The 115,343-nt window shown below is 36.5% G+C and carries 106 protein-coding genes and 1 tRNA gene (1 of these 107 cut by a window edge); 48 read left to right on the forward strand and 59 right to left on the reverse strand.

Annotated elements, in window-relative coordinates; all coding sequences use genetic code 11:
- Window positions 1-236 precede the first annotated feature (236 nt).
- Both ACWPWS_RS06165 and ACWPWS_RS06170 read right to left on the reverse strand, forming a co-directional pair.
- Complete coding sequence (locus ACWPWS_RS06165; protein ID WP_209784621.1) at window positions 237-716, reverse strand: MarR family winged helix-turn-helix transcriptional regulator; 480 nt, start codon at window positions 714-716, stop codon at window positions 237-239.
- A 2-nt stretch (window positions 717-718) separates the two neighbouring features.
- Window positions 719-1,207, reverse strand: a complete 489-nt coding sequence (locus tag ACWPWS_RS06170) for a GNAT family N-acetyltransferase (protein ID WP_454045904.1) — start codon at window positions 1,205-1,207, stop codon at window positions 719-721.
- Window positions 1,208-1,726: 519 nt separating this feature from the next.
- Here ACWPWS_RS06170 and ACWPWS_RS06175 point away from each other — a divergent pair.
- Window positions 1,727-2,614 (forward strand): C1 family peptidase, encoded by an 888-nt coding sequence (locus tag ACWPWS_RS06175; RefSeq protein WP_454045905.1) that lies wholly within the window; start codon window positions 1,727-1,729, stop codon window positions 2,612-2,614.
- A 185-nt stretch (window positions 2,615-2,799) separates the two neighbouring features.
- On the opposite strand, the gene ACWPWS_RS06180 is transcribed toward ACWPWS_RS06175, so the two are convergent.
- The 13 genes from ACWPWS_RS06180 to ACWPWS_RS06240 all read right to left on the reverse strand — a co-directional run bounded on the left by ACWPWS_RS06180 (window position 2,800) and on the right by ACWPWS_RS06240 (window position 20,339).
- Window positions 2,800-4,215 (reverse strand): efflux transporter outer membrane subunit, encoded by a 1,416-nt coding sequence (locus ACWPWS_RS06180; protein WP_209784624.1) that lies wholly within the window; start codon window positions 4,213-4,215, stop codon window positions 2,800-2,802.
- 91 nt (window positions 4,216-4,306) lie between these two features.
- Entirely contained in the window at window positions 4,307-7,453 is a 3,147-nt protein-coding gene (locus tag ACWPWS_RS06185; protein WP_209784625.1) for an efflux RND transporter permease subunit, read from the reverse strand.
- Entirely contained in the window at window positions 7,453-8,640 is a 1,188-nt protein-coding gene (locus tag ACWPWS_RS06190) for an efflux RND transporter periplasmic adaptor subunit (protein WP_454045906.1), read from the reverse strand. Before ACWPWS_RS06190 ends, ACWPWS_RS06185 begins: the two co-directional genes overlap by 1 nt.
- A 1-nt stretch (window position 8,641) precedes the next feature.
- Window positions 8,642-9,097 carry a transcriptional regulator gene (locus ACWPWS_RS06195; RefSeq protein ID WP_065394571.1) on the reverse strand — a complete coding sequence of 152 codons (456 nt, stop codon included), beginning with the start codon at window positions 9,095-9,097 and terminating at the stop codon, window positions 8,642-8,644.
- A gap of 117 nt (window positions 9,098-9,214) precedes the next feature.
- Complete coding sequence (locus ACWPWS_RS06200; protein ID WP_454045907.1) at window positions 9,215-9,727, reverse strand: N-acetyltransferase family protein; 513 nt, start codon at window positions 9,725-9,727, stop codon at window positions 9,215-9,217.
- Window positions 9,728-9,894: 167 nt separating this feature from the next.
- Entirely contained in the window at window positions 9,895-10,125 is a 231-nt protein-coding gene (locus tag ACWPWS_RS06205) for a DUF2007 domain-containing protein (RefSeq protein ID WP_209784627.1), read from the reverse strand.
- A gap of 61 nt (window positions 10,126-10,186) precedes the next feature.
- The gene (gene lat, locus ACWPWS_RS06210; RefSeq protein WP_454045908.1) at window positions 10,187-11,512 is read right to left on the reverse strand and encodes an L-lysine 6-transaminase; all 1,326 of its coding nucleotides are present in this window, start codon (window positions 11,510-11,512) and stop codon (window positions 10,187-10,189) included.
- Between the two features lie 114 nt (window positions 11,513-11,626).
- Window positions 11,627-13,177 (reverse strand): L-piperidine-6-carboxylate dehydrogenase, encoded by a 1,551-nt coding sequence (gene amaB, locus ACWPWS_RS06215; protein WP_209784629.1) that lies wholly within the window; start codon window positions 13,175-13,177, stop codon window positions 11,627-11,629.
- Window positions 13,178-13,652: 475 nt separating this feature from the next.
- The gene (locus ACWPWS_RS06220) at window positions 13,653-13,841 is read right to left on the reverse strand and encodes an Arc family DNA binding domain-containing protein (protein WP_209784630.1); all 189 of its coding nucleotides are present in this window, start codon (window positions 13,839-13,841) and stop codon (window positions 13,653-13,655) included.
- Window positions 13,842-13,921: 80 nt separating this feature from the next.
- On the reverse strand, window positions 13,922-14,788 hold the full coding sequence (locus ACWPWS_RS06225) for an SPFH domain-containing protein (RefSeq protein ID WP_454045909.1): 867 nt from the start codon (window positions 14,786-14,788) through the stop codon (window positions 13,922-13,924).
- Between the two features lie 497 nt (window positions 14,789-15,285).
- Window positions 15,286-18,555: a cytochrome c biogenesis protein CcsA gene (gene ccsA / locus ACWPWS_RS06230; protein ID WP_454045910.1), complete on the reverse strand. Its 3,270-nt coding sequence runs from the start codon at window positions 18,553-18,555 to the stop codon at window positions 15,286-15,288.
- A 293-nt stretch (window positions 18,556-18,848) separates the two neighbouring features.
- Window positions 18,849-19,424 carry a Crp/Fnr family transcriptional regulator gene (locus ACWPWS_RS06235; protein WP_454045911.1) on the reverse strand — a complete coding sequence of 192 codons (576 nt, stop codon included), beginning with the start codon at window positions 19,422-19,424 and terminating at the stop codon, window positions 18,849-18,851.
- Window positions 19,425-19,784: 360 nt separating this feature from the next.
- On the reverse strand, window positions 19,785-20,339 hold the full coding sequence (locus tag ACWPWS_RS06240; RefSeq protein WP_454045912.1) for a cysteine hydrolase family protein: 555 nt from the start codon (window positions 20,337-20,339) through the stop codon (window positions 19,785-19,787).
- Between the two features lie 456 nt (window positions 20,340-20,795).
- On the opposite strand from ACWPWS_RS06240, the gene ACWPWS_RS06245 reads away from it, so the two are divergent.
- The 4 genes from ACWPWS_RS06245 to ACWPWS_RS06260 all read left to right on the forward strand — a co-directional run bounded on the left by ACWPWS_RS06245 (window position 20,796) and on the right by ACWPWS_RS06260 (window position 26,424).
- Complete coding sequence (locus ACWPWS_RS06245) at window positions 20,796-23,375, forward strand: DNA translocase FtsK 4TM domain-containing protein (RefSeq protein WP_454045913.1); 2,580 nt, start codon at window positions 20,796-20,798, stop codon at window positions 23,373-23,375.
- A gap of 64 nt (window positions 23,376-23,439) precedes the next feature.
- Entirely contained in the window at window positions 23,440-24,087 is a 648-nt protein-coding gene (locus ACWPWS_RS06250) for a LolA family protein (RefSeq protein WP_209784635.1), read from the forward strand.
- Between the two features lie 110 nt (window positions 24,088-24,197).
- On the forward strand, window positions 24,198-25,655 hold the full coding sequence (locus ACWPWS_RS06255; RefSeq protein ID WP_105682515.1) for an LptF/LptG family permease: 1,458 nt from the start codon (window positions 24,198-24,200) through the stop codon (window positions 25,653-25,655).
- Between the two features lie 124 nt (window positions 25,656-25,779).
- Entirely contained in the window at window positions 25,780-26,424 is a 645-nt protein-coding gene (locus ACWPWS_RS06260; protein ID WP_454045914.1) for a hypothetical protein, read from the forward strand.
- Between the two features lie 43 nt (window positions 26,425-26,467).
- Here ACWPWS_RS06260 and ACWPWS_RS06265 read toward each other — a convergent pair whose 3' ends face one another.
- The 4 genes from ACWPWS_RS06265 to ACWPWS_RS06280 all read right to left on the reverse strand — a co-directional run bounded on the left by ACWPWS_RS06265 (window position 26,468) and on the right by ACWPWS_RS06280 (window position 29,765).
- On the reverse strand, window positions 26,468-27,529 hold the full coding sequence (locus ACWPWS_RS06265) for a 3-oxoacyl-ACP synthase III family protein (RefSeq protein WP_454045915.1): 1,062 nt from the start codon (window positions 27,527-27,529) through the stop codon (window positions 26,468-26,470).
- 193 nt (window positions 27,530-27,722) lie between these two features.
- Complete coding sequence (gene frr, locus ACWPWS_RS06270; RefSeq protein WP_209784638.1) at window positions 27,723-28,277, reverse strand: ribosome recycling factor; 555 nt, start codon at window positions 28,275-28,277, stop codon at window positions 27,723-27,725.
- Window positions 28,278-28,651: 374 nt separating this feature from the next.
- Window positions 28,652-29,443, reverse strand: a complete 792-nt coding sequence (locus tag ACWPWS_RS06275) for a trypsin-like peptidase domain-containing protein (protein ID WP_454045916.1) — start codon at window positions 29,441-29,443, stop codon at window positions 28,652-28,654.
- Between the two features lie 91 nt (window positions 29,444-29,534).
- Entirely contained in the window at window positions 29,535-29,765 is a 231-nt protein-coding gene (locus ACWPWS_RS06280; RefSeq protein ID WP_454045917.1) for a hypothetical protein, read from the reverse strand.
- 477 nt (window positions 29,766-30,242) lie between these two features.
- Here ACWPWS_RS06280 and ACWPWS_RS06285 point away from each other — a divergent pair, with 477 nt between their 5' ends.
- Window positions 30,243-31,598, forward strand: a complete 1,356-nt coding sequence (locus ACWPWS_RS06285; RefSeq protein ID WP_454045918.1) for a lipase family protein — start codon at window positions 30,243-30,245, stop codon at window positions 31,596-31,598.
- Window positions 31,599-31,677: 79 nt separating this feature from the next.
- Here the strand turns inward: ACWPWS_RS06285 and pyrH are convergent, their stop codons facing one another.
- Window positions 31,678-32,385 carry a UMP kinase gene (gene pyrH, locus ACWPWS_RS06290; RefSeq protein ID WP_105682522.1) on the reverse strand — a complete coding sequence of 236 codons (708 nt, stop codon included), beginning with the start codon at window positions 32,383-32,385 and terminating at the stop codon, window positions 31,678-31,680.
- A 167-nt stretch (window positions 32,386-32,552) separates the two neighbouring features.
- Between pyrH and porQ the strand changes: the two genes are divergently transcribed.
- The 5 genes from porQ (at window position 32,553) to ACWPWS_RS06315 (ending at window position 35,645) form a co-directional block, all read left to right on the forward strand.
- On the forward strand, window positions 32,553-33,545 hold the full coding sequence (gene porQ / locus ACWPWS_RS06295) for a type IX secretion system protein PorQ (RefSeq protein WP_209784640.1): 993 nt from the start codon (window positions 32,553-32,555) through the stop codon (window positions 33,543-33,545).
- An 82-nt stretch (window positions 33,546-33,627) separates the two neighbouring features.
- Window positions 33,628-34,302, forward strand: coding sequence for a (d)CMP kinase (gene cmk, locus ACWPWS_RS06300; protein ID WP_105682524.1), 675 nt, complete (start codon window positions 33,628-33,630; stop codon window positions 34,300-34,302).
- 95 nt (window positions 34,303-34,397) lie between these two features.
- Window positions 34,398-34,748 (forward strand): YtxH domain-containing protein, encoded by a 351-nt coding sequence (locus ACWPWS_RS06305; protein ID WP_105682525.1) that lies wholly within the window; start codon window positions 34,398-34,400, stop codon window positions 34,746-34,748.
- 84 nt (window positions 34,749-34,832) lie between these two features.
- Complete coding sequence (locus ACWPWS_RS06310; RefSeq protein WP_209784642.1) at window positions 34,833-35,141, forward strand: phage holin family protein; 309 nt, start codon at window positions 34,833-34,835, stop codon at window positions 35,139-35,141.
- A gap of 3 nt (window positions 35,142-35,144) precedes the next feature.
- On the forward strand, window positions 35,145-35,645 hold the full coding sequence (locus tag ACWPWS_RS06315; protein ID WP_209784643.1) for a phosphoribosyl-ATP pyrophosphatase: 501 nt from the start codon (window positions 35,145-35,147) through the stop codon (window positions 35,643-35,645).
- Window positions 35,646-35,722: 77 nt separating this feature from the next.
- Here ACWPWS_RS06315 and ACWPWS_RS06320 read toward each other — a convergent pair whose 3' ends face one another.
- The gene (locus tag ACWPWS_RS06320; protein WP_209784644.1) at window positions 35,723-36,448 is read right to left on the reverse strand and encodes a TrmH family RNA methyltransferase; all 726 of its coding nucleotides are present in this window, start codon (window positions 36,446-36,448) and stop codon (window positions 35,723-35,725) included.
- Here ACWPWS_RS06320 and tamL point away from each other — a divergent pair.
- A complete protein-coding gene (tamL, locus tag ACWPWS_RS06325) occupies window positions 36,434-39,043 on the forward strand; it encodes a translocation and assembly module lipoprotein TamL (RefSeq protein ID WP_454045919.1) in 2,610 nt (869 codons plus the stop codon). The genes ACWPWS_RS06320 and tamL overlap by 15 nt on opposite strands.
- On the opposite strand, the gene ACWPWS_RS06330 is transcribed toward tamL, so the two are convergent.
- Together ACWPWS_RS06330 and ACWPWS_RS06335 are read right to left on the reverse strand one after the other, a co-directional pair.
- The gene (locus tag ACWPWS_RS06330; RefSeq protein WP_408915355.1) at window positions 39,040-39,597 is read right to left on the reverse strand and encodes a SanA/YdcF family protein; all 558 of its coding nucleotides are present in this window, start codon (window positions 39,595-39,597) and stop codon (window positions 39,040-39,042) included. The genes tamL and ACWPWS_RS06330 overlap by 4 nt on opposite strands.
- A 56-nt stretch (window positions 39,598-39,653) precedes the next feature.
- Window positions 39,654-40,778, reverse strand: coding sequence for a 2Fe-2S iron-sulfur cluster-binding protein (locus ACWPWS_RS06335; RefSeq protein ID WP_454045920.1), 1,125 nt, complete (start codon window positions 40,776-40,778; stop codon window positions 39,654-39,656).
- Window positions 40,779-40,811: 33 nt separating this feature from the next.
- Between ACWPWS_RS06335 and ACWPWS_RS06340 the strand changes: the two genes are divergently transcribed.
- The 13 genes from ACWPWS_RS06340 to ACWPWS_RS06400 all read left to right on the forward strand — a co-directional run bounded on the left by ACWPWS_RS06340 (window position 40,812) and on the right by ACWPWS_RS06400 (window position 52,514).
- Entirely contained in the window at window positions 40,812-41,372 is a 561-nt protein-coding gene (locus ACWPWS_RS06340; RefSeq protein WP_209784647.1) for a TlpA family protein disulfide reductase, read from the forward strand.
- A 24-nt stretch (window positions 41,373-41,396) separates the two neighbouring features.
- Window positions 41,397-42,368 carry an iron chelate uptake ABC transporter family permease subunit gene (locus tag ACWPWS_RS06345; protein ID WP_454045921.1) on the forward strand — a complete coding sequence of 324 codons (972 nt, stop codon included), beginning with the start codon at window positions 41,397-41,399 and terminating at the stop codon, window positions 42,366-42,368.
- A 279-nt stretch (window positions 42,369-42,647) separates the two neighbouring features.
- The gene (locus ACWPWS_RS06350; protein WP_454045922.1) at window positions 42,648-43,025 is read left to right on the forward strand and encodes a GxxExxY protein; all 378 of its coding nucleotides are present in this window, start codon (window positions 42,648-42,650) and stop codon (window positions 43,023-43,025) included.
- 100 nt (window positions 43,026-43,125) lie between these two features.
- On the forward strand, window positions 43,126-44,049 hold the full coding sequence (locus ACWPWS_RS06355; protein WP_454045923.1) for an ABC transporter ATP-binding protein: 924 nt from the start codon (window positions 43,126-43,128) through the stop codon (window positions 44,047-44,049).
- Window positions 44,050-44,214: 165 nt separating this feature from the next.
- Entirely contained in the window at window positions 44,215-44,667 is a 453-nt protein-coding gene (locus ACWPWS_RS06360) for a MarR family winged helix-turn-helix transcriptional regulator (protein WP_105682793.1), read from the forward strand.
- Window positions 44,668-44,720: 53 nt separating this feature from the next.
- On the forward strand, window positions 44,721-47,114 hold the full coding sequence (locus ACWPWS_RS06365; RefSeq protein WP_209784650.1) for a 3-hydroxyacyl-CoA dehydrogenase/enoyl-CoA hydratase family protein: 2,394 nt from the start codon (window positions 44,721-44,723) through the stop codon (window positions 47,112-47,114).
- 82 nt (window positions 47,115-47,196) lie between these two features.
- A complete protein-coding gene (gene tnpA, locus ACWPWS_RS06370) occupies window positions 47,197-47,661 on the forward strand; it encodes an IS200/IS605 family transposase (RefSeq protein ID WP_454045924.1) in 465 nt (154 codons plus the stop codon).
- A 103-nt stretch (window positions 47,662-47,764) separates the two neighbouring features.
- On the forward strand, window positions 47,765-48,943 hold the full coding sequence (locus ACWPWS_RS06375; RefSeq protein ID WP_209784652.1) for an acetyl-CoA C-acyltransferase: 1,179 nt from the start codon (window positions 47,765-47,767) through the stop codon (window positions 48,941-48,943).
- Between the two features lie 32 nt (window positions 48,944-48,975).
- A complete protein-coding gene (locus ACWPWS_RS06380; RefSeq protein WP_209784653.1) occupies window positions 48,976-49,332 on the forward strand; it encodes a four helix bundle protein in 357 nt (118 codons plus the stop codon).
- 50 nt (window positions 49,333-49,382) lie between these two features.
- Window positions 49,383-51,161 (forward strand): acyl-CoA dehydrogenase family protein, encoded by a 1,779-nt coding sequence (locus tag ACWPWS_RS06385; RefSeq protein WP_209784654.1) that lies wholly within the window; start codon window positions 49,383-49,385, stop codon window positions 51,159-51,161.
- 147 nt (window positions 51,162-51,308) lie between these two features.
- Complete coding sequence (locus ACWPWS_RS06390; protein ID WP_454045925.1) at window positions 51,309-51,623, forward strand: hypothetical protein; 315 nt, start codon at window positions 51,309-51,311, stop codon at window positions 51,621-51,623.
- A gap of 28 nt (window positions 51,624-51,651) precedes the next feature.
- Window positions 51,652-51,987: a YegP family protein gene (locus ACWPWS_RS06395; protein ID WP_309512237.1), complete on the forward strand. Its 336-nt coding sequence runs from the start codon at window positions 51,652-51,654 to the stop codon at window positions 51,985-51,987.
- Between the two features lie 80 nt (window positions 51,988-52,067).
- A complete protein-coding gene (locus tag ACWPWS_RS06400) occupies window positions 52,068-52,514 on the forward strand; it encodes a phosphohydrolase (protein ID WP_034694511.1) in 447 nt (148 codons plus the stop codon).
- On the opposite strand, the gene ACWPWS_RS06405 is transcribed toward ACWPWS_RS06400, so the two are convergent.
- Both ACWPWS_RS06405 and ACWPWS_RS06410 read right to left on the reverse strand, forming a co-directional pair.
- Entirely contained in the window at window positions 52,511-53,227 is a 717-nt protein-coding gene (locus tag ACWPWS_RS06405; protein ID WP_034694295.1) for a DUF2490 domain-containing protein, read from the reverse strand. The two genes, ACWPWS_RS06400 and ACWPWS_RS06405, sit on opposite strands and share 4 nt — an antisense overlap.
- A gap of 71 nt (window positions 53,228-53,298) precedes the next feature.
- Window positions 53,299-55,110: a TonB-dependent receptor plug domain-containing protein gene (locus tag ACWPWS_RS06410; RefSeq protein WP_454045926.1), complete on the reverse strand. Its 1,812-nt coding sequence runs from the start codon at window positions 55,108-55,110 to the stop codon at window positions 53,299-53,301.
- A gap of 640 nt (window positions 55,111-55,750) precedes the next feature.
- Here ACWPWS_RS06410 and uvrA point away from each other — a divergent pair.
- Both uvrA and ACWPWS_RS06420 read left to right on the forward strand, forming a co-directional pair.
- The gene (gene uvrA / locus ACWPWS_RS06415) at window positions 55,751-58,543 is read left to right on the forward strand and encodes an excinuclease ABC subunit UvrA (protein ID WP_454045927.1); all 2,793 of its coding nucleotides are present in this window, start codon (window positions 55,751-55,753) and stop codon (window positions 58,541-58,543) included.
- Window positions 58,544-58,631: 88 nt separating this feature from the next.
- The gene (locus ACWPWS_RS06420) at window positions 58,632-59,399 is read left to right on the forward strand and encodes a methyltransferase domain-containing protein (protein WP_454045928.1); all 768 of its coding nucleotides are present in this window, start codon (window positions 58,632-58,634) and stop codon (window positions 59,397-59,399) included.
- A gap of 157 nt (window positions 59,400-59,556) precedes the next feature.
- Here ACWPWS_RS06420 and ACWPWS_RS06425 read toward each other — a convergent pair whose 3' ends face one another.
- Window positions 59,557-60,198, reverse strand: a complete 642-nt coding sequence (locus ACWPWS_RS06425; protein ID WP_454045929.1) for an NAD(P)-dependent oxidoreductase — start codon at window positions 60,196-60,198, stop codon at window positions 59,557-59,559.
- A gap of 346 nt (window positions 60,199-60,544) precedes the next feature.
- Between ACWPWS_RS06425 and ACWPWS_RS06430 the strand changes: the two genes are divergently transcribed.
- The 3 genes from ACWPWS_RS06430 to ACWPWS_RS06440 all read left to right on the forward strand — a co-directional run bounded on the left by ACWPWS_RS06430 (window position 60,545) and on the right by ACWPWS_RS06440 (window position 62,957).
- Complete coding sequence (locus tag ACWPWS_RS06430; RefSeq protein ID WP_454045930.1) at window positions 60,545-61,654, forward strand: epoxide hydrolase family protein; 1,110 nt, start codon at window positions 60,545-60,547, stop codon at window positions 61,652-61,654.
- Between the two features lie 9 nt (window positions 61,655-61,663).
- On the forward strand, window positions 61,664-62,434 hold the full coding sequence (locus ACWPWS_RS06435; protein ID WP_454045931.1) for an alpha/beta hydrolase: 771 nt from the start codon (window positions 61,664-61,666) through the stop codon (window positions 62,432-62,434).
- Between the two features lie 451 nt (window positions 62,435-62,885).
- Window positions 62,886-62,957 (forward strand) — tRNA-Arg (locus ACWPWS_RS06440).
- Between the two features lie 226 nt (window positions 62,958-63,183).
- Here ACWPWS_RS06440 and ACWPWS_RS06445 read toward each other — a convergent pair.
- Window positions 63,184-64,311, reverse strand: coding sequence for a T9SS type A sorting domain-containing protein (locus tag ACWPWS_RS06445; RefSeq protein ID WP_454045932.1), 1,128 nt, complete (start codon window positions 64,309-64,311; stop codon window positions 63,184-63,186).
- A gap of 945 nt (window positions 64,312-65,256) precedes the next feature.
- Between ACWPWS_RS06445 and ACWPWS_RS06450 the strand changes: the two genes are divergently transcribed.
- The 5 genes from ACWPWS_RS06450 to ACWPWS_RS06470 all read left to right on the forward strand — a co-directional run bounded on the left by ACWPWS_RS06450 (window position 65,257) and on the right by ACWPWS_RS06470 (window position 71,426).
- The gene (locus ACWPWS_RS06450) at window positions 65,257-65,499 is read left to right on the forward strand and encodes a hypothetical protein (RefSeq protein ID WP_454045933.1); all 243 of its coding nucleotides are present in this window, start codon (window positions 65,257-65,259) and stop codon (window positions 65,497-65,499) included.
- A gap of 132 nt (window positions 65,500-65,631) precedes the next feature.
- Window positions 65,632-67,941: a TonB-dependent siderophore receptor gene (locus ACWPWS_RS06455; protein ID WP_454045934.1), complete on the forward strand. Its 2,310-nt coding sequence runs from the start codon at window positions 65,632-65,634 to the stop codon at window positions 67,939-67,941.
- Between the two features lie 3 nt (window positions 67,942-67,944).
- Window positions 67,945-69,390, forward strand: coding sequence for an ABC transporter permease (locus ACWPWS_RS06460; RefSeq protein WP_454045935.1), 1,446 nt, complete (start codon window positions 67,945-67,947; stop codon window positions 69,388-69,390).
- Window positions 69,391-70,737 carry a DUF3526 domain-containing protein gene (locus tag ACWPWS_RS06465; RefSeq protein WP_454045936.1) on the forward strand — a complete coding sequence of 449 codons (1,347 nt, stop codon included), beginning with the start codon at window positions 69,391-69,393 and terminating at the stop codon, window positions 70,735-70,737.
- Complete coding sequence (locus tag ACWPWS_RS06470) at window positions 70,731-71,426, forward strand: ABC transporter ATP-binding protein (protein WP_454045937.1); 696 nt, start codon at window positions 70,731-70,733, stop codon at window positions 71,424-71,426. The genes ACWPWS_RS06465 and ACWPWS_RS06470 overlap by 7 nt, the downstream gene beginning before the upstream one ends.
- 73 nt (window positions 71,427-71,499) lie before the next feature.
- Here ACWPWS_RS06470 and ACWPWS_RS06475 read toward each other — a convergent pair whose 3' ends face one another.
- Complete coding sequence (locus ACWPWS_RS06475) at window positions 71,500-72,795, reverse strand: cryptochrome/photolyase family protein (protein ID WP_454045938.1); 1,296 nt, start codon at window positions 72,793-72,795, stop codon at window positions 71,500-71,502.
- A gap of 196 nt (window positions 72,796-72,991) precedes the next feature.
- Here ACWPWS_RS06475 and ACWPWS_RS06480 point away from each other — a divergent pair, with 196 nt between their 5' ends.
- Window positions 72,992-73,234, forward strand: a complete 243-nt coding sequence (locus tag ACWPWS_RS06480; protein ID WP_454045939.1) for a hypothetical protein — start codon at window positions 72,992-72,994, stop codon at window positions 73,232-73,234.
- Between the two features lie 65 nt (window positions 73,235-73,299).
- Here ACWPWS_RS06480 and ACWPWS_RS06485 read toward each other — a convergent pair whose 3' ends face one another.
- Genes ACWPWS_RS06485 through ACWPWS_RS06495 form a run of 3 tightly spaced genes read right to left on the reverse strand, consistent with a single transcriptional unit; the run spans window position 73,300 to window position 75,496 of the window.
- Window positions 73,300-74,064: a hypothetical protein gene (locus tag ACWPWS_RS06485; protein WP_454045940.1), complete on the reverse strand. Its 765-nt coding sequence runs from the start codon at window positions 74,062-74,064 to the stop codon at window positions 73,300-73,302.
- Window positions 74,061-74,597 carry a MarR family winged helix-turn-helix transcriptional regulator gene (locus ACWPWS_RS06490; RefSeq protein ID WP_454045941.1) on the reverse strand — a complete coding sequence of 179 codons (537 nt, stop codon included), beginning with the start codon at window positions 74,595-74,597 and terminating at the stop codon, window positions 74,061-74,063. The genes ACWPWS_RS06485 and ACWPWS_RS06490 overlap by 4 nt, the downstream gene beginning before the upstream one ends.
- Before the next feature lie 50 nt (window positions 74,598-74,647).
- Window positions 74,648-75,496 carry a helix-turn-helix domain-containing protein gene (locus tag ACWPWS_RS06495; RefSeq protein WP_454045942.1) on the reverse strand — a complete coding sequence of 283 codons (849 nt, stop codon included), beginning with the start codon at window positions 75,494-75,496 and terminating at the stop codon, window positions 74,648-74,650.
- Window positions 75,497-75,567: 71 nt separating this feature from the next.
- Between ACWPWS_RS06495 and ACWPWS_RS06500 the strand changes: the two genes are divergently transcribed.
- Window positions 75,568-76,944 (forward strand): MFS transporter, encoded by a 1,377-nt coding sequence (locus tag ACWPWS_RS06500; RefSeq protein WP_454045943.1) that lies wholly within the window; start codon window positions 75,568-75,570, stop codon window positions 76,942-76,944.
- A gap of 40 nt (window positions 76,945-76,984) precedes the next feature.
- Window positions 76,985-77,374, forward strand: coding sequence for a hypothetical protein (locus ACWPWS_RS06505; protein WP_454045944.1), 390 nt, complete (start codon window positions 76,985-76,987; stop codon window positions 77,372-77,374).
- 64 nt (window positions 77,375-77,438) lie between these two features.
- Here ACWPWS_RS06505 and ACWPWS_RS06510 read toward each other — a convergent pair whose 3' ends face one another.
- The 3 genes from ACWPWS_RS06510 to ACWPWS_RS06520 all read right to left on the reverse strand — a co-directional run bounded on the left by ACWPWS_RS06510 (window position 77,439) and on the right by ACWPWS_RS06520 (window position 80,317).
- Window positions 77,439-78,089 carry an HD domain-containing protein gene (locus tag ACWPWS_RS06510; protein WP_454045945.1) on the reverse strand — a complete coding sequence of 217 codons (651 nt, stop codon included), beginning with the start codon at window positions 78,087-78,089 and terminating at the stop codon, window positions 77,439-77,441.
- 91 nt (window positions 78,090-78,180) lie between these two features.
- Window positions 78,181-79,038 (reverse strand): helix-turn-helix domain-containing protein, encoded by an 858-nt coding sequence (locus ACWPWS_RS06515; RefSeq protein WP_454045946.1) that lies wholly within the window; start codon window positions 79,036-79,038, stop codon window positions 78,181-78,183.
- A gap of 124 nt (window positions 79,039-79,162) precedes the next feature.
- A complete protein-coding gene (locus ACWPWS_RS06520; RefSeq protein ID WP_454045947.1) occupies window positions 79,163-80,317 on the reverse strand; it encodes an MFS transporter in 1,155 nt (384 codons plus the stop codon).
- A 192-nt stretch (window positions 80,318-80,509) separates the two neighbouring features.
- Between ACWPWS_RS06520 and ACWPWS_RS06525 the strand changes: the two genes are divergently transcribed.
- Entirely contained in the window at window positions 80,510-81,121 is a 612-nt protein-coding gene (locus ACWPWS_RS06525) for a GNAT family N-acetyltransferase (RefSeq protein ID WP_454045948.1), read from the forward strand.
- Window positions 81,122-81,296: 175 nt separating this feature from the next.
- On the opposite strand, the gene ACWPWS_RS06530 is transcribed toward ACWPWS_RS06525, so the two are convergent.
- On the reverse strand, window positions 81,297-82,211 hold the full coding sequence (locus tag ACWPWS_RS06530) for a helix-turn-helix domain-containing protein (protein ID WP_454045949.1): 915 nt from the start codon (window positions 82,209-82,211) through the stop codon (window positions 81,297-81,299).
- A 77-nt stretch (window positions 82,212-82,288) separates the two neighbouring features.
- A complete protein-coding gene (locus tag ACWPWS_RS06535; RefSeq protein WP_454045950.1) occupies window positions 82,289-83,086 on the reverse strand; it encodes an SDR family oxidoreductase in 798 nt (265 codons plus the stop codon).
- Window positions 83,087-83,220: 134 nt separating this feature from the next.
- On the opposite strand from ACWPWS_RS06535, the gene ACWPWS_RS06540 reads away from it, so the two are divergent.
- Window positions 83,221-86,562, forward strand: coding sequence for a DEAD/DEAH box helicase (locus ACWPWS_RS06540; protein ID WP_454045951.1), 3,342 nt, complete (start codon window positions 83,221-83,223; stop codon window positions 86,560-86,562).
- Window positions 86,563-86,684: 122 nt separating this feature from the next.
- On the opposite strand, the gene ACWPWS_RS06545 is transcribed toward ACWPWS_RS06540, so the two are convergent.
- The 6 genes from ACWPWS_RS06545 to ACWPWS_RS06570 form a co-directional block, all read right to left on the reverse strand.
- The gene (locus tag ACWPWS_RS06545; protein ID WP_454045952.1) at window positions 86,685-87,995 is read right to left on the reverse strand and encodes a T9SS type A sorting domain-containing protein; all 1,311 of its coding nucleotides are present in this window, start codon (window positions 87,993-87,995) and stop codon (window positions 86,685-86,687) included.
- A gap of 241 nt (window positions 87,996-88,236) precedes the next feature.
- The gene (locus tag ACWPWS_RS06550; protein ID WP_454045953.1) at window positions 88,237-89,412 is read right to left on the reverse strand and encodes an acetyl-CoA C-acyltransferase; all 1,176 of its coding nucleotides are present in this window, start codon (window positions 89,410-89,412) and stop codon (window positions 88,237-88,239) included.
- A gap of 144 nt (window positions 89,413-89,556) precedes the next feature.
- Window positions 89,557-90,057 carry an endonuclease V gene (locus ACWPWS_RS06555; RefSeq protein ID WP_454045954.1) on the reverse strand — a complete coding sequence of 167 codons (501 nt, stop codon included), beginning with the start codon at window positions 90,055-90,057 and terminating at the stop codon, window positions 89,557-89,559.
- Between the two features lie 11 nt (window positions 90,058-90,068).
- Window positions 90,069-90,431, reverse strand: coding sequence for a glyoxalase (locus ACWPWS_RS06560; protein ID WP_454045955.1), 363 nt, complete (start codon window positions 90,429-90,431; stop codon window positions 90,069-90,071).
- Window positions 90,428-90,877, reverse strand: a complete 450-nt coding sequence (locus ACWPWS_RS06565) for a GNAT family N-acetyltransferase (RefSeq protein ID WP_454045956.1) — start codon at window positions 90,875-90,877, stop codon at window positions 90,428-90,430. The genes ACWPWS_RS06560 and ACWPWS_RS06565 overlap by 4 nt, the downstream gene beginning before the upstream one ends.
- A 43-nt stretch (window positions 90,878-90,920) precedes the next feature.
- On the reverse strand, window positions 90,921-91,961 hold the full coding sequence (locus tag ACWPWS_RS06570; protein ID WP_105682576.1) for a M28 family metallopeptidase: 1,041 nt from the start codon (window positions 91,959-91,961) through the stop codon (window positions 90,921-90,923).
- 160 nt (window positions 91,962-92,121) lie between these two features.
- Here ACWPWS_RS06570 and ACWPWS_RS06575 point away from each other — a divergent pair, with 160 nt between their 5' ends.
- Window positions 92,122-93,261, forward strand: a complete 1,140-nt coding sequence (locus ACWPWS_RS06575; RefSeq protein WP_454045957.1) for an aminotransferase class I/II-fold pyridoxal phosphate-dependent enzyme — start codon at window positions 92,122-92,124, stop codon at window positions 93,259-93,261.
- A 143-nt stretch (window positions 93,262-93,404) separates the two neighbouring features.
- Here the strand turns inward: ACWPWS_RS06575 and ACWPWS_RS06580 are convergent, their stop codons facing one another.
- Window positions 93,405-96,137, reverse strand: a complete 2,733-nt coding sequence (locus ACWPWS_RS06580; RefSeq protein WP_454045958.1) for a sodium-translocating pyrophosphatase — start codon at window positions 96,135-96,137, stop codon at window positions 93,405-93,407.
- Window positions 96,138-96,272: 135 nt separating this feature from the next.
- Here ACWPWS_RS06580 and ACWPWS_RS06585 point away from each other — a divergent pair, with 135 nt between their 5' ends.
- On the forward strand, window positions 96,273-97,994 hold the full coding sequence (locus tag ACWPWS_RS06585) for an amidohydrolase (protein WP_454045959.1): 1,722 nt from the start codon (window positions 96,273-96,275) through the stop codon (window positions 97,992-97,994).
- Between the two features lie 99 nt (window positions 97,995-98,093).
- On the opposite strand, the gene ACWPWS_RS06590 is transcribed toward ACWPWS_RS06585, so the two are convergent.
- The 11 genes from ACWPWS_RS06590 to ACWPWS_RS06640 all read right to left on the reverse strand — a co-directional run bounded on the left by ACWPWS_RS06590 (window position 98,094) and on the right by ACWPWS_RS06640 (window position 107,990).
- A complete protein-coding gene (locus tag ACWPWS_RS06590) occupies window positions 98,094-98,705 on the reverse strand; it encodes an inorganic pyrophosphatase (protein ID WP_047495607.1) in 612 nt (203 codons plus the stop codon).
- A 17-nt stretch (window positions 98,706-98,722) separates the two neighbouring features.
- A complete protein-coding gene (locus ACWPWS_RS06595) occupies window positions 98,723-99,235 on the reverse strand; it encodes a DUF7935 family protein (protein WP_105682580.1) in 513 nt (170 codons plus the stop codon).
- 24 nt (window positions 99,236-99,259) lie between these two features.
- Window positions 99,260-100,435 (reverse strand): hypothetical protein, encoded by a 1,176-nt coding sequence (locus ACWPWS_RS06600; RefSeq protein WP_454045960.1) that lies wholly within the window; start codon window positions 100,433-100,435, stop codon window positions 99,260-99,262.
- Window positions 100,436-100,525: 90 nt separating this feature from the next.
- Entirely contained in the window at window positions 100,526-101,422 is an 897-nt protein-coding gene (locus ACWPWS_RS06605; RefSeq protein WP_454045961.1) for a phytanoyl-CoA dioxygenase family protein, read from the reverse strand.
- Window positions 101,423-101,531: 109 nt separating this feature from the next.
- Window positions 101,532-102,446 carry a hypothetical protein gene (locus tag ACWPWS_RS06610; RefSeq protein WP_454045962.1) on the reverse strand — a complete coding sequence of 305 codons (915 nt, stop codon included), beginning with the start codon at window positions 102,444-102,446 and terminating at the stop codon, window positions 101,532-101,534.
- Window positions 102,443-103,120 carry a RadC family protein gene (gene radC, locus ACWPWS_RS06615; RefSeq protein WP_454045963.1) on the reverse strand — a complete coding sequence of 226 codons (678 nt, stop codon included), beginning with the start codon at window positions 103,118-103,120 and terminating at the stop codon, window positions 102,443-102,445. Before radC ends, ACWPWS_RS06610 begins: the two co-directional genes overlap by 4 nt.
- 22 nt (window positions 103,121-103,142) lie before the next feature.
- Window positions 103,143-103,721: a murein L,D-transpeptidase catalytic domain-containing protein gene (locus ACWPWS_RS06620; RefSeq protein WP_454045964.1), complete on the reverse strand. Its 579-nt coding sequence runs from the start codon at window positions 103,719-103,721 to the stop codon at window positions 103,143-103,145.
- A gap of 16 nt (window positions 103,722-103,737) precedes the next feature.
- Window positions 103,738-104,406 (reverse strand): ABC transporter ATP-binding protein, encoded by a 669-nt coding sequence (locus ACWPWS_RS06625; protein WP_105682586.1) that lies wholly within the window; start codon window positions 104,404-104,406, stop codon window positions 103,738-103,740.
- Between the two features lie 126 nt (window positions 104,407-104,532).
- On the reverse strand, window positions 104,533-106,131 hold the full coding sequence (locus tag ACWPWS_RS06630) for a dihydrolipoamide acetyltransferase family protein (protein WP_105682587.1): 1,599 nt from the start codon (window positions 106,129-106,131) through the stop codon (window positions 104,533-104,535).
- A 108-nt stretch (window positions 106,132-106,239) separates the two neighbouring features.
- The gene (gene pdhA / locus ACWPWS_RS06635; RefSeq protein WP_105682588.1) at window positions 106,240-107,241 is read right to left on the reverse strand and encodes a pyruvate dehydrogenase (acetyl-transferring) E1 component subunit alpha; all 1,002 of its coding nucleotides are present in this window, start codon (window positions 107,239-107,241) and stop codon (window positions 106,240-106,242) included.
- 317 nt (window positions 107,242-107,558) lie between these two features.
- On the reverse strand, window positions 107,559-107,990 hold the full coding sequence (locus tag ACWPWS_RS06640) for an NIPSNAP family protein (RefSeq protein WP_454045965.1): 432 nt from the start codon (window positions 107,988-107,990) through the stop codon (window positions 107,559-107,561).
- A gap of 189 nt (window positions 107,991-108,179) precedes the next feature.
- On the opposite strand from ACWPWS_RS06640, the gene ACWPWS_RS06645 reads away from it, so the two are divergent.
- From ACWPWS_RS06645 to ACWPWS_RS06655, 3 genes are read left to right on the forward strand one after another with little or no spacing between them, the layout of a single operon-like run.
- The gene (locus ACWPWS_RS06645) at window positions 108,180-108,782 is read left to right on the forward strand and encodes a phosphatase PAP2 family protein (protein ID WP_454045966.1); all 603 of its coding nucleotides are present in this window, start codon (window positions 108,180-108,182) and stop codon (window positions 108,780-108,782) included.
- 8 nt (window positions 108,783-108,790) lie between these two features.
- Window positions 108,791-109,276, forward strand: coding sequence for a BlaI/MecI/CopY family transcriptional regulator (locus tag ACWPWS_RS06650; protein WP_454045967.1), 486 nt, complete (start codon window positions 108,791-108,793; stop codon window positions 109,274-109,276).
- 26 nt (window positions 109,277-109,302) lie between these two features.
- Entirely contained in the window at window positions 109,303-111,087 is a 1,785-nt protein-coding gene (locus ACWPWS_RS06655) for a DUF4153 domain-containing protein (protein ID WP_454045968.1), read from the forward strand.
- 60 nt (window positions 111,088-111,147) lie between these two features.
- Here ACWPWS_RS06655 and ACWPWS_RS06660 read toward each other — a convergent pair whose 3' ends face one another.
- The 5 genes from ACWPWS_RS06660 to ACWPWS_RS06680 form a co-directional block, all read right to left on the reverse strand.
- Complete coding sequence (locus ACWPWS_RS06660) at window positions 111,148-111,441, reverse strand: integrase core domain-containing protein (protein WP_454045969.1); 294 nt, start codon at window positions 111,439-111,441, stop codon at window positions 111,148-111,150.
- Window positions 111,438-111,920, reverse strand: a complete 483-nt coding sequence (locus tag ACWPWS_RS06665; protein WP_454045970.1) for a transposase — start codon at window positions 111,918-111,920, stop codon at window positions 111,438-111,440. The genes ACWPWS_RS06660 and ACWPWS_RS06665 overlap by 4 nt, the downstream gene beginning before the upstream one ends.
- An 89-nt stretch (window positions 111,921-112,009) precedes the next feature.
- Window positions 112,010-112,327, reverse strand: coding sequence for a hypothetical protein (locus ACWPWS_RS06670; protein ID WP_454045971.1), 318 nt, complete (start codon window positions 112,325-112,327; stop codon window positions 112,010-112,012).
- A 214-nt stretch (window positions 112,328-112,541) separates the two neighbouring features.
- Window positions 112,542-113,300 (reverse strand): outer membrane protein assembly factor BamB family protein, encoded by a 759-nt coding sequence (locus ACWPWS_RS06675; RefSeq protein WP_454045972.1) that lies wholly within the window; start codon window positions 113,298-113,300, stop codon window positions 112,542-112,544.
- A gap of 138 nt (window positions 113,301-113,438) precedes the next feature.
- Entirely contained in the window at window positions 113,439-113,798 is a 360-nt protein-coding gene (locus ACWPWS_RS06680) for an RNA recognition motif domain-containing protein (RefSeq protein WP_105682593.1), read from the reverse strand.
- 344 nt (window positions 113,799-114,142) lie between these two features.
- Here ACWPWS_RS06680 and ACWPWS_RS06685 point away from each other — a divergent pair, with 344 nt between their 5' ends.
- The 3 genes from ACWPWS_RS06685 to ACWPWS_RS06695 form a co-directional block, all read left to right on the forward strand.
- Entirely contained in the window at window positions 114,143-114,556 is a 414-nt protein-coding gene (locus ACWPWS_RS06685) for a DUF6157 family protein (RefSeq protein ID WP_454045973.1), read from the forward strand.
- 104 nt (window positions 114,557-114,660) lie between these two features.
- The gene (locus ACWPWS_RS06690; RefSeq protein ID WP_454045974.1) at window positions 114,661-115,056 is read left to right on the forward strand and encodes an acyl-CoA thioesterase; all 396 of its coding nucleotides are present in this window, start codon (window positions 114,661-114,663) and stop codon (window positions 115,054-115,056) included.
- On the forward strand, window positions 115,053-115,343 hold the 5' portion of the coding sequence (locus tag ACWPWS_RS06695) for a helix-turn-helix domain-containing protein (RefSeq protein ID WP_454045975.1). The gene runs 270 nt beyond the window's last position; only the first 291 of its 561 coding nucleotides appear in the window; the start codon lies at window positions 115,053-115,055; the stop codon falls past the right edge of the window. Before ACWPWS_RS06690 ends, ACWPWS_RS06695 begins: the two co-directional genes overlap by 4 nt.

The raw sequence follows: 115,343 nt of genomic DNA on the forward strand, positions 1-115,343 counted from the left end.
AGTTTTTTTAGTGATTTTGGTATTGCAATATATAACCTTAAATATTCACTCCAAAATGAATTACCGATTATTTGGAAAATTGTCGTAGTTCTACGACAATGAGTTTTCAATAAAGCTTTTTCACATTATTGAACAAAAAGACCTATTATCATTAGATGACCAGTAAGAAGGAATTAATTTTTTTATTTTTTATACATTACTATTTACTAAAGTATGTAGAGGAAATGCTCCGATATTTACTTGGAATTTTTACGTTGCAGTGCCCTCTGATAAAAAGACTGGCTGGCAATTTTCTCTTCTGCTTCATCAATCGCAGTCAGCAGATTGTTTTTATTATCTGCAATATCTCCTAAAATCTGAGACATCAGCTCCCAAACAGGCTTCATTTTTTCAATAAGTTCTTGCCCTTTGGAAGTCAGCATAAACAGCCTTTTTCTTTCATCCTGTTTATCTTTCTGCCATTGGATCAGTTCCTGTTTTTCGAGTTCTTTAAGCAGCGTTATGGTAGATGGATGGGTATACCCTATTTCATTGGCTATCTCTACCACACTCGCTATTTCTTTTTTATAAATTGTAAAAATAACCGGAAACCATTTCAGTTCAAAATCAATTCCGAATGCTTTATAGATAAGCGCTCCATCTTTCCTCAATTGTTCACTGAGGCGGTGAAGTCTGGTTGATATGGCAAGAATGCCTGCTTCGTTGATCACATTCATATTCAGTCAATATTTAAATGGTAAAAAATATCGTCAGCGCTCATTAAAGGGAATTTCACAGGAAGATCGCTTTTTCCAGTCTTCAAAAAATCATTCCTCTCATAGAAACGCTGTGCTGCTTTCAGTACCGTTATGGTTCCCAAATATAGATCGTTAATTCCGTTTTTGCGACAGAAAGAAATTAAAACATCCAACAATTCCTGTGCAATGTTCAGTTCTTTGCCTCTGAACTCTTTTTTAACAAACATTTTTCTGATCGCTCCTGCCTTTTCATCAAACTTCACCAATGCAATGGAACCTACCAGTTCGCCATCCACAAAAGCACCCCAAAAATTTCCCCCGGCTTCCTTATAAAAACTTTCAATCTGCAATAAATCAGGTTGATCCTCTATCGTAATAGGAATATTGAATTCTTTCTGCTGAATTGTCAAAATCAAGTCAATAGCCTGTTCTGAATAAGAATTTCCTATGGATTGTATCTCTAATTTCATAATGCTTGTATTTTAAAGTACAAAACTACGTAGTTAAATACATATATACAAGTTGATTTTTATTTTTAAAGAAATTTAACACGGGTTATCCGAGACCGTAAGTTCTACATGTAATGATATGTATCCATTTTTTTACATACACATTAATATCTACTCACAAAAATAGAAAGCCTGAAGCGACAACACTATGAGACAACAATCACAGTAAAACTATTACAGCAAGTGGGAATTGAACTTTCCGAACCTATACTTCCATCTCTTTGAATAGAAAAACAATGAACTTTCCATTCATCGAAAACCAGGTAAAAACTCTCCTGTAACGGATCACGGGATCCTCTTTTATAATTTTACATTAAAACGCATGAAATAATGAATAATATCAATAATGACAAACAAAACTAATAAATAAAACAAATAAACACATAAAAAAGGTTAAAACATTGATTAATTTTTAAAATATATTTTAAAAATTTAAAAATAATATATACTTTCGCATGATAAATTTTAAATAATACATTTATGAAAAATCTAAAATTATTAGCTATCGTATTGGGAATGCTATCTCTGTCTTCATGTAACAGAAATGAAGAAGAGCAAAATACTCAGCAACCTAATAAAGAAAATCAAGCAATGCGTTCATTAGGAGCTGTATTAGTAGATGAGAAAACCTACGATTCATTTGCTAAAGCTGATATAGAAGCATTAACAATGAAATTTAAAGGCAAATCTGCAATTGCAGCAGCAGCTACGATTCCATCAAGTTACAGCATACCAAACACCCCTCCAATACTAAATCAGGGACAGGAAGGCTCATGCGTTGCTTTTGCTACAGCGTATGCTGCTGCAAGTACTCTGGAACATAATTTTAAAGGGATAACTAATCCAAGAAGTCCAGAATACGTATATAATCAAATAAAATTAAGCGGCTGCCCTAATGGAACTTATATATCCCGTGGATTAAATTTAATAAAAGATCAAGGAGTGTGCAGCTGGAATGAAATGCCCTATACAGATGTTGAGTGTTCTACACAGCCTAATGCTACTCAAAAAACTGCAGCGAGCACGCATAAATTTACAACATGGGCTACTGTAGATAAAACAAATATCAATAATGTAAAGACCCTTCTAAGTATGAATTTACCAATTATCATTGCCGTTACGGTAGATGGAAGCTTTGATAATTTAAGTTCAGCAAACAATTGGATATGGAAAAGCCATTCTGGTGCTGTAAGAGGTGGGCATGCCATTTGCGTAGTGGGTTATGACGATGCTAAACAAGCCTTTAAAGTACAAAATTCCTGGGGTACAACATGGGGAGACCATGGATTTTTCTGGATAAATTATGCATTCTTTGCTAAGACTACCAATGGAGCTATTAATGAGTCTTATGTAGCATATGTACAATAGAAAAAGAGTATAAAATTAATCGTGGCCGGGGGATTTTATTCCGGCCATTTTTTATGGTCTTTTACACCTGAAAATTTAATTTTATAAGTAAATTCTGATTCACTCTAACTTTTGGATGTTTGTAAATAAAAAAACGTATGCCATTACTGACATACGTTTTTATGATATTATATTACAAAACACGGTTACTTCCAGCCTCCGCCTAAAGCCTGATAAAGCTCTACGGCAGCTTTCATTTTACTGTATCTTGCATTGGAAATGTTCAATTCCGCATTCAAAGAATTTACACTGGCGTTCAACACTTCAAGATAGTTGGCCATACCATAGTTTACCAATTCCTGAGAATAGTCAACCGATTTTTTGTAGGCATCCAGTTCGTGCTGTTTTAATTCAATAAATGAATCCTGTACAGAGAAAACTCTGATAGCATCTGAAACTTCTTTTCCGGCAGTAAGCACTGTTTTTCTGAAGTTCAGATAAGCCGTTTCCTGATTGGCAAGACTTACGTCATAGTTGGTCTGGATCTGTCTCTTGTTCAGAATTGGTTGAGCAAGTCCTGCCACTACATTCGCAAACAATGAATTTACACTGAATAAGTGGTCAATATCTACAGACTGAAGCCCTCCACTCCCTGTTAATTTTAAAGTAGGATAAAACTGTGCTTTGGCTGCATTCGTCATTTGGAAAGCATTCATTAAGTTAAATTCTGCTCTCATTACATCGGGACGATTAGCCAGAAGCTGGGTCGGATATCCCAGTTTTAAGTCAATCGGAAGTTTTTGTCCTTCCAGGGTAGATCTTTCAATAGAATGAGAAGGCTCACCCATTAAAAGACTCATCGTGTTTTCAAGCAGCTGGATCTGTGTATCAATATCAATCAATAATGATTTGGCATTGAAAACAAGCGCCTCGCTTTGTTGTACGGCTACTTCTGTTACTGTTCCGGAAATCTTCAGCGCTTTTGTAGTCTCTAAGTTTTTCTCACGTACAGCGATGGTTTCCGTGATAATTTTCTTCTGGGCATCAAAAGTAAGCAATTGATAATAGGCAGAAGCAATGGATGAAACAAGGCTGCTTTTTACTGCTTTATGGGCAGCAACAGTTCCTAAATAAGTCGCTAACTGCGCTTTCTCCTGCGCTTTTAATTTTCCCCAGATATCAGCTTCCCATCCGATACTGGCTGTAATGTCAAACTGGTTCACATAACGTCTTGATCCGATAATCTGTCCAAACTGCGTATTGATAGACTGGGTCTGAAACGTATAGTTGGGCCCTACAGAAAGTGTCGGCTGATAGGCCGCTTTGCTTTGCTTCAGATAAGCTTCTGCAGAATTAATACTTTCCAGGGCAATTCTGATATCAAGATTGTTTTCCAGCGCCTTAGAAATATGCCCCTGCAATATCGGATCAGTAAATATTTCTTTCCATGAAATATCTGCGATACTGGCACTGTCTGAAGGAAGCATATCTGTACGGAACAGCTTTTCGTCTACAACGTTCTTCGGTCTTTCATATTCTTTTCTTGCCATACAAGATGAGATGGCTCCGAGTATGAACACTGAAAAAGTGATTCCTTTTATGATGTTTAATAAACTCTTCATTATTTTTAATTAGAAGTTAGAGTTTAGAAGTTAGAAGTTAGTTTTTAGACTCATCTCTAATGTCTAACTTCTAATTTCTTAAATCTTAATTTTATTCTGCTAAATTGATATCTTCTTTTTTGATAGGCTTAATTTTTTCCTGTAATGTTTCAAAGATGACATACAATACCGGAATAACAAATAATCCTAAAACCGTTCCTATCAATAGTCCAATTGCTGCACCTGTCGCAATAGATCTGTTACCTACTGCACCAATTCCACTGGCCAATACTAACGGTAATAAACCGAAGATAAAGGCAAATGATGTCATTAGAATTGGTCTCACTCTGGCTTTCGCTGCATTGATAGCTGACATGACAATCGTTTCGCCATGATGCCTTCTCTGAACAGCAAATTCAACAATAAGGATTGCATTTTTCGCCAGTAGCCCAACGAGCATGATCAGGGCAATCTGGAAATAAATATTATTTTCCAAGCCCATTATCTTCTGCCCGAAATAAGCTCCCATTACCCCAAGAGGAAGGGAAATTACAACAATCAGCGGAAGAATATAACTTTCATACTGTGCAGAAAGAATAAAGTAAACAAAGACCAAACTCAACCCGAAGATCAGAAGGGTCTGAGATCCTGAATTTAATTCTTCTCTGGTCAACCCGGTAAATTCTACCGCATAGTTTTGATTCAGCGTTTCTTCAGCAACCTGCTGTACAGCGGCAATAGCATCTCCGGAACTGTATCCGTCAGAGTTGGCTCCGGTCACTTTCACTGAAGTAAACAGATTATAACGGCTTACAGATTGTGGTCCGTAGGCTTTTTTCAATGTTACAAACTGTGAAATCGGAGACATGATCCCTGAACCTGTTCTTATATAAAGTTCGTTCAGATTTTCAATATTCTTTCTGTTTTCAGGAAGAGCCTGCACCATTACCCTGAACTGTTTCCCATACTTGGTAAAGTCAGCGGTATAAACACCTCCGATATACCCTTGCATGGTTGCCAGAATATCATTTACAGAAACTCCAAGCTGCTTGCTCAGAGGAACATTAATTTCCATCTGATACTGAGGATATTTTGTATTGAAAGAGGTCTGTGCAAACTGAATTTCCGGTCTCTGCATCAGCTTACCGATGAATTCATTGGTTTTATTATCCAGATCAGCATATTCTCCACCTGATTTATCCAGCAATACCATTTCAAAACCGGCACTGTTACCAAATCCTGGTACACTTGGAGGTTGGAAGAATACCACTTTTGCATCAGGTACAGATCCTACAATTCCAAATAATTTTTTGGTGATATCTTCAGAAGTCTGACCATCTTTTTTTCTTTCTTCGAATGGTTTTAGCTTTACAAAGGCAAGACCGTTGTTACTTCCGTTTCCGGACAAGAATCCTCTTCCTGTAGAAATCGTTACGTTCTGAACTCCCGGAACTTTCAATGCTTTAGCCTGAAGTGTTTTCAAGGCATTATAAGTTCTTTCCATAGAGGCTCCCGGAGGAAGCTGAACATCGGTAAAGATAATTCCTCTGTCTTCTGTAGGTACAAACCCTTTCTTCATACTGCTGCTTGCCCAGAATAAAATACCTCCGGTAATAGCGAAAATAATAAGGGTTACCCATTTATGTCTTAACAGAAATACAAACCCTCTTCCGTAACGCTCAGTTGTCGTTTTAAAAGCTATATTGAACTTATAGAAAAATTTCTGTAGAATGTTTAAGTTCTTGTACTCTGCATGATGCGCTTCGTGAGGTTTCAGGAATAATGAACATAAAACCGGGCTCAACGTTAACGCATTAATTGCTGAGATAATGATTGCAATGATCAGCGTAATACCAAACTGTTGGTAGAATACCCCAGTAGGACCAGTAATAAACGTCACAGGGATAAATACCGCTGCCATTACCAGGGTAATAGAGATAATTGCTCCTGTGATTTCATCCATTGCTTCCACCGTGGCTTTTTTCGCATCGGAAATACCGTGCTCCATCTTCGCATGGACAGCCTCGACGACCACAATGGCGTCATCCACCACAATACCAATGGCAAGTACCAATGCAAAAAGGGTCAATAGGTTTAATGAGTATCCGAAAAGATTCAGGAAGAAGAACGCCCCTACAATAGATACCGGAACTGCAATAGCCGGGATCAGGGTAGATCTGAAGTCCTGAAGGAAAATATATACAACAATAAATACTAAGATGAATGCTTCAATCAGGGTATGAACTACCTTTTCAATAGAAGCTTCCAGGAATTCATTGGTATCAAAGTTAAAGGTATATTTAATTCCTTTAGGGAAAGTTCCTTCTGCCGATTTCAGATAAGTTTTGATATTTTTAATAATCTCCTGTGCATTGGATCCCGGAGTCTGGAAAATCCCCATACTGATGGAAGGATTGTTTCCGTTTTCCCCGATTCCTGTGTAAGACTGACCTGCCAGTTCTACTTTAGCAACGTCTTTCAGCATCAGGTTTTGTCCGTTTGCAAGAGATTTAATGATGATATTATCATACTGTTCTTTATCGTTGAATTTACCTACATATTTGATGATATATTCAAAAGAACTTCCACTGTTCTGGCCGATTGAACCTGCAGCCGCTTCTCTACTCTGCTCGTTGATAGCATTGGTAACATCCGTAGGAGTCACACTGTAGGCTGCCATTTTTGCCGGGTCCAGCCAGATTCTCATCGAGTAGTTTTTACCTCCGAAAACGTTGGCATCCCCTACACCATTTACCCTTTTCAGGTTTGGAATAATATTAATATTCAAAAAGTTCTGAAGATATACGTCATCCAGATCTTTATTTTCAGAATAGAAAGACATATACATCAGGGCACTTGTCTGCTGCTTCTGGGTAACAACTCCCGATCTCGTTACTTCGGATGGAAGAAGTGGTGTTGCTCTTGCGACACGGTTCTGTACGTTTACCGCTGCAATATCCGGATCAATTCCTTGTTTAAAGAAAACCTGGATTTGGGCAGAACCGTCATTTCCGGCACTGGAAGTAATATAATCCATTCCTTCCACCCCGTTGATCTGCTCTTCCAAAGGCACCACTACACTTTTCATCACCGTCTCAGCGTTGGCTCCCGTATAGTTTGCGGAAACACTCACCGTAGGAGGTGCAATGTCCGGATACTGTGTAACCGGTAACGAGATCAGTCCCAGCACACCGAGAATCACAATCAAAATTGAGATTACGGTAGATAAAACCGGCCTGTTAATAAAGTTTTTTATCATTAGAATTTCGGTTTTATTGATTGAACAAGACTATCCATTTTGATGGGCTTCGGCTTCACTGCTGTTCCCGGTTTCAGACCTCCGATACCAGCTGCAATAACAGTTTCGCCTTTATTAACTCCTGATTTGATCAGAGCCATATTGTCGATTCTGTCAATAACGTTAATTACAACGTTTCTTGCAGTATCTCCTTTTTCTACTTTGTATACATAAACAATACCTTGTTGTTCGTAAGTAGCACTTTCAGGAACTACCAAAACATTGTCATAACGTTGAGGGAATCTGATGGTTCCGCTGTTACCGTTGCTCAATAATTTCTGAGCATTGGAGAACGCCACTCTGAACTGAATGGTTCCTGTAGTAGGATCAATCTGACCGGTAATGGCTTCAATTTTTCCTTTTTCAGGATATAGGCTGCCGTTTGCTAACTGCAGTTCAACCATTGGTAAGTTTTTGATTTTCTCAGACATAGAAGCCCCAGGAGCTTTTTCAAGGAAATCAAAATAAGCTTTTTCATTCATTGCGAAATAAGCAAAGATCTCAGAAGTATCAGAAATCGTTGTCAGAGGAGTCTGATCAGATGGTCCTACCAAACTTCCGACTTTTAAAGGAAGTCTTCCGATCACACCTGAAATAGGTGCACGAATGATGGAATATTCGATATTGGCTTCTACTCCTTTATAATTGGCTTCAGCCTGTCTTTTGGCAGCATTGGCCTGCTGTAACTGAGCCTGAGCCTGAGCCAACTGAGCCTGAGCAGTCTGTAATTGTACGTTACTGATGATATTTTTCTGAACCAGAGGTTTTAGTTTGTTTACTTCAACCTGTGCAGCATTTACAGAAGCCTGAGCAGCAGCAACACTGGATGCAGCAGCACCGATTCCGGCTTTGGAAGCTGCGGCGTTTTCATTCAGAATATTGGTTTCCAGACGGAACAAAGGCTGCCCTTTGGTAACATATTGTCCTTCATCTACCAATACCTGGGTAATATACCCCTGTATTTTTGCACGTACATCATTGTTTACCCTACCCTGAATGGTAGCCGGAAACGTCTGATAACCCACTATATTTTTTGACTCCACGGAAACAACCGGATAGGGCTTGGCACCATCCTGCTTCGGAGCTTCTTTTTTGCAGGCAGTTAGTGAAAACGCTGCAAGGGAAAGTATAACTAGCTTATTATTCATTTTATAGTTTATTAAGAGATTCCTGTATATTTTCTATGTTTTTATTTAAGAGTGCTTTGTAAACTTCTATTCTTTCATTGTATCCATCGTCTTTACTTTTTTTAAAATTGTTTAAATCATCTAATAATTTTAGTTCGTCCTGCATTTTTTGGACAATTTTCTCGAATCGTATTTTTTTGTATTCATCATTGATGAAAAAATATCGTTTGCGCTCATCCATCTTATTATGATCAACAATAAGCTGGGCGTTCAACAGCAAAGAAATACTGGTGGAAACAGAGCTTTTGCTGGCGGATAACACTTCAACAAACTCGTCAAAAGTAATTCCTACTTTCTCATAGTCAAAAAGAAGGTAGGAATAAATTTTCGATGCTAAAGGGGGTAAGCTGAACACGGTGCCATAGAATTTTACGGCATCCTGAAAAATTTTCTCATCAATTTCTATACTTTGGTGCATAATATAAAAATTTTGAACAAAAGTAGAAATTAGTTCAGAACCAAACGAACAAACCTGATAGAGTTTATAAATACAGGGCGTTTTAAAAATTCAATGAAATAGGATTTAACTTTTGGCTTAAAATATAATCTTCTCAAAAGCTTTTCTCATTCCGTCTCTTAAAAGAACTTCTCCACAATAAGAATAACCTCTGCCTTCAAGAATTTTCAACATAGCAATATTGTCATGGTTCGTATCTACTTTAATACTCTGAATTCCATGGGATTTTGTAAATTCTTCGATATGGTCAAAAAACTTTTTCACCATACCCTGTCCTGCAAATTTTTCATCTACAGCAACTCTGTGAACCACTACAAATTCACCATCGCTCAGCCATGCGCCTTCAATAGTACTGTAAGCGGGTTCATCATTTAAAATCAAAGCTGCATACACAGCAATCTCTCCATCTACCGTCAGAACATGCCCGAATCCTTTGGCAATATCACTTTCTACGGTTCCAAGATTAGGGTATCCGTTCTGCCATTGGGTGCTTCCATCCTGTCTTCTTCTTTCGATAGATTGCTGGATGATTTCCCAAATAATGTTCCTTTCTTCAATTTCCGCTTTTCTTAGTTTAATGTCTGGGTTCATGTGGTAAAATTTGATTTAAAAATTAAAAAATTGAATGATTAAAAAATTAGAATAAGTAATAATTGCAAGAATAATTTTTTTTAATGGTTTGTAATTAATTAAAAAACCGAAAACTAATAAGATTAATTTTCGGTTTGAAGTAGTAAAATTTAAAATTATGAAATTGTTTATTGATTTTCACTTTGTTGAAGGTAAGCATCAATAATTTCAAATGCTTTTTTTTCATCTTCCAAATCTACCATTACCTTCAGCGAAGTAGCTGTTGGGGTTGTAGTAAATGTAAGATAGTTATTTTCAACGGTATTTGTAATTTGAGCGTCATCCAATTTAGACTTAACCAACTGAATTTCTGAAGGATTATCACTTACATAAACTGATACTCTCGTACTTCTTTCCATATTCTAACTGTTTAAGTATCTAAATATACGATATATTTTTTTAAATTACAAATCCCGGGTTTTAAATTTTATTAATCTTGTTTTCAATTTTATCTAAAGCAAGCTGGATTTCTTCTTTAGTAACATTCAAATGAGGTCTGAAACGAAGAGACTGATCTCCACAAGGAAGAATAATCAATCCATCGTTAAAAAGCTCATTCATCAGGTGATTTCTCTGCTCTACAGTTGGAAGATCAATAGCACACATTAAACCTCTTCCTCTTGCATTTGAAATTTTTTCAGGATACTTTTCAGCCATGGCTTTTAAGCTTTCTAATAAAAAATCTCCAACTACTCTTGCATTCTCCACAAGGTTTTCTTTTTCGATAACTTCCATTACCAGTTGGAAACGAAGCATATCGATAAAGTTCCCTCCAAATGTAGAATTGATTCTTGAACTTTCTCTGAAAACATTGTTTGGAACTTCATCAAACTTCTCTTTGTTGGCCAAAACACCACAAACCTGAGCTTTTTTCCCGAAAGAAATGATATCCGGTTTTGCTGTAAAATGCTGGAAAGCCCACATTTTCCCTGTAATGGCAATACCTGTCTGAACTTCATCAAAAATAAGTAAGATTTCGTTGTCATCACAGATTCTTCTTAATCCTAATAAGAATTCGTCTCTGAAATGATTGTCACCTCCTTCTGCCTGAATAGGTTCAATGATGATACAAGCCACTTTATCAGGGTTCATCAGAATAGCCTCTTCAATCTGAAGCAGCGCAAGGTTTTCATTTTTGATGGTTTCTTCAAGGTTCTCTTCTGTAATCGGGAATTTTAATTTTGGATTTAAAATTCTCGGCCAGTTGAACATTGGGAAATATTGGTACTTTCTTGGGTCAGAAGTATTGGTTAAACTTAAAGTATAACCGCTTCTTCCATGGAAAGCCTGTTTGAAATGGATACAGATTCCTGCTTCCGTTTCCAGTCCTTTTGCAAAGTTTTTGCGGGTTTTCCAGTCGAAGCATGCCTTCATAGCATTTTCAACGCCCATAGTTCCGCCTTCGATAAAGAACGCATATTGTAATTCTTCCGGGATAACCACTCTTTCGAATACTTCAAGGAAATGAGCGTATTCTTCTGAGTAAACATCAGCCAAAGTAGGTTTGTTTACAGCCATTCTTCCTAACCACTCTGATCTTTCTACAAGATAAGGGTGATTGTATCCGATGGATGCTGATGCAAACATAGAGAACATATCCAGGTATTCTCTGTCTGTCAATTTATCATAAAGCCATGATCCGTGTGATTTTTCAATGTCCATCACAAAATCGAAACCGTCTGCAAGAACATGTCTTCCTACTGTTTCTTTTACTTTATTTGCTTTTATATCTAATGTGTGTTCCATAATAAATTTGTAGTGTGATTTAATAAGTGAATGTTCAAATGGCTCAAAGAATGAAACATGTAACCATTCAGGTTATTAATTTTTTTTGTTTTTTAAGTGCTTTAAGTAAAGCTTTTATAAATCGAATTTAATACCTTGTGCTAAAGGAAGTTGCGCGGTATAATTTATAGTATTGGTTTGTCTTCTCATATAATACTTCCAGGCATCAGATCCTGATTCTCTTCCTCCTCCGGTTTCTTTTTCACCCCCGAAAGCTCCACCAATTTCAGCACCGGAAGTCCCGATATTTACGTTGGCAATACCACAGTCTGAACCAGCATGGGAAAGGAATAACTCTGCTTCTCTCAAGTTCTGAGTCATGATAGCAGAAGATAATCCCTGAGGAACATCATTCTGAATAGCGATAGCTTCTTCTAATGTTTTGTATTTGATAAGATATAAGATAGGTGCGAAAGTTTCGTGCTGAACAATCTCATAAGAGTTTTTCACTTCTGCCACGCAAGGCTTCACATAGCATCCGGATTCGTAATCTTTTCCTGTTAAAACGCCTCCTTCAACAACGAATTTCCCGCCTTCTTTTTTACATTTTTTGATCGCTTCTTCGTACTGGTTTACAGCATCCGTATCAATAAGTGGTCCCACATGGTTGTTTTCATCCAATGGATTTCCGATTTTCAGCTGCCCGTAAGCTTTTGTTAATCTTGTTTTCACTTCATTGTAAACACTTTCGTGGATGATCAGTCTTCTTGTTGAAGTACATCTCTGGCCTGCAGTTCCTACCGCTCCGAAAACAGCTCCGATGATTGACATGTCGATATCAGCTTCTTTTGTAATGATAATCGCATTGTTTCCTCCTAATTCAAGGATAGACTTCCCGAATCTTTCAGCTACTTTCGAAGAAACCATTCTTCCTACTCTTGTAGATCCTGTGAAAGATACCAGCGCTACTCTTTTATCATCTACTAATTTCTGTCCGATTTCGTGGTCTGATACCAATACACTTGAAATACCTTCAGGAAGGTTATTTTCCTTCAGAACTTCCATCATGATATTCTGGCATGCAATAGCACAAAGTGGTGTTTTTTCTGATGGCTTCCAGATGGTAACATTACCACAGATCCATGCCAGTGCCGTATTCCAAGACCATACAGCCACCGGGAAATTGAATGCAGTAATGATTCCTACTACTCCAAGCGGGTGGTATTGCTCATACATTCTGTGTCCTGGTCTTTCAGAGTGCATGGTGTACCCCTGAAGCTGTCTTGAAAGTCCTACCGCAAAGTCACAGATGTCAATCATCTCCTGAACTTCACCAAGTCCTTCCTGCAATGATTTACCCATTTCATAAGAAACAAGTTTACCAAGGTCATCTTTATATTCTCTTAATTTTAAGCCCAGCTGTCTTACGATCTCTCCTCTTTTGGGAGCCGGGATCAGCCTGAATTCCTGAAATGCCTTTTGAGCAGTTTCAATTACTTTGTCATAATCACTTTCTCCGGAAGTTTTTACTTTAGCGATCAACTTTCCGTCCACAGGAGAAATGCTTTCTATCACCTTTCCTGAAGCGAAATATTTCCCGCCTGTTGAGGTACCTTTGTTCTCTTCTTTAATACCTAAATTTTTCAGCGTTTTTTCGATTCCGAAATCCTTTACTTTTTTTGACATAAAATCTTACTTTTCGTTCTCTCTAAAGATAAAAATATTATGTGAACCTCAAAACTTTAATTTTTAATACGCTTTTTATTTGGACTAATTATAAACATGCTTATCTTTGTAGCGTAATCTTTTTGATAATCACCAATGGAAAATTCACAAGAAAACAACTCAAAGCTTAAAAAGTGGTTCAAGCGTGTGGGATGGGCAGGATTAGCTTTCTTTACCATTAAAGGCTTGATTTGGCTCGTTATATTCTACGTTGGAGCAGATAGTCTCCAGAGTTGTATACAATAAAAAAGCAGAGAAATTTTCTCTGCTTTCTTTTTTAGGCGAAGGTTAACTGAATTGTTATTTCTTTATTGAAAAGCTAAAAAAGGAGGCCTTTTTTATACTTTCTGTAATTTTAAAAAGGGGAAAAATATTCGATTTCTGTGCGAGTATTTCCCAAAAAGCTTATTTTTCCTGTTTGATCCACCCTTTTAAACTACTCTTTCTTCTTCCTCCCTGCGTTAACAAGGCTCTGATGCAACAGGAATTCTATCTGTCCGTTCACACTTCTGAATTCATCATTGGCCCACTTTTCAAGGAGTTTATAAGTAGACTCATCTATCCTTATCACAAAGGATTTTTTACCTTTGCTTTCCGAAGAGTTCTGAGCTTTTTCTGATTTCATTTTCTAAATTCTCTAACATTATTTCTAACTATTTTAGCGCAGAAATATCTTCACTAAAATCTAACTGTTAATTTTCACTTTTAATTGTAAAGTGTTCCTGCATTTAATATTGGAGTTGCTGCTTTTTCACCGCAAAGAACTACCATTAAATTGCTTACCATTGCAGCCTTTCTTTCATCATCCAATTCAACGATATTGTCTTCTGAAAGTTTTTTCAATGCAAGGTCTACCATTCCCACAGCTCCTTCTACAATTTTGGTTCTTGCAGCAACAATTGCTGTAGCCTGTTGTCTCTGAAGCATTGCTCCCGCAATTTCCGAAGCATAAGCCAAATGCGAAATTCTTGCTTCCTGAATTACAATTCCTGCTTTAGAAAGACGATCTGTAAGCTCCTGTTCCAAAATAGAATTGATTTTATCACCTCCTTCTCTCAATGTAATCGGAGCATGATCATCTTCTAAATTATCATAAGGAAAGCTCATCGCTAAATGTCTCACAGCTGCCTCACTCTGCATTTTTACAAAGTCAGAATAACGCTCTACATCAAAAGCAGCTTTGTAAGTATCTCCCACTTTCCATACGATTACAACGGCAATTTCAATAGGGTTACCCATTTTATCATTGACTTTCAAAGTCTGACCCTGTAAATTTTCAGAACGTAAAGATATTTTCTGTGATGAATACAAAGGATTGATAAAGAATAACCCATTCTCTTTTACACTCCCTACATACTTTCCAAAAAAGTTTAACACTCTTGAATGGTTAGGCTGAATAATCATTAACCCTTTTAAGAAAAAGCACGAAAGAAGAAAACAAAGCATAGCGATAGCCACATAGACGATACTTTGATCTACTCCACTAACAAAGAAATAAACTGCTACAACAAACAGGGCAAGGCAGATGACCAGTGTAAGATAACCCGACATGGGTTTTAATGTTTTTTCCATGATTGAATTTTTAATTTGATATTATTTTGATATCATAAAGATACTAATGAATTTTGAATTATAAATGATAAATTTTGAGTTTTTTGAATGAGGTGCGGGTTTCGGGATTTGAGATGCGGGTATTTTAACTGACGCAAAGTTCACGAGGTTAATTTATTAGGATGCATTATATTTTTGTTCGCAAAGCCACTTCGTTTAGCTGCGACCAGTAGTTTCTTTGCTTAGTGAAACGCCTTTGCGAACGACAACTCATCAACAAAATCATTGCGAACCATAGCGTTTATAAGAACACAAGTTCTTTACATTTTACAACACTTTCAGCTTAAATAAAACACTTCTTCTCTTGCTGAGTGAAACGCCTTTGCGAACGATAACTCATCATAATATACATCATTGCGAACATAGCGTTAAAACAACTCATCCCAAAGTCAGAAACAACAGAAATAAAAAAATCCCGGAAAGTAAATTCCGGGATTTTAATTGATATGTTCAATCTTTTATTTCTTCGTTAAAGCTTTAAACTTGATATAAGAAACCGCTGATAAAAGAATCATTGTACCTACTCCGATGTATACCCAAGCCGGTACTGGTACCGGATCTCCTGCTGCATACGAGTGAAGTCCGCTTAAGTAATAGTTTACCCCAAAGTAAGTCATTACCATTGAGCAGAACGCAAACATCGTTGCTACGTGGAATGCCCATCTGCTTCTCAATCCAGGTACTAATCTCATGTGCAATACAAATGCGTACACCATGATAGAGATGAAAGCCCATGTTTCTTTCGGGTCCCAGCTCCAGTATCTTCCCCATGATTCGTTTGCCCAGATTCCTCCTAAGAAGTTTCCTACAGTTAAAGCAAACAATCCGATGGTTAATGACATTTCAGAAACGATTACCAATTCCTTCAATGTAGTATCATGATGAATTTTATAAGTTTCTTTATTGGATATAATGTAGAATACTAATGAGATTACCGCAATGATCATCGACAAGGCGAAGAATCCATAACTGGAGGTAATAATTGCTACGTGAACAATTAACCAATATGATTTCAATACCGGAACAAGCGGTGTAATCTGCGGATCAAGAGCTGAACCTCCGTGAGCAAATCCCATCATAATCACTGCTACCATAAATCCGGCTGCAGGAATTAATGCATTTGAGTTTCTATATAGTAATAAACCAGCAGTAATACCTACCCAAGAGATAAAGATAATCGCTTCGTATCCGTTACTCCATGGTGCGTGCCCTGAGATATACCATCTTGCGACAAGTCCTAAGAAATGACACAGATATCCTACTAAACCAACCGCGATGATTACTTTAATTACTTTATTTAATACTTTATTAGATTTAAACAGCTCAACAAATCCTAAGATTAAAAGAAGTCCTCCAATAATAGTATAGAAAATCAACAGTTTAAAGTTAATATCTGCTTTATTCATGAAAACCTCAAGATCAACTTTAGATTTAGCAGGAACAACAGCTTTACCCCATTTCTGCTGGTATTCTGAAAGCTTCGCCAATTCTGTATCCGCTTTGCTCCAGTCCCCTGTTTTCTGTGCTGTAAGAGCTTCTGCAAAATAAGGTCCCATTACCTGCTGAGATTCCATATCCGGTTCGAATTTCTGGTCTAACCATGAATGCCACGTGTGATTAGCATCATTCTTCACAGGAACAATTCTCATAAACTGACCGCTGAAGAATTCGTTGAAGATCTGCACTCTTTCGTTTACAGCAATTACTTCTTTATCATAATTCGTTTGTTCAGCTGGTTTTTTACGGAATGCAGTATTGTAATCGTGCTCCAGAATATAAGTAAGATTACCGTTTGCATCTGCCGGGAAAAGATTCATTAATGAAGTATACCCGTCTTCGTTTGCTTTGGTTTTATTTTTCAGTTCATCACCACCTTTAGGTCCCACTTTGATCATAGGAACCATTGTCCAGCTTGGTGTGTCTGTATTGATAGAAAGGAACCACTGGTTAGCTGTAAGAGACTTTCCGTCTGTTCCTTTGAATTCGTCTTTTTTGTATAATTTTCTTAAAACATCTAATGCTTCTGTGTTGATAGGAACAATTCTTCCTTCAAAACTTTGTACCAGAAGGTATCCGAATTTATCCGCATGCTCTTTGCTGATTTTGTTTCTTGCAATGATCTCATCCGGAGAAATAGATCTCATTTTACCCATTGGCGTTGCCAGAGAGTTCTGCTTTGGAGCAGCACCGTCAAGCGGCTGGGCAGATGGAGCCGGAGCATGAGAATGGTTGTCTCCTTCCACATGAATATGTTCTCTGCTTCCGTCAGTTGTTCCGTGAGTTTCAATTTTCTGTGCATTTAAACCTAAGCTTAAAAACACTAAAAGTACTGCTGCTGCTTTCTTTTTGTTAACATCAGTCAGCATTTTATTCAGTTTCCAGAAGTGAGTTCCTTTCCAGAAGAAGATCACAAACATTCCTAAGAATAAAAGTCCGTATCCGATATAAGAAATCAAAGTTCCCCAGTAATCGTGGTTTACAGAAAGAACAGTTCCCATTCTGTCCGGATCAAAACTAGACTGGAAGAAACGATATCCTTTATGGTTAAGAACGTGGTTCATATAAATTTTATAAGGAGTTTCTTTACCTTCATCAATGATTTTCACATGGCTTTCATAAGCACTTGGAGATGAACTTCCAGGATAAGTTTCCATTACGAAATCATCTAATTTCAGGGCGAAAGGTGTGTTGTATACTTTTGGTCCGAAACCTACCATGATGTTTAATCCATCCATAGTCACCTGCTTGTAAGCATTTGGGTTTCCTTTTTCAACAGAAAGGTCTACAATTTGTTTTGTTTTTGGTCCCTGAAGCTCAATCTGAAGCATATCCGGAACATTAGCATCTTTCTTTCTGTCCCCTTCAATAGCCATCAGTCTTCCTTTTTTAAGACCTTCAGGAACTACCAGTTTCAGTTCGTTAATTGTATATAAACTTCTTAATGCCAAAGGCTGGAATTGATCTTTCGCTGTACTTCCTGTAGCCTGAGTCGCCATGGTCATATAGCTTGCATCAACAGGAGTTTTAATGAATAATTTTCCTCCTTCGTTTTTGAATTCAACTGCGCCTTCAATCGCTCTGTTGAATGTCACCAAAGTTCCGTTGATGGATTTTGTTTCCCCCGGTTTGATGTAAATATTTTGTCTTCCTGTATTTCCGGTAGAAACCAAATGAAGATACTCAGCACCGTTTGGCTCAGCGACAAGGCTGTCTTTTTTTCTTTGAATGTATTCCTTTGCAGACACTTTCACTTCTTTTCCGTGGAAGTCATAGGTTGCATTGAAATCTTTGTGTAACGGAGACATCAGATAAGGAACATCCTGATAGTTCAGTACATCACCTTTTTCTTCGATCTGAATTTTAAAGAAATTTTTATCGGTTACGATTTCGTTGGATGTTTCACCTTCTCTGATGTGCATTTGTCCTTCGAAACTGATATATCTGGTGATGGCACCACCGATAAAAATAAAAATAAAGGCAAGGTGGAAAACAAGAACCGGCCACTTATCTTTCTTCCACAGTCTGTATCTTCCGATATTTCCTATGAAATTGAGAATCAGTAAGACCATGATCAGTTCGAACCATTTAGCCTCATAAATTAATGCTTTTGCTGTAGGAGTTCCGTAGTCGTTTTCTAAGAACGTTGCATAAGCCATCGCGAATGCGTACACCAGCAACAATACAGCCATTGTCCTGGTTGAGATAAGAATATCTTGGAGCTTCTTCATGATTTATTGTACTTGACATGCAAAAATAAGCATGATAAACTACAAAGAGCTTAAAAAAAGCTGTTTTTTATCACTTTGGCTTCGGTTTTGCTTATTTTGAAACATTCTTAATAAGCCTGAAAACATTGGGAAAAATTCAATTCCGGAAATCATCTGAATACAGATTTATAATACCTATCTCAATGATTGAAGACTTCTATTCAAAAATAGAACACTAACGACTAATTATTTGATTATCAAATAACAAATGCCAATTGTGTTTTTCAGAAAAAGAAAAGACAATAAAATAATTTCTACAATGGTACTTTTTTTCTTATTTTGCTTAAAAATTCATGAGTAATTCCCAAATAAGAAGCAACCTGCTGCTGGGTAAGCCTCTGTTCGAGTCCCGGATATTTTTCAAGGAATTCAAGATACCGTTTATCTGCTGTTTTGCCAGTTAATGAAAGAATTCTTCTTTGCAGGGCTACCGAAGATTTTTGATTCATGATCCTGAAAAGCTTTTCTATCTGTGGCATTGTTTCGTACAGATATTCTTTATCTTTTTTAGCAATCATCAAAACTTCGCTGTCTTCCAGGGCTTCAATATTCAAAATGCTCGGAACATTATTGATAAGGCTGTCTATATCGGTAATCCACCAGCCTTCCACAGCAAAATATAAAGTCTGCTCAAATCCTTTTTCATTCAGGTAATAGATTTTGAAACAACCATTCAGAACAAATCCTTCGAAGAGACAGCAATCTCCTTCTTTGAGAACAACTTCTTTCTTTTTAAACTTTTTGTATTCAAATGGCTTTACAAACTGTTTAAAATCCTGTTCTGAAAGATGTATATATTGACTGATATTTTTAAGAAGTAAATCGGACATTGTTTTGTTTAAGTCAAATAAAGGTGTCAAAATTATTGACACCTTTATGAAATTAAGTTATGTTAAGTTATTGTTGTACTAAGCAATAAAGCTCCGATTTTTATTGGGTAAACGCAAAGGCGCAAAAAGGCTTATCACACATGCAATTATCTTTTAGGCGCAAGAAAATCAAAGATTTTCAGCAAGTTGAACTGTTTTAAATTTTATCTCCGATAAAATCTTTGTGCCTTAAAAACCGCTTATATTTCAAAAAAACTCTTAGCGCCTTTACGTTTTTAATATTTTTATTTTCTCACAGATTGAGCTAATTTTTCAGATAATTATCAAAAAATCTTTGTGCCTTTCCATGTCCCCGATAGCTTATTTTAAAAGTTCATGAGTATTTATGACCCGTGCATAAAGATTTCCAAGAGCAGATACTCCGGCCAAAGTAGCCCTTTGTACTTCTGCCGCCTTCACCACTTCCCCATTCAACTCCCGGTTTCTGGTTGCTGTTGCATCTCCGATAATTGTATTCGTAAACCCAAAATCAAAAGCAGCTCTGGTAGTTGCCTCTACACAAACATCCGTCATCATCCCTGTGATCACCAGATTTTTGATTTCCTTTGACCGAAGATAATCCATCAGATCCGTTTCTCTGAAGCTGTTGGGGAAATGTTTGATAATTATTTTTTCATCTTCGCGAGGTAAAACCCTATGATTGATTTTAGTACCCTCCGTATCCGGAAGAAAAAAGGTGGCTCCATCATTGGTAGAAATATGCTGAATATGAATAACAGGAAGATTATTTTTCCTGAAATACTCTAAAACTTTCCGGGTGTTTTCTCCAGCCTGTTCGGCATTTTCCAACATCATTTTTCCTCCCGGGAAATAATCGTTTTGTACATCGATAATTAATAGTGCTGTGTTTTCCATTTTTTGTTTTTGTGCGTTCATTGTAATCAGTGAAATTATTATCAGACCTAGGGTCAGAATAGTTTTGAATGTATTTTTCATGTCTCAAATTTTATAGGTCAAAATTACACAGGCTTCTCCTCCTGACCTTTGAACTAGTTCAAAAAACGCCACTGATATATTATAATATCCATCAAATTTTGAATATTGCTACTTTTTTTCATTTACATCAATTTAAATAAGAAATTTTATTATCTTTTTTTAAAGAATATAAATATTAATCCGTTAATATAATTTAACGGTATCAGATTTGGATAAGCAAAAAAAATAGCCTTATTTTATTGTACTGTAAAAGAAAATATTTTTAAGTGGAAAAATTTAAATAACCTTTATAAAAGCGGGATTACCAAAATGTTTTTTGGATAAAAAAGATTCATTTAGTGTTGAATAAAACATTAAATTTGCGACATTGATATTATGGATAAAAAGACACAAAAAAAACCGACTGAATCGCCTGAAAAAGGCAGAATCTTATCTAAGCCACGTATTTTTTTCGGGCTTACTTTTATACTTTTATCGGCTGTTCTTGCATTCTCATTCGTCTCTTATCTGATGAACTGGAAGGCAGATCAAAGCCAGGCTGGAACGATGCTTGACAAGAGTATAAAATCTTCAAATATCTTTGGCAAGGTAGGTGACTGGCTTGGGAATATTTTTATTTTTGAAAGTATTGGGATTGCTTCATTTATCATCGCTTTTTTACTTCTTGTTGTGGGTACACTGATCCTGAAAAAGAAGATCTTTAAGCCCTGGAAAACTATTGGTCATTCTTTATTTTTTATCTGCTGGCTTCCTATCTTTATGGGAGCACTTACTAAAGGACAAGGTGTTTTAGGAGGTGTGTACGGATATCAGATCATGGATTACCTTAACTCTATTATCGGAACGGTAGGTTTGTGGACCGTTCTCGTGGCCAGTATCCTTTTATATTTTATTCTTGAATTTAATCTTCGTCCAAGCTCTATCAAAGCAAAACTGGATAAGATCAATGAAAATACTATTGGAAAAGTAAAATCTATGATGCCGGACTCTAATGATGATTTCGAGGCCGATGAGGAATTGAAAGAAGAAGCAGAGGAAACAGAAGAGGAAACGGCATCCAGAGTTACAGTAACTGATGTTACAAACCATTCTGCCAATAATCCAATTAATACAATGAAAGAGCCAGAACCGGTAAGTACTCCGAAAGGATTTCCTGAAGTTCCGGTTTCAAGCGAGATAGAAACGATTACTACTCCCAACCATACTTCTTTTGAAGCAGAACCGAGGGATGTTTCCCAACCGGTAAGTTTAAACCTTTCTGCAAAACCCATTGTTCCGGTTTCCAGTCCGGAGGAAGCATTTGACATCAGACCATCTGCTCCGTCTCCAGTGGCAACTCCCACACCTGCACAGGAAAACATTAAATTCAATGTAGAAGTAGCTCAGGTAATTGATGTTTTGGACGATTCTGATAAAAAGTCTCAGGAACTTGTAGAAAAGCACGGACTGTATGACCATAAGCTTGATCTGCCCAATTTCCAGATGCCGCCTGTAGAATTACTGAAAGATTATGGAAATGAAGAAATTTCTATCAATAAGGAAGAATTAGAAGAAAATAAAAATAAGATTGTTGGACTTCTTAAGAATTTCAACGTTGGAATTGCAGAGATTAAAGCAACAATTGGTCCTACTGTTACGCTGTACGAAATTGTTCCTGAAGCAGGAATCAGAGTAGCAGCCATTAAAAAGCTACAGGATGATATCGCACTGAATCTTTCTGCATTAGGGATCAGAATTATTGCCCCAATGCCTGGAAAAGGAACTATCGGTATTGAAGTGCCAAGAAAAAATCCTACCATGGTTTCCATGCGTTCTGTGATTGCTTCTCAGAAATTCCAGAATACGGATATGGATCTTCCGGTAGTTTTCGGAAAGACTATTTCCAACGAAATCTTCATGGCCGATCTTTCAAAAATGCCTCACTTATTGATGGCGGGAGCTACAGGTCAGGGTAAATCTGTTGGTATTAATGCAATTCTTACCTCTCTACTTTACAAAAAACACCCAAGCGAACTGAAGTTCGTCATGGTAGATCCTAAGAAAGTGGAACTTTCGTTATACTCAAAAATTGAAAGACACTATCTGGCAAAATTACCGGATGCTGAAGAAGCAATCATTACGGATACCAATAAAGTAATCAATACACTGAACTCTCTTTGTATTGAAATGGATACACGTTATGATCTTCTTAAAAATGCTTTCTGTAAAAACTTAAAAGAATACAATAAGAAATTTACCGAGAGAAAATTAAATCCTGAAAACGGTCACCGTTACTTACCTTATATTGTATTGGTAGTAGATGAGTTTGCAGATTTGATCATGACCGCAGGAAAAGAGGTTGAATTACCCATTGCCAGACTTGCTCAGCTTGCAAGAGCCGTAGGGATTCACCTTATTGTTGCCACACAAAGACCATCCGTGAACGTAATTACGGGTATGATCAAGGCCAACTTCCCGGCGAGAGCTGCCTTCAGGGTAATTTCCAGTGTAGACTCCAGAACTATTCTTGATTCTCCGGGTGCAGATCAGCTGATTGGTAAAGGGGATATGCTTTATTTCAACGGAAACGAGATCTTAAGACTTCAGTGTGCTTTCGTAGATACTCCGGAAGTGGAAAGACTGGCAGAATTTATCGGAGAGCAGAAAGGCTATGCTTCAGCGTTATTGCTTCCTGAATATGTTTCCGAAGACTCTACAAGTACAGTAGGTACTTTTGACCCGAACGAAAAGGATGCTTTATTTGAAGAAGCAGCAAGGATCATCGTTTCTACACAGCAGGGATCTACATCAATGCTTCAGAGACAATTGAAACTGGGATATAACAGAGCCGGAAGAATTATGGATCAGCTTGAAGCAAGTGGTATTGTAGGAGGTTTCAACGGAGCTAAGGCAAGAGAGGTTCTGATCGGTGACCTTCATTCTTTGGAACAGTTTTTGGAAGATCTGCGTAGTTAAAGGAAAAAATTGAATGATTTAACCTTTCAAAATTAAATATGTCTAAAGATTATTAAATAAAAAAATGAAAAATATTATTTCAAAAGTTATATTAGGAAGTTTTGTTGTAAGTGCAGTAGGTATGGCGAACGCTCAGAAGATTGATGCTAAAGCTAAAAAGATATTGGATGATATTACAGCCAACTACAATTCTAAAAAGAATTCTTACTTCAAATTTTCTTTTGGAAGCGGTCTTAACGGGCAGGTGGCAAAAACAGAACCTGGTATTTATTATGTTGCCGGAGAAAAATACAAACTGAAGATCATGGATACAGAACAGATCTTCGACGGAAACAAAATTTATAATATCAATGCGGATGATATGGAAGTAACCATTGCAAAACCTAACGGAAACAGCACCATGTTCTCCCCTATCAACTACCTGACGACCTATAGAAACGATTATAATGTAACCTACAACGGTAAGAAAATGGTCAATGGGGTTAATTCGGATTTTATTAAACTGACTCCGGTAAAAGCAAACGGAATAAAGTATGTATACCTTTTTGTAGACTCTGCGAAAAAACAAATGGTAAAACTTGAGCAGCATGGCAACAACAAAGATGTTGCGGTAATCGCTATTAAAGAATACAAAGAAAACCAGGAGTTGGATCCTAATATGTTTGTTTTCGACAAAAATAAGTTCAAAAACTACATCATTACAGAACTTTAAAAAGCTGAAAGTGAATTCGCAACCACGCAAATTTCCTTTTTAAGTTAAAAAAATAACAAAATTGAAAAAGTCACAAGTAAACTTTGTGGCTTTTTGATTAATTTTGGCGCATGTTAAAAATACTAGACCGATATATCATAAAAACCTTCTTTGGACCGTTTTTCTTTATATTCAGCGTATTGTTTTTCATTTTTATTGTAAACATTATCTGGGTTCAGTTAGGACAATTTATGGGAAAGGGATTAAGCTACTGGCAAATCCTTAAACTACTCTTTTATCTGGGGGTAAACGTAATCAGTATGGTTCTTCCCCTTACGATCCTTCTGGCGAGCATTATGTCATTCGGTGAATTTGGAGAACGTTATGAGCTTGCTGCAATGAAAGCCGCAGGAATTCCTCTGACCCGAGTAATGATTCCCCTTCTTGGAATTTCAACGGCACTTGCCATCATGTTGTTTTTCTTCTCCAATAATATTATCCCGGATTTTCAGAAAAAGGCAAAAAACATGCTTTTCAATATTGCCCAGACAAAACCGGCCATCAACTTTACTCCCGGACAGTTTATTGATCAGATTCCCGGGTATATGGTAAAGTTTGACAAAATATACGGAGAAAACGGAGAGAATATTGAAGGGGTTTTTGTGCATAAGAAAGCAAACGCTTACGAAAATCAACAATCTGTGGTAGCAGAAAAAGGAAAATTTGTTCCGGCTGCTAACAAGAACTTTCTAAAGCTTGTCCTTTATAACGGATATGTTTTTGAAGATGCTTTTGCCGGAAAAGGTGATAATGTAAGACTAAAACAGCCTGATCAGGCCATTAAATTTGATACATTGGTTTCTCACTTTGACATCAGTGAAATTATCAATAAAGCCATCGAAAAAGAACAGATTACGGATGACTACCGTTTCCAGACCTATAACCAGCTTGACGGAACGATTGCCAAAAACAAGAAAGATAACAAACAGTTCTTTGATAATATCGGGGCGGAAGTTCTTAACCAGACCAATTCTGTCATTACCTATATGGATAAGGGCAACAAGCATAAAGTAGCTCCTAAAACCCAGATTAAACTGGATACCGTGAAAGGAGAAAAAAAGCTGGAAATTATTTACAATTCCTACAGCAGGCTTGACAATCTGAAATCAACACTGGAGTCTAAAAAGAATGAATACAGTTCCAATGTAAAGTACTTCAGTAAAGTGGTGATTTACCAGCAAAGAATTGTGGCCTATTCCGTAACCTGTATTATCTTTTTCCTGATTGGGGCAAGTTTAGGTTCCATCATCAGAAAAGGAGGAATGGGACTTCCAGTCATCATCGCTATTGTTATTTTCATTGTCTTTTATGTCATGAATGTTGGGGTGGAAAATATGTCCTGGAGCGGGAAAATGAACCCTTATCTTGCAGCGTGGCTTCCCAACCTGATCCTTCTACCTTTTGGAGTCTGGATGACGTACAAAGCCCTTACAGATTCGCAGTTATTTGATGCAGAGAAATACAAAGCATTATTCAAACCGATTACGAAAAGGTTTACAAAAAGTAAAGAACATCAGAGATACCAATAAATCTGATATAGAAATAAGAAGAAAGCTCCGGAGAAATTCCGGAGCTTTTTTTATACGATTTTATATTAATAATTCATGCTTTTAATTTTTTTGTATTTTTATCAGCCACCAAAGTATCTATCATATGAAAACCTTATTTCTGGCAGCAGGTCTGCTTCTTATTGTTTCCTGTAAAAATGAAAAAGAGAAAACTTCTTATAAAGAATTCGTTTCCAGGGATAGTCTTGTGATAAAAAAGGATTCAATGCAGAGCAGCATTGAAGAAGACCCTATTGCTGAGATCAAAAAAGAATATGCTGCCCTTCAGGCTCAGTTGGAAACTAAAAAGCTGAGTTCTTCAAAATTCAATTATGATTGTAATGACGAACCTTCAGGGGAAGTTACTTTCTATTCTGACAAGGATGGAATTAAAGTGATAGAACATTTTTATGCAGAACACAGTCATTTTTCCGGATCTGAAAAGTATTTTATTAAAGATGGAAAGCCATTTTTTATTTTCAGACAAGAGACCGTGTGGAGTTTTGATGGCGGCACTCCCGAAAAACCAGTGACCAAAGATGACATTACAGAAACCCGTATCTACCTTCAGAATAATCAGCCGCTGAAATGTCTTGAAAAGAAATACAGCATAAAATCTGATCAGAAAGAAAAAACAGCTCCTGATACTATTCCGGGAAAAGAAATTCAGTGTAGTGTGGATGAAATCTTTAAGAGCTACAAATCTCTATTAAAACATAAAGACCAGAAAAGCTCCATACAATGTTTATAAAAACAAAAGAGATTGACCTTTTGAGCCAATCTCTTTTTATATTTTAAAACTGATAAACAAAAGCATTAATATTCATTCCTGCTCCTACGGAAGCAAATAAAACCACATCATTTTTGCTGATTTGATGATGTTCCAGCTCATCCCTCAGAATCATTGTCAGCAAAGAGGGAATAGTAGCCACGCTGCTGTTTCCCAGTTTATGAATAACCATAGGCATAATGTTGTCCGGAACCGGTTTTCCATACAATTGATAGAACCTGCTCACGATGGCTTCATCCATTTTTTCGTTCGCCTGATGAATAATAATCTTATTTAACTGATCAATAGAATAGCCACTGTTGTCAAGACATTTTTTCATGGCATCGGGGACATTCACCAGAGCAAATTCATATATTTTTCGGCCATCCATTTTAATGTATCGGGTATCCGGACATCTCTCATTGTTATAAGACTTTCCAAAATACAGATAATCTTTTTCTTCCAATGTATAAGAAGCTGATAAATGGGCTTTAATCCCGGAATCATCATTCTGATTCACTTCCAGAACCGCTGCTCCTGCGCCGTCAGCATAGATCATACTATCTCTGTCATGAATATCCGCCACACGGGAAAGGGTTTCTGCCCCAATCACCAAACATCGTTTCGCTATACCGGACTTAATAAATGCATGAGCCTGTATGACCCCTTCAATCCATCCCGGACATCCAAAAACAACATCATAGGCTACACAGAAATTATTTCTGATTCCTAATAAATGTTTTACCCTGGCGGCAAGGCTGGGCACCATATCCGATTGAACTGTTCCGAAACGAACATCCCCGAAGTTATGGGCAAATATAATATAGTCTAATGTTTCAGGATCTATTCCTGCATTTTCTATTGCTGAACGTGCTGCAATCAATCCCAGATCTGAGGTGACCTGTGTACTGTGCGCATATCTTCTTTCTTCAATGCCTGTAATCTTTTTTAGCTTATCCGTAATGGAGGCATTATCCTCTTTTAACAATATCCCTTCTTCATTAAGAAAAACATGGTTATCAAAAAATAAATTAGTTATTGTTTCCGATGGGATATAATTTCCTACCCCGATAATTTTTGTCATCATTTTAGTATTGCTTCCTGTTTTTTAATTAGACCTCAGGAATAATTTTATTAAATATAATGAATGAACGTAAATACTTCACAATATAGTATGGAATAAGAATGCATTGCATTATAAAAAGTTAAATAAAATAGCAAAAAAACAAAAAAAGAGATCTCCCATTGGAAACCTCTTTAGTATTTTCAACAGCTGGAAATTATACTTTCATAATTTCAGCTTCTTTTGTCTTAAGATGCTCTTCGCAAAGCTTAACGTATTTATCAGTGTAAGTCTGAATTTCTTCTTCTACTCCTTTCAATACATCTTCAGAAACTCCATCCAGCTTTTTAAGTTCTTTCAAACCATCCTGTCTTGCGTTTCTTACTGTTACTTTAGTGTTCTCAGATTCTACTTTAGCCTGCTTTGCAAGTTCCTTTCTTCTTTCCTCAGTTAAAGGCGGAACATTAAGGATAATGTTTTCTCCATTGTTAGAAGGTGCAAAACCTAAGTTTGAGTTGATGATCGCTTTTTCAATCGCATTGATTGCTGTTCTGTCCCAAGGTTGAATAGAGATTGTCATTGCATCCGGAACAGAAACATTCGCAACCTGGTTGATAGGAGTCATTGCTCCATAGTATTCTACCATTACATCCTGAACCATTGATGTAGAAGCACGTCCTGCTCTAATTCTTTGAAATGCGTGATCCAGGTGCTTTACCGCTGCATCCATGTCTTGTTTTACAGATTCTAATATAAGATCTAATTCTTCCATTATTATATTAAAGTTTGATAAATTACACATCTATTAATTCAACTGAACATCAACTAATTAAACCCAAAAACACTGTAAACATCAGGGTTTTCTTACTGTTTTAAATTATTTTTTATTATTCAGTGCTGCAAAAATAATGATTATTTCCATATTCTGGTAAGACTGCATTCTGTATTTTGTGAAAACGTTGATATTTTTGAAAATGACAGGCAAACAAAATTGAAAGTCATATAGAATCTTTAGACAAATTAAACTTAGGAATTGTCAATGGCCTCTCTTGAGGAAGAAAAGACAACATAAATGTAATGTGCATTCATCTTGTGTTCAATTTGTTAACAGAAGATGAATTCTAGAGCCTCAATTAAGGGACTAATTTAATTAAACATTTCAATTAATTCAATAACAGAATTCATTGCAACAGCTACAGAATACCCTGAATTTTTATTATCTTCTACTTGGCCAGCTAAAAAACCACCAGAACCGTAAATAGCTTGTTTTGTTATATATGGGATGTATTGAATTTGAACTCCAATAACTCCAAAAATCGTTTGCCCATCTATTTCTGCAACTTGAACAACAGCTCCTCCACTATTCCCATGTTGCACCTGGCAATCTAATATAATTGTACCTTTCTCTTTATATATTTGAGAAACTATGCCCTTTCTAATAAGTGGTAAATTATAATCATATTGTGGATTCGCTTTTATACCTATACTTGTTGGATAACCAAAAATATAAATTTCATTTGTTATTTTTATCTGTTGTATTTTAATTAACAAGTTTTCACCAAATAGAGGATATGAACCGTTAATGCCTCCAATTATATCTATCTCACCTCTAAACTTGATTTTAATCTCTCCTTCATCTATTATGTATTCAAATATGTCTAGAACTATAATATCTTTTTCTGGATGGATATATATTTTACCATTGCTCATTAATAGCTCTAAATTTATCACAAAATTTGTCACTCCCTTCAATTCTCCTAGCTCATCTAAGCTTAGGTATTTAATACTAACAGTTTTCTCTCTAAATGCATTAGTATTTAGATCCATTAAAACGTGTTTAGCAGTAACTAAGTAAGACTTTTCAGCTTTTTCGATGAAAAAGCCTGTTCCTGATCCATTTGTAAATTCTATGTGAATAGGATATGACCAATTTGTCATTGGGATGTTGTACATAATTATTTAGTTTTCAACAAATATAACAAAAAGCCCTCTCAAAGAGAAGGCTAGGATACATAATTCTTTAAAAGTATTATTCAGAAAAAAGTTGTACATCTTTATATTTACTACTGTAAAGATCATTCTTGAAGCGATTCCAGATTCTCCACCTATGAGTAATATTTTCACAGCAATAAATAGGAAGATCAAATCCAATAGAGTTATAATATTCTCTATTTGTCTTGAAAAAGAGCTTAACTTTTCCAATAACCCTTTTTACTTCTACAAGGTAGATTTCATTACCAATTAAAATCTGTAATTTCATAAGTTATATTTTATGCAATATACAATGGTCTTAATTTTTTTTCGGTTTGCTAAAATTATACTTATAGCTGTTGATTGGCAACATTTTTTTGAATTGGCATTTCTTTCTTGATCTCTTCTTTTATCTTACCCAAGTCCCTAACCCTTGCTTTCTCCATTATTACTCGGAATCAGAATTGTTTTCAAATAATAGCTATTTCCAACATGATTTTGTGTACTTGCCTTTTCTTTGAAACAAGAAATTTGTTTTTACCTAAAAACTCAACAAAAGCAAAAAACTTCGGGTACAAATACCTACCGAACATTTTGGTTATTTCTACTTAGTGTGATATGATTTTTTCTAACTTCCTTTACTATGACTTTTAAACAGAACATTAGCAGGTATTTGAGTATAATATCTGGAAGGCAAACAGAAAGTCTCAAAGAAGACATTTTCTTGTGAATTAAAAATTTAAAACTAATTTAAACCCATCACATCATGACAAATCCATCATTAGATGCCTATCAACAAGTTTTCGGTATGGCAGGTCTTGCCAACCGTGCCGGAGGCTACAACGGTTTTGGTATCCAGCTGCAGCAACAGCTTCAGTATGATTTATCCTATTATTTTAACAATGTTCCTCCGGTTAAAATAATGGATCAGAAAACACCTTCCATAGCTAATCCTTCAGCCCTATCGGAATTAGGAAGCTGGGATTTGGTCTGGGGACCTGCCCTGATTGAAGAGAAAAATGAAAAGGGAGTTCCTACCGGAGTTGCAGATAATGCATTATATGTCGTTAAGTCTAATGCTGTCGCATTTCCCGGAGGACCTACATTGCCTACTTATGTTGTAGCTATTGCTGCTACCAATCCTTCATCACTTTACGATTGGGAAACAGAAGATTTTTCAGTTTCAGAAGTGGTCAACTGGACCACTTATAACCCTTCCAATTTCGCTCCGTCACCTTATAATGGTACAGATCCTTATATTTCAAAAGGGACTGCTACTGGAATTGGTATACTGCTGGGGCTTACAAGTCCTCAATCTGCCGCTTCACCTAATACCACACTGCAACAGTTTCTTGCCAGCTTAAATCCTGACCCGAATACAGCCATCATATTTTGTGGACATAGCCTTGCCGGAGCATTATCTCCTACCCTTGCCCTTTATCTGAAAGAGAATAAAGATCTGGATGCTTTCGGGGTAACGCTTGTATATCCTACTGCCGGACCAACTCCAGGTGAAGCAACATTTGCCAATCTGTTCAACAGTAAATTCCCGCCATTGCCTTCAGGGTGGCAGCAACAGACAGGCACCTACCAAAGCTGGAATACCATGCACTGGAATGATCTGGACGTTGTGCCTCATGCATGGCCGGTATCGGAACTGGCAAAAATCGCAACTATTTATGGCCAGGCCCCTACCTATTTGACGGCTGCTTTATTAAACGCTTTACAAAAGATGGCAATTAGTGATTCTTCAAATTCAGGAGCCAGCTATACAAGAATACAGAACCAATCGCTTCCTGGGCAACTTCAACACTCAAGTGCCTCCTCGATTAGCATCAAAACACCTCCTGAGTCTTTGCAAGACTATATGCTTCAGCTATCCGTACAGCATGTGGGAATGTATAATGGTATTCCTGCGGCAGGATCCAATCCACAAGTGAATGGTCTTATTTTAACACAGCCATTACCAAAACCAGATCTGAAACTGGTACCTGGAGTAACTGCTGTTACAGAATTGGAGATGATTCTTAAGATAATAGATCAGATCATTGGGTGGATTTCTTCCCGTTATGTTTTGGTTGAAAAAGAAAATGCCACGCAAAATGCCAGTGTGGATAAATAATTAAGATTAGTGTTAAAATGAAAACACCTGCCAAAATAATCATGGCAGGTGTTTTAATATTTTTTAGGGGCAAGATTGATTATAAATCAACCAAAGTACCTACATTTTCTCCGTCTACGATTTTTTCTAAATTTCCATCCTTATTCATATCGAATACAATGATTGGCAACTTATTTTCGTGGCTTAAAGTAAATGCAGTCATATCCATTACTTTAAGATTTTTCTCGAATACTTCATCAAAAGATAATGAATTGTATTTTACTGCATTAACATTCTTTTCAGGATCGCTGTCATAGATTCCGTCTACTCTTGTTCCTTTCAGGATGACATCAGCTCCAATTTCGATGGCTCTTAATGTAGCAGCGGTATCTGTAGTAAAATAAGGGTTTCCTGTTCCCGCTCCGAAGATTACTACTCTACCTTTTTCAAGGTGTCTTACAGCTCTTCTTTTGATGAAAGGTTCAGCCACTTTATCCATTTCGATAGCAGACTGAAGTCTGGTCTTGATTCCTGCATCTTCCAATGCTCCCTGCAAGGCCATCCCATTGATAACAGTTGCCAGCATTCCCATATAGTCTCCCTGCACTCTGTCCATTCCTTTGGCAGCTCCTGCTACACCACGGAAAATATTTCCTCCTCCAATTACGATGGCTACTTCACATCCTTTATCAACTACTTTTTTGATCTCAGCAGCATATTCCTGCAGTCTGTCGTTGTCAATACCGTATTGTCTGTTCCCCATTAATGCCTCACCGCTTAGTTTCAGAAGGATTCTTTTATATTTCATCTTTTATTTTTAGTAACTTTTTATTAGTACTGGTTTCCCCAGAATTTGATTTTGCAAATATAATCATTAAAAATATTGATAAAAGAAAAATATTTAAATAGAAATAATGTAAGAAATATTTTGAAAAGTACGAAAAAGGATTATTTTTGCATTAATTATAAATTGAGTTGAAGAAAATTATCATTTTTTCATTATTTCTATCAGGAATTGTTTCTTATGCGCAAACAGGAACAAATGTTTATCCGTTCTTAAATGTGCCTGTATCTGCAAGACAGGCTGCTTTGGGTGGCGATGCAATTTCGATAAGAGATTATGATGTTTCCTTTGCTATTGCAAACCCTGCCCTGTTAAACAAAGATTCTGATAAACAGCTTTCTGTAAACGCAACGGCTTACCTTGCCGATTCGAAATACGGAACTATCGCTTATGCCAAAGACTTTGAGAATGGCCACATGGCTACCATCAATGCTAGGTATATGAGCTATGGAAGTATTCCGAGGACTGACGAAAGCGGTTTCGAAAACGGAGAATTCAAAGCTTCAGATGTAGCTATTGGAGCAGGCTATGCCTACCAGTTTGAAGAAGACTGGACGATTGGTGGAGGTCTTAATTTCGTTACCTCAAAAATTGACAACTATACTTCTTCCGCCATCTCAGGAACAGCGGGAGTTACCTATCATAATAAAAAAACCAAAGAAGTACTTTCCCTGGTGATGAGGAACTTTGGTTTCCAACTGAAATCATTCAACGGAACAAGAGAAAACCTTCCGTTCAGAGTTGATCTGGGATATACCAAAATTATCAAGAACTTCCCTCTTGCAATCACCATTACAGCACATGATCTTCAGAAATTTGATATTTCTTCAGAATATAATCTGGATGGACAGGAAGTAAAAACCGGAAGAAAAATTGCAGACCACTTTTCATTGGGAGCAGAATTGTTTCCGGAAAAGAACTTCAATATCCGATTGGGTTATAATGTGAAAAGAGGAAATGAGCTGGCTGTGGCCGATCAGAGAAACTTTTCTGGACTTTCTGCAGGATTTGGAATTAAAATTTCCAGATTCCGTATTGATTATGCCCACGTAAGGTATCACAACTCTTCAAATGTCAACCAGATAGGAATTTCCATGGATCTTTCCAGCCACAGAGGAGAGTAATCTTTTCAGCTGATTTTTTTAATTATTCCGAAAATTTCTTACTTCCTCTTGATTTTTTAAAAAAAATCTTGAAATTTGCAGTATGAAAAAACCTGTAATTGCTATCGATGGGTACTCGTCTACCGGAAAAAGTTCTATCTCTAAAATCATTGCTGATAAATTGGGACTTATTCATATGGATACAGGAGCACTTTACAGAGGAGTTACCTGGTACGCTCTGCAGCGCTGTCTGAATGAAAATGGTGAAATTGATCTGAATACATTATTTTCTTCTTTTGATCAGATCAGACTTGAATTTAAAAACAACAACGGAACCCTTATTCTTTTCCTTAATGACACAGACATCTCCAAGGAAATCCGTACTAATATCGTATCAGACAACGTAAGTCTTGTAGCCAAACAGAAAGAAGTAAGAGACTTTTTGCTGCAGTCACAGCGCACTTTGGCAGAAAAAGGCGGCGTAATTATGGACGGACGTGACATTGGGACAGTAGTTCTGCCAAATGCGGACTATAAATTCTTCCTGACTGCCAGTATTGATGAAAGAACCAACAGAAGGTTTTTAGAACTGAAAGGCCTGGGAATAGAAGCCGATAAAGAACAGGTAAAACAAAACCTTATAGAACGCGACAAGATCGACAGTGAGCGTGAAATAGCCCCATTAAAGCAGGCTGACGATGCTATCGTGATTGATAATTCTGAATTAACCAAAGAAGAAACCATAGAACTTATTTTATCTCACATCGAAAAGATTTAACAATTTTTAATAGGCATCAGGCCTCCTTTGGTATACAAATTGCAAGTTTTATTACTGTAAAAACTAATCTATTATTAATTATTAAAAAACTTAAAATGTCTAGAAAAGGAAATAATACAGCAGGTATATTGGCAGGACTTCTTGCAGGTGCTGCGGCAGGTGTAATCTTAGGAATGTTATACGCACCGGAAGAAGGTAAAGAAACCAGAAAAAAAATTAAAAATAAAGCAAATGATCTTAAAGATCAGGCTAAAGATAAATACGGAGAGGTTTCTGAAAAAATGAAAGACCAGTACAGCAATATTTCTTCTACTTTCAAAGAAACTGCAAACAGCGTAGCACATACTGTGAAAGACGGATATGATAAATACAAAGATCAGATTGTTTCCAAAACTGCAGATTTGGCAAAAGATGTAGAAGCGGAACTGAATGATCTGAAAAAATAAAATAAGTAATTTATCTTTTTAAGTAAATTACGGAAAGGAACTTTTGTGCGAAAGTTCCTTTTTTTGTAACTTTAAAAAAAAACAATGATAGAAACTATTAAAGAATACGCCTCCAAGAGAATAGATCTTCTGAAAATTGAAGCGACTGAAAAGTCGTCTCTTTCTGCCGGGCTCATTACTTACTTTGTAGTATTACTTGTTGCTTTTGCTTTTTTTATTATCCTTTTCAATTTTGGAATTGCTTTCCTTATTGGAAAAGCACTGGATAATTACTCATATGGATTCTTAATTGTTGCTGGATTTTATGCGTTGGTAATGGCATTCGTTATTGCCTTCAAAGGTAAAATTGTCAACACTGTTGCAGATCAGGTTATTAAATTTTTAAATCATTAAACTATGGGCAGAAAATACGAGAGCATAGAAGAATTAAGAAGAAAGAAAAAACTGCTTCAAGGTGAAATAAGTGATCTGGAGAATCTTCTTACCTTCAAAAACACGAAGGAAAGTCTGAGTGCATTTACCAATGGCTTAAGTGACCAGTATCTTCAGGAAAAAGTAGATGAAGACGGTGATGAAAAAGTAGTTCTGAGAAAGGATGTCATTGCGAAACAACTTACCTCAGAGGTAAAAGATTTACTGATTAATAAAAATACGGCTGTAGGAATTGCCAGCTCTGCTTTCAAGGGGGGAAATATTACAGACAGCCTTGTTAAGCTTGGTGTTACTGCGATCGTAGGAAACTATGCCAAAAAGAATATGAAAAGCTCCAACTGGAAGAAAAAACTGATTGGCGCAGCATTGATCTACCTTGCTCCTATTGCTCTGAAATATGTCAGAAAAAAAATGGAGGTCTATCAGAAAAACAAAAGTGTTTCAAGTATGGAACAACTTATATAAATGTTAGAGGTTAGAAACTAGAAGTTAGCGTATATTCATCAGTTTATATTCAATTCTAACCTCTAGTTTCTAGCTTTTTATTTTGAAAATAACTGTCCTAAAATAATCCCGGCCGCCATAGATACATTCAGGCTTTCTGTAGACTGGGATTTTCCAAACCTCGGAATGCTTATACTTTTTTGTAACAGCTTTTCCGTTTCCGGTCTCATTCCGTTTCCTTCATTCCCTAAAATAAGATTCATCTTTTCCGGTTTCTCAAAAGTATAGATGTTCTCCCCTTCCATATCTGTTCCTATGTTTACATTTTCTGTTGAAGAAAGATATTCCACAAGATCAGTATAAACCACATTCACTCTGGTAAAAGAACCCATTGTCGCCTGAATTACTTTCGGATTGTATACATCTACCGTATCTTCACTACAGATAATCTGTTCAATTCCGAACCAGTCTGCCAGACGTATAATCGTTCCTAAATTTCCGGGATCCTGTATCCCATCCAAAACCAGCTGTATCTTCTTATCTTCCCATTTTTCTTCCTCGGCAAGATAACATACCGCTACAGAATCTTTTGGTGTTTTAAGAAAACTAATTTTTTTTAATTCATTTTCAGAGATATGGGTCACAAGAGTATCAGTACGGTCCAATTTTTGTGGATCGGTTGACAATATTTCTTTAACTTTAATGTTAGAATTAAAAAGTTCACAAATGATTTTATTACCTTCAACCAAAAACAAATTGTATTTTTGTCTGAACTTCTTTTTATCTAAAGATTGTAAAACTTTTATTGTATGAGCTGTAAGCATTATAAGAATTCTCCTCAAAAATATTATAAAATTATCTCATTTGCAACATTTGTTGGTCTCCTTTATGCTTGTAGTACGACAAAAAAAGTTCCGGAAGGCGAATATCTGCTTACCAAGAACAGTTTAGAGTTCCAGGATAAGAGAGAATTTTTCGATGAAGAACTGAAAGATTACATTCAGCAAAAGCCTAACAAGAAGCAATTTCTTTTCATGCCATTGAGTTTACTGCTCTACAATATGGCGGATACGAAATACGATACAATACTTAATGAATATATGACCTATCCCGGTGAGATGAGAAATCAGAAACTGAGAGACTCTTTATTCCTTAAATATAATATGAAAAGCAGTGTCGGAAAAAGTCTTCTTTTCGATCGTTTACTGCACAATTGGGGAACACCACCGGTAATTCTTGATCAGACAAGAAGTGAAAAAAGTGCAGAGTCTATTAAGAAAAGGCTTACCTACAGAGGATTTTGGGATGCTGATGTAAACTTTAAACACACATTGGATTCCGCGTCCAAAAAGGCATCTGTTAATTATTCTATCAAACATAACGAGCCTACACGCATCAAGGATTATTTCTATAATATTCCGGATCAGGGGATCAAAGGATATTACAACTATAACCTGAACAGAAGCCTTGTGAGATCAGGACAGATTCTTGATCAGACTGTTCTGGAAAGAGAAGTAACCAGAATTACCGACCTGATGAGAGAATTTGGTTTCTATAGATTCAATGCCTCCAATGATGAGGTTTATTTTGTGGCCGATTCTCTTAAAAGCAGAAAACAGGTTCCTTTAACCCTGGAAATTCATAAAGACTCTCTGGATACTCCTTATAAGATAGCCACTTTTGGAAATATTGATGTTGCCATTGTGGATGAACCTGGTGATTATCCTAAAAATACCAAGAAAGACAGCTTAAGGAGAATAAGATTCCATACGATGAATGATAAATACAAACTGTCATCGATATGGAGGGCTATTATTCCGGACAGTAAAAAGGTTTTTGACCAAACGAAACTGGATGTAACCAAGAGAAACATTTTAGCGATGAATAACTTTAGCATCGTTAAAGCAAGAGATTCTCTGAGACAAGGTGGAATGACTTCTCCTAACGACAGTATTGTTGATGTGTTATATGTACTGAAACCCCTTCCGAAGTATGAGCTTAAAGTGGGGACAGATATCAATTATTCTCAGGTTTTAAATCTGGGGATCTCTCCTTCTGTTGACCTTACCACCCGAAATGTCTTCAGAGGAGCAGAAAACCTTTCTACAAGTCTTTCAGGGACATTTGGTTCTATCAGAAGTACAAAAGATATCAGTAAAAGAGTTGCCGCGTATGAAATATCAGCACAGGCATCCCTGAACTTCCCCAGACTGCTGCTTCCTTTTAATTATTATAAGTTTATTCCAAAACGATATACGCCTACATCATCTATTTTGCTTGGGGCATCCATACAGAACAATATCGGTTTGGGAAGATTGATTTTTAACACGGGATTAAACTACCAGGCAAGTGTTAATGATCAGGTATATCATAAGCTTACTTTATTCAATACTCAGGTCAGTCTGACAAAAAACAAAGATGCCTACTATGACTACTTTGTGAATGACGGAAGAGTAAAAGATGAGGTTTTCGGGAATTATTTTATGTTTAACCCAGAAACTGCGCAAACCGGACAAGATTATAAAGATGGAAAGCTGAGTGTAGATGAGGTTTCTAAAAAAATCATTGAGAATGACGCTTACCGTGGAAGTCTCAATCAACAGGGAAGAGATCTTTTAACCGCATTTACCGGAACATTGGTGAATAAAGACAGACAGACGCAGGATGTTCTTATTTCTTCCATGATCTACAATTTTGTTTATAGTGAAATTGGAAAGAAAGAATATCCAAATGCCTTTTATTTTAACGGAAAAGTGGAGCTTGCGGGAAATATATTAAGTATATTCAATAAAAAAGATGACGGCGGAGGTATTGTTACCGGTCCGCAAGGAACTATTTTCGGACTGCCCTATGCGCAGTTTGTAAAATTTGATATTGATACAAGAAAATATTTCAAGTTTAACGGAAACCAGACATTGGTATTACGTCAGTTTATCGGGGTCGGAATACCGTACGGAAACTCTCAGGATATGCCAATCATCAAGTCTTATTTCAATGGAGGTTCCAATGATATCAGGGCATGGGTAGCCTTTGGAGGGTTAGGTCCTGCTGATTCTCAGGTGGATGAGAGAGTACGTACCTATATGACCGACAATTTAAAACTTACAACCAATATTGAATACAGAATTCCATTCAATAAAACGTATGAAGGAGCATTATTTACTGATATCGGAAATACATGGAGTCTTCGTAATTATAATGATGGCTATGGAGATGAATTTAAATTCGGTAAGTTCTGGAAACAGGTGGGGATCGGAAGTGGGTTCGGACTAAGGTTAAATATTGCCTATGTAACAGCAAGAATTGACCTTGCATACAAGATCTATGACCCGAATAAACCTGAAGGTGACCGATGGAGGTTCAAAAATATTCAACCTTTTAAACCTACGGTTAATATAGCGTTCGGGTATCCTTTCTAGTCCGGAGAAACACCCAAAATAAAATACACTACAGCAATCACACGGGCGAGGATTTCCCTCGTCTGGTTTCTGTAGAAGCTCTCCGGTTTTGTGACATCCTGCGCATCAAATCCCAACGCATTCATATCATTATTTCTGGCAAAAAACAATGCCCTTAGATTGTGATATCCCTGGGAGACAATAATGACATTTTTCTTTTTATAAACATCCTTACAACGGAGAATACTTTTATAGGTATTAAAGCCTTTCGGATCTTCTACAATAATATCTTCCGGAACGCCTTCCTGATTAACCAGATAATTCTTCATGGCACCCGGCTCATTATACCCCTTACTCTTCTCTCCACTCACGATAATCTTTTTGATTTTCCCGTGATGATAAAGAAGTGCTGCAGCATCCATTCTTTTCGTAAAATAAGGATTCGATTTTCCCGATCTCATTTTTGGAGATGTGCCCAGAACGAGTGCTATTTCTCTTGGTGGAATTTTTGAGATTTTAGTATAGGTTCTCCCGTTGGTAAGTCCGAAAACCCACACATTACAGAAACATATCATCAGAATTCCTAATTCCAATGATATAAAACCCAGGTTAAATATGTTCCTAATGACTCTCAACTAAGATCAAAGTTAAGCTTTATTTTTTTACTTTTCACTATAGACATGCAAGCCAATATATGCCCCTGCTCTTCTTCTTTTTCGGTAAGATACTCATTTTCCAACAGTTCCACTTCCCCTTCCTCTAAAGAACATTCACAACTTCCACAGATTCCAGACTTACATGAATAAGGTACCGGAAATTTCTGAATAAGAAGCTGCTGAAGGATTTTATCCTTATTATCAGCAAGATGTGTCGTATATTTTTTTCCCAGCATGGTAAATTCCACTTCTATATTTTCAATCAGAGGAAATTCTTTTTCTACAGGATAAATATCATCATTAAATTCTTCAAAAAGTTCAAAATGAATATTCTTTTTTGGAATTCCGTGGTGATAGCATGCATTGGCCAATGTCTTGATCATTTCTCCTTTTCCACAGATCAATACTTCATCTACAGCATCCCAAATGGTAGATTCTTCATCTGTATCATCCAAATGAAGGATCTGATTGATGATAAGATGTAATTTTTTTTCGTCCAGCCTGCCGTAGAAAAACTGATCTGCAGTTTTTTCCTGTGAGAAAAAATAAAATATCTGAAGTCTGTCTCCACATGTTCTGGCAAGATTATCCAACTGCTCACGATAAACGAGATCTTCTGAACTTTTATTTCCAAAAAATAAAAACAATCTTGTTCGGGGTTCGTTGTGAAGAATATTTTTAAAGTGACTCAAAATAGGAGTAATTCCTATCCCTGCAGCAAAAGCTACAATAGTCCTGAATTCACTGGGTTTAGATACAATGGTAAACCTTCCTGCAGGTTCACTCACCCACAGTTTATCACCTGTATTATAGTTTTGAAATAACTGAGAAGTCGCGCCTTCAGCAGAATTTATTTTAATCCCCAGACAGATTTTACCTTCATAAGGAGCTGAAGTCATTGAATAATCATTAATAACCTCTTCCCCATGTGATTGAAATCGTATGCTGACGAACTGCCCTGCTTCAAACCTGAAATTTTCCTTTAAATTCTCAGGAATATCAAACTCCAGAGAAAAAGTATTTTTGGTCAGCTCTTCCTTTTTCGCTATTTTTAACGGATGAAACTGTATCAGTTTCCCTTTATAGATTTGTTGTTCCATAACTTCAATTCAAAAATAGATAAAAAATAATTTATGAAGAAGATAATTTTATCCACGTTACTTCTTACTGCATTGTACAGCTGTAAAAAAGAAGGTCAGAAAACTGAAAACACTGTAACTGCAGACTCTGTTTCCGTATCTCAAAATACAGGAAATGAAGGAAGTGCAGCCATTCCCAAAGAATTTTCTCCTGAAAATGTAAGCCAGCATTTAGCAAAAAACAATGATACTCTATATGTAACCAATTTTTTTGCCACCTGGTGCGGTCCATGTATGAGAGAGATTCCAAGTTTTAAAAGTAAAATGGAAGAATTAAAAGGAAAACCTGTAAAGTTCACTTTCGTAAATCTTGATGAAAAGGCAGATTGGGAAGGTGCTGTTAAAAACTTTGCTACTGAAAACAAATTGGGAGGCAGCATTATCTTACTGGATGGACAAAAATTGGATCAAAACTTTTTCCATAACAACTTCAAGCAATGGGACGGAGGTTCTATTCCTTTTACTTTCATGAGAAAAGGAGATAAAACCGATGAATATCTGGGAATGATGACAGAAGATGTATTGAATTCAAAAATCGATTCTTTCCTAAAATAAAATAGACTGAACTCTTTCTGAATCATGTCAAAAAGATTTAAAATCCTGTGTTTATTATTCGTGATTGCCATTATTGCAAGCGCTGTCATTAATCTGAACACAGGATTTTTACAATTAAGCTTCAAGGATTTCTTTCAGGACTCTGCCCATAATCAAATTGCAGAAATCCGTATCAACCGTGTTCTTGTTATGATGCTGGCCGGAATTTCAATTCCTACCTCTGGTTTTCTGATGCAGGAATATTTTCAAAATCCGCTGGCAGGACCTGATATATTAGGAATCACTTCGGTTGCCAGCTTATCGGTTGCCTTTTACATTTTCTTTTCCCATAACATTTTCCTTCCTGAATTTTTACAGAATAGTTTTCTTAGCTTATCTGCTATTGGAGGAAGCTTACTGTTAATGTTGATACTGCTCTCAATGTCTAATAGATTTCAGGACAAATCCTATCTTATTATTTTCGGATTTCTGGTTTCTGCCTTTGCCGGAGCAATCGTTTCTCTCCTTCAGTTTTACGCAGAAAATCAAAGTCTGAAAAACTATATTTTATGGTCTTTCGGTGCAAATAATATGGTAACGAGAAATCAGATTTATGTACTGCTTATATTGGTTTTAATGGGAATGTTTATTTGTTTCAGGGCTATAAAACCTCTCATTGGAAACTCACTTGGCAATTCCTATGCACAAAGTTTAGGAGTAAACCTGAAGCAACTGAAACTCTTAATAATAGTAGCCTCTTCCCTACTCTCAGCTTCTGTTACGGCATTTCTAGGGCCTATTCTGTTTATTGGAATTATCGTTCCTCACTTTTGCAGACTCGTTTATAATCCTTCAAAATTATGGCAGCAATGGATTCTTAATATGTTTCTGGGAATACTGATTATGCTGTTTTTCTCAGTTATTGCAGAAAAAACACAGATCCCTCTGAATGTAATAAGCTCCGTATTTGGAATTCCTGTGATTCTGATGATGCTTTTGAAACAGAATAAGGTTTAGATTTTTTGTTGGATAACGCAAAGACGCAAGAAACTTTTAAAATCTACATATTTTTAAGACGCAAAGATTTTATCTCCGATAAAATTGAACAACGCATATTTTACATATTTCAAACAAAAATTACCACAACCCCTTGCCGAAAATCTTTGATTTTCCTGCGCCTTAAAATATACGCATGGCTGATAAATCTCTGCGCCTTTGCGTTTATCCAACATCTTATATTAATTACAAATTATTTATCCAACAATTCATATATTTAAGTTCAACAAAACACCACAAATGACAGAAAATGAAATATCAAAAATTGTTTTTGAAACGGGATTAAAAATTCATAGAAAACTTGGAGCAGGATTGTTTGAACATGTCTATGAAGAATGCATGTATTATGAATTAACAAGATCAGGATTTTTAGTAGAAAAGCAAAAGCTTCTTCCCATCATTTATGAAGATTTGAAAATAGACAATGCTTTTAAACTTGACCTGATGATTGAAAACAAAGTGATTTTAGAAATAAAAACCATTGATTACATTAGCCCTGCTCATAAAGCTCAGCTATTAACCTATTTAAAAATGTCAAACTGCAAATTAGGAATGCTTCTCAATTTTCAATCTGATGTTTTCAAAAACGGTGTCACAAGAATTGTAAACAACTTATAAAATAAACGGGATAAAAATTTGAAAAAGTCAAATTCCTTGTGCCTTAAAACATTATTTTTGTAAAAACATTCTACGCCTTTGCGTATAACCAAAATCAAGTATGCACTTACAGATCAATCAGGCAAATATCGGCTACAATACTCCATTAATCTCCAATGCCAATGCAGATTTAAAGCTCGGTGATGTAGGTCTGCTGATTGGTAATAATGGGGTGGGAAAAACAACATTAATCAAATCTATTCTCCATCAGCTCCCATTACTCAATGGGGAGATTTCTATTGGCGGAAAAAATATAAAGCATCTTTCTGTAAAAGAAGTAGCGGAAAATATTGCCATTGTCTTTTCAAAATCGGTTATTCCTCAGCATTATACGGTTGAGGATCTTATTTCTCTGGGAAAATATATCTACTACCCTTTTTATTTTGAATTAAAAAAAGAAGACCGTGAAGAAGTTGCTCATATTATTGAGGAACTGGATTTAAATCAATATAGATACACCCTTCTGAAAAACCTGTCAGACGGAAATCTTCAAAAAGCATTTATCGGGCGGGCGATTACCCAGAACTCTCCTATCATCATTCTGGATGAACCGACTACCCATCTGGATGAAAAAAATAAAATCATTATTCTAAAAACCTTAAGAAAACTGGCTAAAGAACAGAACAAACTTATCCTGTTTTCTTCCCATGACTGGCGGCTGGCCAAAGAGTTTGCCGATAAAATATGGTATGTAAAGGAAAACCATTTGTATTCAGGGATTGTGGAGGATATTTTGCTTCAGCATGATGAACTCACTAACGCCTCGTTATTTCAATTCAACGAGACCTTTATTCCGCCTTTTATCTCAGCACCGCAATTTCACAAGGAAATGCTGTATTCTCTGCTTCAAAAAAACTTCAAAAAAGACCTCTCTGACGTTAATTTCGAGTTTCAGAACACTTTTTGGGTAATTACTAAAGATTCCGCTACCTATCAATGTGAATCTTTTGAAGAAATCGTCAATTTAATCCAAAACATTCATTAATACTACGTTTTCTTTGACTATTCCACATACTATGCATGCATAGTATTATGCTAATCATACAATTTAATCCGTTTATTTCCAGGTTATTAACAAAATTTAACGTTAATAAATATTATGCATGCATAATATTTATTAAATTTGGGTAAAACCATTGGCGCAAAAATGATGGATAATAATAAGGAAAAAATAGAAAACGTAGATTTAATTTTAAAGCAGACCTGGTTGGCTGTTTCTAAAATGTACACAGAATTAGCCCAGGAACATGATTCCACAGCGGTGCAAGCCCTTACTCTTCTTAAAATTGATCCCAAAGAAGGAACCCGAAGTACCAATTTGGGTCCAAAGATGGCTATTGAGCCTACTTCTTTAACCAGAATTATCAAACTTCTGGAAGATAACGGATATATCTATAAGGAAAAAACAACCACTGATAAAAGAGAGGTTATCATCAAACTTACGGATAAAGGACTCAACTCAAGAAACATGTCTAAGGAAGTTGTTGTGAATTTCAACAAAAAGGTAATGGAAAAAATTGCCCCTGAAAAGCTTGAAGCTTTTAAAGATGTAATGGGTGAAATCATGAAAATAGCAAACGAATTATTAAATAACAGAAAATAAATTATGATGACACCTTCGGGCTCATATAATCTTATACAAATAAAAATTTACATATGAAAAGAAGAATCAAACATGTAACGGTTCTCGGTTCAGGGATTATGGGAAGCGGTATCGCTGCTCACTTCGCCAATATCGGAGTAGAAGTATCACTCTTGGATATTGTTCCTTTCGAACTTACTGAAGCTGAACAAAAAAAAGGTTTGACCAAAGATGACAAGGTAGTAAGAAACAGAATTGCTTCCGAAAACTTTGAAAAACTTAAAAAAGCAAGTCCTGCACTTCTTTATTCACCAAAGTTTGCAGACAGAATTACCATCGGAAACTTCGATGATGATTTACCCAAAATAAAAAATACTGACTGGATCATTGAAGTAGTAGTAGAAAGACTTGATATCAAAAAGTCTGTATATGAAAAAATTGAACAGTTCAGAAAACCGGGAACATTAATTTCTTCTAATACATCTGGTATTCCTATTCATTTTCTTACAGAAGGAAGAAGCGAGGATTTCAAAAAATACTTTGCAGGAACGCACTTCTTTAATCCGGTAAGATATCTTCCTCTTTTGGAAATTATTCCAACCAATGATACTGCTCCTGAAATTATCGATTTCTATATGAATTACGGAGCAAAATTCTTAGGTAAAACAACAGTTTTAGCTAAAGACACTCCAGCTTTCATCGCCAACAGAATCGGTGTATTCTCTATGATGGATCTTCTTCACAATGTACAGAAACTAGGACTTACCGTTTCTGATGTTGATAAATTAACTGGTCCGGTAATCGGACGTCCAAAATCTGCTACGTTCAGAACAGCTGACGTTGTAGGTCTTGACACATTGGTAATGGTAGCCAACGGCGTTCGCCAGAGCGGTGCTGAAGCCAATGATTTCAATGATGTTTTTGCTCTTCCAGGCTATATCCAGAAAATGATGGATAATAAATGGCTGGGTTCAAAAACGGAACAAGGGTTCTACAAAAAAGTGAAAAATGCAGAAGGAAAATCTGAAATTCACGGATTAAACCTTGATACGTTGGAATATGAACTTCAAGGAAAATCATCATTCCCTACTCTGGAATTAACAAAAGCTATTGATAAACCAATTGACAGATTCAAAGTTCTGATCGGAGGTAAAGATAAAGCCGGCGAATTATACAGAAAATCTTTAGGGGCATTATTCGCCTATGTATCTCATAAAGTTCCTGAAATTTCTGATGAAGTTTATAAAATTGACGATGCCATGAGAGCTGGTTTCGGATGGGAAAACGGACCATTTGAGATCTGGGATGCTGTAGGCGTTCAAAAAGGTATAGAACTGGCAAAAGATGCTGGATATGAAGTTTCAGACTGGGTGAAAAATGTAGAGACTTTCTATAAAGTTAATGACGAAGGACAAAGTATTTACGTGGATAAAAATTCAGGAGAATACAACAAAATCCCAGGTCAGGATGCATTCATCATCTTAGATAACATCAGAAAAAATAAAACCCTTTGGAGTAATTCGGGGGCTGCTATTGAAGATTTAGGAGATGGTATCATCAACTTCGAGATCCGTTCAAAAATGAACTCTCTTGGAGGCGAAGTTCTTGACGGATTAAACAGAGCCATTGATTTAGCAGAAAAAGAATACGACGGATTGGTTGTAGGAAACCAGGGAGCTAACTTCTCTGTAGGTGCCAACCTTGCTATGATCCTTATGATGGCTATCGAGCAGGATTGGGATGATTTGAATATGGCCATCGCTTACTTCCAGAAATCAATGATGAGAGTACGTTACTCTTCTATTCCTGTTGTGGTTGCTCCTCACGGAATGACTCTTGGTGGAGGATGTGAAATGACAATGCATGCCGACCGAGTGGTTGCTGCTGCAGAAACCTATATCGGACTTGTTGAAACAGGAGTTGGAGTAATTCCTGGCGGTGGTGGTACTAAAGAATTGACTTTAAGAACTTCCAGAGAATTCCACAACGATGATGTTAAAAATAACAGACTTCGTGATGCTTTCATGAACATCGCAATGGGTAAAGTAGCAACTTCAGCTTATGAAGCTTACGATATGGGAATCCTTGAAAAAGGGAAAGACATTGTTTCCGTAAGCAAAAACAGACAGATAGCGGAAGCTAAAAAAGTAGCAAAATTATTAGCAGAACAAGGATATACCCAACCTATCGAACAAAAAGTAAAAGTTCTTGGTAAAGATGCATTAGGAATGTTCTACGTAGGAACAGACCAGATGTTAACCGGAAATTTCATTTCTGCACACGATAAGAAAATTGCTGATAAACTAGCAAATGTAATGGTAGGTGGAAATCTATCTGAACCCACAGTGGTAACAGAACAGTACCTATTGAACCTTGAAAGAGAAACCTTCCTTCAGCTTTGTGGGGAGAGAAAAACTTTAGAGAGAATTCAATATATGTTGCAAAACGGGAAACCTTTGAGAAACTAATGGGAAGCTCCGTAGGAGCGAACTGTTAATAGCATGAATAATTTAAAGATTGGAGAGCCTCGTAGAGGCGACCTGTTAATGTATGGCAAATACCTACACTCAGATTTATATTCAAATTGTTTTCGCTGTAAAAGGAAGACAAAATCTGATTTCAAAAGAAAACAGAGAAGAATTACATCGGTTTATAACAGGTATTGCTTCCAATAGAAATCAAAAATTATTCGCAGTTTTTGCAATGCCGGACCATGTCCATATTCTTATAAGTATGAATCCTACACATTCGGTTTCAGATGTAGTAAGAGATATTAAAGCGGGTTCTTCAAAATTCATCAACGAAAAAGGATGGATCAATGGAAAATTCAATTGGCAGGAAGGCTATGGAGCTTTTTCTTATTCTAAAAGCAGTGTTGATTCTGTTGTAAAATATATTTTAGAGCAGGAAGAACATCATAAAAAGAAAACTTTTAGAGAAGAATATCTGGATTTTATGTCAAAATTTGAGATAGAATATGATCCAAAATATTTATTTGAATGGATTAATGATTAACAGGTCGCTCCTACGGAGCTCCACAAAAAGCATAAACAAATATCTATGAACAGTTTACCTCTACGAGGCAAAAAATTCTTAAAACAATTTAATTAAACAAAAAATGAAAACAGCATACATAGTAAAAGGTTTTAGAACAGCCGTTGGAAAAGCTCCAAAAGGAAGTTTAAGATTTACAAGACCTGATGTCATGGCGGCTACCGTAATTGAAAAATTAATGGCTGAGCTACCACAATTAGATAAAAACAGAATTGATGACCTTATCGTAGGAAATGCAATGCCGGAAGCTGAACAAGGGCTGAATGTTGCACGTCTGATCTCTTTGATGGGATTAAATACGGATAAAGTTCCGGGGGTAACCGTAAACAGATACTGTGCTTCAGGAAGTGAGGCCATTGCGATTGCTTCTGCAAAAATTCAGGCTGGTATGGCAGATTGTATCATCGCCGGAGGTACGGAATCCATGTCATACATCCCAATGGGAGGTTACAAACCGGTTCCTGAAACAGATATCGCAAAAACCAACCCTGATTACTATTGGGGAATGGGTTACACAGCGGAAGAAGTTGCAAAACAGTATAACATTACAAGAGAAGAGCAGGATCAGTTTGCTTTTGAATCTCACATGAAGGCTTTAAAAGCTAATCAGGAAGGAAAATTTGCTAATCAGATTGTTCCGATTCCTGTAGAATATAACTTCCTGGACGAAAATCAGAAAATACAGACTAAAAAGTTTGATTTTTCAATAGATGAAGGGCCTAGAGCCGATACTTCTTTAGCTGGTTTAGCAAAATTAAGACCCGTATTTGCCAACGGAGGAAGCGTAACTGCCGGAAACTCTTCTCAAATGAGTGACGGAGCCGCTTTTGTAATGGTAATGAGTGAGGAAATGGTAAAAGAATTAGGATTGGAGCCTGAAGCAAGATTAGTTGCTTATGCAGCAGCCGGATTAGAGCCAAGAATCATGGGAATGGGACCTATCTACGCTATTCCAAAAGCATTGAAACAGGCAGGTTTAGAATTAAAAGATATTGAATTAATTGAATTAAACGAAGCATTCGCCTCTCAATCTGTTGCCATTAAGAAAGAATTAGGCTTAAACCCTGATATCTTAAACGTAAACGGAGGAGCCATCGCTTTGGGTCACCCACTTGGATGTACCGGAACGAAATTAACAGTTCAACTTCTTGACGAAATGAGAAAGCGCGGAAACAAATACGGAATGGTTTCCATGTGCGTTGGAACGGGGCAAGGCGCGGCTTCAATCTTTGAACTTCTTTAATTATAGATTTTAAATTATAAATTTTAGATGCAATGGGTTTCAAAGAAGACAATTTGATCCAAATAAAAACTTTTGATTTTGCCTTAAGAATAATTAAATTTTATACTGAGTGCAAATCTCAAAACGAGTTTATTTTATCAAAACAAATTCTTCGTTCTGGGACTTCCATTGGAGCAAATGTAGAAGAAGCTATAGCGGCTCAATCTAAAAAAGATTTTATATCAAAACTCTCTATTGCAAATAAAGAAGCGAGAGAAACAAGATACTGGCTGAAACTTTATGATTCTTCAAATCTCGTTCAAATTGAGATCAATTCATATTTAAAAGATATTGAAATGATCATTAATATTTTAACTAAAATCATTAAAACATCATCTGAAAATTTATAACAACAAAATCTAATTTAAAATTTATAATCTAAAATTTAAAATAATAACAAATGAGCAATATACTTAAAGGTGGGGAATTCCTAATTAAACAAATTCCAGCTAATGAAATTTTCTCTTTGGAAGAACTTTCTGAAGAACAAAAAATGCTTCGTGATTCCGCGAAAGAATTTATTGACAGAGAAGTTATTCCACAACACGATCGTTTTGAGAAAAAAGATTATGCATTGACTGAAGAAACAATGCGTAAATTAGGTGAAATGGGACTGTTAGGAATCACTGTTCCTGAAGAATATGGAGGTTTGGGAATGGGATTTGTGAGCACAATGTTGGCTTGCGATTATGTTTCCGGAGGAAATGGATCATTAGCGACAGCTTATGGAGCACACACGGGAATTGGAACTCTTCCTACTTTGCTTTACGGAAGTGAAGAATTGAAAAAGAAATACCTTCCGGATTTGGCTACAGGAACAAAATTCGGAGCATATTGTTTGACTGAGCCGGATGCAGGATCTGATGCCAATTCAGGGAAAACAAGAGCAAAATTGTCTGAAGATGGAAAGCATTATATTATCAATGGACAAAAAATGTGGATTTCCAATGCAGGTTTTGCAGATACTTTCACATTATTCGCAAAAATTGATGATGATAAAAATATTACAGGTTTTGTAATCAACCGTTCAGAATTAGAAAATCCGGAAAGTTTAACATTTGGTGAAGAAGAACATAAATTAGGTATTCGTTCCTCTTCTACCCGTCAGGTTTTCTTCAATGATATGAAAGTTCCTGTTGAAAATATGTTGGGTGAAAGAAACAACGGTTTTAAAATCGCTTTGAATGCATTAAATGTTGGTAGAATTAAATTAGCTGCTGCAAACCTTGACGGACAAAGAAGAATTCTAAACCATGCTATTCAGTATTCAAATGAAAGAAAGCAATTTGGTGTTTCTATTTCTACTTTCGGAGCTATCAGAAAGAAAATTGCAGAAATGTCAACCGGAGTTTTTGTGAGTGAAGCTGGTTCTTACCGTTTAGCAAAAAATGTTGAAGATAAAATTGCAGAATTAGTTGCTGGCGGAATGGATCATCAACAAGCGGAATTAAAAGGGGTTGAAGAATTTGCAGTAGAAGCTTCTATCCTTAAAGTTTTCGTTTCTGACCTTACTCAAAATACTGCAGATGAAGGAATCCAGATTTATGGAGGAATGGGATTCTCAGAAGATACCCCAATGGAATCTGCGTGGAGAGATGCCAGAATTGGTAGAATCTATGAAGGTACCAACGAAATCAACAGACTATTGGCTGTAGGAATGCTTATCAAGAGAGCAATGAAAGGTGAATTAGACCTTTTATCTCCTGCAATGGCAATCAGCAAAGAATTGATGGGTATCCCTTCATTTGAAGTTCCTGACTATTCAGAATTCATGAGTGAAGAAAAAGCAATTATTGCTAATCTTAAGAAAGTATTCTTAATGGTTTCCGGAGCAGCACTACAGAAATTCATGATGGATATTGAGAAACAACAACATTTATTATTGAATGCTTCTGAAATCCTTAACCAGATCTATATGGCAGAATCTGCAATATTAAGAGCAGAGAAACATTTCTCTCCTGAATCTGTGGAAGCAGCTATGGCTCAGCTGAACCTTTACAAAGCTGTTGAGAAAATCATTACTTCTGCTAAAGAAGGAATCGTTTCTTTTGCTGAAGGAGATGAGCAGAGAATGATGCTTTCTGGATTAAGAAGATTCACAAAGTATACCAATCATCCGAATGTGGTAGCTCTTACTGAAAAAGTAGCAGCACACTATATCGGGAAAGGAGCTTATTAGTCTTTAATAACATAAATTTGATTCAGCGTCTCATTTTTTGAGGCGCTTTTTTTTCACCCGTATTCCCAATCTCCACCGTTGAATTTCAAGGTATTATATAAAGTTATTCAAAAAAAATTATTATTTTTATTATAAATTAATAAACACATGAGAATTCTATTATTTCCCCTTCTTCTTATTTCAGCAGCTTTTTCAGCCCAAAAAAAAGACAATGGAGTTCCTGTTTCTAAGATTGATACCACAAAAATCGTTTCTAAAGGGAAGTTTCCGGGATCTTTTGCCCTTAAATCAGATCATTCTCAGAAAGAACTTTACAAGATATTGACCGTTAAACCCAATGATACGATTCTTTATCTGGCTTTAAAAGAGCCTTCAAAAGATTATTCACAATATAAAATTTTAAACTCGATTACACCCGATAAACTTCAGGTGGATCGGAAAAAGATAACGCCATCCAAATAAACACAACACAAACTAAAAAACTATTACCATGGGAAAATTTATTATCTCTAAAAGAATAAACGGAGACTTTCAGTTTAACCTCAAGGCGGGAAACGGACAGGTAATTTTAACCAGTCAGGGATACAGTACCAAGCCATCCTGCGAAAACGGAATCGGAACTGTAAAAACCAACTCACAGGAAGATGCCAAATTTGAAAGAAATACAGCCAATGATGGCAGATGTTATTTCAACCTTAAAGCCGGAAACGGACAGATCATAGGAACCAGCCAAATGTATGAATCTGACAATGGCATGGAAAATGGAATAGAATCTGTAAAAAACAATGCGCCACATGCTCATATAGAGGATGAAACCAATGTCTAAAAATCATCTGAAATATTCTTGATAAAAATGCTTTATTTTTTAAGGCATTTTTTATTTTTGTAGTCTATTTTTCATTAGAAATGACAAAAGAAGAATTACTGAATAAAGCAATCAAAATTGCCGATAAGGCTCATAAAGGACAAACTGATAAATACCATGCTCCATACATCGCCCACGTGATGCGTGTGATGAACTATGGTAAAACATTGGATGAAAAAATTGTTGGAGTACTGCATGATGTAGTAGAAGATCATCCTCTGGAGTTCAGCCTGGATTATTTAAGATCGGAAGGATTTCCCGAATATATTATTTTTGCCATCAGCTGTCTTACGAAGCTTGATCCTGAAGAAGATTACGATGAATTTATCAAAAGAACAGAAAGATCTCTCCTTTCTGTTGCGGTAAAACTGAATGACCTTCGTGATAATATGGATCTTAGAAGAGTAAACAGAGAGCTTACTCCCAAAGACATCAAAAGGTTCAATAAATATCTGAAAGCCTACCGTTATCTGATAGAGAAATATTAATCCGCACCCGGGAAATCGTAAGTTTTCGTGTGATGGTCTGTTCCGTCGATATTAATGTTTAACGCAAGGTAAACGAAATGTAAATTTTTATTTCCTTTTGCTTCGAATTCACGCTGCCACAGATATCCGCTCACAATTCCAAAATAATCATCGATCTGATAGCCGAAACCGCCGTAAACTCTGTTTCTGGCAAAAGTAGGCTTCATCGGAGAGACAAAGAAAACTTCGTCATAGGCATTGGCAAAAACAGTTCCTTTTTTGATGGTTTTCGCATTTAAAGGAACACTTACATTCAAACGATATCTGTAACGCATTCTCTGGGAAGTCTGATCTGTTTTAGGCTCATAGAACCAGCTTTTTTCAGCACGAAAACGGTTTTCGAACTTCACGATACCTTTTTTAATATCGATAACATCCTGAAGCCATACCCTGAATTCCTCTCTGCTTAGACTATGCTCTTTATAGTTCACATACCTTCCCAATCCAACGAAAGGTTTGTGATTCTTGGTAAGATTATACCCTAATCCCCCTTTTATTTCATAATAATCAGGGTAGGTATAATCTTCGTTACCACGCATCTGCCCTTCAGCATAAAGGAAAAATTTTGGATGAAACTTATACGTCAGAGTCACTGCATTGAAGCTGGAAATATGTTCCTGTGCTTTAAAAAAAGAAATTCCAAGTAATAAACCTAAGCCTATAAGACGTTTCATAAAAAATTTTTGCAAATGTATATTTTTTAACAATTTGTTAATATTAACTTTTATTCATTTCAAATTAACATTTACTTAATATTAATTGTATAAGAAAACCCAATGTGGAACCATCTTTGCGGCATTGCCACTCCAAATGCTTCCGTATATTTTGTATTGGTAATATTATTAATCAACACATACACTGAGTAGTCTTTCTTAGCAAAGCTTAGCTTCTCATCTACAAGATTATAGGTTCCCAGGTTTACCCTTTCATTGTAACGGTAAACAAGCTCATTGGTGAAATTTTTCAGGAATTTTACTTCTAATTTGGAAACAAACTGGTGTCTCAGATTATCCAGAATATATCTTGAAACAAGACCATCTTTCTCTTCATATTTGCTGTCGATATAAGTATATCCAACGGTGTATTTTAACCAATCTACAGGTCTATGGCTCCACTCTGCTTCAATCCCTTTGGTTTTAATATCTCCTACATTCTGGGCATACCATACTTTATCATTCAGGTCTTTTTTCACCCAGTCAATAGAATTGCTGGAGTTTCTTAAAAATCCACTGACTTTCGCTAAGATTTTACTATCCTGATACTGATATCCTACCTCTGATGAAACAGCATTTTCAGGTCGTAAATCAGGATTTCCCTGTTCCGTTTTACTGATGTAATAAAGATCGGTAAAAGTAGGAATACGGTGTACTTTTGCGATATTTCCGTAGATTTTATTATTGGTATTAAAGTTATACCCTACGTCAAGCCCCGGATAAAAAAAGTTGCCTTCCTTAGAATAGTTAGCCCACGAAATTCCCGGACTGATGTTCAGTTTTTTATCCAGTAATGAAAAATGATGTTCAAAGAAAACCTGAGAAACAAAACGGTTTCTGTTTCCTAAATTACTGCTTGCAAGAAACTCCTTTCTCAATTCCACGCCAATTCCGGTTGTTCCCAATCCCCATTGATAGCTGGAATTAACTTCTCCTCCTACATTATTTCCGATGTGCATATTTCTGTAAAATTCCGGATTCCATCTGTCATAAAGGTACATATCCTGTCCTCTTCTCCAATATACATTTGAATTAAGCTTTAGCTTTCCAAAAGTCTGCTGATGGGCTACACTTACTATAGAAGCCTGTGTTTCCTCATACTGTTTTGTGGCAGCACTGGAAGCATAAAAACCATTGGCTCCGAATTTCTTTTCTGAAAAACCAGCCTGTACTTTTACATCTCCGTTTTTGATATTCAGTTTTCCCTGATAAAATACATTTCTGATCTCATAATCAGTATTGAACATATACCCTTCTGAAGAAGCAGAATTGGCCTGAAGAGAGTTTGTAAACTTGTCATTTCCAATCTGCGCATTAAATCCAAGACCATAGGTGCTGTAGTCTCCTCCATCTGCACTTATCTTCACTCTTTTTCCAGGAGTGGCTTTGGTAATGATATTGATAACACCGGCATAAGCATTCTGACCAAAACGTCTGGCTGCCGGCCCTTTTATAATTTCTATCCTTTCTACGTCATCCAGATCTACCGGAATATTCATATTATTATGCCCGGTCTGGGAATCATTCATCCTGATTCCATTCAGCATCAGCAAAACCTGTTCAAAAGAGCTTCCACGAAAACCGATATCACTTTGCACCCCATTGGCTCCTCTCCTTCTGATATCCATGCCCGGTACCAGCTGAAGAATTTCGTCTATACTTTTAGCAGGCGAATTTACAATGTCTTCTCTGGTGATAACACTGATATTCTGATTAGCACTTTTATAAGGTGTAGAGATAAATTTCCCCTGAAATTCAATGCTTTCAATATCTGTTGTCTTTTCCTGTGCATTTACCCAAAGTAAAGATCCCAGAAAAAAAGCACTTCCTATCTTTTTGATCATAATCGTTTCCGTAGTTTTTTTAACAGAGTCCAAAAGTAAGGGAGTTCACCAAGACAGGCAAATGATAGTTGTCATAAAAAAAGATGCAACATAATGCTGCATCTGTGTGAGGGAGTAATTTTATCTTTTTCTCATTAAATGTGTAACTAGATCTCTGAATAATTTTCTCATTTCTATATTACATATTTACGGGTACAATTTTAAATAATTTTACAACATAAAACAATACTTAAATAAAAAAACACAACATATTTTTAAAATTTATAAAAACCACTGTAAAATAAACAGTAAAATAAAAATAAGTCCACAAAATATATTCATTTCTATCATTTTTTGAATGAAATATTTTGATTTCATCCTTCTCATTTAACGTTTACAATAATAATTTTTAACAATAAGATAAGCATAAAATTTTCACCAAAATTTCGTAATTTTGTGGGTCTTAATTTTACAATGAAAGTATTCTTTTTTCAGCAGTAATTTTTGTCAGTGATTTTATAAATACCGCTACAGAATTTCAGGTGAATTCAGGAATATATTTAAAAGTTTAGTTAATGATAGCCCTGGAACATTCTATGGGAGGACACCATGATACTGACAGCCTTAATGCTGTACAATCATTTTTATGAATAAACAAAATATGGCTAACACAACAGAAATAGATATAAAAAAACAGATTTTCGTTAAGAATGCACATCTTAACAATCTGAAACATATAGACGTCCTGATTCCGAAAAACAAACTGATTGTTATTACAGGAGTTTCAGGAAGCGGTAAATCCTCTTTGGCTTTTGATACTATCTATGCTGAAGGACAGAGAAGATATGTTGAAAGTTTAAGTTCTTATGCCCGTCAGTTTTTGGGGAAATTAGAAAAACCAAAGGTTGATGATATCAAAGGACTTGCCCCTTCCATTGCCATCCAGCAGAAAGTAATTTCTTCCAATCCACGTTCTACTGTGGGAACTTCTACAGAGATCTACGATTATATGAAGCTTTTATTTGCCAGAATCGGGAAAACCTTTTCACCGGTTTCCGGAGAAGAAGTGAAAAAGGATTCGGTTTCTGATGTAGTAGACTTCATTAAAGCTTCTAAAAAAGATACTTCTTTTCTGTTAACGGCTCCTTTGGAATATGATGCAGACAATTTTAAAGAAACGCTGAATGTTTTAAAACTGGCAGGTTTCACAAGACTGGAAATCAATGGAAATGTAGCGGGTATTGAAGATCTGGAAAGCTTTGGATTTGCTCCTGAAAAAGGAATGGCAATCAATCTTGTTATTGACCGTTTCTCTTATGAAGAAGACGAAAGTTTTTTACAGAGGCTTGCCGATTCTATTCAAATGGCATTCTATGAAGGACGTGGCTATTGTTCATTAAAGAATACAGATACTGAAAAAGTAAAAGAATTCTCCAATAAATTTGAGCTGGACGGAATGGAGTTCCTTGAACCGAATGTTCATTTTTTCAGCTTCAATAATCCATACGGAGCATGTCCGGCATGTGAAGGATACGGAAAAGTAATCGGAATTGATGAAGATCTTGTGGTTCCCAACAAAACGCTGTCCATCTACGAAGATGCAGTCGTATGCTGGAGAGGAGAAACAATGAGCGAATGGAAAAAGGATTTCATCAAAAAAGCAGGTGACTTCCCTATCCACAAACCTTACCATCAGTTAACAAAAGAGCAGAAAAACTTCCTTTGGAAAGGTGACGGAAAAGGTAATTTCCCATGCATTAATAATTTCTTCAAAATGCTTGAAGAAAACCTTTATAAAATCCAGTACAGAGTGATGCTTTCCCGTTACAGAGGAAAAACCCTTTGTCCTACCTGTGAAGGATTGAGGCTTCGCGAAGAAACCAGCTGGGTAAAAGTAGACGGACACAATATCCAGTCGATGATTGAACTTCCTTTGGATGAGCTTTCTCCATTAATCAACGGATTAAAGCTTTCAGATCACGACAAGGAAGTAGCTAAAAGGCTGATGTACGAAATCACCACCCGTCTGGAGTTTTTATTAAAAGTAGGATTAGGATATTTAACATTAAACAGAACTTCCAATACCCTTTCGGGAGGAGAAAGTCAGAGAATCAATCTTGCTACAAGCTTAGGAAGTTCTTTGGTGGGTTCTATTTATATTCTGGATGAACCTTCTATCGGGCTTCACTCCAAAGACACGGAAAACCTGATTGAAGTACTGAAAAATCTTCGTGACCTTGGAAATACCGTAATTGTGGTAGAACACGATGAAGATGTAATGAGAGCCGCGGATTATATTATTGATATTGGTCCGGAAGCAGGTTATCTTGGTGGTGAACTGGTATTTGCCGGAGATTATAAGGATCTGAAAAAAGCCAACACACTTACCTCAGAATACCTTACCGGAAGACTGGAAATTGAGGTTCCGAAGAAGCGAAGAAAAGGCAAAGAATGGATTCACATTAAAGGTGCCCGCCAGAACAATCTTAAAAATATAGATGTAGATGTTCCGCTTGAAAGTCTGGTAGTGATTTCCGGAGTTTCAGGAAGTGGAAAATCTACTTTAATGAAAGAAATTCTTACCAATGACATTCAGATTCAGCTAGGAATGGGTGGTAAAAAAGGAGATTACGATTCCGTAGAATTTCCCAAAAAGCTGATCAAAAACATTGAACTGATTGATCAGAACCCGATTGGAAAATCATCCCGTTCAAACCCGGTAACTTATCTGAAAGCCTATGATGACATCCGTGATCTTTTCGCGAAACAGAAAGTAGCAAAAATGATGGGATACAAGCCTAAACATTTCTCTTTCAACGTAGACGGAGGAAGATGTGATGAATGTAAAGGTGAAGGCGTCATCAATGTTTCCATGCAGTTTATGGCAGATATCGAGCTTGAATGTGAGGTTTGTAAAGGAACACGATTCAAAAATGAAATCCTTGAAGTAAGATTCGATGAGAAAAACATCTCTGACATTCTTCATATGACCGTAGATGAAGCATTGGCATTCTTTAAAGATAATAATGAGGAGAAGATCGTAACAAAGCTGAGACCACTGCAGGAAGTAGGTTTAGGTTATCTTCAGCTGGGACAAAGCTCTTCTACCCTTTCCGGCGGTGAGGCACAGCGTGTGAAGCTGGCTTCATTCCTTGTAAAAGGGGTAACAACGGATAAAACCTTATTTATCTTTGACGAACCTTCTACAGGGCTTCATTTCCATGATATTCAGAAATTATTGAAATCATTGCAGGCATTGATTGACCTTGGACATTCAGTGATTGTTATTGAGCATCAGCCTGATATCATCAAATGTGCCGACTATATTATTGATATCGGTCCGGAAGCAGGAAAACATGGCGGAGAAGTTGTATTTGCAGGAACTCCTGAAGATCTGACAAAAAATAAAAAGTCTTACACCGCAAAATACATCAAGGAAAAACTGGAACAATAAAATACAATCGGCTGTTTTTAAAAACAGCCGATTTTTTATTTAGATTCTCTATCTTTATTAAAATTAACCCATTACAAAATTATTTTTTATGCCTTGGAATCCCGAATTATATGATCAATACAAAGATGTTCGTTACAAACCCTTTTATGATTTAGCAGCATTAATCAAGCCTGAAAACAATATAAAAGCGATTGACCTAGGCTGTGGCACCGGAGAGCAAACCTCTATTCTGACTGAAAAACTAGACGGCTCTACATTTTTAGGAATTGATTCATCAGCAGAAATGCTTGAGAAATCTAAAAAATTTGAAAATGACAACTTGCACTTTAAACTGCAGACCATTGAAGAAACAGCGCAGTCTGACCAAAAATGGGATATTGTCTTCAGTAATGCCGCTTTACAGTGGGCAGATGATCACGAAACGTTATTTCCTAAAATCATTGGATTACTTTCACAGAATGGTCAGTTAGCTATTCAGATGCCTGTTCAGAAAGAAAATATCCTGAATCAGATTCTTACGGAAATGGCAGACGAAGAACCTTATGCTTCACAGCTCAATCATTTCAACCGTGATTCGCCTGTACTTTCAATGGATGATTATGCCCAAATTTTGTTTGACAACGGAATTCAGGATATTGAAATATTCCAGAAAGTTTATCCGATTATTGCAGATGATCATGAAGCGCTCTATGAATTTATTTCAGGAACTGCCCTGCTGCCTTATCTTGAGCGTTTGGAAAAAGAACAAAAAGAAAATTTCATTTCCGAATTTAAATCACGCATCGCTCGAAGATTTACAAAATATCCGGCAATCTATGCATTTAAGCGTATTCTGATGTATGGTCGAAAAAAATAAAAACTCTTATAAGAATTAAAAGAAGCTGTCTCAAAATTGTCATTCTGAATGAAATGAAGTATCCCATATCGTTGATTATTAACGGGATTCTTCCTTTGTCAGAATGACAAAAATCCACTAGCCGGATTATTGAGACAGCTTCTTCTTTAAATATTCTTTACCCTTTCAGATTGTACAAAAACGGACTCTTCTGTATGTATTCAGCTGCATCAATCTGAGAAACTAGAAATTCCGCGAGATCCGCAGCACTGATACTTTCACCTTTGCAATCTGTAAGACTTGTTTCAGTGGTAAACCTTTCTTCGGTAAGATGAATCAGTGGCAATCTTACCAAAGTCCAGTCCAGTGTACTTTCCACAAGAGATTCATACTCTTTTTGTTTGTCTTCCGTTGTTTCAGGATAATTCTGATACATCCATTCAGTAGCCATTTTAACGCTTTCATTTTTATGATCCGACAGAGTATTTACACTCAAACCGGTAGTTACTATATAGCGCTTCATTCCAAAATGGTTCATCGCTCTGATGATATTTTTTGCAGCATCACTGAATATAGACTTCTCTCCTTTTGGCTGTCCTAAAGTGCTTATTACAAGATCAGTTCCTTCAAGCAATCTATGAACTGAGGTTTTATCTCTCGCATCTCCTTTTACAACTTCAATTAATGGATTTTGAAAGGTAACGTTTTCAGGGTTTCTGACTAAAAGTTTAAGAGAATACACTTTCTCAAGGAGGTTTTGCACCAGATATTTTCCGGATTTTCCTGTTCCGCCGATTACGGCAATTTTATAGGTTTTCATATTGATTTTCTTTAAATATTACATATCAATAATCAATAGCCAATGCTGCGCTAGTAACCATTGATACGGCAAATAACATTTTGTCTTTGCTTTAGTTATGATATAATGAAGGTATTGGGTTCAGAAAATTGAACCTAAGATGTTCAGGTTAAAAAGTAGCCTGACTGATAGTAATATGTATTACGAGATTTTAATGAATTAAAGTTACACTTTTTTCACCATATAAAAAATCAAAAAATTTATGATTTCGACAACACTTTTGAAAAGAGAAAGTTTTTAACTTTGATAACCTTCTTACTATCAGTATATTTCCAAAAAAGCATTTACACCAATAAAATATATAAATATGGAACCATTTACTGTTAACATTCCTGAATCGGTGATCACCTATCTTAAAAACCGTCTGCAAAACGCCCGCTGGCCCGGAGAACCCGAAGGTTCTGATTGGAATTATGGTACCAACGAAAAATACCTGAAAGAACTTACCCACTATTGGATCAATGATTACGACTGGAGAATGCACGAACAGCAGTTGAATCAACACCCTCAGTACACCGCTGAAATAGATGGAATTCTGATTCATTTTCAATACATAAGAGGAAAAGGAACTCATCCAAAACCCCTTATTCTTACTCATGGATGGCCGGACAGCTATTATCGTTTTCATAAAATTATTCCATTGCTTACAGAAGGTGAACAGAGTTTTGATCTGGTTATTCCTTCTATTCCCGGATTTGGTTTTTCTGATAAAACAGTTGTCAGCAGTGCCAGAGTAGCTGATCTTTGGAAAAAACTGATGGCAGAAGTCCTTGGATATGAGAAATTTTATGCTGCCGGAGGCGATATCGGCATGGGAGTCGTAAAAGCACTGGCTTCAAAATATCCTGATGCACTGGAAGCTGTTCACCTTACCGATGTAGGATATCCTATGGGACAGGAAGATCCGGCAACGATGAGTGAAGATGAAAAAGCATTCGCACAGTTTGTACAACAATGGTGGTATAACGAAGGAGCCTATGCCATGGTTCAGTCTACCAAACCCCAGTCTCTTGCCTATGGTCTGAATGACTCTCCTGTTGGACTTGCAGGCTGGATTATAAGTTTTACCAATGCAGGAGCGCCCCCGGAATTAATAGAAACAGCCTTTGGAGGGAAAGATGAAATGCTTACCAATATTATGATTTACTGGGTAACGCAAACCATAGGATCTTCTGCCAGAATGTACAAAGAAGATGCAGCGGCTTTATGGAGCGGAGTACACATTCATCAAAAAAGCAATGTTCCGGCCGGAGTACTCGTATTTCCCCGTGAAGCTCAGTTTCCCAAAGAATGGGCAGAACGTTTCGTAAATGTGACCAGCTTTAAAAAGATGAATGAAGGTGGTCATTTTGCCGCACTGGAATTACCTCATATATTTGCAGATGAATTAAGGTCATTCTTTTACTCTGTCAAATAAAAACAATCCATGAAGTACTCCTTTTCTATTCTTTTTGCCATTCCTCTTTTTATAACCAGCTGTACTGTACAAAAGAAAAATACTCAAAGTCATGATTACGAGGTAAAAGTGGATACTTTAACCTTTTTAGATCACAGCAGAAACCGTAAGATCCCTGTTGCTTTTTATTATCCAGAAACAGATAAGAAAATTCTCAACCCACAGGTTATTATTTTCAATCATGGATATGGTCTCAATAAAGGCGGAGATTACCTTGTGTACTCTTATTTAACGGAAAAACTGGCTTCAAAAGGCTATTTCACAGTAAGCATTCAACATGAACTGGCTACAGACAGTCTGCTCCCCACAGAAGGAAATTTGCAGATGGTGAGAAGACCTTTCTGGCAAAATGGTTCGGATAACATTCTGTTTGTGCTCAATGAACTTAAAAAGACAAAACCGGAACTTGATTATAAACATCTGACCTTAATAGGACACTCCAATGGTGGTGATATGGCAGCTCTATTCGGTAATCAGCATCCTAATCTGGTGTATAAACTGATCACAATGGACAACCGGAGAATGTTTCTTCCGAGAACTTCGGTTCCTAAAATTTATTCTTTACGTTCCAACGATTATCCGGCTGATGAAGGCGTCCTTCCCAATGAAACAGAACAAAAAAAATATTCTATAACAATACAACCCACTCTGATTAATCATGGTCATATGGACAATAAAGGCAGTGATGAAGAGAAAGAAATCTTAAATGATTTTGTTTTAAAATATCTTTCTGAACAATAGTTCCAAAGAATCCCACAAGTTATCCACAACAAATTGTGGATAACTTGTGAATTTTAACATTAAATTCATATTTCGTATTAAAATTATTACTACATTTACTATGTAATAAACATCGAAGTGGAAACTTTATTTGCTTTTCTTACTACTATTGAAATTGCAATTAAATTTGAAATAAAAATTTAAGCACAGCATTGTCGGCTGTGCTTTTTATTGTTGTCTAATTAAAAAAATGAGATGTATTTATCTACTGGATCTGCCTCTAAAGGGCAGATTCTTTTATCCTACAGCCCTTTTATAGAAGCATTTTCGTAAATTCACTATATGTTAATGGCACAAAATGGCACAATATAAAAGTATCCTCAAACATCTGTGCTCATATCTGCACTTAGCAACAACTCTTTGTTAATCTATTGATCTTGAAAATAATTTGCAATTTTATCATACAAGAACTGGCCTCATAGTTCAATGGATAGAATAAAAGTTTCCTAAACTTTAGATTCAGGTTCGATTCCTGGTGGGGCTACAATTCACACTAATAATCAAAACATTATATTAAACACCCCAAATTTACCTAAGTTATAAAAAGAAAAATCCCCGGATTAACCGGGGAATAAAAAACTAATAACCATGAAAACTCAAATCTGAGATGAGTCGCTTTTTATTAACAGACAAAGTTTTTCAACTTTGCTCATCAATTTAATACTTTTGTAAAAGGCTATTGATACAATAGCAATTATATACATGCTAATTTATTTCTTAATCGCTTTCAGCGTTTGCTTAGAGCCATCTTTTTGGTTGAAAGTAATTAAATACACTCCTTGTTTTAGCTCTCCTAAATAAAGAACAGAATTGGGCCTATCAATAGTTTTAACCAGCTTTCCTGAAATATCAAAAACCGAAATTGACTTTACTTTGGTAATATCTGAAATATGTAATGCATCTATGAATGGATTTGGATATAACTGAATAAGATTGCCCGTTTTTGAACCAGAAATCTCATGAGTCGCCAGTGAAGCTTCTGTAGTAATCTGAATAATGAAATTTCCCTCTGGACGATCATCAAAACCATCAAAATTACCAACATTTATATAGTAGTTAATTCCAGCTGTAGTAGGAATAGTCATTGTTTCAATTATTCCTATACCTCCATCTTCACTATCTTTTGTTTCTGCACATACCAGATCAGTACAACTTCCGGTATATACTCCTATCTTATGATTCCAGTCAGAAAGAGTAATGGCTTTAATTGTTGTATTATTCCCGTCACCTGTAAAAGAATACCAAAGACCATCATTCATTCCACTTGAACAAGTCGTTATCAAGCCATCATTGGCAGCATAAACACCATCGACTTGGGTCCATGCATATGGCAAAGGAACAGCTTGTCTGGCTGTTGAACATTTATCATTAGAGGGAATAAGGGATACATTTACCTTGTTTATTTCTATTTTGAAATTCCCCTCTGGAATGTCTGTATACGCCTCATACGCACCAACATTTACATAATAGGTGATTCCAGGTACAGTTGAAATGGTAAGTGTTTTAACCAATTCTGTATCATAAGGAAATGTTCTTGCTCCACATACAAGAGCGTCACAACTCCCTGTATATACTCCTATTTCAGGCCCCCAATCTGATGTAGCAGTAACTTTAATATTTATATAACTTCCATCACCTGTAAAAGAATACCAAAGACCATCATTCATTCCAACGGAACAAATATTTATCAACCCATCAGCTGGAGATGTTACCCCATCTGTCTGATCAAAGGTATAAGGGAATTCAGAGACCTCTCTTGCCGTAGAACAGGTATTATTGGTTTGTCCGAAACTTAAACCTGAAAATGCTAAAAGAAGTAGAAAATAAGATTTTTTCATTCTGTAATAATTTTAGTTGATATTATAAATTAATTAATGATGAGTTTTCATCAGGTATCTTTATTATGGGGCAAATCTACAATGACCTTTAAAGTAATAACAAAGCAATTCTGTAGAAATAAATTATAGTTGTGTAGATTTTAATTGTGCTTATTATCAATTTATTTAGAATTTTACTATTCTAAATATATGGGAAAGGCAATCTCTTTTTATACGTCAAGATTTAATGTATTTAAAAAATATCAACAAAAAATCCCCGGATCTTTCCGGGGATAAAATCAAATCAATATAACATAAAATATGCTATTTTTTTATTACGGAACTAATTTACAATGATCATTAAAGTAATAACAAAGCAATTCCGTAGATATACATTGTAGTTGTGTAGATTTTGTTTGTAGTATTTTTCAATATTTTTTGTAGCAAAAATATCTTATCCATGAGGTTATTAAATACGGATTCTCGTTATCTGTTTTTTACAAATAAGATTTAGTTATAACTGTACGGATAATTGTTATGCTTGATTTGAGTTGTTTGTATATTCAGAACTAATAAAAAATTAATTTTCATGAGCATTTAAATTCCCATAAAAAAACCTCCCGAATCACCGGAAGGTATACTGTAATTTGTCAGAAATATGAAATTTTCAATACCCAAATATAATAAGTGTTTATATGCCGAAGTATGATCTGAATCATATCACTGACAAAAACCATCATTGAGATTGTCATGGATCTGCGTATCTTAAAATCAATATATGTTAGGAAAATAGTTACTGCTTTTCGCTCATCATTCCATTTATATCAAATTAAATTGTACATTTGCTTTTCTATTATGCAAAAATTTCTCAGAGTCTTTTTTGTTTTCTCTTTACTTCTGATATTTGTTTCGAATGTCAGTGGGGTAAGTAGATGTATTGATCATGCTCAACACGCCAAGAGTAAAATGATCTATAAAAAAGGTTCAAAAGAAGAGAAAATCCCTACTTTTTCCCAGGACGACGAATGTCAGTGTGCTCTACATATGCACATGAATAATATTCTTCTCCCTGAGCCTTTGGATATGGATTTTGCTATTGATACGACCAATGATAACGAAATGCCACAACCTAAAGCCATTTCGTATCGTTGTCTTCTCGACTTCTTCAGCTCCAGAGCTCCCCCATCTGCATTTTTCGCGGTAGCTTAATATACGCTGCCTTCATTTCCCGTATACAGATTCTATAAGTCTGTACTGTTATTCCGTGGATACCTGTGTCTTCACACAATTAAGGATATCCTTTTATTAATGGGCATTTTCATCGCCCGTACATCCCTTTTCATGACTACCAATAATTGTAATTATCTGGGAATAATTCATTGTATTTCCCTGAATTCTGTGAAACTTTTCAGCGTAAGTTTCATCACCTCATCATCATTTTTGTATGCCCAGTCGCATTCTGAAGATTCTTTATCTACAGTGGTACAAACCGTTGAGATCATCGGAAGAAAGTCTAAAGATTATACTTCCGACTACTCTTTTGCCGCCACTAAGATTGCTATGAAAAATAAAGATCTGCCTTTAACGCTTAATACCGTTACCAAAGAACTGATCACCGACCGCCAGGCCTTCCAGCTTGGAGATGTTATGAAAAATGTGAACGGAGTCTCTCCTTCCAGCTATTATAACCAATATAACATTCGGGGAATCAGCCAAAATGAAGAAGGACAGATCATCAATGGAATGCGGACAAGGCAATATTATTTTTTGCAGCCGATGACTTCCAATATAGAACGTGTAGAAATTTTCAAAGGTCCCGCAAGTATTACCATGTCCAGTGTAGATCCCGGAGGAACCATCAATATGGTCACGAAAAAACCCCTGTCTAATCCTCGTCATGAGATCAGTTTATCAGGAGGCAGCTTTGATACTTACCGTGTTACAACAGATCTTACAGGCCCTTTGAATAAGAATAAGACCTTATTATATCGTTTTAACGGAGCTTACCAGAATGCCCATTCATCCAGGGATCATGTCAAGAACAGCGGTATTCTGCTCTCTCCTTCCATCACCTTTGTTCCTAATGAAAAAACATCAGTGAATGTAGAAATGATTTTCAATGATCTTTATGGAAATCTGGACAGAGGTCAGCCTATTTTCGGGGCAATTGCAGGAAAAACAGATTTGTACAGTACTCCAAGAACATTAAACCTTGGAGCACCCGATGATTTCTTTAAAACCAGAGAACTTATTATAATGGGAAGTGTTGCCCATCATTTTAACCCATCCATCAGCTTCAACGCCTCTTATATGAAGCAATACTGGAGAGAAAACCTTGAGGAACACAGAACTACCAATTCTTTTGTTCCCGATATGGATAACAAACCGGTTTCCAGCCTTGCCATGATGCAGTTTGTGCAAAGAAAACAAAATTGGGCAACAGACAATATTAATGCTTATTTTAATTTTAAATTCAAAACAGGTTCTGTTCAGCATCAGGCTTTAATTGGCTATGACAGTCAGATTTGGGAAAAACGTAAAGACGGGCAGCAGAATGCAGCAAGAGGTTTTCTTTTAAAGAATGGTTCTGTGGTTTCATCTTACAATCCGGCAAAAGCTTCAGAGTATCAGACTGTCAATTACAATGGAACACTCATTCCTAAACCGAATGTCACTCCGTTTGATCTGAATCCGGGAGCGGAAAATTATCAGGGTACAGATTTTAATACCCTTAATGTGATTACGCCTCTGCCTTCTGCTCTTACCACTACTCATGCGGCTTATATCCAGCATCTTTTTACCTGGAAAAAGTTTAAAATATTATCAGGGGTACGCCATGAATGGTTTCAGGACATCACTAATTTCAAAGAATCCAACGAATCTTCGTTTCAAAACAACAAACTTCTATACAGGTTCGGTATTACCTACAGCATAACGGATAACATCAATCTGTATGGGACTTTCCTTACCGGATATCAACCTCAGTCCAATACGGTAACATTGATGCCTAATACCTCCGGTCTTACAGGATCTGCAGCGAGATTTAAGCCTTTAACCTCAGATCTTAAAGAACTGGGAATCAAAGCACAGCTTTTTGGCAGAATCTCTCTGAATCTTGCAGTGTATGAGATCAACCAAAGAAATCTTATCATCAATGCCAATAACCCTTCAGAACCTGATGAGCTTATACAGCGTGGTGCCGACCGAAGCCGCGGATTTGAAGCCGAGTTTTCCGGACATATTCTCCCTCAATGGCATATTTACGGAGGCTACAGTTATATTGATGCGAAAATATTGGATGATACCCATCCGGAGCTTGTGGGAAAAAGAAAAGAAAATACTTCTAAAAATTCCGTCAATATCTGGACACGCTACAATTTTTCAAATATTGAACTGATAAAAGACTTTGGAATTGGAGCAGGAATGCTTTACCAGAGTTCTAAAATTCCGTGGTTCACAAGAAGTTTTGAACTTCCCGAATATACTACGATAGATGCTGCATTGTATTACACTCCGGCAAAGTCTGTTCAGCTCGCTTTTAATCTGAATAATATCACCAACAAAGTCTACTGGATCGGAGCTCAGAACTACCTAAGGTTATTTCCGGGAACTCCAAGAAATTATTTACTAACCGCTACTTACAAATTTTAATATATGGCAATTTCAAACTTACAATTGATGGTGAGAAAAACCTGGCAGGATTTGTTTAAAGGAAAACAAAGCCTCCTCACCATGATTACTGTTCTCCTATTCTGCCTGTTGAGCATCAGCATAGGATATGCAAAATACACTGATTCCTTTTCAAAAATAAAAGAATATCGGAAAGAAGTACGGGAAAGCTGGGAACACAGACCTGACAAGCATCCGCACCGTATGGCCCATTATGGCTATCTGGTTTTCAGAATTGGACATCCTTTGAATATTTTTGATAATGGATTGGACGATTATCTTGGGAATGTCATATTCCTGGAAGCCCATAAACAGAATACAGCGAACCTTTCAGAAGCCGGAAGTTCAGGAACTTTGGTCAGATTTGGAGCTTTCAGCAGTGCTTTTATTCTGCAGAGCATTGTTCCTTTGATTATCCTTTTCTTAGGATTTGGGTTAATTGTACAGGAACGTGAGAATGCCACATTAAAAATCATCAGCGTACAGGGAGCTTCAGGAAGAGATATTGTCTGGGGGAAAGTCATAGGACTGTGGCTTTTTTCTTTATGTTTCCTGATTCCGGTAATTCCTGTTGTTCTGGCAGCTACACTTCTGTCTGAAACTACTGATTCTGCTGATATTGTAATAAGGCTTGCATTGATATTGCCTGCTTATATGATCTATTATTTTTTTATCAGCGCTTTGACTATTATTGTTTCGGCGAACCATAAAAGTACTTCTTCAGCATTGATCAGCCTTATAGGTTTCTGGCTTCTTTTCATTATTGTTTTGCCTAAGGGAATTCAGTTTGCCGCACAGAATCTTTATCCAGCACCTTCCCGTATTGCTTTTGAAACTACGCTGGAAAAGGATATTTTAAAATCAGGAGACAGCCACAATCCTGATGATCCGCATTTTAAGAAGATCAAAGATTCTTTATTGGCAAAGTATAAGGTAAAAACAACCAATGAGCTTCCTTTCAACTATGGCGGATTTGTGATGAAGGAAGGGGAAAAAATAAGTTCACAGATTTATATCAGACATCAAAAAGAACTGCAGACCATTTATAACAAACAACAAAACCTTACTGATATTTCAGGACTGATTAATCCGGCCATTGCTATTAAAAACTTTTCCATGATTGCTACAGGTACAGATTTCTTCTCTTATACCCAATTTCAAAAGCAGGCAGAAGAATACCGTTATCAGATGGCTCAGCATTTAAATGACCTGCAAATTGAACATATCAGCAATGTAAAGCCTGAAAATGGAGGGCCACCCGCTGTAATCGACAAAGACAACTGGGAAAAATTTCCGGATTTTGAATATCAATATACTCCTGTTTTGTACAGTCTGAAAGAACAGCCAATTCCTGTTGCTGCATTGGTTCTATGGCTGGCTGTATGTGTTATTGCAATTGAAATAAGTGGAAGAAAATTAAAACTCATCTAAATGAATCGTTATTTATATACCCAATTTTACCGTAACAAGGCTTATATCATTGCATTGTTGTTTTTATTCATGGCTGGGATCATGGCCATTTATACCGGAAAAAAATTTCTGGATCGGAACGAGGACATCATTTCCAAAAGTGAAGCATTTCAAAAGGAAAGCATTCAACGGAATATAAAATTCCATAAAGATGATCTGGGACTGGTTCTTTACTACATCAAATTTAATTTAGTGAATGAAACTCCCAGACTTTCCGCTTTAAATATCGGAATGCGGGATTTAAACCCATCTATCCAAGGGGTGACCATCCGAAATCTGGAGGAACAACGCTACAATTCTGATTTTTATAATCCTGCCAATGCGGCTGTCGGAAACTTTGACTTTAGTTTTGTCATTGTTTTCCTTTTTCCTCTGGTGATTGTGGCGTTTTGTTATAATCTCATTTCTGAGGAAGAAGAAAGAGGAACCTGGAAATTGCTTTCGGTACAAAGTGGAAATTTACAAAAGCTTCTGGATCATAAGATGCTTATCCGCCTTTTGGCAGTTACTGCAGTATATCTGGCATTAATGATCATCGCTTCAGTCTGGATAAAAATACCTTTGGATCTGTATTATATTGCTTTTCTTATCAGCGGATGGCTTTATCTTATGTTCTGGTTTGCCTTATGCAGATGGGTTATTTCTTTCCGAAAATCATCAGCTCAGAATGCGTTAATCCTTCTGATCGTATGGGTGGGAATTAACTTTATTATTCCGATGAGCAGTAATATTCTGATACAAAAGATATACCCTGTTAACGAATCTCTTAAAGCAGTGATGGAACAGAGAGAAGGCTATCACAATAAATGGGATGAAGCTAAGCTCCCTACCATGGAAAAATTTTACAAAGCATATCCTCAATACAGAAATTTCACCGTAGAAGAAAATGATACGTTCACCTGGACATGGTATTACGCCATGCAGCATATGGGAGATCTTGAATCTGCAGCATCTTCTGAACAGTATACAGAAAAAATGCAAAAACGAAATCAGGCTGCAGTTTATTTAGGTTATTTCCTTCCCAACCTTCATACCCAGCTTGTAGAAAGCCATCTGGCAAAAACGGATATGAATAATAATCTGCAGTATGCCTCTTCACTCAAAAAATTCCATGAGAAAAAACGATTGTACTTCTACCCTCTTATTTTTTCAGGACAGACGGCAGAACCTATCAACTGGGGACAGCAAACCATACAGGTATTCAAATTATCTGCACCTATCCAATGGATACAGATTCTTCTGCCATACCTCATCTTCATCACTCTATTCATTATCCTTTCACAATACAAATACAGAAAACTATGTTAAAAACGATCAACCTACATAAAAAATACAATGATTTTACAGCACTTCATTCTCTTAATCTGGAAGTAAAGAAAGGGGAAATCTTTGCGCTACTCGGGCAAAACGGAGCAGGTAAAAGTACAACCATCAATATTCTTCTTGGGCTTATAAAAGCCACTTCCGGAGATGCCTTCATTCATGATATTTCAGTAAAAGATCATCCTCAGAAAATAAAAAAACATCTGGCATATATTCCTGAAACAGTGCTTTTATATCCTCATCTTACCGGATTGGAGAATCTCGATTTTTTCTCCAAAATTGCTGGATTTAATTATGAAAAAGAAGAGCTTTCCGCATTACTCATGCGTACAGGATTACAGGAGACAGCGCACCACAAAGCCCTGGGAGGATATTCAAAAGGGATGCGACAAAAAGTAGGCATTGCTATTGCCCTTGCCAAAGATGCAAAAGTACTTCTTCTGGATGAGCCTACCAGCGGACTGGATCCAATAGCAACAGCCGAATTCACTGAAATTGTTCGCCAGCTGGGGAAAGAAGGCAGAACTATTTTAATGGCTACTCATGATATTTTCAATGCAGTAAGTGTAGCCACCAATATCGGAATTATGAAACAGGGAGAGCTGGTGCAAAATCTGCCCTCCAAAGCTTTTACCGCTCAGGAATTACAGGAGCTGTATCTGAAAACGATTTAATTTTCATATTAAATATCAATTGGTTGATGCCCGGTAACGTTTTTGTTACCGGGCATTTTTTGGTATTATCTATTTATGTTAATCCTTTTTTGTATTCGGATAAGGCTCTTTCACGGGCAAAAGAGTGTTCGACGATTGGGGAAGGATATGCTGAGGTATTCCATTCCGGAAGCCACCTTTTGATATACAATAAGTCTTTATCAAACTTTTCAACCTGAGCTGTCGGATTAAAAACCCTGAAATAAGGAGCTGCATCACAGCCGGAACCTGCTGCCCACTGCCAGTTTCCATTGTTTGCAGACAAATCATAATCATTAAGTTTTAAAGCAAAATACGCTTCTCCCCAACGCCAGTCGATCAGCAGATGTTTACATAAGAAACTCGCCACAATCATTCGTACACGATTATGCATATAACCTGTCTGATTCAATTCTCTCATTCCGGCATCTACAATTGGGTAGCCTGTAGTTCCTTCACACCAATGTTTAAATTCTTCTTCGTTATTCCGCCAGTTAATATTATCATACTGCTTTTTAAAAGACTGATGAACCACTTGCGGAAAATGATATAAAATCTGCATAAAAAACTCACGCCAGATCAATTCTGAAAGCCATACAGCATTATGTTTCAGGGCAAAGGCCACACATTTCCTGATGCTGATGGTGCCAAAACGTAAAGCAATTCCCAATTGGGTTGTATGTTGTAAGGCCGGATAATCACGAAATTGATCATAATGATCTATAATTGAAGCATTCAGAACTGGATGGGTAAAATTAATTTCCGTTTTTCTGAAACCAATCTCATTTAGGGTAAGAATGTCTGTATATTCCTGTGGGAAAAGGCTTGTAAAGCTGGACTCTACAGATTTATAATGTTCAGGAGTTAAGGTTTCCCTCCATTTCTTTGCAAAAGGGGTGTAAACAGTATAGGGTGTGCCATCTTTTTTAATAATCTGATCCTTATCAAAAATTACCTGATCTTTATAGGCTTTGAAGGGAATATTCTTTTCCTTGAAAAAATAATAGACTTCCTTATCTCGTTCAATGGCCTGAGGTTCATAATCTCTGTTACAAAAAACACCTTCAATAGTATATTCTTCGCACAATTTTCTGAATATTTCTATAGGTTTGCCATAGTAAGTATTTACTTTTGAACCGTATTTTTCCAAGGAAATATTAATATCCGTCAAAGCCTGGTGAATATAATCCACCCTGCGGTCTTCTTTATCTTCCAGTTTTTCGAGAATATCAGTATCAAAGATAAATACAGGCATGACAGGAGCATCAGATTGGAGTGCATGGTAAAGTCCGATATTGTCTTCCAATCTCAAATCACGTCTGAACCAAAAGAGGGTGATTGTATTTTTCATAGAAGTTCTTTTCAATTTCATTGATCATTTCTGTTTTAGAATTGCTTTCGTAAATACGGATAAATATACAGATTTTAACCTATAAATAATTTTAGTGATTTGTATTATTTGGCTTTATCATTATAATTTGTATGATAATATGAATTAAAATTTTCCGACATTTGTCCGGATTTTAAATGAATAGAAACTTACAGTAATGGAAGAATTTGAGGTACCGGTAACTTATAAAGGTAAAGAACTGCTTTTCAACGGAAAGCTTGCAACATTTTCTTACGGATACAAATTATATGTGGATGTGGAGGGCACTGAAGTCGTTATTGAACGTGATGATCACGGTGATTTGCGGGCTCTTTTGCCGGATGCCACTGCGGAAAAGTCTATAGATAAAGGACTTATTGAAGCCATTATTGAGGTATTTAAAGAACTTCAGGTTTTATAATTCGTATTCTGAATAAAAAGAGACCTTTCAAAAGTCTCTTTTCATTCAAATATATTTTATTTTGTTTATTCAAACACGACATAGTTCACCTTATCTACACCCGTATTTCCGGTTTTCTCATGATAGGCATACAGGACGAGTTCATAATTTCCCGGAGAATTGATTAAATGACTTCCTTCAAACAGATTGGTTGAAACTAACGACATATCTATATTTTTCACCAATTTTCCGTCTTTTTTCAGAATTCCTTTCACTTCAATTTCATTGGAATTCCATACTCCATCTTTATCAATGACACATCCGCACATCATGACAATATTAGCCTGAAACTGGAAAGGCTTATCTTTAATACTGTTTAATGCGATATACTGATGGGTTCTGGGTTTCAGAATATCAATAATATATCCGGGAACTTCAAGGATTATTCCTTCTCCCAAAATATGTTTCCCTGGAATAAGCCATAGTTCTGTACTTACAACAGCCTGAGCCTGTTTACTGTTCAGAGGGGAAATAACTTCTATATTCACAAATGTAGGTTCGTCAATATCCACAGCAGCCATAAAACCTCCCGTTTGTGCATCGACAATTGAGCTCCCTCTGGTTTTAGGGGTTTTCATAATCAGATCAGTATTCCCGGTGCTTCCGGTTGTATTTCCTTCTGCCAGAATTCTCTGATTAAGTTTATTTCTAATGATAACATGAGCTCCACCTAATGAAGTTCCGATAAATTTTGCATCTCTTGCCTTAGCTCTTATCATGATTTTTGTTTCTGTTGCAGAAATCATAAGATTGGAAAAAAGAAATGCTGTGATGAGAATGAATGCTTTCATGATTGAGTTGATTTTAAATATTCTTGTTTAAAACGATGATGAAAAGATTCGTTTTTCAGTTCCTGATCAATACGATCCAGGTAAGTAAAAATTGTCAGATCTTCAGATAAAACCTTCAGGATCGCTTTTTCACAACTGTCCCAGATCTGCTCCAGCTGAGGGAGCTTTTCAATGGCTTTGGGAGACAATGAAATGATCTGCTTCCGTTTATCTACACTATCTTTTCTGATCATGAGATAACCATTTTCATTCATTTTTTTAACGATCACCACAACGGACGGATGAGAATACCCTAGTGGTTCGGCAATATCAGTAATTGAAATTTCACCCTTCCTTTTCAGCAGCATAAACACCAGATACCAATTCGGTTCTACATCAATCCCAAATTCTTTATAAAATTTCCTCACATCATGAGACATTCTGTCACTGATTCTTTTCAACCGACTATCGAAAGCCTTATACCCTAGTTCTCTAATAAAGTCAAAATCCAGCTGAAATATATTTGCTGTAAATATATAAAAATATAAAGTCAACTATATAGTTAACTTTATATTTTTTGTGAATTAAGAATTTAAGATAAAAGTTATTTGAAGTTTTTCCTGTATTCACCAGGCGTTACTCCTCTGTATTTTTTAAAAAGTTTGGAAAGATGGCTTTCATCACTGAACTGAAGTTCATAGGCAATTTCACTTAGACGGACACTGCTGTATTTCAAATAGGTTTCCACCAGCTTTAGTCTGTAATCCAACAGATAATCCTGATAGGAAGTCCCCGTTTGTTGTTTGAAATATTCTCCGAAATAATTCCCGGAAATTCCAAAATGTTCAGCAATCTTCTGAATTCCTGTCTTCTCACGATCCTTTATGTTCTGCTGAATATACGCGATGATCTTCATAATCGAAAAAGCTTTCCGGTTTTCCTGGAGATCAGAAGTTTCACTCTGAATAATATTCCTTGCAATCAGATTGAGAAGGATTGACATACAGTTTCGGATAATAAGATAATCATCTGCTTTATTGTTAAATTCATTGACAATCTGCAGAATAAGAGTTTCTGCAAAATGTTCATCATTTTTATTTCTGAAAACACATCCTGCCCTTGCGTGATAATTATTACTGATATACTGCAGCTTATACAAATTCTCACAGCTTTCAATACGATCTGCTTCCAACCGGATTTTATCAATAAACTCAACCGGACATTGAATACTGATAAGCCGCGCAGCTTTGCTTTCAAAACGATACACTTCCTGCTCCGGAATAATGAAAAGCTTACCCTCAGAAAAATTAATATTCCGCTCATCATACATAAGCGTTCCTTCTCCTTTGACAATATAAACGAATGAAAGAAAGGTCTTTGTCCTGAACATCATCTCTTCTTCTTTCAGTTGTATCTCCCTTACTTCAATCCCTTCAAGATGCATTCCTTTCATAATACACTCAATTTTCCTCCAAAAGTACAATTTTAACAAGATACAAAGCGGATAATTTTGCATAAAAAAATATGAACACATATCCGAAACGGTGGCAGACACTCAATTTTCTGATCGCAGGAGCATTTCTTTCACCCCTGGATTATTTTATTGTTAATATGGCATTACCTTCTATTAAAAAAGCCTTTAATGCCAGTGATCATGAGCTTCAAATGGTCATCGCCATTTATGGACTCACCTATGCTGCACTTGTTGTTTGCGGTGGACGCCTGGGTGATATTTACGGACGTAAGAAGGTATTTATTTCGGGATTATATACTTTCCTTTTTTCATCCCTTGCCTGCGCTTTTTCTCCGGATGTTACAGGGCTCATTATCTTCAGAATGTTCCAGGGCGTGGGGGCATCACTGCTGGCTCCTCAGGTATTAGCTTCCATAAAAGATCTTTTCAGCAGTCAGGAACAACCTAAAGCTGTAAGTCTTTTCAGTTCTGTATTTGGTCTTGCATCAGTGGTTGGGCAATTGTTTGGCGGAGTTCTCTTAAGCATGCAGTGGGGACATTTTTCCTGGGAAATGGTATTTCTTGTGAATGTACCCATTACCGTTATCTGTATTCTGGGAATTCATTTTACGATGGACGATCTTAATAAAAAAGAACAGACTGGTATTGATTTTATGGGAGCTTTATTGTTGATTCTGGCATTGCTTATGCTCATCTGCCCTCTTATTTTCGGACAGAAATTCGAATGGGCATGGTGGATTTTCGGGGTTCTTCTTGCAGGAATTTTATTATTAATTTCATTTCTACGCTATGAGAAGAAACAACTGCAAAAAAACCGTCCGATACTTATAGATCCTGCATTGCTGCAACAGAAACCCTTTGCACTAAGCCTTCTGATTATTTTCTTTTACAATTTCACAGCAGGTTTATTTATTTGCTACCCTTATTATCTTCAGCAGTTTCTTCATCAAAACTCCATGCAGACAGGCCTGGCAATAGTTCCTTATGGACTTGCCTTTTTCCTGGGACCTTTGGTGACTTCAAAAATAAAACTGACAGCTTACAAAATGATGTATACAGGATTGGGATTGTTGATGACAGGCTTTGTGATAAGTGCAGCAGCATTTTATGTTCAGCAAAAACCATCTTTCATTACCCATATTACCTTATTTATTGCAGGGTTCGGACATGGTACTATTATGCCGGTCATGATGCGGACAGCCATTTCATTGGTTTCTAAAGAAAAAGCCGGGCAGGCTTCAGGACTGATAAGTATAGGCATTCAGATTGGAAGTGTCTCCGGAGGAGCTATCATTGGAACACTATTTTTTAATCTGATAAAAATTCTGGGATTCAACGAAGCATTTGTAGTCGCTGTAGGAATGATTGGTGTTTTTCAACTCATTGGAATATGGGCAGGAAGCAGATTAAGGAAGATCATTGATTAAGAAGACCATTTAAAATCAAAAAAATACTATACATTTAAATATGAACAATACAGAAAAAATCATTTGGGAAATAGAAGAATTCCATAAGAATATTGAAAAGTGGTTTCAGGGAGAATCAGAGCATCAGGAAAGTCTTTATAAAGCGTTATTATCCGGATTTTCACCGGATTTCAAAATGATCACTGGAAACGGAGATCCTGTCATTTTATCCATGTTTGGAGACTGGCTTCCCACCGTATTTGGAAAATTTCCGGAACGTACTATTCAGGTTGAAAATATTGAAGTAAGCCATTCTGACCATCATGGCATTGCCACTTATACTGAAACCCAGGTTACCGGCGAAATCACGACCAAAAGAGCATCATCTGCCGTTTTTCTTTTGAATGAGGAAAAAGCACTTTGGCTTCACCTGATAGAGCATTGGGTATAAACACTATTGATATATTTAAAGTCAACAGCCCGGATATATATGATATTCGGGCTGGCTGACAAGTTTATTCAGACCATGGAGAATGCAAAATACAGTCACAGAAATTTTTCCTTTCAAAATTCGGGATCATGAAGGCACAGACATCTGCTTTTATATTTCCAAAAGTGGTTTCTGTTTTATGTTCAAAGCCTCCAAAAAAAGTGGGAATAATTTTCTTTTTAAAATCATTTCTCGGAAAAGCTTTTATAATCTCTTCACGATGTTCTGTACTCAGGTTTTCATACCCTTCTCCCATCACGTCCAGTCCTACTCCTGAATACATTAAGGCAACTTCATTCTCTTTATGTTCTGCAATACCGATGGTGGTGTGAAGAGCAATGGTATCCCAAACGAGCTGAAGTTTATCCTGAGCAATCCCATGCCCTTTCAAAAAGTCTCTTGCCGCATTGGCTCCATCAACTTCAAATCTCAGATCAGGAGTGCTGTAATGAGAAACAAGCCCCAGATCATGAAATACTGAAGCTACATACAACAGCTCAGAATCATGAACTTTGTTTTCACGTTTTGCATTTAATGAGGAAAACAGGAAAACACGAAGAGAATGATTGTAGATAAATTCTGTTCCGTGTTCTAACAGAAGTTCTGTGGCTTCTGTTGCAATTTTACTGTCCGGGATCATAATTCCGGCTACTTCTTTCATACGATTTACTGACATATCTTTACATAATTTTATCCAAAGGTATCATGATTACAGATGCCTGAGAATATCAATAATTGCCGATGACATGTCAAAATTTCGATCCCGTTTACATTCCAATATGAATGAAATGACTGCGATAGTTTGCCGGAGATATTTCTGTATTTTTTTTAAAGAAATGACTGAACTGTTCCGATGTACTGAAATTAAGCTGATAGGCAATGTCTTTTACAGAATGAGCGCTGAACTGAAGGAGTCTTTTGGCTTCTGCAATAATCTGTCCGTTGATGATTTCTTTTGCGCTTTTATGGCAACACCGCTTACACAGTTCACTAAGTCTTCTCGGTGTAATATTCAACAGCTCTGAATACTCACTGACTGCATGAAGACTGTGATACTGACTGCTCAGCAGATCCATAAACTTGCGGTAAATAATATAATCCTGGCTGTCAAAAGTTTCTTCCGATACAATTTTTACATTCGCCAGTTTTATCATAATGATTTTTAAATAGGCCGCCAGTACATCCATTTGATTGGTATAAGACTCCGTTTGGTATTCTGTCAGTAAATTTTTAAATAAGCTTACAAATTCATCTGTTTCAGCCTGATCCGGTATCAGTTTTTGATTTGCAGCAGCATTATTAAACAGCACTGCCTTGCAATTGCTGGCACTGGAAGGTACTTTTTCCCAAAAACAGTCCCCAAAAGAAATATAATAACCACGGAGATCCGTATTATTTTCAAACCTGCAGATCTGACCTTTAGACAGTAAAAAAATTTCCTGATCTTCTATATCGAAAGAATGTTCGTCTACGGTCAGTACTCCTCTACCATTTTCGATCATCAAAATATGGTGATAATTAAGTCTCACAAAACCTCTTGAATACGGTATATCATCCTCCAGCCGTTTTACAGAAAAAGAATGATCAATAACAGATTCGGTTAAAATTTCTGAGACCGGTTTCATGAAAGTAAATTTTAAATAAAGATAAACAGTATTTTGAAATGCAACATTAGTCAATGACAACAAGCCGGAACATGTCAAAAAATACTTAACAGATGTCAGAATTCCCTTGAAAAGAGAGTACGTATTACTTTCTGAAAACTTTCATCTGCCCGGCCATAATTGCCAGTAAAATCCCAAAACAGGCAAAAAGTCCGTAGGAATATCTGAGATCAAAGCTTTCTGCAATATATCCGATAAGAGGCGGGCCCATCAAAAATCCTAAAAATGAGATGCTGGAAACAAAAGACAAAGCAATACTGGGAGCTACCGTACTCACTTTCCCCACCGTACTATAAACGGATGGCACACTCAGAGAACTTCCAAGGCCAATAATCATAAAAGCGATGATGCAGATCCATAATTCCGGGAAGAAAACACTTAGAAAAAGTCCTCCGCTCATCAGGATTCCACAATACTGCAAAACGATCTTTTTCCCATACTTCTCAATAATTCTGTTCCCGATGAAACGACCTAAAGTCATCATTAAAATAAAACTCGTATATCCCAGTATAACAAGATTCTCCGGCGCTTTAACTATCGTTTGAAAATACACTCCGCTCCAGTCAAACATTGCCCCTTCAATCGCCATACTCAGGAATCCTATAACGCCCAGTCCCAACAATGTTGGATTCACAAACTTGAATATTGACCGGGTTTGCGGCTCTGCTTTATGGATAATATTAGTCAGATTTCCCTTGCTATAGAACCAAAGTATTCCAACAAGTATAAAAGTAAAAACAAAATGGTAAAAAGTTCCTACATGGAGATTGATCATTAATAAACCCACTACCGCTCCCGTAAGGCCTGCAAAACACCAGGCTCCGTGATACGAAGAAAGAAGTGTTCTTTTTGTTATAGATTCTATTTCAATAGCCTGTGTATTGATCGCTATATTGCACATATTTCCCGAAACGCCAAAGAAGAACAGAACAACGGCCAGCGTCCAGTAAGAAGGAGCTAACCCGATTAACAAAAGAAAAAAAGGATACAATAAAAAGCATCTTTTAATAATCCAGCTGCTTCCGTAAACACTGATCAGTTTTCCGGCTAAAACCATTGTAGAAAGCTGTCCTATTGGCATGAGAAGCAAAAGGGTTCCCAATTCCGCTTCATTGATCGAAAGAGCATTTTTTATGATGGGAATCCGGCTCGCCCAGGAAGAAAAAACAAGCCCATGGGCAAAAAAAAGTAAGAAGCAGGCTGTCGGCATTTTTGCATTAAAAGATTCTCTCTCGTTCATTATAACAGGGTAATAAAATTCCTTTTGCAAAGTTAGATACGGACATGCATTAAAATCTAGTTCATTTTTGTCATTTTTATGTTCCATTTTAACCAATAAGCAGGAAAGCAGACTTCAACATGGTAGAAAATCACTGTGTTTTTGGAACACTGATCTTCATTTTTCATTAATTTCGTTCTATAAAAATGAACCATGAAAGAAAAATGGATTTCCTATCCAACAATTTTAGAAGGAGAAACGGTTGAGTTAATTCCTCTTGAAAAAGAACATCTTGAAGAATTATTTACTGCCGCTTCAGATAAAGAACTCTGGGCACTGATTCCTACAGACTGCTCAGATAAAGATCTGTTTTATAAAAGCTATGAATTTGCCTTGTCAGAAAGGGAAACCGGAAATCAATATCCGTTTGTAATCCGTCATAAACAAACCGGAAAACTGATCGGCTCCACCCGTTTTTTTGAAATATACCCTGCAGACAGAAAGCTGGAAATCGGATGGACATGGATTACCAAGGAATTCTGGGGAACAGCCATCAATCTTGAATGCAAATTACTGCTCCTCACCTTCTGTTTTGATATTTTGAAAACAAACAGAGTACAATTAAAAACGAAAGACAATAACTTCAGATCGAGAAAAGCCATTGAAAAAATCGGCGGTGTATTTGAAGGTATTTTACGCAAAGACAAGGTTCTCAGTGACGGCAGTACAAGAAATGCTGCTTATTACAGTATTTTAGATGATGAATGGAATGCCGCAAAGCTTAAGATCGAAACCCTGATCAAAGAAAAACAGTCCACTTTATAAACAACGAAAGACAGTATAAAATCAATTCCGGATGGGAAAAGATATTATACTGTCTACTTTGTCAAGGCTTAAACCTGAATTCAGTTTATTTTTTATAATTTTCTTTGAAACAAATTCTTCTTTCTTCCATGCTCACTGAAGCATACCTATTCCTTTAGAAAATCCCGATCTGTCTCTAATTAAAAGACTGTCTGTAACTCAGAGGTGTTTTATCGGTTTTCTTTTTAAAAAGTTTATTGAATGACTGTGGGTGCTCAAATCCCAGAGCATAGGCAACTTCAGATACAGAGAACCCTGTAGTGGTAAGATATTCTTTCGCTTTTTCAATCAGTTTTTCATGAATATGCTGCTGGGCATTCAGTCCGGTAAGATTACGAAGCATATCGCTCAGATAATGAGGAGACAGATGGAGTGTGGAAGCCAGAAATTCTACAGTAGGAAGGCCTTTATTTAAGGTCTCCTGTTGGTTAAAATAATTTTCAAGCACATGATCCAGTTTGGTCAGCAAATCATTATTGACTGTCTTTCTGGTAATAAACTGTCTTTTATAAAAACGGTTGCTGTAATTGAGAAGAACATCAATATAAGAAACGATAACATCCTGACTTACTTCATCAATGGCTGTATTCAGTTCATTTTCAATATTATTCAGCAATCCTGTTACCGTAGTTTTTTCCTGATCAGACAAATGCAGTGCCTCATTGGTATCGTAAGAAAAGAAACCAAAATTCTTAATATTCTTTGCTAAAGGATAGCTTCTGATGAAATCCGGATGCACCAGTAATGTATACCCGGAATATTCTGCATTTTCATCGGTAGAAAGAACCTGTCCTGGCGCTGTGAACATCATTCCTCCTTCATTGAAATCATAATATCCCTGTCCATAGCCCATTTTCCCGGTAGTAGAATATTTATAAGAAATTTTATAAAAATTCAGGATAAAACTTCTCTTCAGCATATCCTTTTTGATACTCATTTTCGTATTATCCACAAGGCTTACCAATGGATGAAGCGGTTTAGGGAGCTGCAGCATACTGTGCAGTTCTGATATGGATGAAATTTTCAAAGGAACATTATCTTTCTTTTCCATGATATAAAATTATAAATTATTTGTTGGAAAAGACAGTATAAATGAGATTTACTTTATACTGTCTTTCAAAAACCTGATTAAATAAACTGTTTCCCAAACTGCTCTCTAAACACTTCATCACCTAACTCGAGGCGCTGTGCATAAATAGCCTTAGCATCTTCTCCGGCCACATATCGAAGCTGTTTTTTACCATCCGTAGCAGCCTCATACACTACTTCTGCAATCTGTTCCGGTGTAGAAGCAGCCTCCATCATTCCATCCATTTTAGAAAATAGAGAATTAGTCATCTCTTCATAAGCAGGACTGGATGCTGAGTCCAATGAACGGCTTACAAAATCAGTCTTGATTCCTCCCGGAGATACCGTTTTAATATCAATACCCAATGTATTAAGCTCAAAAGCCAAGCTTTCGCTCCACCCTTCAAGTGCCCATTTGGTAGCGTGATATGTAGAACCTAACGGGAAAGCAACCAGCCCTCCTATAGACGTTGTAGAAATGAACATTCCTTTTTTCTGTTCTCTGAAGTAAGGAATAAATGCCTGTGTAACGCGTATAACCCCTAATAAATTAGTGTCCAGCTGTTTTACGATCTGATCATCAGAAAGAGCCTCCAAAGGTCCTATAAGGCCATATCCTGCGTTATTGTAAACCACATCAATATCTCCAAGCTCAAGAGCCTGCTTCACGGTGGATTGTATCTGTGCCGGATTGGTAACATCCAGAGGAAGTACAGTTACATTCTCCAAAGCTGTAAGATCAGCCGCTGCTTCCGGGTTTCTCATCGTAGCGATTACTTTCCATCCTTTGTTTTGAAATAATTGTGCAGTTGCTTTTCCTAATCCTGTAGAAGCACCTGTTATAAAAATTGTTTTCATTTTTCTTGGTTTAAAATTACAGGACAAAGTTCAGCATTAGAAGAAACGCCGGAGTTGCCAAAATGCGGTAAGCTGTAGCCAAAACGGATGCTGAAATACATTTGTTTTTTGTAAGTTTGTCTTCATCAATTTTTATGGCAGAATATATTCTTGATAACATCAATATCAGTACACTTTCCGTATATGATCTGCTGAAACATACTTCAGACAGTTCGTTTATCGGAATCAGGGATTTCCGTGAGATCTACCCGGTTGCTATTGAAAACAATACAGGAATATTTACCAAGCAATCTTCATTACAGGATTTTCCGGTGGTCAGTATCAGCAAAATAGGCAGTTCGCTGCTTTGTACCTGTACGTGTGACCACCCAAAAGAACAGCTTTGTTCCCATCAGGCAGAGATTATCCACTGTATTATAGAGGATAAAAATTACCGCCTGTTTTTTGATGATATGCTCCGTAAAAAGATGTTTCTCCCTAAAGCCAAGGGATATGGTCTTGAAAATGAACCCGATCTGGATCACTATTTTCAGCTTGAGTATACTGACGGGAAAATTGAAATACTCCCCAGAATCAAGGAAATGCTTCCCATAGATGATGTGATGCTTACCAGAGATCTTCTCCCACAGCTTCCTTCTAAACTGGATGAGCTGGCAGTACTGGAAACCGGAAAAAAACAGATATTGGTCATCGGGAAGCACCGTTATTACAATCATATGACCTTCTCGCTGATGGAGGCAGAAATAACACAGACGGGAAAAATCAAGAATCCCGTAACTCCTGTAGATGCCATGCAGCTGATATGGAAAGCAGAGAAACCTGTGGACATCAAATTTTTTACAGCCATTACCTCTTTCCAGAATAATTACAATGAAGATTATAATCCATCAGAACTGGAAGCTTTAAAGCTCATTGTACAAAACCCCCGGGAACTGGAAGTGTATTATCACGACCGGGAAATTGCAGAAACCGTTTCGGCAAAGTCTCTTTCCCGAACTGAATTAAATACTTTAGATGCGGAGATTCAATTATCTGTATTTAAGAAAGATCCATTTTTTGAAATAACCGGAGAATTGCTGTTTAACGACATTTCTGTTCCTTTCAAAAATATTGTTCTCAGAAATGAATATTTTGTATATAACCGCAACACTTTCAGCTTTGTAGATGACCCTGACATGCTCAGAATCATCCGGTTTTTCAAGGCTAATAATGAAATTTTACTGGTTCATTCTTCGAAATATGATGCGTTTATGCAGAATATTCTCTCTACAATAGAAGAACGTATCCATATTAATTACAGCTATATACAGCCTGCAACAAAAGTACAGCTTGAAGATAAAAATTATCAGACCGAAAGAGTCATTTATCTCCGTCAGCAGGAAAATTATATAGGAATTACTCCCGTTATGAAATACGGAAATGTAGAAGTTCCGGTGTATTCCAGGAAGCAGCTTTTTGATACGGATCAGAATGGAAATCCCTTCAAAATAGAAAGAAACGAATCTGCAGAAGCCCGCTTTACTTCTTTGGTTATGCAGCAGCATCCTGATTTTGAAGAACAGATGGACGGATATCAGTATTTTTATCTTCATAGAGATAAGTTTCTGGATAACAACTGGTTTCTTGATGCATTTGAGACCTGGAGAAATGAAGGAATAATCATACTAGGCTTTAACGAATTAAAAAACAATAAATTAAACGCTCACCGTGCTAAAATCAACATTCAGATTACCAGTGGGCTGGATTGGTTTAATGCCAAATTAAAAGTAGGATTTGGTCCGAAAGAAGCTTCCCTGAAACAACTTCACCGTGCGATCCGAAACAAGAGTAAATTTGTTCAGCTGGATGATGGCAGCATGGGAATTCTTCCTGAAGAATGGATAGACAAAATATCCGCTTATTTTCATGCAGGAGAAATTGATGAAGAACTTTTAAAGATTCCGAAAATCAATTTTACGGAAGTTACCGCATTGTTTGAAAAAGAAGTCCTGAGTAAAGAAGTTCAGGAAGAACTTACTTCATATTCCACGAAATTTTCAAAAGTAAAAGACATTCCGGAAGTGGCTGTTCCTGCTGAACTGAAAGCCGAACTGAGGGATTATCAGCATGACGGACTGAACTGGCTTAATTTTCTTGACGAATTCAACTTCGGTGGATGTCTTGCAGACGATATGGGATTGGGAAAAACCATCCAGATTATCGCTTTTATCCTATCGCAGAGGGAAAAAAGAGGCCATACCACTCATCTGGTTGTAGTTCCTACTTCCCTGCTTTTCAACTGGCAGGAAGAAATGAGCAGATTTGCTCCTTCTATAAAAGTTCTGCTGCATTATGGAGCTGACAGGCCAAAGACAACGGCTCATATGTCAGACTATGAAGTAGTTCTTACTACCTATGGAATGCTTCTTTCGGATATCCGGTTTCTGAAAAACTTCAATTTCAATTATATTTTTCTGGATGAATCACAGATTATTAAGAATCCGAATTCAGAAAGATACAAAGCAGCACGCCTGCTTCAGTCCAGAAATAGAATTGTACTGACCGGTACTCCTGTCGAAAACAGCACATTTGATCTTTATAGCCAGCTTTCATTCGCCTGTCCCGGATTGTTGGGAAGCAAACAATATTTTAAAGATATTTATGCCATTCCTATTGATAAATTCGAGTACAGCAAACGGGCGGTGGAACTTCAGCAAAAGATCAGACCTTTTATCCTCAGAAGAACGAAGAAACAGGTTGCAAAGGAACTTCCTGAAAAGACAGAAACCGTAATTTACTGTGAAATGAATACAGAACAGCGCAAGATTTACGATGCCTATGAAAAGGAACTTCGTGAATTTATTGCAGCCAATGATGACGATGACCTGAACAAAAACAGTATGCACGTTCTTACAGGGCTTACAAGGCTCAGACAGATATGTAATTCTCCTGTTCTTATGAAAGAGGGATATTCCGGTGAAAATGCTGTTAAAATCGAAATTCTGATGGAACAGATCCTTGGCAAATCCAAAGATCATAAAATCCTTGTTTTCTCTCAGTTTGTCGGAATGCTGGATCTGATTAAGGCTGAACTGGAAAAGCACAACATTCAGTTTGAATATTTAACGGGACAAAGTAAGAACAGAGGGGAAAAAGTAGCGAATTTCCAGAGCAATGAAAATATCCGTGTATTTCTGATCAGCTTGAAGGCTGGTGGTGTAGGTCTCAACCTTACTGAGGCAGATTATATCTATCTGGTAGATCCCTGGTGGAATCCTGCTTCTGAAAACCAGGCTATTGACCGTAGTTATCGTATAGGACAAACTAAAAATGTAATTGCTGTAAGAATGATTTGTTCCAATACTGTAGAGGAAAAAATACTTACGCTTCAGAAAAAGAAAAAACAACTGGCTCAGAATCTGCTTGCAACTGATGGGAAAAAGCTTCAAGGCCTATCTAAGCAGGATCTTATGGATTTACTGGAATCCGGTTCATAACACCGCTAAAAGCGACTCAAATACAGGAATTCTATTATTCCTAACATAAAAAAAACCGACAGGTCGTTGCCTGTCGATTAAAAAACAAAAATTGATATGGATATGATTTAGATATGATGTGTCTATTTCTTGATAATCTTTTCTGTGATGAGTTTTTGATTTTTTGTCTGAATTTTAATCAGATAAGTTCCCGGAACAAAACTGTCCATAGAAACCGTTAGTGAATTTCCTTCCAGCAGTTTTTGCCCGGACATGTTGTAAATTTCATATTTCTCCAATCCTTCTTTCATCTTAATTGTCACTGAGTTTGTTGTAGGATTCGGATAAATTTTCACATTGGCTGAAGCATCTTTAGAAGCTTCAATGGTTGAAAGACTCTCAAGCTGAATATTTAAAGTATAATCCTCTGCCTGACCAATAAACCAACCTGAAGGACACGGAAGATTCTTCAAAGCTCCCATCCATGAATTGGATTCATAAGCTTTTACCAGTCTGAAACGGGTTTCTCCCAGTTGTGCTCCTGCCGGAATGGTTATATTACCTGTTGTAACCCCGGATTGCTGACCTGAAACCGGATTGGAGTTATCCAGGTATCCAAGATTAAATTGTTCATCAGCATCAAACTGATTATTATGGTTAAAATCAATATAAGCATAGGCTGATACCGTATTTTGTCCATGTGTACCTCCTGTAACTGTTATCGGATAGGTATTTCCACGATTGACATTGAAAACCGTTGCTGTAAAGTTTTCAAGAACATCAGAATTCCCGTCGAGTGCACTGTTTCTTACAACTCCGGCAAATTCTACTGTACTGATCTCACTTACGGTCAAACTTGTAATATTTTCAGTGCCACAATAAGGAGCCGGAAAATTGGCGGTCTGCCCTATAATATTAACAGAATAATCCTCTGTCTGTCCCGCCCTTAAACTGGTATCACATGCAGAACTGATAGAATTTGGGGCTGCAGGATTAGAATACGCCTGAACATTTGTATTTTTAAGAACCCTCATTCTTGTACTTCCGTTGGCCGCAGTGGCAGGAATCGTTATTGTATTGTTGATGGTAAATGCATTCGCAGGATTGGCTGCTTCAAGTCTTCCAATATAGAAGCTTTCTCCTGCATCATCAAAATTACCATTCTGATTAAAGTCTATAAAAATAACTACATCACTTGGAAATGTGCTGGAAGGCCCAGTTACAGATATATTGTAATTACTTCCGGATTGTAAATCAGTAGACATTGAGGTAAAATCCTCATAGACTTGTGCGTTCCCGGACTGAACAGGAGATGAATTATTAATGTTCCCGAAAGTTACATGGCTAATCATATTGCTATCAGCTCCATATTGAAAGGCCGGCATACAATACTGCGCCTGTGCATTCATCAGCGAGGCAAGTACAATACCTGAAAGAGTAGTTATTTTTTTCATTTTCTTTGTTAAATTTCTTGAGACAAATTTATATTTATTTAGAATGAATAAAAATAACATAGCAATGATATTTATCAGTTTAATAAAAATAACCAGTCAGCGATCTGTCTGTATGCATTTAATAATTTGATTTACTAATGGATAATCAATCTGTTACCCATACAAAAAGATCTTTCTCAATTTTACTTCAAGAAAGATCTATTTTAATAATAAGGATAAAAATTTATGGTATTTTACTGCTTTAGTCTATATTTTCAATAATAATTGCGGAAGCACCTCCTCCTCCATTACAGATGGCAGCAATCCCATATCTTCCTTTTTCCTGACGTAAAACATTCACCAAAGTGGTTACAATTCTTGCGCCTGAAGCCCCAATCGGATGTCCTAATGCAACTGCTCCTCCATATATATTTACTTTGTTCAGATCATAGCCCAGGATTTTCTGATTGGATAAAATCACTGAGGAATAAGCTTCATTAATTTCGAAAAAGTCGATATCAGACAAACGAAGACCTGTTTGCTTTAGTAACTTTTCAATAGCTACAGAAGGCGAAGTGGTAAACCATTCCGGCGACTGAGCTGCGTCTGCATAGGCTATTATCCTTGCCAGTGGCTTCAGATTATGATGTTCTACAGCTTCGGAAGACCCTAATATTATAGCTGCGGCACCATCATTCAGGTTACTGGAATTGGCAGCGGTAAGAGTACCGTCTGTTTCAAATGCAGGCTTCAGAAGAGCTATTTTCTCAGGAATCAGTTTATCGATATCTTCGTCTTTATCAACGATTACCGTGGCTTTTTTTCCTTCAATGGATATTGGGATCAATTCATTACTGAACTTGCCGTTTTTAGCCGCTTCCTGAGCTCTCTGATATGAAAACAGAGCATATTCATCCAGTTCCTGTCTGGTAAGACCATATTTTTTCACGCCTAATTCCGCTGCACTTCCCATGTGGAAATCATTGTATACGTCCCACAGTCCATCTTTGATCAGTCCATCAATAAGACTGGTATCTCCCAACTTTGTTCCCTGACGGAGCTTTACATAATGCGGAACATTACTCATGCTTTCCATTCCTCCCGTCATGACAATATTGTCCAAACCCAGCTGGATCTGCTGAGCACCCATCATTACTGATTTCATTCCTGAAGCACAGACTTTATTAATAGTTGTCGCATCCTTATCTACAGGAATTCCGGCAAAAATAGCAGCCTGTCTCGCTGGAGACTGACCCACTCCGGCACTGAGCACATTTCCCATATACACACTGTCTACCTGTTCAGGGGTAAGTCCAATGTTTTCGTAGGCATCCCGAATCGCTATAGCTCCTAGCTGAGTTGCAGCAAATCCAGACAAACTTCCCATAAAACCACCCACAGGAGTACGTTTTGCTGATAATATAAATACTTCTTTCATTGATTTATTTTTTAATACCGATCGGTATATTTATAGTTAAAAAAAATCCCTCTTTATTTTAGTAAGGAAATGATAACAAAGATACGAAATATACCGATTGGTATATTTAAAAAAAGTCTTACTTCAATGGTAAGACTTTTTTATTTATGCTCTGCTCAGCTGATCCAGTTTTTTCAGCAGTGTAGGTATTCTGTAAGCACCATGCATCTGTTCTACTTTTACCTGAACTTCGTCAACGTCAATTCCTCTGGCAGTCACAAAAAGTGGTGTTTTACTTTCCCCACGGAATACACTTCTTCGCTGGGAATCCGGGGTTGTAAATTCATTTTTTGCAATTCCAACAACAGGGGTTTTATCGTCCAAAACTTCATAGAGGTGTCCTCCTAAGCCAATTTTTCCCTCATTATCCAGTGTAACATATCCATCCACAATAATAATATCTTCGGGTCTTAATGTTATTTTCTTTAAAAGGCTTACAATGCAGGGTAATTCTCTTTTGTAAAAGGCTCCACTTTCATATTCAGAGCTCACAGGGATCTGTTCTATAAAAGTTTCCACTTCTTTTTCAGATGACCAGTCTTCAAATGCAATACACACCGTATTGGCATAATCTTCATAGTAGTAGGTATCGAATGCGTAAATCATATTTCTTTTCCTTAAAAAAACTCTCCGAAATGCCACAATATTCCTGAAGGATCATGTACAAAACACTCTTTTCCCCAATCCATGGTTCTTACAGTAGTAAGTCTTACCTTTTCATATTGATCCGGAAGTCCTAAAGACACCAGTTCTTTCCAGAATTCATCAGTATCAGTTACTTCCATAAAGATCATTGTATTATCAACCCATTCTTTGGCATAATAATCCTGAAGATAAAAGCCAAGCTCTTCACGTATAAACAGTGATAATTTCGGTTCCAGAACAACTTCTTCAAATCCCAGGTCTCTGTAAAAGTTTCTGCTGACTTCAAAATTTTGTGCCCCGATAAAAGGTCTGATAGATTTCAGTTTTGGTGTCATATTTCTTTATTTTTCCAATCTTTATGGGTCAATTCAAACTTAATCTCCTCTTTGCCATGCTTTCCTGTTTCCTTCCAGCCAGATTTTCTGTAGAAGTTTTCGGCTCTTGTTCCCGGTGAAGTACCCAGCCATACAAAGTCTTTATTCTGCTCAAAATACCAGTCCAGCATGATATCATGAAGTTTTCTGCCAATTCCCTGATTTTCAAAATCAGGATGTACGAAGAGTGCCCATATATTATTCTCTTTAAGGTCTGCAATAGAAAAGCCAACAATCTGATTTTTCATCTCACATACCCAGCCTTTTCCTCTTTGAAATAAAAATTCTTCACAGTCTTTATCAGTAACCAATCCCGGATCTGAGAGTATATTTTCTTTCACAGAATTTCTTACCCGCTGAATCTGTGGAATGTCTTCTGGTTTTGCTTCCCGGATCATTATATTCATGGTAGTTTGTTAGTAAACGCAAAGGCGTTAAATATTTTTTTGATTATTTTTTATCAACAACAATTCTTTCTTCTCTGTTCGCGATATCCCAGGCTGTTGTAAAAATAAGCTGAGTTCTTTTCTCCAATAACTGATAATCAATCTTTTCCGGATCATCACCTGGTTTGTGATAATCTTCATGAATACCATCAAAGAAGAATGCTACAGGAATATTGTGTTTGGCGAAGTTATAGTGATCTGAACGGTAATACAATTGTTCAGGGTCATTCAAATCATCGTATTTATAATTCAGTTCCAGATTATTTGTTCTTTTGTTGGCTGCCTCATTAATGACTTTAAGCTGAGAGCTTAACATTTCAGAACCAATCACGTACACATATTGCTTTCCTCTGTTGGCAGGATCGTCACGTCCGATCATATCAATATTAAGGTCAACAACCGTATTGGCTAATGGGAAAACAGGGTTTTCGGAATAATATTCTGAACCAAACAGTCCGTGTTCTTCACCTGTAACATGCAGAAACAGGATTGATCTTTTAGGTCCTTTTCCTGCTTTTTTTGCCTGCTGGAATGCTTTAGCGATTTCCATTACGGCTACAGTTCCGCTTCCGTCATCATCTGCCCCATTGTAAACTACTCCATTTTTGGTTCCTACGTGATCATAATGTGCAGAAACCACCACAATTTCGTCTGGTTTTTCAGTTCCTTCGATAAAAGCTAAAATATTTTCAGAATCAGGAAGATTGCCTCCTCCTCTCTTTTTCATAAATTCAGACGGTACTTTCTGATAGTATGAGCCTAATGCTTTAGGCGCCGAAATACCCAGGGTTTTATAATAATTAATCATATACTCACCCGCTTTTTTCTGTCCTTTGCTTCCGGTATCACGTCCTTCCATATCATCTGCAGCAATGACATACAGGTTTTTCTTTAAATCCTCAGCATTGATCACTTTGTATGCATTATTAAATGCTTTGTTATGTTTTGTAGAAACAGGATGTGAAGCATTCCCGTCAGATATTTTTGCTGTTCCACAACTGGTTACCACAGCCATTGCAAATAACGGAATAAGTATTTTTTTCATAAAGAATAAATTTCTTAAAAATAACAAATTTTATTGAATCCTAATAGGATTAATCCATACGACAAAATAATATGCAACTCATTATAAATTTAACAACACCTTAATTTTAAATATAATATGATATTAAAATTTTATTATATTTGATTAAAATACAAAATAGATGGATAAAATTTACGGATTTACTCATTATTCCTTTTTTACAGAAATGTCCGAGCTGGCCATCAGGAACGGAAGTTTTGATCTTTCTCTGGGACTTCCCGATTTTGATATAGACGAGCGCCTTACAATATTTTTAAAAGAAGCTGCTGAAAAAGATACTCATCATTATGAACCTCTTGCCGGCAATCCTCTGCTCATTGAAAGTATCATCCGTTTCAATATCCAACGAACCCATAGTATCAGCATTACGAATAAGGAAATCACGATTGTTCCCTGTGCAACTTTTGCTTTATATACTTCCCTTAAATCCATTCTGAATCAGAATGATGAAGTCATTATTATCCAGCCTTCCTATTATACCTATGGACCTGCTGTTGTTATGAATGGCGGACTCCCTGTCTATTACGATCTTGATGGTGATTTTACCATCAACTGGGATCGGTTTAAAAGCTGTATTACTGAAAAAACCAGAGCAGTCATTGTGAACTCTCCCCAGAATCCAACCGGGAAGATCTGGAAAAAGGAAGACTGGAATCAACTGTATGAACTGATTAAAGACCGCAATATCTATTTAATTTCGGAAGAAATATATGACACTTATTGTTATGACGGGAATGAACATTACAGTTCTTTTATTCATCCTGAACTAAGGGAAAAGACGTTCTGTATTTTTTCTTTTGGGAAAATGTTTCATACTTCTGGGTGGAAAGTCAGTTATATGCTTGCTTCCGAAGCTTTAACGGCAAAATTTCAATGTCATCAGCAGTATATTTCTTACAGTGCCAATGCTCCGGCTCAATATGCAATAGCAAGATATCTTGATGTATTCGATTCAGCTGTTAATAAAAAACTCATGCAGAAAAAACGGGATACTTTTAATGAACTGATTAAAGAAACTCCTCTTCAGGTTGAACAAATGGCGGAAGGAAGTGTTTTCCAGATTGTTAATTTCAGGAATATTTCTAAAAGCATAACAGATGTAGAATTTTCAAAGTGGCTGACCATTGAGAAAAAGGTTTCCTGCCTTCCGCTTTCTGCTTTTTATAATTCAAGACAGAATTCGGATTATATAAGATTCAGCTTTGCTAAAAAAGACGAGTTGATTATTCAGGCGTTGGAGCACTTGAAAAGAAATCTTTAATATTTCCCACAGATTACACAGATTTTCGCTGATGATTGGGGATATTTTACTTATAAGATATTTATTTACTTTGTATACCAAGTTTATACAGCAAGTAAAAAAGCACCGCCAGAGCGATGCTTTTATTATTTTAAAATTGGTTTTTAAAGAGCCAAAACCCTTACATCAATTCTTCTGTTTTTTGCTTTACATTCATCAGTGTCATTAGCTTCACATACAGGATGCTGTGAACCATATCCTTCTGCTTCTATTCTGTCTGCCGAAATACCTAACTCAAGCAGTTTAAGTTTTGCTGTTTGTGCCCGTAAATTAGATAACTTGAGATTACTATCCTCATTACCACTGTTGTCTGTATAACCCCCTAATTTTATTTTCAGAGCCGGGTAAGCATTTAGAATTTCAGCTAAAGTATTCAGCTGGAGCACAGATTCTGCTTTCAGATCACTTGACCCTGTCTCAAAATAAAGGTTTTCAATGGTATACCATTTATTAGGATCTAATGCCGATTTATCTTTTTGTTTAACCACGTTATAGAACTGGTAAAGCTGGCTTCCATCTCCAATGGCTATCGTTTTTCCTCCATCCAGTTTTATTTTCTGAATATTTCCTGTTTCGTAAACAAAGTCCCCACTTTCATTAAGATGTCCTTTAATTTCTCCCGGAATAACCGTAATTATTTTAGCATCTCCATTTACAGCCACTGTACTACCCGAAACTCCGGTAAGACTTTCAATTTTCGCTTTTCTGTTCGCCTCAATTTTATCTTTATGTAAAACAGCCAAAGTAGGTGCAATAACCAAAGAAACAATAGACATTAATTTGATCAGGATATTCATAGATGGTCCTGAAGTATCTTTAAAAGGATCGCCTACAGTATCACCTGTTACAGATGCCTTATGAGGTTCTGAACCTTTATAATAAGTCTGACCGTTGATATCTACCCCTTTTTCAAATGATTTTTTGGCATTATCCCACGCTCCTCCTGCATTATTCTGGAACATTCCCATCAAAACACCGCAAACCGTAGCTCCCGCAAGGAATCCACCCAATACTTCAGGCCCGAAAATAAACCCTATTAAAAGTGGAGAAATAATGGCAATAGCGCCCGGGAGCATCATTTTTCTGATGGATGCATCCGTAGAAATAGCTACACATTTTTCATATTCAGGCTGTGCTTTTCCTTCCAGAATTCCCGGTATTTCACGGAACTGTCGTCTTACTTCTTCTACCATCGCCATTGCTGCCTGTCCTACCGCTGTAATTGCTAATGATGAAAAGATAAACGGAATCATTCCTCCTACAAATAATCCGGCAAGGACATCTGCTCTATAAATATCAATCCCGTCAATTCCTGCTATTCCTACAAAAGCTGCAAATAAGGCCAATGCTGTCAATGCTGCTGAAGCAATGGCAAATCCTTTTCCTGTAGCCGCCGTTGTATTTCCTACCGCATCGAGAATATCTGTTTTTTCACGAACTTCTTTAGGAAGCTCACTCATTTCGGCAATCCCTCCGGCATTATCAGCAATAGGTCCAAAAGCATCGATAGCGAGCTGCATAGCTGTAGTAGCCATCATTCCTGCAGCTGCAATAGCCACTCCGTAAAGTCCGGCACACAGGTAAGAGCCATAGATTCCTCCTGCCAGCACAATAATCGGAAGCAAAGTAGATTCCATACCCACGGAAAGCCCACCGATAATATTGGTTGCATGGCCTGTAGAAGACTGTCTCACAATACTGGAAACCGGTCTTTTCCCCATTGCTGTATAATATTCTGTAATTATACTCATTAAAGTTCCTACTACCAGACCTACCATAATGGCTCCGAATACTCCCATTTTAGTAAATTCATGACCTCTGAGAACCATTTTTTCAGGAAGAATATAGGTTACAAGGAAGTAAGATGCAATAGCAGTAATCACGATACTTCCCCAGTTTCCAAGGTTTAAAGCATTCTGAACGCTGGAAGTGGATGAGCCTTCATTATCATTAATTTTCACGAATAAAGTTCCGATCATGGAAAAGATAATTCCTGTTCCTGCAATCAGCATGGGTAAAAGAATCGGGGCAAAACCTCCGAACGCATCATCAGAAACAGTTTCCCTGCCTAATACCATCGTTGCCAGAACTGTTGCAACATAAGACCCGAAAAGGTCAGCACCCATTCCTGCAACATCTCCTACATTATCTCCTACGTTATCTGCAATGGTTGCAGGGTTTCGGGGATCATCTTCCGGAATTCCGGCTTCTACTTTACCTACAAGGTCAGCACCCACATCAGCTGCTTTTGTATAAATACCACCTCCTACTCTTGCAAAAAGGGCAATGGATTCAGCTCCAAGAGAAAATCCTGTGAGAATTTCAATAGTCTTTTCCATTTCATGAGAATCAACAGTTGCTTCAGGCGCAAAGATCTGTTTAATAATCAGGAATAAAGCTCCTAAGCCCAGCACAGCCAGTCCGGCAACTCCCATTCCCATTACTGATCCTCCGGTAAAAGATACTTTAAGGGCTTTTGACAGTGAAGTTCTTGCAGCTTCAGCAGTTCTCACATTTGCTTTGGTGGCGATTTTCATACCGATAAAACCGGCTGATGCAGAGAATATCGCTCCTACCGCAAAGGCAACTCCGATACTCCAGTGTGAATTGGCATTGCTTGAGCCCATTACAGCCAAAAGAATGGCGACTACAACAACAAAGTACGTTAAGATTTTATATTCAGCCTTTAGAAAAGCCATTGCACCGTCTGCAATATGGCCGCTGATTATTTTCATTTTTTCATTTCCGGCATTCTGTTTATTAACCCAGTTGCTCTGAAGAAATGTATAAAGCAAAGCTATGACACCAAAAATTGGCACTAACATAAATAGATCCATAGTTTATTATTTTATATTAAAAAATTGAGATTAGTCTTATAAATATAATGAAATTATAAACACATAATAAAATTCACTAATAATAATCTATTATTTTGTAAATTTGTTTCTCACCATGATTTGAATTAATTATTTATGAAAAGGATATTATACACTCTTCTTTTACCTGCAGTTATAAGCAGTTGTCAAAATAAGATTCCCCAAGAAAAAGCAGAAATACTCTATTTTGGAGGTCCTATTATAACAATGGAGGATACTCCTGCTCAAGTAGAAGCAGTAGCCGTCAAAGATGGGAAAATACTTTTTGCCGGAACAAAATCGGATGCTGAACATTTTTCAGAACCAGCGACTAAAATCATTAATCTAAATGGTAAAACACTTCTTCCCGGTTTTATAGATATCCATGGACATCTTACTTCAAGAGCCGGTATCATGGATGCTGTAGATCTATCTCCTGAGCCTTATGGCACTGTAAATTCAATTAAAGATTTACAGACTACAATTAAAAACTACATCAAAGACAAAAAAATCACAGATAACATACCTGTTATCGGAAATGGGTATGATGATGCAATTATCACAGAACATCGTCATCCTACAAAAACAGAACTGGATGTCATCAGTAAAACCAATCCTATTATTGTTATTCATGCTTCTGGTCATGCCAGCGTAGCAAACAGTGCCATGCTAAAACTTCTGGGAATAACAGAATCATCAAAAGATCCTGAAGGAGGGCACATTGGCAGGGATAAAAAAACAGGGAGACTGAATGGAAAATTAGAAGAGAATGCAAGTTTCACTGCGTTGTTGGCAATAACGGAAAAAATGAATAAGGGCAAAGATACTCAAGCTCATGCCATGGAAAATCTGATGAAAGCTCAGGATGAATGGCTCAGCTATGGACAGACAACTATTTGTGACGGAAGGACTATGGGAGAAAGTGTTGCACTATTAGAAAAAGCAGCGCATCAACATCTTCTTAAAGCTGATGTTGTTTACTTTCCGGATTATGAGTATTTCAAAAAGGATTTCACCAGTTTTAAGCCCAAGTATATGAAGTATGAAAACCGTTTGAAGCTAGCCGGGTTCAAATTTTCTGATGACGGTTCTCCACAAGGTAAAACAGCCTGGCTTACTCAGCCTTATTTAATTCCCCCTGAAGGTCAGTCTAAAGATTACAAAGGATTTCCCATCTTTACGGATGAAACATTATATAACGATCTGAAAATACTTTTCCAAAATCATATAACTGCACAGCTTCACGTCAATGGAGACGCAGCAATAGATCAGGCTATACGCGTTATTAAAAGGTTAAAAGATGAAAATATTTATAAACCGGAATTACGGGCAACATTAATTCACGTCCAGAACAGCCGCCCTGATCATATTCAAAAGATAAAAGAATTAGGTGTAATTCCATCTTACTTTTCTACGCATGCTTATTTGTGGGGAGATTGGCATTATTCAAGTGTTTTTGGTCCTGAAAGAGCTTCTTTTATAAGTCCGGCCCATTCAGCATTAAAAGCAGGAATTACGTTTACCATTCATCATGATGCTCCGGTTACCCCACCAGATCTGATTACCGCAGTATATGCAGCAGTGAACAGAAAGACACGGTCAGGAATGATCTTAGGACCCAATGAAAGAATCTCTCCTATTGAAGCGTTAAAAGCCATTACCATTAACGGAGCCTATCAGCTGCAGGAAGAAAACATCAAAGGCTCTATTAAAGCAGGAAAAATAGCCGACTTTGTTATTCTGGATCAGAATCCTTTGACCATAGCTCCTGAAAATCTCAGAAGCATTAAGGTTCTGGAAACAATAAAAGATGGAATTTCCGTATATAAAAGAAAGTAAATCTGTTTTACCAGCATTATAATATCCATTAAGACTTATACTGAAAATAAAAAAGCAGATGAAAATTCATCTGCTTTTTTTATGTTTGGAAAGAAAATCTTATCCCCCGAATTTTTCAGCGTAATCAGCCTGAGAAGCTTTGATTACTTTTCTAGCGTGCTCTGCTCCATATACCTCCTGAATTCTGCATTTTGCAGGCTCATCCGGAAGGTTTTTATACGTAAGGAAATAGTGCATTAATCTTTTTACTTCAGCTTCCGGTAATTCAGAAATATCTCTGAAATGTCCGAAAGCGTGGTCATTAATCATTACTGCAACAATTTTATCATCTGCTTCACCTCCATCAATCATTTTGAAACCACCGATTGGAATAGCTTCCATCAATAAACCTCCTGCATGGATATTGTGAGAACTTAAAACACAGATATCAAGCGGGTCATGATCTCCCATCGTTACATCATCAGCTCCAGCTTCTATAGCAAGCTTCATAACTTCATTGTGGCAGTAAGTTCTTGGAACAAAACCATATAAAGCAGGGATAATGTTAGAGAATTTCTGCGGCCTGTCTACCTTTAAATATCCTGTTTCTTTATCTACTTCATATTTAATAGTATCTGAAGGAACAATTTCCACAAATACGTTTACAACATTTGGCGCATCTTCTCCTGCAGAAATTCCGTGCCATGGATGTGCTTTAAAATTTGGAATCATTATTTATCTGTTATTTTTTAAGTTATTATTAAAATTTCTTTTCTTAAGTCTTCTATTGTTTCAGCAATATAATCGTTGCCTTCCATATAATTCATGATGAAAATCGTTTTGAATTCATCCAGCTGAACATCACCTTTCAACCCGTCATACGTTTTGTGAAGCAGTTCTATAATTGCATTTTTTGAGTCTACGATATTCTTCCATGAGTTTTTTGTGATATATAACTGCTGTGACGAGTTATATTCAAATTCTTCATTGATTGTTTTTTCTGTCAGGAAAATAAATTCATGAGCAGCCAATCCACTATCAAACCTTTGAATAAGATTTGACGGCTTCATTCTGTCCAGAAACAAAGTCATTCTTTCATAGGAATGCGCTTTATTCTCTGAATTTGATTTCACGCTGAGCAGTTTGATTTCCTGGTTCTTAAGAGTAATGTATGAGTGTACAAATTGTCTGAGCAAAACCAGAAAAGGAATTGCAATAATCAATGCAAATGCATAGGGTAAATATCCTGAAAGACTTGTCATAATTTTAGACTGCAAAATTACTAATTATTTTCCGTCTTCTAAAGAGTTTTTAAAGATATCCACTTTAGAAATTTGTATATAGATCAACGCGAGTATAATTAAGAGATAAAAGCCAAGCATCATCCTGTTTACCAGCGACGGAAAAACCAAAAATCTCAGCATTACAGTAGTATAAATAATAGCAAAAAACAAGAGTTGAGCCTGATTTTTTTTATTACGGAATGTAAAACGGTTAGCCAATATGATCACAATAAAAATCAGTAGCAGAGGAAAATAAGAAGCGTTAAACTCGAGCATGATATTACTTTTAATAAAGTGAAAATAATCGGCAAAGGAAAACGGATCAGGTTGTGACACAGGATAAATCTGAACTTTAGTAAACTGATTCATAAAAAGTGTAGACCACGACACCTGATTAAAGGCCTGTACTAAAAAGAAGGAAAGAAACAGATACCCATATGATAGCAACAATGGAACTGTATTAATCTGAAGCCTGTTTCTGTAAAGGGAGATGAAAGCATACAGGAAAGTATAAAAGATAAAATATTCCGGTCTTGTTAAAACACATAACATGCCCAACATCCCTGCAATAAATAAATTCCTTTTCACTAAAAATACATAGAAACTTAAAAGAAGTAACAAACATGATAAAGAATCTGCAGAAACATGTCTGGCTGATTCCGACAGAGGTTTAAACAGTGAAATTAAAATAGTGAGGATAAAGGCAAGAGGATAATTTTTCAGAATTTTTATCAAAAAGCTGAATATCAAAATAAGAATCAGCGCATAAGAAATAATGGAAACCAAAGAGACGGAAGCAGAAGCACTGAAACCAAGCTTAAATAATGACCAGTTCATAAAATTATAAAAAGGTTTTACCACAAAAAGCTGTAATTCTTCTTCGTAGGCCTTAGGATTTTGTGAGATGATTTTATAATAAGTACTCTCTCCTTCTGCCACTTCTTCCACCATAGGATTTACAGAAGCAAATCCTGCAAAATCGGGAGCTTTTTCCCGCAATTCATCATATACTTTCTGATGAATTTCTTCAATTTTCATTTCAGGATATTCCGTTTTATAAATCAGCCCCATATAAGCTTCCATATCAGTGTTGTAATAGTGGTTGGTATACAGGTAGTATGACATGAAGCATACATAGATTGAAAATATAAAAACAAGAATACTCTTCTTTTTTTCCATACACTGATATTATAAGAATACAAATGTAAAAAAACTATCTTTTTAAATCCGCATTCCTATCAAAAGGTTTATGAAGATGATTATCATGTTCTAAAGCTCAAACAAAGCCGGCCTTTGTGTTACTTCATGGTAGCAAACACTGTTTTCATCAAAAAAATGGTAGACTAAACTTTTTCTGGTTCTGTTTTTATCCGTGTGAGGTTCTCCTCCGTGAAGAATATTGGCATGCCAGATTAATAAATCACCTTTTTTTGCTTTAAAGATTTCTTTCTTTAATCCTAATTCTTTTACTTTCTCTTCAAGGAAAGTTTCATAGGCTCTGTAGCTTTTCTTACCGATTTTCAAGTCTGTACCTTCATTATCGTAATCAGAATTCAGGAAGTAAGGTAATTTATGGCTCTTAGGAATATAGTGCAGAGCTCCATTGGTCTCATCTACATCTTCCAGGGCAATCCATACTCCCAATAGTCCACCCAAAGGATAAGTAGTCATGTGAATACTGTCTGAGTGTGTTTTCTGCTGGCTTCCGTTAATGAAGTTGATACTTTGAAAAAGCTTGGATTTCCCGTCTAGTAAAACCGATAAAAAGTCTAATAAATCCTTATCGCTTCCAATATTTTTAATGATTTCTGAATGATGAATGGCAAACATCAGTTTTCCTCCGTAAATGAACTTCAACGTTCCGTTTTCCATCAGTTTATCAATTTCAGTATTGATCTGATCCGCTGTTTCCGGAGTGAGGAAATTTCTAAGAATCAGATATCCGTTATCATCATACTGAAGAACGCTTTCTTTATTTTCTTCCGTAAGTTTCTTAAAAAAGGAAGTTTCCGTAAGCTTTGAATAATCTACGGCTCTTTCCCTCGAAGGTAGATGGGCAAAATCTTTACTCGAAATACTTGAAAAATAGTTCTTATTGATTCCGTATTTTTTATACAATGGAATATTATGCTTTAATTTACTCTTTTTAAATAAGTTATAAAGCATATATGATAATTTGTACTGACGAATCTGTTGTAACATAACTGTTTTACTAAGGATTTTATAAAGTTACGGAATATTACTTAATTAGAACCAATCTAAACAATGCTTTTCATCATAAAAAAGACTTTCCTCTCAACATAAGATACCCTAACTTTTTAAAAAGGTTCTTTTTTGAATTTTCAATAATTCCGTACGGCCTTAATTCCGGTCGGAACCCTCTGAAAAACTCTTCAATATTGGGAAGTTCACCTCCTTCAAAATCAAAAACACAGGTTTCAATATTTTCTTTAATGACATAATCAATCAAAACGGAAGCTCCTGATAATTTGACATAATCCTTATCATTGAAATTACCTAAAAGCGCTACCATATTACCGTCCGAATAAGTAGCAATCATATTAACGATCTTATGCTGATAGTAAAAAGCGGTGAACTTCAGATAGCCCAATTGGTAAAAACTCTCAAAAATCCTCATGAATTCAGACAGGTCATGATCCTTATTCAGCCCTATCGTATTGGCTTCAATAAAAGTTTTTGCTTTGTTATAAGGGATCGTTTTGATTTCCGATTCTTTTAATACAGCTTCATCTAACCGAAGTTTTCGTTTTCGTTTAGGCGAATATCCGGCGTATACTTTTTCATAAGTATTAGGGTATAACAAAAAATTTTTCTTGATTCTCATCTTTGAGCGAAGCTGATTGAGATCATTGAACGGATAAGCTCTGATCATGTAATTCTTTTCCAGATATTCTAAAAAAGCTTCATTGAGATCCACATTGTCTTTACCAGAAAAAACACCAAGCTGCTGACAAAGTTTTGGATTGTGTACAATTTTCATCCCATATTTTCTTACAAAAGGCACTGGCATTACTGCTTCGTAGTCTTTATAAACCAGAATTTCCCAGGGCATTGTAGAAGTAGTGTCTAAAAAATCTTTTGTAGCAGAATATTTTCTCTGTTCGGAATTTTCTAAACATTGAGTATATTTTACAAAATCAATTTCATGGTATTTCAATCTTCTAATCATAATAATCCTGCGTCCGAGAAACTAAAATAAGAATCCTGCGTGACAATAATATGGTCTAAAAGCTGAATACTTAATGTATCTCCTGCTTCTTTTATTTTTTGTGTGATATTGATATCTTCCCTGCTTGGTTTTAAGCTTCCTGAAGGATGATTGTGGGCAATGATAATCCCTGTTGAAAAATGATCCAGTGCTGCTTTATAGAGCGTTCTTACGTCTACAATAGATTGGCTGATCCCTCCCTGTGTGAGTTGAGATACATGAATCACTTTATTACTGTTGTTAAGGAAAATTGCCCAGAACTCTTCTGTTCTTAAATCAGAGAGCTGGTTTCTAAGAACGGCATAAGCATCATGACTGTTGCCTATAATTACTTTTTCAGGAATTTCCTGCACAGCTCTTCTCCTTCCTATTTCTAACGCTGAAATAATTGAAATAGCTTTTGCGTCACCAATTCCTTTAAATTTCATCAGATCTTTAACAGAAAGCAAGCTCAGCTGATGCCAGCTGTTATCGACAGAGGTTAAAATCTTTCTTGCCAGTTCTACCGCATTTTCATTCTTATTCCCGCTTCCCATAATAATGGCTAACAGTTCAGAATCAGAAAGTGAGCTTTTGCCTTTCTGCAAAAACTTTTCTCTGGGTCTGTCATCTTCTGCAAGAAATTTTATTGCCATGGAAAGAAGATTATATTATGAATTAATAGAATGCATATAATATGATCGGTTTCTTTGACTGATCAATATATTTAGTCGTTTCATTAAATGCATTTACCGAAAGCATGGGACATCCTAAGCTTAAACATGCCGGAGTCTGAGATTCAGTATCAGGAATACATCCGTAAGAATGAAGAACAATGGCTCGTTGCATTGCATTGCTGTTTGTAGAATCAAGACCGCTTAAACGATATGCTTTTCCAAACTTTCCCACATAGCTTTCTCCAATGGCATATTTTCCAAGAGATGACTGATAGGAACCTTCAACATTACTGAATTTTAAAGATTCTGATCGTGGAATAACGGAACCAGAACCATGAGACACTACCGCCTGCTGTACAATGGTGTTATTTTTCAGATTATAAATGAAGTAGCGGTATTTCCCGGAAGGTATCTTAAAATTGATAAAAACAGCCAGTTCCTGATTATACTCTTTCCCTTTAATATAGCTTTTAACTTCCGAAATCCTTATCTGAGGAATACTCAATGAATTCAACTGCTGGGATTCAGCTTTTGAACAGGAAATCAGGGTTAAAAAAAGGAAAATAAAGTGTTTCATCATCTGGTGCGGTATACTTTTATTCTATGATCATTCCGTCTTTCATAACGAGCTTACGGTCTGTAATTTCTGCAAGATTCGGATTATGGGTTACAATCACAAAAGTCTGATCATACTTGTCTCTAAGATCAAAAAACAATCTGTGAAGATCATCTGCATTCTTGGAATCCAGGTTTCCTGTAGGCTCATCTGCAAAAATGATTTTTGGTGAATTGATTAAAGCCCTCGCTACAGCTACCCTTTGTGCTTCTCCACCTGAAAGCTGGTTGGGTTTATGCTGCAGTCTTTGTTCTATTTTTAAATCTTCAAATAAAGCATAAGCCTTTTCAAGTGCTTCTTTTTCATTGGCTCCGGCTATTTTGGTGGGAAGCAATACATTCTCCAGCGCTGTAAACTCCGGAAGAAGCTGATGAAACTGAAATACGAAACCGATATTCTGATTTCTGAATTTTGACAGCTGCTTATCATTCATATTAATAAATGATTCTCCTGCTATTTCAATTTCAGTATCATATTTGTTGAATTGAGTCGGATGATCCAGCGTTCCTAAAATCTGCAGCAATGTAGATTTACCAGCTCCTGATTCTCCCACAATAGAAACCACCTCTCCTGTTTTGATGTGAATATCAACTCCTTTCAGTACTTCTAAATTCCCATAAGACTTATGGATATTTCTTGCTTTAATCATGATTCAAAAATAGTAATTTGATTTTGAAATTCCACCAAAAAAAACAGCGATAATTTTCAATTTTCAAATGGGCATAACAAAAAAACCTCCCGTTCTGGGAGGCTTTATTATTTTCATTTCAGAAAATTACAGTAACAATGTTAATGGACTTTCTAAATATGTTCTTAACGTTTGTAAGAATTGTGCACCTGTAGCACCGTCTACCACTCTGTGGTCACATGCCAATGAAAGTTTCATGGTGTTTCCAACTACGATCTGACCATCTTTAACGATTGGTTTCTCGATAATTGCTCCTACTGAAAGGATGGCAGAGTTTGGCTGGTTGATGATACTTGTGAATGTTTCAATTCCGAACATTCCTAAGTTAGAAATAGAGAAGGTAGATCCTTCCATTTCATTAGCTTTAAGACCTTTACTCTTCGCTCTTGAAGCCATATCTTTTACCGATGCAGAGATCTGAGTGTACGTCATCTGATCTGTATTTTTCAATACAGGAACTACCAATCCGTCAGGAATAGCTACTGCCACACCAATATTGATATTCCCTCTGTGGATGATCTTATCACCTGCCCAGCTTGAATTTACCTGAGGATGTTTTCTTAAAGCAATTGCAGTTGCCTTAATAATCATATCGTTGAAAGAGATTTTCGTATCAGGTAAAGAATTGATTTCTTTTCTAGCTTCAATTGCTTTATCCATGTTGATCTCCACCATCAGATAGTAGTGAGGTGCAGAGAATTTACTTTCAGAAAGACGTTTTGCAATAATATTTCTTACCTGAGAGTTTGGAGTCTCTGTATCTTCACCTTGTACGAAGTTTACTGCAACAGGAGCAGCGCTTGCTGCAGGAGCTGAAGCAGCCGGTTTCGCAGCTGGCTGATAATTTTCAATATCTTTTTTAACAATTCTTCCGTTTTCACCAGATCCCTGAACACTATTGATGTCAACCCCTTTATCCTGAGCCATTTTCTTAGCCAGTGGAGAGATTGCAACTCTGTCAGAAGATGAAGAACTTACAGCCGGAGCAGCTTTTTCTTCTGTTTTAGCTTCTGCTTTTTGTTCAGCTGGTTTTTCAGTTGATACAGCGGCTGCTTTCGGTGCTCCTACAGCTGAAACATCAGTTCCTGCAGGGCCGATAATTGCTAATACTGAATCAACCGGTGCAGCACCACCTTCTTCTACACCCTGCTTCAATAGTACTCCATTGAATTCAGATTCGAAGTCCTGTACTGCTTTATCTGTTTCGATCTCAGCAAGAAGATCACCTTCTTTTACTGTGTCGCCTACATTTTTGTGCCATTTAGCTACTTTACCTTCTGTCATTGTATCAGAAAGTCTTGGCATTGTAATAACTTCTACTCCTGCCGGAACTTCTGCAGCAGCAACAGGTTCAGCAGCTTCTGTTTTAGGTTGTTCTTCTGATTTTTTTTCTTCAGAACCTGCACTGGGAGCAGCAGCTCCTCCTGTCAACCCTGAAATATCTTCTCCTTCATTCCCGATAATAGCCAAAACAGAATCTACAGCAGCAGCAGCTCCTTCTTCTACACCTACGTATAAAAGAGTCCCTTCTATTTCAGATTCGAAATCCTGAACTGCTTTATCAGTTTCAATTTCAGCTAAAATATCTCCTTCTTTTATTTTATCTCCTACTTTTTTATGCCATTTTGCCACCTTACCTTCCGTCATAGTGTCGGATAGGCGGGGCATCGTAATTACTTCTGCCATAATTTATTTTAATTTGAAAATTTAGCCATCTGAAAATTTGAAAATTAAAAAAGGACATATTCTATCACATTTTCAAATTCTCAAATTCTCAAATTAACTCATTATCTTTTAGTTTTCTAATTTGTCTAAGAATGGATAATCTTCCTGAGCATATACATATTCATAAACCTTCTCAGCATCCGGATATGGAGAATTTTCCATAAATTCAATACACTCTTCAACAAAGTCTCTAGACTTGTTATCCATAACTTCCAGTTCTGCTTCTGTAGCCCATCCGTTTTCTAAAATTCTGTGCTTTAAAAGTTCGATTGGGTCATCATTTTTATGAAGAGCTACTTCTTCTTTAGATCTGTATGGCTCAGCATCAGACATAGAGTGTCCTCTGTAACGGTAAGTTCTTGCTTCAATGAATGTAGGTCCGTCTCCTCTTCTTGCTCTTTCAATAGCTTCATAAGCAGCTTCTGCTACTTTTTCAGGATCCATAGCATCTACAGCAAGGCAAGGCATTTCATATCCTAATCCTAATTTATAGATATCTTCGTGGTTGGCAGTTCTTTTTACAGAAGTTCCCATTGCATATTGGTTGTTTTCTACAACAAATACTACAGGAAGTTTCCAGTTCATTGCCATGTTGAAAGTTTCATGTAAAGAACCTTGTCTTGCAGCACCGTCTCCGAAGAAACAGATGTTCACTGCTTTTCTGTCGAAATATTTATCAGCAAAAGCAATCCCGGCACCTAATGGAATTTGTCCTCCAACGATACCGTGTCCTCCATAAAAACGGTGTTCTTTACTGAAAATGTGCATAGATCCACCCATACCTCCGGATGTCCCTGTAGCTTTACCACAAAGTTCCGCCATGATTCTTTTAGGATCTACTCCCATCGCCATTGGATGGATGTGACATCTGTAAGCAGTAATCATACTATCCTTTGTCAGATCCATTGCATGTGTAAACCCGGCAGGGATAGCTTCCTGACCGTTATACAAATGTAAAAATCCTCTGATCTTTTGTTTTAGGTAAAGAGAACGGCATTTGTCTTCAAACCTTCTCCACATTGTCATATCTTCATACCACTTCAGGTATACCTCTTTAGAAAATTCTTTCATGTGTTAGCTCTTGCTTTTTTATGATGAAATAGTTGAGCAAAATTATGAAAAAAACTTTGTTTTTATTCTATACATAGATAACTTTTCGATTTTTCTGTAAAATCTATTTGCGGGCTGAATGGATTATTCTTAATTTTCGAGCCCTTGATGTCTCAATAAAACCACGTTCACTCCACCACTTTCCAACGACAGTATGTATAGAATATCCCTATTTATCTGACTTTTATAAAATAATAAATAAGAATAAAACATCAGGATTTCTTTATACCTGCTTGCTGGCAACTTTCATTTTTAATTATTGTTAACATACCTTTTGGTTATTTCAACAGCTTCGTTTCCGGAGAAAAATCGGTAAGTCTCAGAGTTCTGTCTTCAATTTCATTAACGAAGTTACCATATTGCTTTGCTGTTCTTGCCTTGATCTCCTTCCATTCCTTATCCGCCATAAATCCTTCCCAGGCTGTTTTCATCGTTGCTTCATCTTTCCATTCCAGCAGGTAAACAAATTCTGTTTTATCTGTGGACTCCGATTCCCAAATGGCTACAATGGTAAAGTCATATTTCTTCATTATTCTCAGGGCATGATCTCTGAAACGGTCAAGAAAAACCTGCTTATTTTCTTTTGGAACTTCATAGATTCTCAGTTGATGTACAGGTCGTAGTAATGCAGAGGTATTTCTTTCGGAAACTTTTTGACCAAAAGCGATGTGGACTGATATGATAAATAATAATGTGATGAGATGTTTCATTATAATAATGATTAAAACTGATGAATTAAAATTAAACATTTTCTGCAAAATTTAATATGAATAAAAAACACTTTTATATCAAAACTCCCTGATATTAAATCACTTTCCTTATTGCTTTATTCTTCCTGTTCCACCGCCTGCCCTTGTTTTTTGAGGTGATAATGGTATATTTGATTTTTAAACCTGATTATGGAAGAAAAACAGTCTTCATTACTACACAAAATTTCAAAAGTCATTTCTGATTTTTTTAATCCATTGGTCTCTCTGATCATTTTCTTTGTATACATGCGCGTTAGGGAATCCACCTTTAAAGATTCTATGCTGTATTTTCTTCCTATATTATTAATGATTATCATTCCGGTGATCATCTGGCTGGTATGGAATGTGAAAACAGGAAGATACACCAATATGGATGTCTCCAACAGGGTTCAAAGGAAAACACTCTACATATTTATTGCCGTGTGTGTGATTGCTTATCTTATTTTCCATTATATCAAAACCGGGTATATTGACCTTGTCATGCTTTTTATTTTGGTGCTGCTTTTCGCCCTTCAGATCAGCAATCTTTTTATTAAAAGCTCGATGCATACAGCGTTTAATATATTCGTAGCAGCTCTATTTTTCTCGCTTAACTGGAAAATGGGTCTGGCATGGCTGGGAATCGCTATTTTGGTCGGAATTACCCGGATCATTTTAAAGAGACACACCGTAAAAGAAGTATTTATGGGCGCTGGAATAGCTTTTCTGGTATCTTTTATCTATCTTTATTGCAATATTCAATTTCAACATTAGAATACTCTATGAAAATAAATCATCTTACTGCCGCAGAAGAAAACTTTATGAAGCTGTTTTGGAGAATGGAATCTTTCTATCTGAAGGACGTTATGGAGCAGCATCCGGAACCGAAACCACACCAGAACACGGTTTCCACTTATTTGAAAATATTAGTTGAAAAAGGTTATCTCTCCACTGTAAAAGAAGGACGAATCTTCAAATACAGCGTACTTGTTCCTTTGGAAGAGTATAAAAAATTTCTATTGAAAGAGCTTTCGCATAACTTTTTTAATAATTCAGGGAAGGAAATTCTGGAACTTTTATTAAGTGAAAAATTAATCTCCCAGGAAGACATGAAAGGGTACTTTGATCTTAAAATCGAAATTAAACCCGCAAAAATTGAAGAGCCAAAGTTTGAATTTGCTGAGGAAATTTTAAGTCCGAAAAAAGAGAAGAAAACCAAAGAAAAGGATAAGGATAAAGACAAAAAGAAGAAAAAGAAGAAAGATTAATATAAAAATTTCAAAAACACCAAATCATGAAAACAAAATTCCAGGAAACCATAAGCCGGGCCAATGAAGTCATTTTCCGATATCCCATGATTTTGACAATGGCTTTATTAGCTTCTATTGGCGCCATATACCTTGTTGAAACAGAGCTCAATGAAATTGCTTCTTATATAAAATTCACTATTTGTGCCTGTCTGGGGATTTCCCTGATGTTTGCCCTAAAAATGCTGTCCCAAAGGATAGGAAAAAAAGTCATACTGAATGTGTTAGGCATCCTTTTTCTGATAGGTTTTTATTTTATTCTGCCTGATAAAAAGAACCGTTTTACAGAAGTCTACGCTTATATCATTGCTATTACCGCTCTTCTCTCCCATTTACTGGTATCTTTTGTTCCGTTTCTGGAAAAAGACAAGGAGCTCAGATTCTGGCAGTACAATAAAAATCTTTTTATCAATACCTTTCTAACAGCTGTATTTACAGGTGTTTTAACGGGCGGAGTTGAATTAGCCATTTTAGCGGTTGATAAACTTTTTGATTTTAACTTCCATGACAGAATTTACAGGGATACCTTCTTTGTGCTTGCTATTTTTGGAAGCAGTTTTATTTTCCTTTTATTTAATGATAAAGGCTTAAATAACCTTGAGAAAGATGGTACCTATCCTGTTGTTTTAAAGTTTTTCACTCAGTTTATTTTAATTCCATTACTCCTTATATATGTAACTATTCTTTATTTCTATTCTGTTAAAATATTAATCAACTGGCAGCTTCCCAGAGGCTGGGTGTCTTATCTTGTTCTAGCATATAGTACCGTTGGTATTCTGGCACTGCTCCTGGTTCATCCGTTGAAAGAAGAAAACGCAAAATCCTGGGTTAGGATATTTTCAAAAGCATTTTATTATACCATTGCCCCTTTGATTGTATTGCTTTTCACTGCTATTTTCACCAGAATTTTAGAATATGGTTACACAGAACCAAGGTATTTCGTTCTCCTGCTTGCCCTATGGCTCTTAAGCATTGTCATTTACTTTATTTCCAGCAAAAAGGCTACGATAAAGTTTATTCCGGTCAGTTTATTTTTATTTGGAGCTTTTGCATTGATTTTCCCTTATCTTAATGCTTTTAGTGTCGCTAAAAGAAGCCAGAAAGCAGAATTAATGGATATTTTAAACAAGCATCAGCTGATTAGTGCGGGCAAGATTAATTTTCAGAAAAAAGTTACAGATACAATCCGTAATGAAATTGCTGATAAATTTGAATTTCTGGCCGAAAGAAAGCAAGTTGAATTTTTATCCACTCTACTGAACGAAAAAGACCAGGCTGAATTATCGGATAACATTAACGATGGTACATTTTACAGTATAAATTACAGCATTCAGAATAAATTTTCAGACGTGAATATTACGGTAAATAAAAGGCCTTATGAAATGAACAGACTTGTTCTCGTTCCTGAAAAACAGGTGGTAGAAATCGGAAATTATCAATATTTAATTTCTTTCCACCGTTATAGCAGAGATCCTCAAAAACTGAATGACGACCAGTTTGAACTGGTAGATCAACTGACCGAAAATTCCTCATTAAAATTGAAATTAAATTCAAAAGAAGAAATAGATTTTGGACCACAGATCATTCGACTGTTTGAGGAAAATAAAAATAAAAACGGAAATGTAAAAGTTCCCGAGATCGCTATGGAATCTGATTTGGGCAAGTATCATGTCAAACTGATTTTCAGTGAAATGACAAGAGAAAAATACGCTGATGATGACAAAGCCAGCATGTATTACGAAAACGTTTACCTCTTGGTAAGATCGAAATAAATAAGTTGACTAGTCCTAAATAAGCGTTACATACTAATAGGATAAAAATACTAATATTTATTATATAGTTGTTGGGTTTTCCCGACAACTATATTTGTTTTTATACGTTCTTATTTTTACACTATTTTGTTTGTGCATCTGCTCGGGTGTTTTCATATAACACGACCAATGTGGTCTTTTGGTATTATAAATGTGAACTGCATCTTCTACCAATAACTTCATTGTCTGTATATTTACCTGATAATCTTCTAATAAGAACTCTTGTTTGAGTATTCCGTTTACTCTTTCTGCAATAGCATTTGCATAAGGATCATAGCTTTCAGTCATTGAGGGTCTGATATTTTTCTTTTTCAATATTTTTTGATAAACATGACTGCAATATTGTAACCTCTGTCGGAATGATGAATTAAGCTTTTTTTATAATTTCTTCTCCTTATAGCCATATTCAGGGCCCGCAGAGATCCCTCAGTTGCCAAACTATTAGAAAGATCATATCCCATTATTTTCTTAGAATAAGCATCTGTAACCAAAGCCAGATAGCAATTCCTGTCTCGCCCTCCAATATAAGTGATATCTGAAACCCATACTTGTTCCGGCTGTTCCAATGGCATATTTTCTATTAGATTCTTATGCTTTCTGAATCGATGATGGGAATTGGTGGTTATTCGATAGTTTCTTTTGGGTTTTATGAGCATATGATTGGCTCTGAGTATGCTGAAAAGTTTATCTCGTCCCACATGTAATGTATGCAGAGAGTCCGCCAGCATATGATAGATCTTTCTTGTACCCACACGAGGCATCATCAAACGCAGGTTATTGACCAGTGTAATCACTTGGTCAGCCCGGGCTTGTTTTTGATCTCTAAGCCAAAAGCTTCGATAATAGTGCTGTCGGTTGATCCCGACCAATCTACAAAGATAACTTATCGTTTTTTTTGTTTCTTTGCTGAGATGCTGGATTGATCGGGAAAGGAGTTTTTTCTTACCGGAATCAAATATTCTTCCTCCGCCAGGTCTATCAATTTATCCAAAATAGCGGCTTTGTCTTCCGACTCCGTTAAACGGGTTTCAAGGTATTCGTTATGACGTTCCAGACGTTTTAACTTCTCTTCCAGCTCTTTAATCTTTTGTTCAGGTGTTTGCATAGCTTTATGTTGGGAGCGGTTGTCTATATCAAAGGTACCATATTTTCTTCGCCATTCCGTTATAGTGCCGTGACCTTGAATACCATACTTACGCATTGCTGCACGATTGCCAATACTGCCACTCTACTTCTTTTACTACCGCCAATTTAAAGGAGACGCTGTAATCCTTTTGGCTACGTTTTACATACTGATTGTGAAATGATTCCATAACATTACTTTTTTTGTGTAACGCTATGTTAGGACGAGACAAGTATTAAAATAAAAAAGGCTATCCTGCGGATAGCCTTTTTTTATTGATATAAATCGTTTTTTATCTATTGGTACCTGAACTCCATACCGGGGAATTTCTTCCATAAATCACCAGGTTTCCGTCATTTTGAACTGTTAGTTTTACAGCTCCTCTGTTGTTGGTATTTGAGCTCCACACTGGTCTGTTATAAGAATCATATACTACCAGGTTTCCATCACCTTGGAATTCCGCTTTACTTCCTCTGTTATCAGTAGCTGTAGCCCAGATAGCATTTCCATTTCTATTAGCTAAAACAAGATTACCATCATCCTGGAAAACCAAATAGTAACGTCCATCTGAAGAATATAATTTGGTATCTTTACGAAATCTGTATCCGGTGGATACATAATCCCTGTTACCATAACGATCGCCATTACCCCAGCCATTATTATTTTTGATACCTCCCTGTGAAGCCCATAAAGGATTGGATCCATTATAGATAACAAGATTACCATCATCCTGAACTGATAATTTATCAGCTCCCTTGCCATCAGTATTTGAACTGAAAGCAACACCATTACCCCTTGTATACACTACCAGATTACCATCTCTTTGGAAAATCGCTTTCACTCCTCTGTTGGTAGTTTTTGACTCCCATGCAGGAGCGCCGGATCTGTTATAAAATACAAGATTTCCATCATTCTGAAAGATCAGATAGTACTCATTATTATCCGCCCAGTATTTTTTGTCCTGTCTTAAGGTCTGTCCCGCATAAATGCTTTGTGCGTTGACAAGCAACCCACCAAACACCATCATAAATGCTAATAAATGTTTTTTCATTATAATTACTTTTTGATTGATTGATAATTTTCTAAAATTATGCCAAAACATCATAATATTTCAACCCAAGTTATAATTAAATGATTATCTGGAAATTAAATTCCATAAAAAAAGCGGCTAAAAAGCCGCTTCATATTTTTACCAACGATTTCCGCCGCCTCCGCCACGGTTGTTGTTACCACCATAGCCTCCGCCTCTGTTGTTGTTATTACCATAACCTCCGCCTCTGTTGTTGTCGAAGCTTCTTCTTGGCTTCTCCTCTCTTGGCTTAGCTTCAGATACGTTTAAAGTTTTTCCGTTGAATTCTTTTTGGTTAAGAGCTTCAATAGCTTGCTGTCCTTCTTCATCACCCATCTCTACGAAACCGAAACCTCTGGAACGACCAGTTTCTCTGTCTGTAACGATTTTAGCTGATGATACATCTCCAAATTCTGCGAATAGATCGTGCAACTCATACTCTTTAGTTGCGTAATTGATGTTTGAAACAAAAATGTTCATTTTAAATAAATTAAAAAATTAATAAAAATTTGGTATATAAAAGAAAAACAACATAAATTAATGAACAAATATTGATTCCAAATATAAACGTATGCAAGATACAATTAAAAATTTCAAATCAAAGCTTTTTTTAAATATTTCTCACATTATGTTGAGTACAGGCTATTAAAACCATCACTAAAACAGTTTAAATGATTGAAATACAGTAATTTACATCAAAAATAAAATTACGTTAAATTATTTAACATTTAACGTAAAAAAATGGCATTTATTCAGCTTAATCCTGTTTTTACATTTGCAAACCCACTCTATTATTCAAGTTTTTAAAATTTAACATTAAAAAGATGAAACAATATACAACCAACTACACCAATACTTTTATTGAAATTGCTGAAGACTGCCCGGTTTCCATGGCACAGATTCCTCCTGAAAAAAAAGTAAAAACGCTCGCCAACCTTCAATATGAAGCGCTCATACAACACCCTTACCAATATTCTTCAGACGATATTATTTTTGGATGTCATGCTATTAAAAATGATATTTCAGATAACGAGATGCAAGAAGAAAGAGAAAAATTCTTTTCCAAAGGACAGCCATGCCTCCGTTGTTCTCCTTTAGCAAAAAAATACGGATTTGGGTTCCATCATAACTCTGAGGGAAAAGTCGCTCTGATTCCTGTAGAAAACAAAGAATATCAGATATTACTGAATGATGCTTCTATAACTAAAACCAAAGCAATGCGCTCCAAAAGAAAATGATTGAGAAAATGAATGATTCTTTTCAGATCAATAAATACTATTCTTTTGAAAAGATCAGCTTTTAACACTAAATTTGTACTGCAAATTATTAATTATTAAAAGACATGAACTACCATACCAGAAAATGGGTAAAACCCGAAGATTTAAATCCCAACCATTCGCTTTTCGGAGGAAGACTACTTCAATGGATTGATGAAGAAGCTGCCCTTTACGCTATTATCCAGCTGGAAAATACTAAAGTAGTAACGAAATTCATCTCTGAAATCAACTTTGTAAGTTCAGCCAAACAGGGAGACATTATAGAAATAGGAATAGAAGCTACTCATTTCGGATCTTCTTCTATTACTTTAAGATGTGATGTAAGAAACAAAATGACTCATCAAACGATTATTACTGTAGAAAGAATTGTCATGGTAAACCTTGACGCAGATGGCAATCCCGCTCCTCACGGCAAAACCCAGATTGAATTCGTAAAAGACAGATTAAACAACGGTCTATGAAGATATTCATAAAAAATATGGTCTGCAACAGATGCATTGCGGCGGTGGAAAACATTTTCCGCAATGCAGAGGTAAAAACAACTGGCGTTTTATTAGGTGAAGCAGAAACAGAATCTGAAATTTCTCCTGAAAAAATGCAGATCATAGAAAAAGAACTGCTTGATACGGGTTTTGAAAGAATCATGGATTCCGCACATCAGGTTGTTGAAAAAATCAAAAACCTGATTATTGTAAAAATCAGTGACCTTGATATTGCTGAAGACTTTCTGCTTTCGGAATTTTTAAGT

The organism is Chryseobacterium sp. Marseille-Q8038 (genome assembly GCF_965111995.1).

Coding starts and splice junctions, on each gene's coding strand:
- ACWPWS_RS06165 (WP_209784621.1), bottom strand. CDS start 716: ATGAATGTGATCAACGAAGCAGGCATTCTTGCCATATCAACCAGACTT.
- ACWPWS_RS06170 (WP_454045904.1), bottom strand. CDS start 1,207: ATGAAATTAGAGATACAATCCATAGGAAATTCTTATTCAGAACAGGCT.
- ACWPWS_RS06175 (WP_454045905.1), top strand. CDS start 1,727: ATGAAAAATCTAAAATTATTAGCTATCGTATTGGGAATGCTATCTCTG.
- ACWPWS_RS06180 (WP_209784624.1), bottom strand. CDS start 4,215: ATGAAGAGTTTATTAAACATCATAAAAGGAATCACTTTTTCAGTGTTC.
- ACWPWS_RS06185 (WP_209784625.1), bottom strand. CDS start 7,453: ATGATAAAAAACTTTATTAACAGGCCGGTTTTATCTACCGTAATCTCA.
- ACWPWS_RS06190 (WP_454045906.1), bottom strand. CDS start 8,640: ATGAATAATAAGCTAGTTATACTTTCCCTTGCAGCGTTTTCACTAACT.
- ACWPWS_RS06195 (WP_065394571.1), bottom strand. CDS start 9,097: ATGCACCAAAGTATAGAAATTGATGAGAAAATTTTTCAGGATGCCGTA.
- ACWPWS_RS06200 (WP_454045907.1), bottom strand. CDS start 9,727: ATGAACCCAGACATTAAACTAAGAAAAGCGGAAATTGAAGAAAGGAAC.
- ACWPWS_RS06205 (WP_209784627.1), bottom strand. CDS start 10,125: ATGGAAAGAAGTACGAGAGTATCAGTTTATGTAAGTGATAATCCTTCA.
- lat (WP_454045908.1), bottom strand. CDS start 11,512: ATGGAACACACATTAGATATAAAAGCAAATAAAGTAAAAGAAACAGTA.
- amaB (WP_209784629.1), bottom strand. CDS start 13,177: ATGTCAAAAAAAGTAAAGGATTTCGGAATCGAAAAAACGCTGAAAAAT.
- ACWPWS_RS06220 (WP_209784630.1), bottom strand. CDS start 13,841: ATGAAATCAGAAAAAGCTCAGAACTCTTCGGAAAGCAAAGGTAAAAAA.
- ACWPWS_RS06225 (WP_454045909.1), bottom strand. CDS start 14,788: ATGGAAAAAACATTAAAACCCATGTCGGGTTATCTTACACTGGTCATC.
- ccsA (WP_454045910.1), bottom strand. CDS start 18,555: ATGAAGAAGCTCCAAGATATTCTTATCTCAACCAGGACAATGGCTGTA.
- ACWPWS_RS06235 (WP_454045911.1), bottom strand. CDS start 19,424: ATGTCCGATTTACTTCTTAAAAATATCAGTCAATATATACATCTTTCA.
- ACWPWS_RS06240 (WP_454045912.1), bottom strand. CDS start 20,339: ATGGAAAACACAGCACTATTAATTATCGATGTACAAAACGATTATTTC.
- ACWPWS_RS06245 (WP_454045913.1), top strand. CDS start 20,796: ATGGATAAAAAGACACAAAAAAAACCGACTGAATCGCCTGAAAAAGGC.
- ACWPWS_RS06250 (WP_209784635.1), top strand. CDS start 23,440: ATGAAAAATATTATTTCAAAAGTTATATTAGGAAGTTTTGTTGTAAGT.
- ACWPWS_RS06255 (WP_105682515.1), top strand. CDS start 24,198: ATGTTAAAAATACTAGACCGATATATCATAAAAACCTTCTTTGGACCG.
- ACWPWS_RS06260 (WP_454045914.1), top strand. CDS start 25,780: ATGAAAACCTTATTTCTGGCAGCAGGTCTGCTTCTTATTGTTTCCTGT.
- ACWPWS_RS06265 (WP_454045915.1), bottom strand. CDS start 27,529: ATGATGACAAAAATTATCGGGGTAGGAAATTATATCCCATCGGAAACA.
- frr (WP_209784638.1), bottom strand. CDS start 28,277: ATGGAAGAATTAGATCTTATATTAGAATCTGTAAAACAAGACATGGAT.
- ACWPWS_RS06275 (WP_454045916.1), bottom strand. CDS start 29,443: ATGACAAATTGGTCATATCCTATTCACATAGAATTTACAAATGGATCA.
- ACWPWS_RS06280 (WP_454045917.1), bottom strand. CDS start 29,765: ATGAAATTACAGATTTTAATTGGTAATGAAATCTACCTTGTAGAAGTA.
- ACWPWS_RS06285 (WP_454045918.1), top strand. CDS start 30,243: ATGACAAATCCATCATTAGATGCCTATCAACAAGTTTTCGGTATGGCA.
- pyrH (WP_105682522.1), bottom strand. CDS start 32,385: ATGAAATATAAAAGAATCCTTCTGAAACTAAGCGGTGAGGCATTAATG.
- cmk (WP_105682524.1), top strand. CDS start 33,628: ATGAAAAAACCTGTAATTGCTATCGATGGGTACTCGTCTACCGGAAAA.
- ACWPWS_RS06305 (WP_105682525.1), top strand. CDS start 34,398: ATGTCTAGAAAAGGAAATAATACAGCAGGTATATTGGCAGGACTTCTT.
- ACWPWS_RS06310 (WP_209784642.1), top strand. CDS start 34,833: ATGATAGAAACTATTAAAGAATACGCCTCCAAGAGAATAGATCTTCTG.
- ACWPWS_RS06315 (WP_209784643.1), top strand. CDS start 35,145: ATGGGCAGAAAATACGAGAGCATAGAAGAATTAAGAAGAAAGAAAAAA.
- tamL (WP_454045919.1), top strand. CDS start 36,434: ATGAGCTGTAAGCATTATAAGAATTCTCCTCAAAAATATTATAAAATT.
- ACWPWS_RS06320 (WP_209784644.1), bottom strand. CDS start 36,448: ATGCTTACAGCTCATACAATAAAAGTTTTACAATCTTTAGATAAAAAG.
- ACWPWS_RS06330 (WP_408915355.1), bottom strand. CDS start 39,597: ATGATATGTTTCTGTAATGTGTGGGTTTTCGGACTTACCAACGGGAGA.
- ACWPWS_RS06335 (WP_454045920.1), bottom strand. CDS start 40,778: ATGGAACAACAAATCTATAAAGGGAAACTGATACAGTTTCATCCGTTA.
- ACWPWS_RS06340 (WP_209784647.1), top strand. CDS start 40,812: ATGAAGAAGATAATTTTATCCACGTTACTTCTTACTGCATTGTACAGC.
- ACWPWS_RS06345 (WP_454045921.1), top strand. CDS start 41,397: ATGTCAAAAAGATTTAAAATCCTGTGTTTATTATTCGTGATTGCCATT.
- ACWPWS_RS06350 (WP_454045922.1), top strand. CDS start 42,648: ATGACAGAAAATGAAATATCAAAAATTGTTTTTGAAACGGGATTAAAA.
- ACWPWS_RS06355 (WP_454045923.1), top strand. CDS start 43,126: ATGCACTTACAGATCAATCAGGCAAATATCGGCTACAATACTCCATTA.
- ACWPWS_RS06360 (WP_105682793.1), top strand. CDS start 44,215: ATGGATAATAATAAGGAAAAAATAGAAAACGTAGATTTAATTTTAAAG.
- ACWPWS_RS06365 (WP_209784650.1), top strand. CDS start 44,721: ATGAAAAGAAGAATCAAACATGTAACGGTTCTCGGTTCAGGGATTATG.
- tnpA (WP_454045924.1), top strand. CDS start 47,197: ATGGCAAATACCTACACTCAGATTTATATTCAAATTGTTTTCGCTGTA.
- ACWPWS_RS06375 (WP_209784652.1), top strand. CDS start 47,765: ATGAAAACAGCATACATAGTAAAAGGTTTTAGAACAGCCGTTGGAAAA.
- ACWPWS_RS06380 (WP_209784653.1), top strand. CDS start 48,976: ATGGGTTTCAAAGAAGACAATTTGATCCAAATAAAAACTTTTGATTTT.
- ACWPWS_RS06385 (WP_209784654.1), top strand. CDS start 49,383: ATGAGCAATATACTTAAAGGTGGGGAATTCCTAATTAAACAAATTCCA.
- ACWPWS_RS06390 (WP_454045925.1), top strand. CDS start 51,309: ATGAGAATTCTATTATTTCCCCTTCTTCTTATTTCAGCAGCTTTTTCA.
- ACWPWS_RS06395 (WP_309512237.1), top strand. CDS start 51,652: ATGGGAAAATTTATTATCTCTAAAAGAATAAACGGAGACTTTCAGTTT.
- ACWPWS_RS06400 (WP_034694511.1), top strand. CDS start 52,068: ATGACAAAAGAAGAATTACTGAATAAAGCAATCAAAATTGCCGATAAG.
- ACWPWS_RS06405 (WP_034694295.1), bottom strand. CDS start 53,227: ATGAAACGTCTTATAGGCTTAGGTTTATTACTTGGAATTTCTTTTTTT.
- ACWPWS_RS06410 (WP_454045926.1), bottom strand. CDS start 55,110: ATGATCAAAAAGATAGGAAGTGCTTTTTTTCTGGGATCTTTACTTTGG.
- uvrA (WP_454045927.1), top strand. CDS start 55,751: ATGGCTAACACAACAGAAATAGATATAAAAAAACAGATTTTCGTTAAG.
- ACWPWS_RS06420 (WP_454045928.1), top strand. CDS start 58,632: ATGCCTTGGAATCCCGAATTATATGATCAATACAAAGATGTTCGTTAC.
- ACWPWS_RS06425 (WP_454045929.1), bottom strand. CDS start 60,198: ATGAAAACCTATAAAATTGCCGTAATCGGCGGAACAGGAAAATCCGGA.
- ACWPWS_RS06430 (WP_454045930.1), top strand. CDS start 60,545: ATGGAACCATTTACTGTTAACATTCCTGAATCGGTGATCACCTATCTT.
- ACWPWS_RS06435 (WP_454045931.1), top strand. CDS start 61,664: ATGAAGTACTCCTTTTCTATTCTTTTTGCCATTCCTCTTTTTATAACC.
- ACWPWS_RS06445 (WP_454045932.1), bottom strand. CDS start 64,311: ATGAAAAAATCTTATTTTCTACTTCTTTTAGCATTTTCAGGTTTAAGT.
- ACWPWS_RS06450 (WP_454045933.1), top strand. CDS start 65,257: ATGATCTATAAAAAAGGTTCAAAAGAAGAGAAAATCCCTACTTTTTCC.
- ACWPWS_RS06455 (WP_454045934.1), top strand. CDS start 65,632: ATGACTACCAATAATTGTAATTATCTGGGAATAATTCATTGTATTTCC.
- ACWPWS_RS06460 (WP_454045935.1), top strand. CDS start 67,945: ATGGCAATTTCAAACTTACAATTGATGGTGAGAAAAACCTGGCAGGAT.
- ACWPWS_RS06465 (WP_454045936.1), top strand. CDS start 69,391: ATGAATCGTTATTTATATACCCAATTTTACCGTAACAAGGCTTATATC.
- ACWPWS_RS06470 (WP_454045937.1), top strand. CDS start 70,731: ATGTTAAAAACGATCAACCTACATAAAAAATACAATGATTTTACAGCA.
- ACWPWS_RS06475 (WP_454045938.1), bottom strand. CDS start 72,795: ATGAAAAATACAATCACCCTCTTTTGGTTCAGACGTGATTTGAGATTG.
- ACWPWS_RS06480 (WP_454045939.1), top strand. CDS start 72,992: ATGGAAGAATTTGAGGTACCGGTAACTTATAAAGGTAAAGAACTGCTT.
- ACWPWS_RS06485 (WP_454045940.1), bottom strand. CDS start 74,064: ATGAAAGCATTCATTCTCATCACAGCATTTCTTTTTTCCAATCTTATG.
- ACWPWS_RS06495 (WP_454045942.1), bottom strand. CDS start 75,496: ATGAAAGGAATGCATCTTGAAGGGATTGAAGTAAGGGAGATACAACTG.
- ACWPWS_RS06500 (WP_454045943.1), top strand. CDS start 75,568: ATGAACACATATCCGAAACGGTGGCAGACACTCAATTTTCTGATCGCA.
- ACWPWS_RS06505 (WP_454045944.1), top strand. CDS start 76,985: ATGAACAATACAGAAAAAATCATTTGGGAAATAGAAGAATTCCATAAG.
- ACWPWS_RS06510 (WP_454045945.1), bottom strand. CDS start 78,089: ATGTCAGTAAATCGTATGAAAGAAGTAGCCGGAATTATGATCCCGGAC.
- ACWPWS_RS06515 (WP_454045946.1), bottom strand. CDS start 79,038: ATGAAACCGGTCTCAGAAATTTTAACCGAATCTGTTATTGATCATTCT.
- ACWPWS_RS06520 (WP_454045947.1), bottom strand. CDS start 80,317: ATGAACGAGAGAGAATCTTTTAATGCAAAAATGCCGACAGCCTGCTTC.
- ACWPWS_RS06525 (WP_454045948.1), top strand. CDS start 80,510: ATGAAAGAAAAATGGATTTCCTATCCAACAATTTTAGAAGGAGAAACG.
- ACWPWS_RS06530 (WP_454045949.1), bottom strand. CDS start 82,211: ATGGAAAAGAAAGATAATGTTCCTTTGAAAATTTCATCCATATCAGAA.
- ACWPWS_RS06535 (WP_454045950.1), bottom strand. CDS start 83,086: ATGAAAACAATTTTTATAACAGGTGCTTCTACAGGATTAGGAAAAGCA.
- ACWPWS_RS06540 (WP_454045951.1), top strand. CDS start 83,221: ATGGCAGAATATATTCTTGATAACATCAATATCAGTACACTTTCCGTA.
- ACWPWS_RS06545 (WP_454045952.1), bottom strand. CDS start 87,995: ATGAAAAAAATAACTACTCTTTCAGGTATTGTACTTGCCTCGCTGATG.
- ACWPWS_RS06550 (WP_454045953.1), bottom strand. CDS start 89,412: ATGAAAGAAGTATTTATATTATCAGCAAAACGTACTCCTGTGGGTGGT.
- ACWPWS_RS06555 (WP_454045954.1), bottom strand. CDS start 90,057: ATGATTTACGCATTCGATACCTACTACTATGAAGATTATGCCAATACG.
- ACWPWS_RS06560 (WP_454045955.1), bottom strand. CDS start 90,431: ATGACACCAAAACTGAAATCTATCAGACCTTTTATCGGGGCACAAAAT.
- ACWPWS_RS06565 (WP_454045956.1), bottom strand. CDS start 90,877: ATGAATATAATGATCCGGGAAGCAAAACCAGAAGACATTCCACAGATT.
- ACWPWS_RS06570 (WP_105682576.1), bottom strand. CDS start 91,961: ATGAAAAAAATACTTATTCCGTTATTTGCAATGGCTGTGGTAACCAGT.
- ACWPWS_RS06575 (WP_454045957.1), top strand. CDS start 92,122: ATGGATAAAATTTACGGATTTACTCATTATTCCTTTTTTACAGAAATG.
- ACWPWS_RS06580 (WP_454045958.1), bottom strand. CDS start 96,137: ATGGATCTATTTATGTTAGTGCCAATTTTTGGTGTCATAGCTTTGCTT.
- ACWPWS_RS06585 (WP_454045959.1), top strand. CDS start 96,273: ATGAAAAGGATATTATACACTCTTCTTTTACCTGCAGTTATAAGCAGT.
- ACWPWS_RS06590 (WP_047495607.1), bottom strand. CDS start 98,705: ATGATTCCAAATTTTAAAGCACATCCATGGCACGGAATTTCTGCAGGA.
- ACWPWS_RS06595 (WP_105682580.1), bottom strand. CDS start 99,235: ATGACAAGTCTTTCAGGATATTTACCCTATGCATTTGCATTGATTATT.
- ACWPWS_RS06600 (WP_454045960.1), bottom strand. CDS start 100,435: ATGGAAAAAAAGAAGAGTATTCTTGTTTTTATATTTTCAATCTATGTA.
- ACWPWS_RS06605 (WP_454045961.1), bottom strand. CDS start 101,422: ATGCTTTATAACTTATTTAAAAAGAGTAAATTAAAGCATAATATTCCA.
- ACWPWS_RS06610 (WP_454045962.1), bottom strand. CDS start 102,446: ATGATTAGAAGATTGAAATACCATGAAATTGATTTTGTAAAATATACT.
- radC (WP_454045963.1), bottom strand. CDS start 103,120: ATGGCAATAAAATTTCTTGCAGAAGATGACAGACCCAGAGAAAAGTTT.
- ACWPWS_RS06620 (WP_454045964.1), bottom strand. CDS start 103,721: ATGATGAAACACTTTATTTTCCTTTTTTTAACCCTGATTTCCTGTTCA.
- ACWPWS_RS06625 (WP_105682586.1), bottom strand. CDS start 104,406: ATGATTAAAGCAAGAAATATCCATAAGTCTTATGGGAATTTAGAAGTA.
- ACWPWS_RS06630 (WP_105682587.1), bottom strand. CDS start 106,131: ATGGCAGAAGTAATTACGATGCCCCGCCTATCCGACACTATGACGGAA.
- pdhA (WP_105682588.1), bottom strand. CDS start 107,241: ATGAAAGAATTTTCTAAAGAGGTATACCTGAAGTGGTATGAAGATATG.
- ACWPWS_RS06640 (WP_454045965.1), bottom strand. CDS start 107,990: ATGAAACATCTCATCACATTATTATTTATCATATCAGTCCACATCGCT.
- ACWPWS_RS06645 (WP_454045966.1), top strand. CDS start 108,180: ATGGAAGAAAAACAGTCTTCATTACTACACAAAATTTCAAAAGTCATT.
- ACWPWS_RS06650 (WP_454045967.1), top strand. CDS start 108,791: ATGAAAATAAATCATCTTACTGCCGCAGAAGAAAACTTTATGAAGCTG.
- ACWPWS_RS06655 (WP_454045968.1), top strand. CDS start 109,303: ATGAAAACAAAATTCCAGGAAACCATAAGCCGGGCCAATGAAGTCATT.
- ACWPWS_RS06670 (WP_454045971.1), bottom strand. CDS start 112,327: ATGCGTAAGTATGGTATTCAAGGTCACGGCACTATAACGGAATGGCGA.
- ACWPWS_RS06675 (WP_454045972.1), bottom strand. CDS start 113,300: ATGAAAAAACATTTATTAGCATTTATGATGGTGTTTGGTGGGTTGCTT.
- ACWPWS_RS06680 (WP_105682593.1), bottom strand. CDS start 113,798: ATGAACATTTTTGTTTCAAACATCAATTACGCAACTAAAGAGTATGAG.
- ACWPWS_RS06685 (WP_454045973.1), top strand. CDS start 114,143: ATGAAACAATATACAACCAACTACACCAATACTTTTATTGAAATTGCT.
- ACWPWS_RS06690 (WP_454045974.1), top strand. CDS start 114,661: ATGAACTACCATACCAGAAAATGGGTAAAACCCGAAGATTTAAATCCC.